The sequence below is a fragment of the Anaerohalosphaeraceae bacterium genome (assembly GCA_035378985.1).
Classification (GTDB): domain Bacteria; phylum Planctomycetota; class Phycisphaerae; order Sedimentisphaerales; family Anaerohalosphaeraceae; genus JAHDQI01.
Window position 1 is genome coordinate 56,183 of record DAOSUR010000007.1, and the last position, 95,746, is coordinate 151,928.

73 protein-coding genes, 3 tRNA genes and 1 rRNA gene (1 of these 77 only partly in view) are annotated in these 95,746 nt (G+C 54.0%); 31 read left to right on the forward strand and 46 right to left on the reverse strand.

Features of this window, described 5'->3' with window-relative positions:
* Positions 1 to 731: the 3' portion of an alpha-L-fucosidase gene (locus PKY88_06750; protein HOQ04895.1), read on the forward strand. Its footprint begins 1,099 nt before the window's first position; 731 of the gene's 1,830 nt are visible here — the last part of the coding sequence; its start codon lies beyond the left edge, outside the window; the stop codon is at positions 729 to 731.
* A 9-nt stretch (positions 732 to 740) separates the two neighbouring features.
* Positions 741 to 1,664 carry an aldo/keto reductase gene (locus PKY88_06755; GenBank protein HOQ04896.1) on the forward strand — a complete coding sequence of 308 codons (924 nt, stop codon included), beginning with the start codon at positions 741 to 743 and terminating at the stop codon, positions 1,662 to 1,664.
* A gap of 69 nt (positions 1,665 to 1,733) precedes the next feature.
* Here the strand turns inward: PKY88_06755 and PKY88_06760 are convergent, their stop codons facing one another.
* From PKY88_06760 to PKY88_06775, 4 genes are all read right to left on the reverse strand, one after another.
* Positions 1,734 to 3,959 carry a LamG domain-containing protein gene (locus tag PKY88_06760; GenBank protein HOQ04897.1) on the reverse strand — a complete coding sequence of 742 codons (2,226 nt, stop codon included), beginning with the start codon at positions 3,957 to 3,959 and terminating at the stop codon, positions 1,734 to 1,736.
* 283 nt (positions 3,960 to 4,242) lie between these two features.
* On the reverse strand, positions 4,243 to 5,073 hold the full coding sequence (locus PKY88_06765) for a PEP-CTERM sorting domain-containing protein (protein ID HOQ04898.1): 831 nt from the start codon (positions 5,071 to 5,073) through the stop codon (positions 4,243 to 4,245).
* Positions 5,074 to 5,164: 91 nt separating this feature from the next.
* Positions 5,165 to 6,859 (reverse strand): FecR domain-containing protein, encoded by a 1,695-nt coding sequence (locus tag PKY88_06770; protein HOQ04899.1) that lies wholly within the window; start codon positions 6,857 to 6,859, stop codon positions 5,165 to 5,167.
* A complete protein-coding gene (locus PKY88_06775; protein HOQ04900.1) occupies positions 6,856 to 7,419 on the reverse strand; it encodes a sigma-70 family RNA polymerase sigma factor in 564 nt (187 codons plus the stop codon). The genes PKY88_06770 and PKY88_06775 overlap by 4 nt, the downstream gene beginning before the upstream one ends.
* Positions 7,420 to 7,746: 327 nt before the next feature.
* Between PKY88_06775 and PKY88_06780 the strand changes: the two genes are divergently transcribed.
* Complete coding sequence (locus PKY88_06780) at positions 7,747 to 10,692, forward strand: carbohydrate binding domain-containing protein (GenBank protein HOQ04901.1); 2,946 nt, start codon at positions 7,747 to 7,749, stop codon at positions 10,690 to 10,692.
* 164 nt (positions 10,693 to 10,856) lie between these two features.
* Here PKY88_06780 and PKY88_06785 read toward each other — a convergent pair whose 3' ends face one another.
* From PKY88_06785 to PKY88_06840, 12 genes are all read right to left on the reverse strand, one after another.
* A complete protein-coding gene (locus PKY88_06785; protein ID HOQ04902.1) occupies positions 10,857 to 12,473 on the reverse strand; it encodes a DUF5597 domain-containing protein in 1,617 nt (538 codons plus the stop codon).
* Between the two features lie 42 nt (positions 12,474 to 12,515).
* Complete coding sequence (locus PKY88_06790; GenBank protein HOQ04903.1) at positions 12,516 to 14,816, reverse strand: glycoside hydrolase family 3 N-terminal domain-containing protein; 2,301 nt, start codon at positions 14,814 to 14,816, stop codon at positions 12,516 to 12,518.
* Positions 14,817 to 15,049: 233 nt separating this feature from the next.
* Complete coding sequence (locus PKY88_06795; GenBank protein ID HOQ04904.1) at positions 15,050 to 16,180, reverse strand: endo-1,4-beta-xylanase; 1,131 nt, start codon at positions 16,178 to 16,180, stop codon at positions 15,050 to 15,052.
* A gap of 27 nt (positions 16,181 to 16,207) precedes the next feature.
* Entirely contained in the window at positions 16,208 to 17,620 is a 1,413-nt protein-coding gene (locus PKY88_06800; protein ID HOQ04905.1) for an MFS transporter, read from the reverse strand.
* 34 nt (positions 17,621 to 17,654) lie between these two features.
* Entirely contained in the window at positions 17,655 to 19,742 is a 2,088-nt protein-coding gene (locus tag PKY88_06805; protein ID HOQ04906.1) for an alpha-glucuronidase family glycosyl hydrolase, read from the reverse strand.
* A 147-nt stretch (positions 19,743 to 19,889) separates the two neighbouring features.
* The gene (locus PKY88_06810; GenBank protein ID HOQ04907.1) at positions 19,890 to 20,696 is read right to left on the reverse strand and encodes a prepilin-type N-terminal cleavage/methylation domain-containing protein; all 807 of its coding nucleotides are present in this window, start codon (positions 20,694 to 20,696) and stop codon (positions 19,890 to 19,892) included.
* A gap of 151 nt (positions 20,697 to 20,847) precedes the next feature.
* Positions 20,848 to 21,504 carry a PEP-CTERM sorting domain-containing protein gene (locus tag PKY88_06815; protein HOQ04908.1) on the reverse strand — a complete coding sequence of 219 codons (657 nt, stop codon included), beginning with the start codon at positions 21,502 to 21,504 and terminating at the stop codon, positions 20,848 to 20,850.
* 140 nt (positions 21,505 to 21,644) lie between these two features.
* The gene (locus PKY88_06820; protein HOQ04909.1) at positions 21,645 to 23,174 is read right to left on the reverse strand and encodes a LamG domain-containing protein; all 1,530 of its coding nucleotides are present in this window, start codon (positions 23,172 to 23,174) and stop codon (positions 21,645 to 21,647) included.
* A gap of 48 nt (positions 23,175 to 23,222) precedes the next feature.
* On the reverse strand, positions 23,223 to 24,422 hold the full coding sequence (locus PKY88_06825) for a hypothetical protein (GenBank protein HOQ04910.1): 1,200 nt from the start codon (positions 24,420 to 24,422) through the stop codon (positions 23,223 to 23,225).
* A 123-nt stretch (positions 24,423 to 24,545) separates the two neighbouring features.
* Positions 24,546 to 25,652 carry a LacI family DNA-binding transcriptional regulator gene (locus PKY88_06830; protein HOQ04911.1) on the reverse strand — a complete coding sequence of 369 codons (1,107 nt, stop codon included), beginning with the start codon at positions 25,650 to 25,652 and terminating at the stop codon, positions 24,546 to 24,548.
* A gap of 262 nt (positions 25,653 to 25,914) precedes the next feature.
* On the reverse strand, positions 25,915 to 26,625 hold the full coding sequence (locus tag PKY88_06835; protein ID HOQ04912.1) for a type 1 glutamine amidotransferase: 711 nt from the start codon (positions 26,623 to 26,625) through the stop codon (positions 25,915 to 25,917).
* A 142-nt stretch (positions 26,626 to 26,767) separates the two neighbouring features.
* Positions 26,768 to 26,842 (reverse strand) — tRNA-Pro (locus tag PKY88_06840).
* A 123-nt stretch (positions 26,843 to 26,965) separates the two neighbouring features.
* Between PKY88_06840 and PKY88_06845 the strand changes: the two genes are divergently transcribed.
* Both PKY88_06845 and PKY88_06850 read left to right on the forward strand, forming a co-directional pair.
* Complete coding sequence (locus PKY88_06845) at positions 26,966 to 27,517, forward strand: macro domain-containing protein (protein HOQ04913.1); 552 nt, start codon at positions 26,966 to 26,968, stop codon at positions 27,515 to 27,517.
* On the forward strand, positions 27,495 to 28,508 hold the full coding sequence (locus tag PKY88_06850) for a zinc-dependent alcohol dehydrogenase family protein (protein ID HOQ04914.1): 1,014 nt from the start codon (positions 27,495 to 27,497) through the stop codon (positions 28,506 to 28,508). Before PKY88_06845 ends, PKY88_06850 begins: the two co-directional genes overlap by 23 nt.
* A 123-nt stretch (positions 28,509 to 28,631) precedes the next feature.
* On the opposite strand, the gene PKY88_06855 is transcribed toward PKY88_06850, so the two are convergent.
* The 6 genes from PKY88_06855 to PKY88_06880 all read right to left on the reverse strand — a co-directional run bounded on the left by PKY88_06855 (position 28,632) and on the right by PKY88_06880 (position 36,728).
* A complete protein-coding gene (locus tag PKY88_06855) occupies positions 28,632 to 29,837 on the reverse strand; it encodes an aminotransferase class I/II-fold pyridoxal phosphate-dependent enzyme (GenBank protein ID HOQ04915.1) in 1,206 nt (401 codons plus the stop codon).
* Between the two features lie 126 nt (positions 29,838 to 29,963).
* Positions 29,964 to 33,068 carry a type I restriction endonuclease subunit R gene (locus PKY88_06860; GenBank protein ID HOQ04916.1) on the reverse strand — a complete coding sequence of 1,035 codons (3,105 nt, stop codon included), beginning with the start codon at positions 33,066 to 33,068 and terminating at the stop codon, positions 29,964 to 29,966.
* 68 nt (positions 33,069 to 33,136) lie between these two features.
* Entirely contained in the window at positions 33,137 to 33,499 is a 363-nt protein-coding gene (locus tag PKY88_06865) for a four helix bundle protein (GenBank protein ID HOQ04917.1), read from the reverse strand.
* Positions 33,500 to 33,589: 90 nt separating this feature from the next.
* On the reverse strand, positions 33,590 to 34,765 hold the full coding sequence (locus PKY88_06870) for a restriction endonuclease subunit S (GenBank protein HOQ04918.1): 1,176 nt from the start codon (positions 34,763 to 34,765) through the stop codon (positions 33,590 to 33,592).
* A gap of 6 nt (positions 34,766 to 34,771) precedes the next feature.
* Entirely contained in the window at positions 34,772 to 35,224 is a 453-nt protein-coding gene (locus PKY88_06875) for a hypothetical protein (GenBank protein HOQ04919.1), read from the reverse strand.
* Complete coding sequence (locus PKY88_06880; GenBank protein ID HOQ04920.1) at positions 35,163 to 36,728, reverse strand: class I SAM-dependent DNA methyltransferase; 1,566 nt, start codon at positions 36,726 to 36,728, stop codon at positions 35,163 to 35,165. The genes PKY88_06875 and PKY88_06880 overlap by 62 nt, the downstream gene beginning before the upstream one ends.
* Positions 36,729 to 37,413: 685 nt before the next feature.
* On the opposite strand from PKY88_06880, the gene PKY88_06885 reads away from it, so the two are divergent.
* Positions 37,414 to 40,437, forward strand: a complete 3,024-nt coding sequence (locus tag PKY88_06885; GenBank protein HOQ04921.1) for a vitamin B12-dependent ribonucleotide reductase — start codon at positions 37,414 to 37,416, stop codon at positions 40,435 to 40,437.
* 70 nt (positions 40,438 to 40,507) lie between these two features.
* Here PKY88_06885 and PKY88_06890 read toward each other — a convergent pair whose 3' ends face one another.
* Positions 40,508 to 41,596: a DUF3616 domain-containing protein gene (locus PKY88_06890; protein HOQ04922.1), complete on the reverse strand. Its 1,089-nt coding sequence runs from the start codon at positions 41,594 to 41,596 to the stop codon at positions 40,508 to 40,510.
* A 163-nt stretch (positions 41,597 to 41,759) separates the two neighbouring features.
* Between PKY88_06890 and araA the strand changes: the two genes are divergently transcribed.
* Together araA and PKY88_06900 are read left to right on the forward strand one after the other, a co-directional pair.
* A complete protein-coding gene (araA, locus tag PKY88_06895; protein ID HOQ04923.1) occupies positions 41,760 to 43,253 on the forward strand; it encodes an L-arabinose isomerase in 1,494 nt (497 codons plus the stop codon).
* 45 nt (positions 43,254 to 43,298) lie between these two features.
* Positions 43,299 to 45,644 carry a glycoside hydrolase family 127 protein gene (locus tag PKY88_06900; GenBank protein ID HOQ04924.1) on the forward strand — a complete coding sequence of 782 codons (2,346 nt, stop codon included), beginning with the start codon at positions 43,299 to 43,301 and terminating at the stop codon, positions 45,642 to 45,644.
* Here PKY88_06900 and PKY88_06905 read toward each other — a convergent pair.
* The 4 genes from PKY88_06905 to PKY88_06920 are packed head-to-tail and all read right to left on the reverse strand — an operon-like array spanning position 45,631 to position 49,020.
* On the reverse strand, positions 45,631 to 46,140 hold the full coding sequence (locus PKY88_06905) for a universal stress protein (protein ID HOQ04925.1): 510 nt from the start codon (positions 46,138 to 46,140) through the stop codon (positions 45,631 to 45,633). The two genes, PKY88_06900 and PKY88_06905, sit on opposite strands and share 14 nt — an antisense overlap.
* Before the next feature lie 13 nt (positions 46,141 to 46,153).
* Positions 46,154 to 47,455: a TRAP transporter large permease gene (locus tag PKY88_06910; GenBank protein HOQ04926.1), complete on the reverse strand. Its 1,302-nt coding sequence runs from the start codon at positions 47,453 to 47,455 to the stop codon at positions 46,154 to 46,156.
* Positions 47,452 to 47,949, reverse strand: coding sequence for a TRAP transporter small permease (locus PKY88_06915; GenBank protein HOQ04927.1), 498 nt, complete (start codon positions 47,947 to 47,949; stop codon positions 47,452 to 47,454). The genes PKY88_06910 and PKY88_06915 overlap by 4 nt, the downstream gene beginning before the upstream one ends.
* Before the next feature lie 24 nt (positions 47,950 to 47,973).
* A complete protein-coding gene (locus tag PKY88_06920; GenBank protein HOQ04928.1) occupies positions 47,974 to 49,020 on the reverse strand; it encodes a TRAP transporter substrate-binding protein in 1,047 nt (348 codons plus the stop codon).
* A 365-nt stretch (positions 49,021 to 49,385) separates the two neighbouring features.
* Between PKY88_06920 and PKY88_06925 the strand changes: the two genes are divergently transcribed.
* Positions 49,386 to 51,050, forward strand: coding sequence for a C39 family peptidase (locus PKY88_06925; protein HOQ04929.1), 1,665 nt, complete (start codon positions 49,386 to 49,388; stop codon positions 51,048 to 51,050).
* A gap of 227 nt (positions 51,051 to 51,277) precedes the next feature.
* Positions 51,278 to 52,708, forward strand: coding sequence for a pyruvate kinase (gene pyk / locus PKY88_06930; GenBank protein ID HOQ04930.1), 1,431 nt, complete (start codon positions 51,278 to 51,280; stop codon positions 52,706 to 52,708).
* A 16-nt stretch (positions 52,709 to 52,724) separates the two neighbouring features.
* On the opposite strand, the gene PKY88_06935 is transcribed toward pyk, so the two are convergent.
* Both PKY88_06935 and PKY88_06940 read right to left on the reverse strand, forming a co-directional pair.
* Positions 52,725 to 54,278 carry an aspartyl protease family protein gene (locus PKY88_06935; protein HOQ04931.1) on the reverse strand — a complete coding sequence of 518 codons (1,554 nt, stop codon included), beginning with the start codon at positions 54,276 to 54,278 and terminating at the stop codon, positions 52,725 to 52,727.
* Positions 54,279 to 54,473: 195 nt separating this feature from the next.
* Complete coding sequence (locus PKY88_06940; protein HOQ04932.1) at positions 54,474 to 54,863, reverse strand: pyridoxamine 5'-phosphate oxidase family protein; 390 nt, start codon at positions 54,861 to 54,863, stop codon at positions 54,474 to 54,476.
* Between the two features lie 113 nt (positions 54,864 to 54,976).
* Between PKY88_06940 and PKY88_06945 the strand changes: the two genes are divergently transcribed.
* Positions 54,977 to 55,558 carry a thioredoxin family protein gene (locus PKY88_06945; GenBank protein ID HOQ04933.1) on the forward strand — a complete coding sequence of 194 codons (582 nt, stop codon included), beginning with the start codon at positions 54,977 to 54,979 and terminating at the stop codon, positions 55,556 to 55,558.
* 6 nt (positions 55,559 to 55,564) lie between these two features.
* Here the strand turns inward: PKY88_06945 and PKY88_06950 are convergent, their stop codons facing one another.
* Genes PKY88_06950 through PKY88_06970 form a run of 5 tightly spaced genes read right to left on the reverse strand, consistent with a single transcriptional unit; the run spans position 55,565 to position 60,104 of the window.
* Positions 55,565 to 56,053, reverse strand: coding sequence for an N-acetyltransferase (locus tag PKY88_06950; GenBank protein HOQ04934.1), 489 nt, complete (start codon positions 56,051 to 56,053; stop codon positions 55,565 to 55,567).
* Positions 56,050 to 57,087 (reverse strand): ATP-grasp domain-containing protein, encoded by a 1,038-nt coding sequence (locus PKY88_06955; protein HOQ04935.1) that lies wholly within the window; start codon positions 57,085 to 57,087, stop codon positions 56,050 to 56,052. The genes PKY88_06950 and PKY88_06955 overlap by 4 nt, the downstream gene beginning before the upstream one ends.
* Positions 57,062 to 58,084: a hypothetical protein gene (locus PKY88_06960; GenBank protein HOQ04936.1), complete on the reverse strand. Its 1,023-nt coding sequence runs from the start codon at positions 58,082 to 58,084 to the stop codon at positions 57,062 to 57,064. The genes PKY88_06955 and PKY88_06960 overlap by 26 nt, the downstream gene beginning before the upstream one ends.
* A gap of 52 nt (positions 58,085 to 58,136) precedes the next feature.
* Positions 58,137 to 59,501 (reverse strand): KamA family radical SAM protein, encoded by a 1,365-nt coding sequence (locus tag PKY88_06965; protein HOQ04937.1) that lies wholly within the window; start codon positions 59,499 to 59,501, stop codon positions 58,137 to 58,139.
* A 12-nt stretch (positions 59,502 to 59,513) separates the two neighbouring features.
* Entirely contained in the window at positions 59,514 to 60,104 is a 591-nt protein-coding gene (locus tag PKY88_06970) for a TetR/AcrR family transcriptional regulator (GenBank protein HOQ04938.1), read from the reverse strand.
* A gap of 241 nt (positions 60,105 to 60,345) precedes the next feature.
* Between PKY88_06970 and PKY88_06975 the strand changes: the two genes are divergently transcribed.
* From PKY88_06975 to PKY88_06995, 5 genes are all read left to right on the forward strand, one after another.
* Positions 60,346 to 61,545: a U32 family peptidase C-terminal domain-containing protein gene (locus PKY88_06975; protein HOQ04939.1), complete on the forward strand. Its 1,200-nt coding sequence runs from the start codon at positions 60,346 to 60,348 to the stop codon at positions 61,543 to 61,545.
* A gap of 40 nt (positions 61,546 to 61,585) precedes the next feature.
* Positions 61,586 to 62,980, forward strand: a complete 1,395-nt coding sequence (murC, locus tag PKY88_06980; GenBank protein HOQ04940.1) for a UDP-N-acetylmuramate--L-alanine ligase — start codon at positions 61,586 to 61,588, stop codon at positions 62,978 to 62,980.
* The gene (gene murB / locus PKY88_06985) at positions 62,946 to 63,824 is read left to right on the forward strand and encodes a UDP-N-acetylmuramate dehydrogenase (protein ID HOQ04941.1); all 879 of its coding nucleotides are present in this window, start codon (positions 62,946 to 62,948) and stop codon (positions 63,822 to 63,824) included. The genes murC and murB overlap by 35 nt, the downstream gene beginning before the upstream one ends.
* A 61-nt stretch (positions 63,825 to 63,885) precedes the next feature.
* Complete coding sequence (locus tag PKY88_06990; GenBank protein HOQ04942.1) at positions 63,886 to 64,836, forward strand: D-alanine--D-alanine ligase; 951 nt, start codon at positions 63,886 to 63,888, stop codon at positions 64,834 to 64,836.
* A 12-nt stretch (positions 64,837 to 64,848) separates the two neighbouring features.
* Positions 64,849 to 65,793, forward strand: coding sequence for a hypothetical protein (locus PKY88_06995; GenBank protein ID HOQ04943.1), 945 nt, complete (start codon positions 64,849 to 64,851; stop codon positions 65,791 to 65,793).
* A 28-nt stretch (positions 65,794 to 65,821) separates the two neighbouring features.
* On the opposite strand, the gene PKY88_07000 is transcribed toward PKY88_06995, so the two are convergent.
* Genes PKY88_07000 through PKY88_07025 form a run of 6 tightly spaced genes read right to left on the reverse strand, consistent with a single transcriptional unit; the run spans position 65,822 to position 70,329 of the window.
* Positions 65,822 to 67,549 carry a penicillin-binding protein 2 gene (locus PKY88_07000; protein HOQ04944.1) on the reverse strand — a complete coding sequence of 576 codons (1,728 nt, stop codon included), beginning with the start codon at positions 67,547 to 67,549 and terminating at the stop codon, positions 65,822 to 65,824.
* Complete coding sequence (locus PKY88_07005; protein ID HOQ04945.1) at positions 67,546 to 67,773, reverse strand: hypothetical protein; 228 nt, start codon at positions 67,771 to 67,773, stop codon at positions 67,546 to 67,548. Before PKY88_07005 ends, PKY88_07000 begins: the two co-directional genes overlap by 4 nt.
* Positions 67,774 to 67,781: 8 nt before the next feature.
* Positions 67,782 to 68,612, reverse strand: a complete 831-nt coding sequence (locus tag PKY88_07010) for a LysM peptidoglycan-binding domain-containing protein (GenBank protein HOQ04946.1) — start codon at positions 68,610 to 68,612, stop codon at positions 67,782 to 67,784.
* Positions 68,613 to 68,648: 36 nt separating this feature from the next.
* A complete protein-coding gene (gene rsmH / locus PKY88_07015; protein HOQ04947.1) occupies positions 68,649 to 69,581 on the reverse strand; it encodes a 16S rRNA (cytosine(1402)-N(4))-methyltransferase RsmH in 933 nt (310 codons plus the stop codon).
* 24 nt (positions 69,582 to 69,605) lie between these two features.
* Positions 69,606 to 69,809, reverse strand: coding sequence for a hypothetical protein (locus PKY88_07020; GenBank protein ID HOQ04948.1), 204 nt, complete (start codon positions 69,807 to 69,809; stop codon positions 69,606 to 69,608).
* 4 nt (positions 69,810 to 69,813) lie between these two features.
* The gene (locus PKY88_07025; GenBank protein HOQ04949.1) at positions 69,814 to 70,329 is read right to left on the reverse strand and encodes a hypothetical protein; all 516 of its coding nucleotides are present in this window, start codon (positions 70,327 to 70,329) and stop codon (positions 69,814 to 69,816) included.
* Between the two features lie 584 nt (positions 70,330 to 70,913).
* Here PKY88_07025 and PKY88_07030 point away from each other — a divergent pair.
* The 5 genes from PKY88_07030 to PKY88_07050 are packed head-to-tail and all read left to right on the forward strand — an operon-like array spanning position 70,914 to position 77,105.
* Positions 70,914 to 72,620 (forward strand): TolC family protein, encoded by a 1,707-nt coding sequence (locus PKY88_07030; protein HOQ04950.1) that lies wholly within the window; start codon positions 70,914 to 70,916, stop codon positions 72,618 to 72,620.
* Complete coding sequence (locus tag PKY88_07035; protein HOQ04951.1) at positions 72,589 to 74,460, forward strand: efflux RND transporter periplasmic adaptor subunit; 1,872 nt, start codon at positions 72,589 to 72,591, stop codon at positions 74,458 to 74,460. The genes PKY88_07030 and PKY88_07035 overlap by 32 nt, the downstream gene beginning before the upstream one ends.
* Positions 74,457 to 75,176, forward strand: a complete 720-nt coding sequence (locus PKY88_07040; protein HOQ04952.1) for an ABC transporter ATP-binding protein — start codon at positions 74,457 to 74,459, stop codon at positions 75,174 to 75,176. The genes PKY88_07035 and PKY88_07040 overlap by 4 nt, the downstream gene beginning before the upstream one ends.
* The gene (locus tag PKY88_07045; protein ID HOQ04953.1) at positions 75,173 to 76,441 is read left to right on the forward strand and encodes an ABC transporter permease; all 1,269 of its coding nucleotides are present in this window, start codon (positions 75,173 to 75,175) and stop codon (positions 76,439 to 76,441) included. The genes PKY88_07040 and PKY88_07045 overlap by 4 nt, the downstream gene beginning before the upstream one ends.
* Before the next feature lie 22 nt (positions 76,442 to 76,463).
* Positions 76,464 to 77,105 (forward strand): SGNH/GDSL hydrolase family protein, encoded by a 642-nt coding sequence (locus tag PKY88_07050; protein ID HOQ04954.1) that lies wholly within the window; start codon positions 76,464 to 76,466, stop codon positions 77,103 to 77,105.
* 4 nt (positions 77,106 to 77,109) lie between these two features.
* Here the strand turns inward: PKY88_07050 and pheT are convergent, their stop codons facing one another.
* Positions 77,110 to 79,131 (reverse strand): phenylalanine--tRNA ligase subunit beta, encoded by a 2,022-nt coding sequence (gene pheT / locus PKY88_07055; protein ID HOQ04955.1) that lies wholly within the window; start codon positions 79,129 to 79,131, stop codon positions 77,110 to 77,112.
* Positions 79,132 to 79,498: 367 nt separating this feature from the next.
* Between pheT and PKY88_07060 the strand changes: the two genes are divergently transcribed.
* The 5 genes from PKY88_07060 to ribD all read left to right on the forward strand — a co-directional run bounded on the left by PKY88_07060 (position 79,499) and on the right by ribD (position 83,893).
* A complete protein-coding gene (locus tag PKY88_07060) occupies positions 79,499 to 80,554 on the forward strand; it encodes a sigma-54 dependent transcriptional regulator (protein HOQ04956.1) in 1,056 nt (351 codons plus the stop codon).
* A 130-nt stretch (positions 80,555 to 80,684) separates the two neighbouring features.
* Entirely contained in the window at positions 80,685 to 81,113 is a 429-nt protein-coding gene (rplM, locus tag PKY88_07065; protein HOQ04957.1) for a 50S ribosomal protein L13, read from the forward strand.
* 130 nt (positions 81,114 to 81,243) lie between these two features.
* A complete protein-coding gene (gene rpsI / locus PKY88_07070; protein HOQ04958.1) occupies positions 81,244 to 81,621 on the forward strand; it encodes a 30S ribosomal protein S9 in 378 nt (125 codons plus the stop codon).
* A gap of 130 nt (positions 81,622 to 81,751) precedes the next feature.
* Positions 81,752 to 82,759 carry an N-acetyl-gamma-glutamyl-phosphate reductase gene (gene argC / locus PKY88_07075; protein HOQ04959.1) on the forward strand — a complete coding sequence of 336 codons (1,008 nt, stop codon included), beginning with the start codon at positions 81,752 to 81,754 and terminating at the stop codon, positions 82,757 to 82,759.
* 21 nt (positions 82,760 to 82,780) lie between these two features.
* A complete protein-coding gene (gene ribD, locus PKY88_07080; GenBank protein HOQ04960.1) occupies positions 82,781 to 83,893 on the forward strand; it encodes a bifunctional diaminohydroxyphosphoribosylaminopyrimidine deaminase/5-amino-6-(5-phosphoribosylamino)uracil reductase RibD in 1,113 nt (370 codons plus the stop codon).
* Here the strand turns inward: ribD and PKY88_07085 are convergent.
* The gene (locus PKY88_07085; protein ID HOQ04961.1) at positions 83,879 to 84,865 is read right to left on the reverse strand and encodes a bifunctional riboflavin kinase/FAD synthetase; all 987 of its coding nucleotides are present in this window, start codon (positions 84,863 to 84,865) and stop codon (positions 83,879 to 83,881) included. The two genes, ribD and PKY88_07085, sit on opposite strands and share 15 nt — an antisense overlap.
* 144 nt (positions 84,866 to 85,009) lie before the next feature.
* Here PKY88_07085 and PKY88_07090 point away from each other — a divergent pair, with 144 nt between their 5' ends.
* Entirely contained in the window at positions 85,010 to 85,465 is a 456-nt protein-coding gene (locus PKY88_07090; GenBank protein ID HOQ04962.1) for a RidA family protein, read from the forward strand.
* Here the strand turns inward: PKY88_07090 and PKY88_07095 are convergent, their stop codons facing one another.
* The 4 genes from PKY88_07095 to PKY88_07110 form a co-directional block, all read right to left on the reverse strand.
* Positions 85,466 to 87,457 carry a DUF4954 family protein gene (locus tag PKY88_07095; protein HOQ04963.1) on the reverse strand — a complete coding sequence of 664 codons (1,992 nt, stop codon included), beginning with the start codon at positions 87,455 to 87,457 and terminating at the stop codon, positions 85,466 to 85,468.
* A gap of 528 nt (positions 87,458 to 87,985) precedes the next feature.
* Positions 87,986 to 88,789: a PP2C family protein-serine/threonine phosphatase gene (locus PKY88_07100; GenBank protein ID HOQ04964.1), complete on the reverse strand. Its 804-nt coding sequence runs from the start codon at positions 88,787 to 88,789 to the stop codon at positions 87,986 to 87,988.
* Between the two features lie 135 nt (positions 88,790 to 88,924).
* Positions 88,925 to 89,644, reverse strand: a complete 720-nt coding sequence (locus PKY88_07105; protein ID HOQ04965.1) for a YggS family pyridoxal phosphate-dependent enzyme — start codon at positions 89,642 to 89,644, stop codon at positions 88,925 to 88,927.
* Between the two features lie 58 nt (positions 89,645 to 89,702).
* Positions 89,703 to 90,848 (reverse strand): DNA topoisomerase IV subunit A, encoded by a 1,146-nt coding sequence (locus PKY88_07110; protein ID HOQ04966.1) that lies wholly within the window; start codon positions 90,846 to 90,848, stop codon positions 89,703 to 89,705.
* A 507-nt stretch (positions 90,849 to 91,355) separates the two neighbouring features.
* Between PKY88_07110 and PKY88_07115 the strand changes: the two genes are divergently transcribed.
* From PKY88_07115 to PKY88_07130, 4 genes are all read left to right on the forward strand, one after another.
* Positions 91,356 to 92,351 carry a bifunctional oligoribonuclease/PAP phosphatase NrnA gene (locus tag PKY88_07115; protein ID HOQ04967.1) on the forward strand — a complete coding sequence of 332 codons (996 nt, stop codon included), beginning with the start codon at positions 91,356 to 91,358 and terminating at the stop codon, positions 92,349 to 92,351.
* A gap of 406 nt (positions 92,352 to 92,757) precedes the next feature.
* Positions 92,758 to 92,831: transfer RNA gene (locus tag PKY88_07120), tRNA-Ile, on the forward strand.
* A 78-nt stretch (positions 92,832 to 92,909) separates the two neighbouring features.
* A tRNA-Ala gene (locus tag PKY88_07125) sits at positions 92,910 to 92,982 on the forward strand.
* Positions 92,983 to 93,156: 174 nt separating this feature from the next.
* Positions 93,157 to 95,746 (forward strand): 23S ribosomal RNA (locus PKY88_07130); the annotation flags it as partial.

Sequence of the window (95,746 nt, forward strand, 5' to 3'; positions counted from 1 at the left end):
CTGTTTATTCGACCCGTCCCTGGGACTTGTACGGAGAGGGCGGCTTTTCATCCTCTTTGAATGAGATGCCGGTTCGTTTTACATCTCAGGCGGGGACCCTTTATGTCATCACATTCGGCTGGCCGAAAAGCCCTTTGCGGCCCCAATCCCTGCAGGTGCGTGCCTCCGATTTACGCTCCAAAGTTACTCTTTTGGGCTTGTCTGATGCCTTGCCGTTTCGAGTGGACCGCAACCATCGGCTGGCAATTGATGTGCCTGACCTTGCCCCCTCGCAGCGTCCCTGTTCCTATGCCTGTGTTTTCAAATTGGAGGGGTTCGACATTCAGGCCGACCCCTTTTACGGCCCCGATGCCCTGGTGCTCGAAGCGGCCGCCGCACTGCTCGAAGGAGAGCGTCTTCACCGCCGAGAACACGGCGGTTTGAACTGGATTATCTGGGAAGACCCGCAGGAGAAAATCCACTGGCTTGTTCACGTTCGAAAGCCCGGGCGCTATGCCGTCCGACTGGAGGGCTCGGCCGCTATCGGTCCGGTTTCCCTGATGGTCTCCTGCGGCTCGGAAAAACTCCGTTTCGGATTTCCCCGAACGGACGACTGGGAGGACCTGCGGTTTGTGGAAGCGGGGACAATCCGTTTTCAGAGGTCCGGCGTCTATCATCTGACGCTTCAGACGCAAGACCTGAAAAACTGGCGTCCGGTGAATCTGTGCCGGATTCGTTTGACACCTCAATAGGAGCAGTGTATGAGAATCGCAAGACGTACATTCCTGAAACAGACTTTATGGGGATTGGGCGCTATTCTGCTCGGCTGCCGCCGAGGCGAGAAACATTCCCCTGCGGCATTCTGGAATCCGTATGAAAAGGTGCGGCTGGGCCGCACGCCTATCCGGCTGTCCCGCGTCGGTCTGGGAACGGGAATGCGGGCTTCCGGCCGGATGTCCAACCAAACCCGGCTTGGACAGGAGAAATTTACCGAACTGGTCCGCACCTGTCTGGACCGGGGGATTTCGTGGTTCGATGCGGCAGACCTGTACGGCAGCCATTCCTATCTGGCCGAGGCCCTCCGGGGGGTTCCGCGGGACCGGTATGTTCTGGTTTCCAAGATCTGGCTTCGGCCCAGAGGACTTCCGGAAGGACGGCCGACGGATACGGAGCAGGTCGTGCATCGATTTTTGCAGGAGCTTCGAACGGATTATATTGATTTGCTTCTGCTTCATTGCCTGGTTGAGCCGGACTGGCTGTCGCGGTATGAAAAGCAAATGGAGGTGCTGGTGCGTCTGAAGGAGAAAGGTCTCCTGCGGGCGCACGGTGTTTCCTGTCATTCGCTGCCGGCTTTGTCCGCCGCCGCTTCGCATCCGTGGGTTGAATCGATTCACGCCCGCATCAATCCGTTTGGTGTCCAGATGGACGGCTCGCCGGATGCTGTGGTTCCGGTTCTTCGGCAGGCGCATGAAAACGGCAAAGGCGTCATCGGAATGAAACTTATCGGCGAAGGGGCCTTCCGGAACAGTCCCGAAAAACGCGCGGAAACCATTGACTTTGTGTTCAATCTGGACTGTGTGGATGCCGTCACCATCGGATTTGAATCCCTCGAAGAAGAGGCCGATTTTGCTCGGGCCGTCCGGCAGACGCCGGTTCGAACCCTGCCGGCGGTGGTTTCGGTATGAACAAAAAAACACACTCCGGCTGCGTGAAGCCGGAGTGTGTGGTTGGGGTTTACCGCCCTGCAATCCAAATCAATTGCAGGCGGATTGCGGATAACGCTGACATTCAAGCCATTGAGCAGCGAACAGGGCGAAATCGGCCAAATCCACCTGGCAGTCACCGTTCAAATCAAACGCCGTCAGCGGGTCTTCCTCGTCTTCCATGCACACGAACTTGCTCGGTTCAAAATCCACATATAACTGGGCGATTTGAACCGGTGTCAGAGGATAACTGTAAATCCGCACGTCGTCAATAGCCCCGTCAATCGATTGTTCTGTAGCCCGTCCGCCGATGGAAAGCGGAGCCGCCGCCGGCGGAGCCCCCGAAATGTCCAGGGCAATCGTCTCGTTGTTGTCGCCGTCGGTGTAAATGGTGTAGGACGTTGTCTGCGGATTATAAACAGCTGTAATCATATGCCACTGGCCGTCGTCCAAAGCAATGTTCGGATTGCCGTCCGCCCAGTAGGCCGGGTCGTTGTTCGAATCAAAGAAAAAGACCGCCTGATTCCGCCAGGCCTTGTCCACACCGAACAGCCAGCCCGCTGTACCTGCATCCAGTTTGGAAACCGGAAGCCGCCAGCCGACCGCGCTGTTTTCCTTATACCAGAAGCTGATGGTAAAGCCGAGCGGATAGAAGTTGAAGAATTCCGGATTCTCAATTTGCACATAATCCGCCGTGTTGGCAAATACGATGGCATTGCCGTTGATGCCCGCTCCGTAGGTGTCAAGGCCGGTTCCGCCGCCGGCCATCGTTCCGTGATGCGCCGGAGCGCCGGGCACACTGGCCGAAACAGAATCCAGCAGACTGCCGTCAAACTTCCAGTGTCCCATCAGCCGTTTTGTCCACACCCAGGCTGCTTTCGAAGGAGCCGACGGAGTCAGACCGTTGTAGGCAATGCAGTAATATTGTCCTTCGTGGGCGACGGTGGGGGCCGTAATCGTCAGCGTGGTGGTTGTTGTGCCTGAATAAACGCTGTTGTCTGTCAGCGGAATGTCCGGAGTGCTCACCTTAAACCACTGATACGTATTGGCGACGTCGTTGGCGACAATGGAAAGGACCGCATTCGGTGAAGCGACCGTATTCACAGGGTCAACCAGAATCAGAGGCGTTGTACCCTTGGCGGTAAACGACCAAATCGGCCCCAAAATATTATTGGGATCACCCGACGGATTGGCATTTCCTGTGCCGTTGTCCAGTCCTTCTTCGATGCTCCAGTAATACTTGCGTCCTTCCGCCAGCGTAATCGTGTAAGAAACATCCGGGTTGTTCCAATCGGTATGGGGCACTTGTCCCGCCAGACTGAGGGATGTTTCGCTTTCCCCCACCCAGATATAGTGCATCCGAATCTTCGGATTGACCGGATAAACGTCGTTGGGGTCAACGCCCGCCTTCCAGTTCAGCTGCACCTGTGTCTGGGTCGGATTAATCAGCGTTCCGACGGACCCGTCCACGTTCTGCGGCAGGGGATTGGGGTCCCGGGCACAAAGCGGCGGAATCGCCGTCAGGATCATTCCGCCCGGAATTGTTTGCGTATCAACGACAATCGTCCCGCCTCCGCGGCTGCCCGGTGTAGTTCCGTAGGCCTTCAGGTATCCGTTGGCAATCCACGTCGGGATATTCGCACTTTGGTTCTGTCCCCGAAGAATCAAAGTCCCGTCCCAGATATCCAGACAGGTCAGCCCTCGTCCGGCGGTGTTGGCCGCCATATTCATTCCGTTGGTAATATCGATTGTGCCGCTGTAGAGGTTCAGAAAGCCGCCCAGCCACAGATAATCGCTGACGGTGACGGTGCTGCTGTCGTACACGTTCATCGTCACATACGGTGCGACGAACCACCAGTTGTCGCCCAGGCAGAGGTTGACCACGCTGAGCCGTCCGCCGTTGCGGATGTTGATGACCGAACGGGTAGCTTCGCTGGTGGCAACCGGGGCCATCACAAACCCCAGATGGGTGAGCGACCCGCCGTTAATGTTCAGGGTGGCGCCCCAGTTCGGCCCATGCAGGTCGGTGGGACGCACGGTGGTGCTGCCGCAGACAATATTGTCCTGCGCCCGAATGGTAACCGAGGGAGAAGCGGCTATGTAGCCGATATTGATGTTTCCGGTTACCGTCGGGTTGGTCGGCGGTACGCCGTTGGACCAGTTGCCCGGCGTGACCCACAGCCCGTCGCCGGCCGCTCCCGTCCAGTTGGTGTCCGCTGCCAGCGCCGGCATCACCAGCACGGCCGACAGAAGGAAAAAGGAAATGAAGCTTTTCATAACTGCGTCCTCCAAAAATGGTTCTAATCTTTCCGATTTTCAGCAGCTTTTCAGTAATACCGTTCTCTTCAATTTTAGTCCTGTCATTCCCGTCAATGCGGGCTTGTGTCATTCCCGCGCAGGCGGGAATCCAGTTTTTCTGTTTTTGCCTTTATCTGTTCTTCTGGCTCTGCCGCCTGAAAAGCAGAAACTGCTTTACGTCCCTATTGGATATCCTCCTGAGTCCAGCAAAAAGGGGCCGATGCCGACTGAAGGCACCGGCACCCTTTGAGTTCAATTATCCTTATCCTCTTTTGCGGAGCATCGTCAGTCCGCCCAGCCCCAGCAGAAGCATTGTTGCCGGTTCGGGAATCATTGCCGTAATCTGAACGCCGTTGGGGGTTTGTGAGACAACAACCTGTCCGGCGCCGCCGAAGGCCACCAATTGACCGCTGGTAATCCAGCTGAGGGCTTCCTGGTAGGGGTCCCGTCCTGCGGCAGACCCCTGAATGAGCATCATAGCATTGTTCCAGATGTCAATGCGGGCATACGGGCTTCCGTGGGCCGCCATATTCACCAGCCCGCCGATAGTCAGAACAGCATTGTCATACAGGTTGACCCGGCCGCCCAGCCACATCCAGCCGCGGGCTCTGGCTGTGCTCGTATCATACACATTCAGATTCGCATACGGAGCAGTCCAGAACCACCAGTTGTCGCCCAGCGCCAGTTCTCCGACCTCGAAGTATCCGCCGTTGGAAACATTGATGTTGGACGGTGCATCCGCCGCACCGATTGGAGCCGCTACAAAACCGCGATGAATAAACGTTCCGCCGTTGATGTTCAGCGTTGCGCCCCACTCCGGGCCCCAGAAGTCCGACCAAAAAGCACTGTTGCCGAATTCCGCCAGCTCTCCCACGCCTACATTGGCCACGGATGTGCTGCCGGCAAATCCGACACACTTGCCGCCGCCGTCGCCGGCCGGAAGCGTATCCGGAACCACCCCTCTGGACCAGTTGGCCGGATTATTCCACGAGCCCTGATTGCCCTGAATCCAGAAGTTGTGCTCATCCGCCCAAACGACGGCCGTCAGGGCAAGGATGAGTGTGCAGAAAACCAGTTTCCATGTTGTTTTCATCTGTCCATTCCTCCAAAAAAATTCTTTGTTTTTCCTTAGCTCTATCACACACTCCACACTTCACACGCTTTTCGAGCATTGTATGTTGTTATTATTCCGCCCGCAGATGCAGCTGGGGCAGTGCAAACAGCCCCCAGTCTCCGTCCAGCACGTAGGGCTGACCGTCAATCCAGAGGCATTTTTCGCGGCCGCCGTCGGTAACCGCCAGTGTCAGGAACCGGTCGCTTTCTTTCAGGTCCACGTCAATCGAATAAATTTCTGTTCCGTCCGCTCCGCGCCGGCAGAATCGAACCTGTCCGTCCACCAGCACCCAGAAGTCGGCATAGGGACTTCGCCGCGGCCCGTTTTCGCTGATGCCCGCCAGGGCTGTAAAGCGGCTGATTTTCAGATTCGCAAGCGTTCGGCGGATGGCTTCCAGATCAAAGGTAATTCCCAGATTGGCGTGCATGAAAATAGCCGGTTTATCCGCCGTTCCGTACACCTGCCCGTCCAGCCGAAACTGCGGACTGGACAATTCTACCGGGTCGGACAATTGCCCGCCGTTGGTAATTTCCGTCCAGAACTCCCCATTGGTTGCCGGGCACTCCTCGAAAACATCGCCCCGGGAACTGACAACGACGGGTTTGGAGCTCGGGTCAGGCACAAAAACGCCGTCCACAAAGGGATTCCACGGAACGAGTTCATACCGTCCGCTGCCCTTGATGCTGTAGCGGGGAGTGATTTTTTCCACTTTCTGTCCGTTCAGCGGGTCAATCCCGGCTTCAATCCGTCCGGTTCCGAATCCGCTGCCGCCGCCGACGATATCCGCCAGATTGACGTTTTGTCCTCTCCAGACAAACTGCGTCTGCGGATTCACACGCCGCACAAAGGCCTCTTTTTTCAGGGCAATATCCAGCACGTCACCGGCGGCGTTTACGGCTTTGGCAAAGCCTTCCCTGATTTCATATTGATTCTTGGATTCTTTGGCCGGTCCTGAAATCATCATAGTTTTTCCGGCCATCACATGCACTTCCATTCCGTCCGGGTCGGCTTTGATGCCGAACTCCGTACCCAAATCAATAATTTTTGAAAAGGGCGTACTGACGGTAAACCCGACGGCTGTTTTGGGGACGGAGGCAAACAGCCGGCCGGTGCGAAGCTGAATCTGGTCGTCAGTCAGAAGGGTAAAGTCGGCGGGACCTTCCAGCACTGCTCGGCTTCCGTTGTCGAACTGAATTACGGCGATTCCTTCCGCCAGCCGCAGCGGTTTAGACTGCGTGCTCAGACGCATTCCCTCGCGAAGCCCCCGCTCCGGGGAAGCCCAGCGGACATTCAGGGTTTCTGTCAGTGTGGCCACTTCCACGCCGCGTCCGGCAGGCCCGAGCAGGGCGTAAGAAATCAGCAGAATCAGTGCGGCGGAGGAAACGAGCAGGGAATACAAGGAAAGCCGGCTGACCCTGTAAGGAGGACCTGCGGCTCGGCCGGCGGCAGGGGGAATATCCGCTGGTTTCTCCATTTTCTCAATCGGAACGGGGGCGGCGGTTTGTTCGTTCAGGGCCAGTTCTCTCCAGAAGGCCGCATCGAGCGAGCTGCCGGACGGGTCTGTCATCGTTTCGGTGTGCGCCGGCTGAATCCCGCCGGGCTCGTGAAAGATGGCAATAATGGAAATCGTGCGTCCGTAATACCGCCGCGCTTCCGGATAGCTTTTCAGGAGAAAGCAGAGCCGGTTGAACTGCTCGTCGGTCAGCGTTCCGTCCAGCTCCATTTGAATCAGTTCAGCCAGTTCTTTTCGAATGGATTGGTTCATTCGACTGCTCCTTCCCGCCGAAGCGTATTTTCAATGCAGACCTGAAGGGCATCCTGAAGGCGGGCAAAGGCCTTGTACATCCCGAAAACCGGTTTGCCCAGCATGCTGGCAATGGCCTTAATCGTCATTCCGTCCTGATAACGGAGTCGAAGCAGTTTTTGGTTTGTTTCGTTTAGTTTCTGAAAGCAGTCTCGCAGGGCCTCAGTCAGAGCATTTGCGTCTTTCATTTCATCCAGGGTGGTGTCGGCCAGGTCCTTGAGCAGGGCGTCATCAAACTGGATTCTGGACCGTTTATGTTCGTTGAAGAATTTTAAAACCAAATTTTGCGCGATTGTGATTCCCCAGGCTAAAAAACTGCTTCCCTGTTGAAATTCGTCAAATTTTCTCCACATTACGGCGGCGGTTTCCTGCAGTAAATCGTTTGCATCCGTGTAGTTATGGACAGAGGAAAGGATATAGGCGTAAAAATTCCTCTGATATGTCATAAACAGTTGAAAAAACAATTCTTCTTTGGGTTTTTGGGTGTTTGACATCGTTTGTTTTGACTCGTTTTCCTGCATTTTGACGTTTCCTCCTTCAGTAATACCGCCGAAAAGGGCAGTTGGACAAAAATGAATCGTTTTTTTCGGAAATTAAAGGATTTTATCGTTCTTTTCGGCTTTTGGACTTGACAGAACGTGCCGAAAAATAGATAATGATAAAGTAAACGTTTACTGAACAGAACCATGGGGAGGCCGTCGGGGGCAGCCGTTCGATTCAGTAAAAAGTTCCGGGAGAAGAGAGATGGGAAAAATTGCCTACCTGCGTTCCATATTTCTATTCCCGTTTTTTATTGTCGGGTATTCTGCTGTATCCCTGCTGCCATCTGAAAAGAGGAGATGAATATAATGCGCCCTAAACAAATTCTTTTTCTGACCGCCTTTTTCCTTAGTTTTTCATCGCTGCTTTGGGCCGATGCCAACGTGCTGACCAATCCCGGATTTGAAAGCGGTACCACCGGCTGGGCAGCCCGAAGCTGCACTATCAGTGCCGTCACATCCCCGGTCCGCACCGGCACCTACAGTGCCCGCGCAACGGGGCGGACAGCAACCTGGCAGGGCATCCAGCAAACCCTGATGGATAAAGTAGTTGTGGGGCAGACCTATCAGATTTCCGGCTACGTCCGCGTCAGTACCGCCGGTTCTACGGTCAAAGTTTCCGTCCAAAAAACAGACGGGAACGGGACAACCTATACCAATGTGGCAAGCGGTACGGCAAACGACACCGGCTGGGTCTATCTGTCCGGCAATTACACCGTTACCGTCACCGGCACGCTCACGGAATTGTGGGTCTATTTCGAAGGTCCCGCCTCTGGAGTGGATTTGTATGTGGATGATGCCTCCGTTTACGGTCCGACGGCCGGCGATGATGCCTCCCTCCAGATATCGCCGGCGGCCCGCTATCAAATGATTGAGGGATTTGGGGCTGCCGGCGCCTGGTATGAAGGGATGCTCACCGGACATACTCAAAAGACGACCCTGTATAACCTCCTGTTCCGCGACCTCGGGCTGGATATCTACCGGGTTCGCAATACCTATGATCAATCCGGCGGTGCGGACTATATGAGCCGTTCGGCCCAAATTATCGCCGCCGGTCAGGCCGCCCTCGGCCGTCCCCTGAAAGTCCTGCTTTCCTGCTGGTCGCCGCCGGCCTACCTCAAAAGCAATGGAGATACCGCCAACGGCGGCACCCTCATCGGCGGCCCCTCCAATTATGCCTATGACCAGCTGGCCGACTGGTTTGCCGACAGCATCACCGCCTGGAATAATCTGGGAGTGAATATTGATTATCTCAGCATCCAGAATGAACCGGACTGGACGGCCTCCTGGGATACCTGCCGGTATGAACCGAGCGAAACCTCAACCTATGCCGGCTACAACAAGGCCTTTCAGGCCGTTTACAATAAACTGTATGCCCGCTTCGGCACGGCCATGCCTAAGATGCTGGCTCCGGAGACCACCGGTTTGTACGGCGCCGCCGGCAGCAGCCCTTCGGCCTACATCTCGGCTTTGTTCAATCAGGACCAGGTGTACGGGTATGCACATCATCTTTACAACATCAATGCCGGCGATAATCCCGATGCCTATCTGACGGCGATGCAGAACTTCCGGACTCAATGGGGCACCAAGCCGCTTTTTCAGACGGAATACGAAAAGGCCACCGGCAGCTGGCCCGACGCTTACAATATTGCTTTGCTTATGCACAATGCTTTGACTGTTGAGCAGGTCAGCGCCTATCTGTATTGGGATTTATTCTGGGGCTCTGAAGGCGGGCTGATTACGCTCAACTCCACTTCCACCTATACCATCAACTCGGACTACTGGGGTTTTAAGCACTTTTCCGGCTTTATTCATTCCGGCTGGCAGCGGATTGGAGCATCTTCGAATTCGCCGCTGCTTCGTGTTTCCGCCTACATCAGCCCTGACGGCCAGAACCTGACCGCTGTTCTGATTAACACCAGCGACAGCATTACGGTAAATGCGTCTCTTGCATTTTCTGATTTTACCGTCAACGGCGGAACTATCTATCGGACTTCGCAGACGGAAAATTGTGTCAACCTCGGCGCTTATACCGGCGGGCCGCTCTCTGTCCCGCCCAAATCCGTCACGACACTGGCCCTGACCGGCTACACAGGCCCGCTGCGAACCTTGACGGTTTCCTCTTCCGACGGCGGGGCTGTATCCGCACCGGGAGAAGGAAACTTTACCTATTACAATGGAACGGTTCTTTCGATTGCCGCCTCCGCAGACGCCTCCTGGCGGTTTGTTCAGTGGACCGGCACAGCCGTCGATGCCGGCAAAGTTGCGAATCCTTTCGCCGCTTCCACCACAGTTACTGTAGATGGCGATTATACCCTTTATGCCTCCTTCGAATACGATCTGATGCCTCCGTCTCCGCAGCCGGCCTGGCAGCTTCCGCCGACGGCCGAAGGACCAACCCGCCTGGCGATGACCGCCGTTTCCTGTATGGATGACAATCCGCCGGTGGAGTACTATTTCGAATGCCTGACCGAGCCCTCTTTGTCCAGCGGCTGGCAGACCTCACCCGCTTACAGTATCAGGTGGCTCTCTCCGGCTTCGGAATATGTTTTCCGATTCAAAGCCCGCGACAGCGCCGCCGCACAGAATGAAACAGAGTGGTCTTCGCAGATCTCTGTGATAACCGAAAATCCCCGTCTTCCCGTTCAAATCCTCAGCAATTGGCAAAGCGGTCTGTCCCATACGGCGACGGCCGGCTCCAATCGCCTTCTGGTCTTTACCGCCCACGCCGAAGCAAGTGCATCCCTTTCGCTCTCTTCTGTGACGTACGGCGGTGTCCCGATGCTCAAAATTGCCGAACGGGAGCACGGAACAACCACACGAATTTATGCGGCCGCCTTTATTCTTAATGAAGCCGGCATTGCCGCGGCCTCCTCCAGTACGTTTGTTCCAACCTGGAATGTTACCCCAAGCAGTGTCGGATATGCCTCTGCCTTTTTATCCAATGTCCATCCGACCTCGCCCGTTTCCTTCAAAGCCGTCAACAGCGGCACAACCGCCACGGTCTCCACGGCCCCTCTCTATGCCGAAGCGGGGGATTTGGTTGTCGCCGTCGGGGCCTGCGGCAATACGGGCACTTACACCCCTGAAAACGGTTTTCTCAAGGCCGTTGAATTGACCATTTCTTCCGCTGATGGTGTGGTCGCCTATAAAACCGCCGGCCGGACCGCAGATGAAACCCCTGCCTTGACTCATTCGAGTGTCAACCGGCAAGCCGTCCTCGGCTTTATTGTGCAGGGTATTCCGAGGGACTGACTCTACGGTGATTTCAATTGGGACCTTACGGTCAATCTCGATGACCTGTCGGTTTTTCTCGAATCCTGGCTGGCGGAAGACTGCGGGCGTCTGGACCTCAACAGCGACTGCCGGATTGACATGACCGAACTGGCGGAGTTTTCCGCCGGATGGCTCCGGCTGTCTTATTGATAACAATACAGGCGGAACCGCTGCACGCCGTATTCGCCCATCGGCAGACGGACGTGACGGCCCTGATGGCTTTCATCGCCGCTGAGCCGGCGTGTCCGCACCCACTGTCCGCTGCGGAACTGTCCTTCTTCTATCCATAAAATCCCGACGTTTTCATTTGGATTGGCGGATTGAAAGGTGAGGATAATTCCCTGGCCGGCGGCCCAAAATATATCCGGACCTGCCTGGGCAATCAGACCGCCCGCCTGCGGCCATGAATAGGCCTTTGGGTCTCCGCCGGACCAGCCCCAGGTGTAATCATGGCGAATGTGAATGCGGTATTTGCCCAATTGGACATTGTCTGCGGGTTTTTCCTTATCCAAAAGCACCCCGTACATCGCCGGCGGTTCTTTGGAGGATGTAAGTTCCCCAAACAGTCCCCCCAGAATCGCATACGCCTGTCCGAGGGCCGCCGCCGTCTTCTCATCGGCCGTATCGATGGCAAAGGGGCTAAAGCCGATGGCCCGGTGTTTCCCGACGGCATAAAACACCTGCACACCGCAGTCCGGTCCTTTGCGAATTTCCGGAATAAAAAGCGGATTATCCGTTCGGGCGTACTGTTCGCACCAGAATGCGATATTGGGGAAATAAATATCCGGTGCCAGAAAATCAATGTCTTTGGCTGCTGCTTTCCAGATGTCCATCAGATGCGGCAGGGGGCCTCCGCTGGGGTATTCGCCCGGCTTTTTATCCGGACGATTCAGGGCCGCATTGACAAACATCGGCAGCGGATACTCTGCCTTGCCCGCCGCCGCAGCTGCCTGCACATAACGCCCGCAGTGCCAGGCCGTAAAAATCTCATCCGTTTGGAGCCCTTTGCCGAAAACCTGCTGCCAGGTGCCGCCGGTGCGAAAACCCTGTTTGGCCCAAAGGGCCCGCAGGAACGGATGCAGCGTCTCTTTTCGGCTGGTCAGATAGTCCATTAACTCCGTCGGCACAGGTCCGGCAAAGGCCTCATTGGCCGCCCGGCCCCATTCCCTCGCATCCTCCAGCATTCCGACTTCGTTTTCCACCTGTACCATCAGAACGGTCTGCTGTTTTTCATCAATCTGGCGAAGGTGCCGCATCAGGGCCCGGAACGCCGCCGTATCCGCCCGCAGATTCTCCGGGCAGAAGGCCGACAAGATTTCCAGGGTCCGCCCGTCTTTGAGCCGCACACGCTCGAACCGCCGCCAATCCTGCTTGACCCACGCCGGCGCATAGCAGGACATGCTGTTTTTCCAGGTCCCAAACCACAGCAGCACCAGCCGCATTTGGTGGGCCCGTGCCTGTTCAATCAGGCCGTCCACCTGCGAAAAATCGAAGCGCCCCTCCTCCGGTTCTATCAGGTCCCAGTACACCGGCACCAGCACGGTGTTCATCTGCATTTGTCTGAATCGCGGCCAGGCGGGTTCCAGATAGGACAGCTCTGTCGCCGCTGAATTGCCGACCTCTCCGGCCAGCATCAGAAACGGCTTGTTTTCAACGAACAGATGAAGATGCTCTCCGACTCGCCGCAGGTGCGGGATATCCGCCGCAAAAACTGTCCCCGTCCAGAGCAGCCAGCCCCACAAAACGCATCGTGCCCGCATAGAGTATCTCCCTTCCCTTCTGTTTGGCGCGCTGTTTTTCGATTATTTCTGAACCGTCAGAATTACCTTCTGCAGGTCTTCATCTCGGGAGGAGCTGCCCACCATGATTTCAAACTCGCCCGGTTCAACCGTGTAGTTCATCTGGATGTCGTAAAACGCCAGATGCTCCGGCTCAATCGGCAGGGCGACGGTTTGGGTCTGTCCAGGCTGCAGGGTAATGCGTTTGAATCCTTTCAGCTCCTTGACCGGCCGCGTGACGGAACTGACGCAGTCCCGGATGTACATCTGGACGACTTCGTCTCCGGCACGTTTGCCGGTGTTGGTCACATCAACCAGAACACGCGTGGACTGGTCGGGCCGAATGGTGCTTTTCTCCAGACGCAGATTCTCGAATCGGAATGTCGTATAGCTGAGCCCGTAGCCGAACGCAAACAGCGGGCTGATTTCATCGAACAGATACCCGCGGCGGGCGGACGGCTTGTAGTTGTAGTAGGCCGGAATATGTCCTACCGACCGCGGAAACGTAATCGGCAGTTTTCCGCTCGGATTGACCTGTCCGAACAGGACTTCGGCAGCGGCCCGGCCGGCCTCCTGCCCCAGATACCAGCACTCAAAAATCACCGGCACCTTGGCGGCCAGATTGCGGACGGACAACGGCCGGCCGTTGAACAGCAGGGCGATGATGGGCTTGCCGGTTTCCGCCAGTGCGTTAACCAGCTCATCCTGCAGACCGACCATCTCCAGACTGGCCCGGTCGCCCAGATGGTTCTTTTCATAGGCCTCGCGGGAGGTCTGCTCATTGCCGCCGACGGCCAAAATGACGACATCGGCACGCCGGGCGACCTGGACCGCCTCGGCAATTGACTTGCGGTCTTCGGCCGGGTCGCTGAGCACCACTTCGTCCTGCGCCCAGGACCCGCCGACTGTAATCTTGCATCCTTCGTGATAGAGCACATCGGCCTGTCGGCCGACATAGTCCCGGATGCCCTGCAGAACCGTAACAAAATGTTTGGGTGTGCTGCTGTATCCGCCCAACAGAACGCGGTCCGCATTCGGCCCGATGACGGCAATCGTCCGGATTTTCTTTAAATCCAGCGGAGCAAGGCCGCCTTCGTTTTTCAGGAGTGTAATCGTCTTGCGGGCCGCCTCCAGGGCCAGCTGCGCATGGGCCTGGCACCCCACGACTTTTTCGGCTTCGTCCGGGTCCACGTACGGGTCTTCAAAAAGTCCCATCCGAAACTTCCATTCGAGCATCGGGGCAATCAGCTCATCCAGCACCGATTCCTCAATCAGCCCTTCGCGGACCGCTGCAACCAGATGCGGATAGCAGTCCGGCTCCGGCAGTTCGATATTGACGCCCGCTTTGGCCGCCAGCACCGCGGCATCTTTTTGACTGGCTGCTACATGATGACCGAAGAGTCCGGGGCGGTCATACAGTTCCCGAACGGCGTAATAGTCGGAAACCACATATCCTTTAAATCCCCATTCTTTCCGCAGCACCTCCCGCAGCAGCCATCGGTTGGCGTGAGAGGGCACGCCGTCGATTTCGTTGTAGGAGGCCATCACGCTCACAACCCCCGCCTCTACGCATTTTTTGAACGGGTACAAAAACACCTCCCGCAGGATGCGCATTGAGACATTGACCGGTGCGCAGTTGGTGCCCGACTCCGGCTGGCCGTGGGCGGCGAAGTGCTTGAGTGTGGCAATCAGATGTTTTTTGTCCTTGAAGTTTCGGTCGCCCTGAAATCCCCGCACCGCCGCCGCCCCCATACACGCCGCCAGATAAGGGTCTTCCCCGAAGGTTTCCTCCACGCGTCCCCAGCGCGGGTCTCGTGCCACATCCACCACCGGAGTGAGGGCCTGATGCGTTCCCCGCACCCGGGCTTCATACGCCGTCATTGCATACAGCCGCTCGGCCAGTTCCGGGTCAAACGTGGACGCCAGCCCGATCGGCTGCGGAAAACTGGTGGCTTCCGGTGCCGCATGCCCGTGCAGACATTCTTCATGGAAAAACACCGGAATCCCCAACCGGCTGTTCTCGATGAAAAATTTCTGGATGGCGTTGGTCAGCTCCGCGGTCTGCCGCGGGGTTGTTCCGCCTCCGGCATCGCTCGGACGTCCGACCTGGCCCAGACCAAAACCTTCTCGATAACCGGCTTTGGCCTTCTCCGGGTCAAATTCCCCTTTTTCGTTCAGCAGAGTAGTTTTTTTCTCATTCCAGACGCAAAGCATCTGGGCCACTTTTTCTTCGAGGGTCATTCGCGAGAGAAGGTCTTGAACCCGTTTTTCCACAGGAAGAGAGGGATTTAGATAAGAGGGTTTGCTCTTGGATGCGGTTTTCATTTTATCTGTTCTTTCTCCAGTTTAACCATTGTTAAAGTCAAAAAAAATCTCCCTTGTGAAAATCCCTTTTGAAGGGTTTTTCACGTTCCAAATTCCCTTCTCTCTGAAATCAATTATCCGTCAGAGGATGGCTTTTTGTCAAATGTTTCCCCTGTTCGGACGAAGTTTTTCGCTGCTTACTACCCCCCTATAAATGAGGCGTTTTCGGGTTTAATGCCGGGCGTTTCGTCCGGTTATTTGCGCTCCTCGGCCGCCTTTACGACAGCGTAAAAGGCCGGCTTGGGTTTTCCCTGCCGGTCAAACAGAAGCGGATAATCGGACCGTCCGCGCACCGGCCAGTTGTTTCTCCAGGAGTTGCCGTCATGGACGTTCCAGAAGGTCACCCGGTCGATTTTGTCCGCGTGTTTGCAGAACAGGGCGAAAATATCTGCATACCGTTTGGCCAGTTTTTCCTGCATTTCATCGGGCAGACCGTCCGGCCACGGGTTCAGTTCTTTGCGGAGTTCGTAATTCTGGGAAATATCCGCTCCGGTTTGTCGGCTGGCGTGCGGGAGTACCGTCACATCCAATTCCGTAATCATCACCTTCAGTCCGAGGGCGGCAAAGGTTTCGATGCTTTTCTCGGCTTCTTCCAGCTCCGGATAATCCAGCCCCCAATGCCCCTGCATCCCGATCCCGTCGATCCGAATTCCTTTCTCCCGCAGTTCATTGACCAGACTGACGATGGCTTGCCGCTTGCCGGGCTTCCACTCGTCATAATCATTGTAATACAGTTCCGCCTCCGGGTCGGCGGCATGGGCAAACTCGAAGGCCCTGGCGATATAATCCGGGCCGATGATTTGCAGCCACGGGCTCTTGCGCAGACTGCCGTCCGCCTCGATGGCCTCATTGACCACATCCCAGGCGTGGACACGGCCTTTGTAGCGGCCGACTACGGTTTCGATATGCTCCTTCATCCGCTGCAGGAGCATCTGTCTGCCCGCCGGACCGCCTTCGGCGTTTTGAAAGACCCATCGCGGGGTCTGGCTGTGCCAGACGAGGGTATGGCCCACAATAAACATCTTGCTTTTCTGCCCAAACTCCACAAACGCATCCGCCGTCTCGAATGTGTATTCCTCCGGTTTCGGATGAATGCTTTCCCATTTCATCGCGTTTTCTGCCGTAATCGTATTGAAGTGTTTGACCACCAGCGCTGTTTCCGATGGGATCTTCCCGTGTATCTGGTCCGCATTCAGAGACGCACCCACCCGGAATCGGCCTTCAAAAACATCTTTGAGGGCCGGCTCTTCCTTTTCCGCAGAACGGCCGGTTTGAACAAACAGAATCGCTGCCGCAAAAAGAATACCCCATTTCACCTGCTTCATTGGCTGATTCCTTTCCATTGCACAATGTTACTGAATCGATCGGCTTTCATATTGTTTTCGACGTGCGATCAGGTCGCTTTCAATCTGCTTCATCCGCTGGTTGCTCAGCGGGTAAAAGAGCATCAGGGCTGCCCCAAGAAAGGCGAAAACCGACGGATAAAGACTCATGCTCATCCGAATGCCTGTCAGGGCTGTCGGGGTTTGTTCCGCATTTTCTGCGTTGTACCCGTAGGCCGCCAGAATCCAGGCCAGCAGGGCTCCGCCGATAGCTACTCCCATCTTCAAGGCAAAAAGCGAGGCGGCCATAATCAAAGCCGTCGCACGCCGGCCGTTCTTCCACTCCGAATAATCGGCGGTATCCGTATAAATCGCCCATTGCAGAACGGAGACCGGTCCGACGGAAAAGGAGGCAATCAGCTGCAGGACCAGCAGCAGACCGAGGTTATCCCGATCCAGAAAATAAACGGCGGCTGTGGACAGACCGCAGAGGGTTAAAAAGAATAAATAGGCCTGCGGTTTGCCCAGCCGCAGGCTGAACCATTTGGACAGGACCGCCCCCGCCAGCGTGAATACCGTGCCGGCCATCAGGTAGTAAGAAGACAGGTCGTCATGGGGAATGATTTTGGTCATTCCGAACAGACTGATTTCTCTGTCCTGAATATAGTATTTAAAGAAGTAGGGTATGCAGCTGCCGCGCATGACGATAAAGGCCAGCTGAAAGACGGTTGCTCCGCCGATCAGGAGCCAGGGGAGATTGGTCAGCAAATCTTTTAAATCACGAAGAATCGGATTTTTCCCTTTGGGCGGCTGCACTCGTTCCCGCGTTGTGGTGAAGGTGACCAGGAATAAAAGGACGGCTGCGCAGGAGAAAACGACCGCCGCCCATTGCCATCCGACGGTTTCATTGCCTTGGCCGAAGAACCGCACCATCCTTGTCAGAAGCAGCTGAACGCTGAAGGTGCCCACAAAGGCCAGGGCAAACCGGAAGGAGGACACCACCGTGCGGTCCATTGAGTCCGGCGTGATGACCCCCATCAGAGCGGAGTACGGCACATTGATGGCTGTATAAATCATCGTCATTGCCGTATAGGTTACATATGCCCAAATCAGTTTGCCCGTCGGTCCCAGATTCGGCGTGGTAAACATCAATACCCCCAGCACCCCGAACGGCACCGCACACCAGAGCAGCCACGGGCGGAATTTTCCCCATCGCGAATTCGTCCGGTCGGCAATCATCCCCATAATCGGGTCATTCACGGCGTCCCAGATTCGAGTCACCAGCATCATTGTTCCCAGCGCCGCCGCGGGAATCCCGAAGACGTCTGTATAAAAATAGGATAGATAAATGATGAAAATCTGGAAAAAAAGGTTGGAAGCCGCATCGCCCAGACCGTAGCCGATTTTCTCACCGATTGAAAGTTTTTTCACTCCATTTTCCATAAAAGTCTCCTGTGTTGTTCTCGGCTCTATGAATTTACTGTTGTGCGTTCTTTTTTTCAATGGATGCGTCTGGAAATTGTCCGAAATAGTTTAAGCAGACATCCCGCCACTGCCGGGCGTTGTCTGCCTGCAGGGCCAGCCGGCGGTTCACTTCATCGAAAATCGTCCGGTCGATTTTGCCTTCCAGCGTTTTCCAGGTCCGCTGCATCCGTTCCACGTATTCCACACCGCGCTGATAGCGGGCCTGCATCTCCTCCCAGAGCGTCCGTCCGGAACTCATCCGCCGGTCCCAGGGCAGATGATGAAACCACAGCAGATATTTTTCCGGACAGGTTTTCGGGTCATCGAGGAGTTCCCGCAGCGGCGGATGATATTGGCTGACGGCATTGCTTCCTTTGGAGCTTCGGTCAAAACCGATTCCGGTTTTGGAGGCCCGGTGATAATAGGTGGAGCTCCAGTCATGCCGCACGGGATGCACGTAATCGGGGGCCGGTCCGTAGTGGTGGCCTTCCGCCATCAGGTGTGCCAGTCCCAGCGGCGTCATATAATCCACACAGGCCTCCCACGAGCCCGCCATCATTTCAGCAATGACGTTGACCGCCTTTGGGCCGCGCGTCAGGGTCATCTGGATCCACTCCCGGGCGATTGTCTCCGCCGAGAGCGTATAATCCCAGGCCAGCCGGCCGAACGCATACCAGTTGGCCTGCGAGAAGGGATGTCCCGTCCAGTTGGCATCCGTCCCGATGCCCGACACGCCGGCGATTCCGCTGAGCGTATGTCCCTCCGCCGAGCCGTCCACAATCCTGCCGACTGTGGTTCCCGGACCGTAGGCATAGGTGTCGGCCTCCAGAACCTCTTTCCACTGCGGCCCCAGATAGACCAGATGCTTGGCCTGGCCTGTGTATTCCTGCGTAATCTGAAGTTCAAGCATCAGCGGCGTTTTCGGCATCGCTCCAAAAAGCGGGTTAAATGGCTCGCGCGGCTGGAAATCCACGGGACCGTTCTTGGTCTGGACCAGCACATTCGGAGCAAATTGTCCGTCCAGCGGCACAAACTCCAGATACGCGCATTTGGCCCGGTCTTCATCAATCGTCAGGTCGTACACAAACGAGCGCCACATCACAATCCCATGGAACGGTGCCAGCGCCTCCGCAAGCAGATTGGCACCGTCCGCATGGGTTCGCCCGTACATCTGCGGTCCGGGCTGTCCTTCTGAATACGCCTTGACCAGGAATCCTCCAAAGTCCGGAATCAGGGCATAGATTTCTTTGGCTTTTTCCTTCCACCAGTCCCGTACAGCCGGCTCCAGCGGGTCGCACGTTCCAAGCCCTCCCAGTTCCATCGGAGAGGTAAACTTGACGCTCAAATAGACTCGGATGCCGTACGGACGGAGCACCTGGGCAATCGCCGCCGTTTTTTTCAGATATGCTTCAGACAAAATTTGCGGCTGAGCGTTCACGTTGTTCAGTACGGCCCCGTTAATCCCGATAGAGGCGTTGGCTCTGGCATACACCTTGTACCGCGGGTCTATCCGTTCCGGAAGGTCCTGCCATTTCCAGATAGAGCGTCCGGCGTAGCCGCGCTCGACGCTGCCGTCCAGATTGTCCCAGTGATTCAGAAGGCGGCGGGCTATCCGCGGTTTTTCCCGGATAGACAGATTGTCAATCGGCCGGCCGGTCTGCAGAAGCCGCAGAAAACAAAACCCCCCGTATAAAGCGCCTCGTTCCGTATTGCCCGCAATCACAATCACATCCTTGGAGTCTATTTTGACGGAACGGATAAGGAACCCTTCCTCCCCCAGTTCCTGCAATTCGGACAAATCGACAGGGCAGGAATCCGTCCGGAGCGTTTGAGCCGTCCCTATCCATACAGCCCCGTTTTGCGAAACAGATTCACGAACAGACGGTTTTTCTCCCAGCAGCCCTCCCAACCCCTCCAGCAGTTCCTCCCGAACGGCACCGAACACATCGGTCGAAGGAATCACCAGTTCCCGAACCCGCTGCTGATATTGAGTGCGCAGCGGCTCCTCGAGCGGGTCATACCGCAGCCACAATCGGCTGCCGTCGTCCGCCCGGCTGCAGGAGGCTGTCAGCATCCATCCGATGACTGCAAGCCAAAACACTGTTTTTTCCCTTCTTTGCATTCTTTCGGGCTCCTGATGTCAAAAAAAGGGGCCTGTTTTTCACAGGCCCTCAGCATTTCACCATACGATACCGTCAAAGAGACTCGGCCGCCCGAACAGGCCTCCCGGCGGGTTAGGGGTGCCGGCTCACTTTGACCCGGGATTGCGTTCATAAAACAACGGCAGGTTCATCACCCACATTCCCGGCCGCTGGGGCTTTTTCTCATAATCTTCCCGGACAAACAAATCTTCTTTGCGGAAGGACTCTACATGGCCGTCATAAAAAGCGACATTGGCCCCTTCGCTGTGACGGTAAATCACCGGACCATGCAGATTGTACTGGCTCTTGTATTCATCAATGGACAATTGACCGGCCAGGTTCCACCCTCTGGCAGGATCTGCGGAATACCAGTGGGTCCACCAGTCAATCCCGTCAATGAATGCCAGCCGTTCCGCCGGCAGGGTCATCGTCCGGATGGTGTGGCCTATATACAAGTTGTACGACGGATTGTTGATGTAGTCAAAGCCGCCCCATTCGGTCGAATTCATCGCATAACTGGTTAAAACTCCCTGACTGCTCACATTGGCCAGATTCTTGCTGATTTTGTCCGCCGGGCACATCAGTTTCCTCGGAATCCCGTAATACCGGGGCTCCTCACTGCTCCGCAGACTCTCCACATCCAGAATCGCCCGAAACCCGTCATTGCGAATCCAGTCTACGCGCCAGGCGCTGGTCGGGGAGGTCTTGTAGCACAGCGGCACATATGCCCCTTTGTACTCGTTCGCGTACACTTGGTTGGCCGTCCCGATGGATTTCAGGTTGTTGCTGCACAGAACACGCATCCCGTACTCTTTCGCTCGCCGGAGGGCAGGCACTATGATGGCCAGCAGCAGTCCGATGATGGCAATGACCACCAGCAGCTCAATTAATGTAAAGGCCTTTTTGGTTTTCATAATCGTTCTCTTCTCTCTCTGTCTCTTCGTTTGGTACCGTATAGATTTTTTCATCGGCCCGCTTGCAGGGCCTTTTGTTCAAAGGCGGCGGCCCGGAATTCGGCCCTCCCGCTTTGTCCGGGCCGCCGTTCTGTTCGAAATCTCGAACTGCTTATTTCTGCTTCCGAATGCTCAGCAGGGCACCCGTTGCCAGCAGGGCCAGCGTAGCCGGTTCCGGAACGCCGGTCAGCTGAGCGTTGTCAAAATACATATCCGTCGGAGCGCCGCCGCCGGTATTCAGGGCCAGAATGATTTCAACCCATCCGGGATTCGGCGTAACCTGAGCCCGATACGCACTGTAGTCCACGCTGAGCGTCTGGGTCCGCTGCGGGGAGCCGGGCCACCAGTAGAAATTCAGCGGTGTGGTCCCGGTTACCGACTGCCACCCGGCACCCTGGGCATTCATATACACCATATAAATCTGGGTGTATCCGCCCGAGATGGTTCCGTCATTGGCCCGCACCGTCATATCAATTGAGAATGTCGAGCTGCTCATAAACGCCGCACGCTGGGCCGCGTTCAGTTTGATCGAAAGGGCCTGCGCCCAGCCCGACTGGTCCACGCGGAGACTCTGGCTGCCCAGCGTTGCACCGATGGTGCTGGCGCTGTATTTGGCCGGCAGCGTTTCAATCGGAACCTGTCCCTGTCCCCAGTCAATCCAGCCGTCCCCGCTGTTGGGCATCGATTCCCAGTTGCCGATGACCAGGGCCGGGGCCTGTATACTCACCAGCAAAAGGCCTGCCAGCGCCAATCCAATCCACTTGTTCATTTTTCCTTCCTCCAAAAGTTTCTTGTTCTCGTTCTCTTTTGCCCTGCGCCTCAGGGCTCGGTTCTACTGCATCTCACACACTTCGACACGCTCGGAAAAGGAGCCGGCCCGTTAAGACCGGCTCCCGTTTTTCTTTCGGTTTACCACGTCGGCTCACAGAGCGGGTCCGACCCGAACAGCTGCGGGTCATTGCACACCAGCCACGACTGAGCAATATACACAAAGTCATTCAGGTCAATCATACAGTCGCGGTTGAAGTCGCCCGCCAATCCCTGACCCCGCTGGAAGACCTGCTCGCAGTTCTGCGGCTCGATTTCCAGCCGACCCTGGGCATAGTGAGCCGCTACGCGCTCTGAACTGAGCACACCGGCATAGATGGCAAACTCATCCATCCACCCCTTGAAAACGTTGTAGATGTATCCCCGGTTGTTTTCTCCGCCGATGACCAAATGGTCCTGTTCCGGTCCCAGCCGGGCCGGCAGACCCGTCCGTCCAACCACCGTGGAGCCGACCAATTGCCCGTCCAGGAACAGCTGAATCTGCATCTGGTCCGGATTGCCGCCGTACCCTTCGTCGTAAGTCACCACATAATGGTGCCATCCGCCGTCAGAGGGGGTCGCCGTCCCCGGATACCAGAAATCCAGATCGTTGGCATCCGTTGTACCATTCAGAATTCGAAGATTGCCCAGCGTATTTGCGGCCGGTCCCGCCTGTCCAAAGCCCGGAGCAAAATCTTCTCGGGTGTAAGGGCCGATCTGCTGGAAGAACATCCCGTACTGTTCCATCATTTCAATCTTGGCCCAGAACTCAAATGTAATGTCATCCGGGGCAAAAGAGTACTGGTCCCCGTAGGTTCCGCCCCAGCTCGGATTATTGATTTTGGAGGCGGCCACACAGCCGCTGGAGGTGCCGTTCAGATAAATGGCATTCCCCATGCCGATGTTGGCAGCCAGACTTGCCCCGGGACGCTGCTGCACCCAGTAGTTGTTCGGCGACGAATCCGCCAGCGGGATTTTATCAAACTTCAGATACAGCACCGGATTGTCCTGCCGAACCAGTTCTTCATATGTCTGCGGAAGAATAATCTGGGCATTGTCAAAATACATCTCCGGCGGGGCGCCGCCGCCCGTATTCAGGGCCAAAACAATCTCAATATAGTCCGGGCTGGTAATCTGGTCTCGAAACGCCTTATAATCCACCACAAGCGTCTGGGTCCGCTGCGGCGAGCCAGACCACCAGTAAAAGTTCAGCGGGGCGTCCGTCACCACGGCTGTAAAGCCGGGTCCCGGTGCATTCATATAAACGGTGTGAATCTGCGTATAACCGCCCGTGATGCTTCCGTCATTGGCCGCCACCGTCATATCAATCGAAAATTTCTCACCCGCCATAAACGCAGCACGCTGCTCGGCGTTCAGCTGAATCGACAGACTCTGCCCCCACCCCGACTGTATCACTTTCAAGCTTTGACTGCCGCGGGTGGCTCCAATCGTTGCATACTGATATTTCGACGGCATATTGTTGGCCGAATCGACCGATTCCTTATTTCCCCAGTCAATCCATCCGTCCGGTGTTCCTTCCCAGTCTCCGATTACCACCGCATAAGTCGGTGCGGCCGCCAGCATCAGCCAGACCGCACAAAAAGCCGTAACTGTCTTCATTCGATTGCTCATCGGTTATCTCCTCTTCTTCGAATAAGGTTCCCGTCACACTCCGCCGTTTTACTGCGCCTCAGGGTCATAATTGACCAGCCAGTTGTTGACCAAAACCGACAAATCCTCCAAATCCACTCGGCAGTCCTGGTTCAGGTCGCCCGCCGGTTCCAGTTCATACAGATAGACATCGCTGCAGTTATCCAGAGAAATCGGCCCCTCATACGTCAGACGCAGCCGAACCACATCAAAGTACAGCTGCGTATTGGCCCATTTCAGTTCGTGAGTGCCTGCAAACAGATTCACCGGCAGCTCTTCCAGAGACCGGTATATGGTCGAGTCCTCCTGATGCTGAGTTTGTGTCAGAGAGCCCAGAGGTTTGTTGTCCAGATACAGATTCAGGCCCGCCGCTCCCCAGTACGTCACAAAATCCGCCGACAGCAGATATTTGCCCTGTGATCCCTGCGGAACATACAGGTCATAAATCATATATTCGCCCGTGTCCAGATAATGGACATAGTTGCCCAAATCCGGCCCATAAATCGTGATTTCGCCGCCCCGGGCATTCGTATCAAACGCCACATCATAATTGCGGGCGTCTATCAGATTGTCATTTGGGTCGGAAGAGGGCTCAATCGTCACGGGTGTCTTTCGGCTGACAAGCTGAAGGCCGTTGATGACGTTCGTATAGTACAGCCGAATCATATTCGGTTGGCCCAGCGTCACATTCTGAAACACTACATAGTTGCCGCCTTCGACAAAGCCCGACGGCACCCCGCCCGTAACGGACTTGCTGGCCAGAATGTCATTGCCGTCCGCCAGCGTAAAGGTCCCTGCCTGGCTTCCGTACACAATCAGGTCAAACGTTCCGCCGTAGGCTCCTTCGCCCATAAAGGCGATATTCGGGTCGTTCAGTCCGCCGGCTCCGCCTGTGTTGACAAACCCGTCGTCCATCAGACCGCTGCCGGCACCGGTGATATAGCCGTGTCCGCGGCCGTCATCGCCGATCCAAATCTGCTCGGCATACGTGCTGGCGGCGGCACCGGCTCCCTGATTGACCAGATTCGCCGAACGCTGAGAGCCCACGGCAATCCCCCAGCCGCCGTAGAAGGGAATCCAGTCCGTACGGCCTGTCGCGGCCCCGGGACCCGAATAGGCACTGTCATTGCCGTAATTATTGATGTCAATATTAATGATTTCGACCGCACGGGCCGCCCCCGACATCGCCAGACACAAGAATAGAATTGCAACTCCTCTTCTCTTCTTCATAATGCCTCCGCTTTCAGTCTCTTGTCTTCCTTTCTTCTTCCCTGACACCCGTCTTCCGCCTTTGCCTCCATGCAAAGGTCTCAAAGATTCCGCAGACCCTAAGAATATTTCAGCGGCACAGAGTTACTGACGCTGTGCCGGCAGCACTTCCTCATCGTAGCCGCTCAGCCGTCTGTCCGAGCGGCCGATTTCTTCAATCTTAATGCCGAAAGGACGGCTGGTCGAAGAACGGATAATCAGATGCTGTTGGAGTTTGACGGTCTGTCCGCTGCGCTCTTCCGGAGGCAGTTCAATCTGACGCAGCAGCAGCTGAGCCGCCAATTTGCCCATTTCCCGCGACGGGGCGCCGATGGTCGTCAGGGCCGGCTTGACAATATCGCACAGGTACTCATCATTGAAGCACATCAGACTGACATGTTCCGGAATGGCGATATTCAGCGTCGGGGCATCGTGGAGAATCTTCAGAGCCACCACGTGGTCATAGGCCAGAATCGCCGTTGCTTTTTCCTCCAGCACGGCCCGCTTAAGAAACGAAATCCCGTCCTCAAAGACTTTATCATGGCCGCTGATGCAGACCAGTTTGCGCTGCTGGAGCTCCTCCAGATAGGTCCGATGACGCTCTTCGATACTGAAATGTCTGCGGTGCTGCGGGGTCGGACCGGCATAGGCGATTCGGCGATGGCCCAGGTCGTACAGGTATCGAATCGCTTCCCGAGTGGCCTCGGGGTCATCCGGAATCACGGACGAACCCAGCGAGCCGCGCGGGCCATTGATGACCACATACGGCAGACGGATTTTTTCCATCTCCTCAATGGTTCGGGGGGAGCATTCCTGAATCACGATAATCCCGTCCACACGCCAGGGCGGCAGTTCCGTATCATCCCGCAGCAGATTCGGGGCCGTCGAGCACACATCGTACTGATGGTCCTGGAGCATCCGGACGGCTTCTTCTGTTGTCAACTGGTAAATATTGCTCGGCCAGCCGAATACCGTATTGTAGCCGATGATGCTGATGATTTTGGTTTGACGCTTGACCAGATTCTTGGCCGCCAGATTGGGCCGATACCCCAGTTCCTCCGCCATCTGGGTAATCAGCTGACGCACTTCCTCACGGACGGAAAAGCCGTTGGAATAATTGCCGTTCAAAACACGGCTGACAGTGGCGTTGCTGACTCCGCAGTGGCTGGCTATCTCGCGGACCGTCGGGATAGAGGTGCGTTTCTTGGCCATGGTTCGGTTTTCCCTCGCCTTCCCTCTCTTTTTTCAGTAAACGTTTACTGGCGGCTGTTCAAAAAAATGCCTGCTTGGGTTTCTTCAGGCACATCCTTGGCTTTGTATTGTTATGACAAACTTCCAGTAAACGTTTACTTTATATTATCTTTGTCGGAAAACCTTGTCAAGTCAAATTAAAAAACAGGAAATATTTTGTCTTCAAGTGCTTGATAGAAAAGGAGATAAAAAATCTGGTGCGGAATCTTGCTTTTTGAGAAGCTTAGGAAGGCACAGGGGGCTGTGCGAGCCATTCGTCCAGAAACCGAAACAGCAGGGCGTTCATTTGAGGAAGATAGTCATATCCTTTTCGAATAATTGAGGGTTTTTGGATAAAGGGGGAGTCGATAATTTCATCGGAGCAGTAATATAACATATTCTCGATATTCTTTCTCGTGTACTCAAGGTGAAATTGGAGACCGATAATGTTCTGTCCATATTGAAAAGCTTGGTTTTGGCAGGCGCTGCTTTCCGCCCAGCGCAGTCCGCCCGGCGGGATATGAAACGTATCCCCGTGCCACTGAAACGCTGTAAAGCGTTTTGGAAAAATCCGCAGCAAAACAGGGGATTGTTCGGCCGTGCGGGAAAGATGAACGGGATGCCAGCCGATTTCTTTGAAGGGGTTTCCAGAGACTTTTCCTCCCAAAACATCGGCCAGCAGTTGTGCCCCCAGGCAGATGCCCAGTATCTTTTTTCGGGCCCGTACACATTCTTTCAAAAACTGTTTTTCCTCCGCAAGCCAAGGGTATTGCTCTTCCTCATAAATATTCATCGGCCCGCCCAGAACAACCAGAAAGTCAAAACTTTCCGTTCTGGGCAGCCCTTCATTCTCATCCAGACAGGTATAACAAAGCGGAAATCCCCGATGAACCGCCCAATCCTCAATGGCTCCGGCGTCTTCAAACGGAACATGGCGAAGACAGCGAATCTTCATCAAAACACTTCCTTATGACACTTTTGTAGTTTTATTTTCGCTTTTCTACAGAATTGTCGAAAAAAGTTCCGACATTCGCACTTTCTTGCGTTCACAGAGAAAGGAATATGCAAAAGGAATGCCCGTCCCCAAATTTTCCAAATCGGGGTGACAGGATTCGAACCTGCGACTTCCTGGTCCCAAACCAGGCGCTCTGGCCAAACTGAGCTACACCCCGAGCCCTTCTTTTTCGGATAAAAACAGGATTGTACTCAATCCCTTTGCCAAAAAGCAAGAAAAACGTTATGCTGAAAAAACAAGGAAAGCCAAAGCAGCCGGCTGCAAACAGGAGAATACGGATATGAAATGGATGCTCGCTGACAAAACCATTGAACTGGTGCAGGGCGACATCACCGAACAGGATACCGATGCCATCGTCAATGCCGCCAACTCTCAGCTGATTATGGGCGGCGGTGTAGCCGGGGCCATCCGCCGAAAGGGCGGCCCATCCATTCAGGAGGAATGCGATCAGAAGGCCCCCGTACCTGTCGGCGGGGCGGTTCTGACCGGGGCCGGCAATCTCAAAGCCCGCTATGTCATTCACGCTGTCGGCCCCCGAATGGGCGAAGGCAATGAAGACCGCAAACTCAAGCAGGCCGCCCTGAACTCCCTCAAGGTAGCCGACACGCACTATCTCCAAAGCATTGCTTTCTGTGCCATCAGCACCGGCATCTTCGGTTATCCCATCGACCGCTGTGCCCGCATTCTGCTTCGAACCGCCCGTGATTTCCTCCAAAACAATCCCCAAACCTCTCTTCAGCGGGTCGTCTTTTGCCTGTTTGACCGGCCCGCCTATGAGACCTTCGCCGCCGCCCTAAAGGAGCTGCAGGATGAAAGCCGCCGCTCTGACTGAAATCGCCCCCGTCGAGCAAAAGCCCGTCCGTCTGCTCGAAATGCCCGACCCGCAGCCCGCCGAGGATGAACTGCTCCTGGAAGTGAGCGTCTGCGGGGTCTGCCATACCGAACTGGATGAAATCGAAGGCCGTCTGCCCGTGTCCCGGCTTCCCCGCATTCTCGGTCATCAGGTTGTCGGCCGGGTCATCGCCAAAGGTCCCCGCGTCGGCAGCTTCCAAATCGGCGACCGCGTCGGCATCACCTGGCTGTGGAAATCCTGCCGCACCTGCTCCTTCTGCACCCGCGGACTGGAAAATCTCTGCGAAAAAGCCCTCTGGACCGGCTTGGATGCCGACGGCGGATACGCCGAACGGATGACCGTCCCCGCTGCCTTCGCCCATCTGCTTCCGCCCTTGCTGGATGACCTGCACACAGCCCCGCTTTTGTGTGCAGGCGTCATCGGCTATCGCGCTCTGCGGCTCTGCCAAATCGAAGACGGCCAAATCGTCGGGCTCTTCGGCTTTGGCGCCTCCGCCCACCTGACCATCCAGGTCCTGCGGGTCCTGTATCCCCGCTGCCGGGTCTTTGCCTTCAGCCGCGACCGGGAGCATCAGCAGCAGGCCCTCCGGCTGGGGGCCGACTGGGCGGGCCATACCGAAGACAATCCCCCGCAGAAGATGGACAAAGTCATCGATTTTACGCCGGTCGGCCGGGCCCTGCCGCTGATTTTGCGAAACCTCCAGAAAGGCGGCAAGCTCGTCATCAACGCCATCCGCAAAATCGACCCCATTCCCCCGATGGACTATGCCGAGCTGCTCTGGTCCGAACGCACCATCCAAAGCACCGCCAACGTCACCTATGCCGACGGCAGCGAATTCCTCCGCATTGCCGCCCAGATCGGCCTCAAGGCCGAAGTCACCGCCTTCCCCCTCGAGCAGGCCAATGAAGCCCTCCTGGCCGTCAAACACAGCCGCATCACCGGCGCCGCCGCCCTCGTCCTCAACCGCTGACCCTTCCCGCTTTCTTCCCTTTTAGCCGCGGGCGCAAGCCCATGGAAAGATAGTCCCTCGAACGAGACAAAAGGGGGGGGTAAATCTGTTAACCGGTTGCTGGTTTCTGGCCGCCGGCCGCTCTTACAGCTTCCGCAGCCCCCGCTCCAGGTCCGCGATAATATCCTCGGCCTCCTCAATCCCCACCGCCAGCCGAAACAGCGTATCCGTAATCCCCAGCTCGTACCGCTCCTTCCGCGAATAGTCGTAATAGCTGACCAGCGCCGGATGCGTAATCAGCGTCTCCACGCCCCCCAGACTCGGCCCGATATAGCACAGCCGCAGCGCATCCAGAAACCGCTTGGCCGCCCGCAGCGTCCCCTTCGTCTCAAACGTCACCACGCCGCCGCCCCCGCTCATCTGGCTCTTGGCCACCTCATAATGCGGATGGCTCTCCAGAAACGGATAATACACCCGCTTAATCTTCGGATGCCCCTCCAGGTACCGCGCCACCGTCAGCGCCGTCTCGTTCTGCCGCGCCACCCGCAGCGGAAACGTCTTCAGCCCCCGCAGCAGCAAATAGCAGCAGTGCGGGTCAATCGTGCCGCCCATCGACTTGTGCAGGTTGCGAATCTTGTCCACCAGCTCCGTCCGCCCCAGCACCGCCCCCGCCAGAATATCATTATGCCCCGCCAGATACTTCGTGCAGCTGTGCAGCACCAAATCAATCCCGAACTCCAGCGGCCGCTGGTTCAGCGGCGTCGCAAACGTGCTGTCAATCAGCGTCAGCACCCGGTGCCGCCGCGCAATCGCCTTCAGTTTCACCAAATCGAAAATATTCAGATACGGATTCGTCGGCGATTCCGAAAAGATAAACCGCGTATTTTTTCGAATCGCCTTCTCCAGCCCCGCATAATCCCCGAACGGCACAATCGTGCACCCGATGCCGAACTGCTTCAGGTACGACCGGCAGAACTCCAGCGTCTTCTTGTAGCTGTCGTCGGTAATCACGATATGGTCGCCCGACTGCACCAGCGACAGAATCGTCGTCGTAATCGCGCTCATCCCCGACGAAAACACCACGCAGTCCTCCGCCCCCTCCAAATCCGCCAGCCGCCGTTCCGCAATCGTCGCCGTCGGGTTCCCGTACCGCCCGTATTCGTACCGCTTTTTGCCCCCGTGCGTGTACCGTTCAATCTCCCGGCTGTCGGCAAACACAAACGTCGACGTCTGCACAATCGGCGTCGTAATCGAGTCCGCATACCGCTTCCGCGGCTCCCCCGCATGCACCGCCCGTGCGGCCATCGAAAGCCCGCGCTTGCCCGCGCTGTCCGTTCGCTTCGCTGCCATCGCTTCAGGTCCTTTTAGAAAAAATCAGCCAAGGTTTCTTTGCAATATCCAATTCAGTATCGTGAATTTGCCGAACTTTGCAAGAAATTCTTTTCCCACCCCAACTCGCCGGTTCAATTGCGATACTTACATCTGCCGCGACCAGTCGTCCGCAAGAAGTTCCGCTTGCTTGAGTACGTTATCGGTTGCCATCTGCTGCAAATCCGGCGGGTACCCGTATTGGCGAAGGAGTCTTTTGATGGTCACCCGCAGTTTGGCGCGTACATTGTCTCGAATCGTCCAGTCAATCGTCGTATTTTCCTTGACCCGCTGGACCAGCACGCGGGCCAAATCCCTCAATGTTTCGTCGCCCAGAACATCAACAGCGCTCTGATTGTCGGCCAGCGCATCATAAAAGGCCAGTTCTTCCTCCGAAAGATGCAGTTTTTCGCCTCGCTTGTCTAATTCCCGTATCTCCCTCGCCATCCGGATCAGCTCATCAATAATCTGAGCCGTTGTCAGCAAATGATTCTGATACCGCCGGATTGCCTCCTGAAGCATCTCAGACAGTTTCTTACTTTGTGTTCGATTCTTCTTATTTCGCACCCGAATTTCATCACTCAGCAGTTTCCGCAGCACTTCAATCGCGATATTCTTCCGCTCCATTCCCTGAATTTCTTTCAGAAACTCATCGGAAAGAATCGAAATGTCCGGTTTTTTAATCCCGGCCGCATCGAAAATATCGACAACCCCTTCCGAAACCAAAGCCCGGTCTACAATCTGTCGAATCGCCGTTTCGATCTCGGCATCCGATTTTCCCGAACCGGCCGGCTCATACTTGACCAGACGTGCCTTGACGGCCTGGAAAAACCCGACCTCATCCCGTACCGCCAGCGCCTCCGGATGAGGAATCGAAAGGGCAAAGGCCCTCGACAAAGCGGTCACTTCCCGAATAAAGCGTTCTCTGCCGTTTTCAAGTCCCAAAATATATTCCTGTGCTTCGAGAATCACAGTAAGCTTCTGATTTGTATCAGCCGCAAAAAACTGCCGATAGTCAAAATGAGAAAACATCTGTCGCACAACCTCGAGTTTTTCGAGCATCACCCGCACAGCTTCCGACTGATCCAGCGTCGGAGTTCCCCGGCCGCCGCTTTGTGTATAGACCGCAATGGCTTCCTTCAGCTCTGATGCAAACCCGATATAGTCCACAATGAGGCCGCCTTCTTTATCCCGGAAAATCCGATTGACCCGGGCAATCGCCTGCATCAGCGTATGACCGCGCATCAGCTTATCAATGTACATCGTATGCAGACACGGCACATCAAAACCCGTCAGCCACATATCACAGACGATAACCATCTTTAGCGGGTCGTTCGGATTCTTAAAGCGTGCTGCAATCTCCCGCCGCTGTTCTTTAGTGGTGCTGTGCGGCTGCCATTCCGGCGGATCGGAGGAGGCGGAGGTCATCACCACTTTTAACTGCTCCGCCCAGTTCGGCCGAAGTCTCAGAATGGCCTCGTACATCGCAACCGCTGTCCGCCGGCTTATACAGACGATCATGGCCTTGCCGTCAAAAACCTCCTGCCGCTGTTCAAAATGCTGAACAATATCTGCGGCGACATCCTTTACTCTGTCCGGATGCCCTACAATGGCCTCCAGCTGGGTCCATTTGGCCTTGGCTCTTTCGGCGGCGGTGCTTTCGGCCCCTTCGGTGATGGCCGCGACTTCCTCATCGAGCAGCTCCTTTTCTTCGGGCTTTAATTGAATCCTGGCCAGCCGCGATTCATAATAGATGGGAACCGTCGCGCCGTCCCGGATGGACTGCTCAATGTCGTAAATATCAATCTCATTCCCGAAAACCGAACGCGTGGAGATGTCCTCTTTCTCGATCGGTGTGGCTGTAAAACCGATAAACGACGCATTCGGCAGGGCGTCCCGCAGATACTTGGCCATTCCGTAGACTGTTCTTACCGTGCCGTCTTGCTGTGTAATATGTCTTGCCTGAAAGCCGTAATGGCTCCGGTGTGCCTCGTCGGCAATCACAACAATATTCCGGCGCTCCGACAGCCGTTCAAAATGCGATTGGCCCTCCTCCGGGGAAAACTTCTGCAGAGTCGTAAAAATAATGCCGCCGCCGGCCGTTCTCAGAAGCGTTTTCAGATGGGCAATGCTCTGGGCCTGCACCGGCTCCTGCCGAAGCAGCTGCCGGCACCCCGCAAACGTCTCAAACAGCTGGTCATCCAGATCGTTGCGGTCGGTCACAACGACCACCGTCGGGTTGTCCAGGTTCAGAACGATTTTGCCGGTATAAAAGACCATCGACAAACTCTTTCCGGAGCCCTGCGTATGCCAGACCACGCCGATTTTTCGGTTTCCGTCGGGGCGGCTTGCCTGCAGAGTCATCTCAACCGCTTTGTTCACGGCAAAATACTGATGATAGGCCGCCGTTTTCTTCACGGATACAGTGCTCGACAGACCGGTTTGGGGGTCGGTCCTCATCGTTTTCTCAAAGACAGTAAAATGCCGTATCAGGTCCAGAAAAACCGTTTTGTTCAGCATCCCCCGAACCAGCATTTCCAGCTGCGGGACTGTGGGGCTCTCTTCCCGTCGGCCGTCAATGGATTTCCAGGCGGCAAACCGGCCGTAATCCGAAGAAATCGTCCCGGCCCTCGCATCGAAGCCGTCGGAAACAGCCAGAACGGCGTTATAATGGAAAAGGGACGGAATGGCGCTTTTGTAATTCTGCAGCTGGGTAAAGGCCTTGGCAATTGTGGCGTTTTCATCGGCCGGGTTCTTCAGTTCCATCACCGCCAGAGGCAGACCGTTGACAAACAGGACTACATCCGGGCGTTTGGTGATGTTGTTTTCGGTGACGGTAAACTGGTTGCAGACCAGAAACTCGTTGTTGCGGACCTCCTCAAAATCAATCAGCCGGACCTTGTCGCCCCGAACGGTGCCGTCAACGAGGTATTCTACCTCGACTCCCTCCGTCAGCATCCGGTGAAACGCCTCGTTGTTATCGATAAGGTTCTGGCTGGGCAGGTGGAGAACCTGCCGGAGGGCCTGAACTCGGGTCTCCTCCGGAATGCCCGGGTTGAGCATATCGACGGCGTTTCGGAGGCGGTTGACCAGAACAACCTCGCCGGGGCTCTGCCGTTCGGCGGCCTGCTCTTCAGGAGACAGATACTCAAACCCCTGCGATTGCAGCAGTTCAATCACATACTGTTCAATATCGGATTCGAAGAGGCTCATGGTTTAACTCGGCGTAGTAAAAATCGTTTCGAAATCTTTTCCCCTCTTCCCTCTTCACTTTTCCCTTTTCACTCTTCACTTTTCACTCTTTTACTCGTTTTTACGGTTGATATCAGCATAGCTGTCAGTTCCTGACAATCTGTCTGCATACTCTCGTGCATCTTTTTATCTATATAGTCTGCATCCTTCATCAAACAGAGCCAGTAATCGGTTTCATTGGCTTCCTTCAATGCAATACTCATTTTGTGTGCAAAATCCGCCCTGCTTTGCCCGAATTCTGCTTCTCGAATCAATGCCCCGATGGCTGTTCCGCTTTCCAAAATCTGTTTGCTTAGGACATATTCTTTTTTCTCTCGCTGCAGATATTGTGAGAGCTTGACAATCCGAACGGCAAATTTATAGCTTTTTTCTTTTAAAATTGAATTTCTCACTCCTTTTCCCTTTTCCCTTTTCACTCTTCACTTATCACTCTTCACTTTTCACTCTTCCCTTTTCACTGTTCACTTTTCACTTTTCACTCTTCACTGTTCACTCTTCACTCTTATCTCCCCCTTCATCAGTTTGGGCAACAGCGTATCCCGCAGCTTCGAGAGAGTTTGGATTTGTTTGCAGTTTTTGAATATTTTTTCGAAAACAGGTTTTATTGTTTGATTGAAAACTACCATTTTTAATCTGTCTGGCAGCAAGATATCTAAAGTCTTAACTTGCTCTCGATTTATCCCGGGTTGCGCTGAGTTGGAATTAAGATTCCGAATAGCGCCTGTTATTTCCGGTAAATCCAGCCATAAAAAAAGATATTCTTGGCTTACCGTTTCTTCTTTAGCTCTTAAAATAAAGACGTGCTCATTTATAGCGCATTTTTCATGAGGGAATCCATAAGCAAAGAAACTCTTTCTTCCTAATTCTGCACCATCCTTATATAATAATACATCTCTGCTTTGAAGTTTTCCTTGTTCCATAGATTCATAAAAGTCTTCAGAGATATATTTCTCTTTTGAAAAGTCGTAAATGCCTAACCCTAAAATATTTTCTGCTCCTATACTTGGGATGCCTGACTTTAGGAAACCAACGCCGCCTTTAGGTCTTTTGCCTGTTTGAATTTCTAATAAAACCTCCCCCAGTTTTCCCCATCTCCACCCCTCGGGCAGGCCGGTTTGGGGATTCACTTTTAACTGTTCACCGTTCACTCTAAACTTAACAAACCATTCCCGAAATATCGCCTGAGCAATAGATTCGAGGGTCTTATTCTGCCGACGCAGCAGCTCTATCTTGTCATCAAAACTCGATAAAACCGCCGCTATCGCCTTCTGCTCTGAAAGTGGAGGAAGGATTACTTTTAAATTATAAAATTCTTCTCGACTTGTTGAAGGAATAGCCGACCCGCTATCCATTCCGTTTATGTCTTGGGTCAATAGTTGGTAATAAGCCCATTTAATATCAAATTCTGTTTTGGGTTTGAGATAAAACGCCGTATCTATAACAAAAAATGGTTCTGGTGAGAAATGGACCCCTCGATAAGCACCTTTACGTCCAATTATTATGCTTGGAAAAGTACATAATGGTTCGTTATGCCATCCAATAGGTCCGTTCGTACCATATACTCTGTACATACCTTTTGCATTTTCATAGTTACGCAAAGACTTGCCATACTCTAACGTTGCAAGTGTTCCCCAAGTTGTTTCTTTCCAGTCAGTCATTGTATGCTACTTTGAGCAAATCTTAGACATTTCGAGTACGTGCCAAACAATAAAAACAATCGCACCGATAAAAAGAGTATACAATTGAATTGTTGCCCAAAATGACGCGCGCTTTGAATTATATGCAGCCGCTCTTAAAATTCCTTCAGATGCCGCTTGAATTTTTTGTGGGTGCATACCAATTTCTGGGTTTTCGCCCTTTTGAACTCGTAATAATTCAAAATTTGCAAACATGGTAGATCCGACATATTGACGCCTTCTGCAACCTGCAAAAAAACTGATTGCCCAAAGAGTAACGGCAACCCCTAATAGGAGCATTAACCTCTCCATAGCCATTCCGGTTGTTCGATGAATCGCAAATCCTATGGCCGCTGCCGCCACAGACATTAAGAAATAATCAAATTTTTCCTGATGGCTGGTGAATTGCCGGAAAACTTCGAGTTCTGTTTCGTCCGCCATACCCCAATCCTTCCAGATTCTTTTTAATTGCTCTATTCAGTCTTTTCTCTTCCTCCATCTGCGCTGCCAGTTCGGCAGTCAACTGCTTCATTTTTTCTTCAAACGGGATGCCGTCGTCTTCTTCGTCTTTGATGCCGACGTACCGGCCGGGGGTCAGGACGTAATTGTGCTTTCGAATCTCCTCCAGCGTCGCCGATTTGCAGAAGCCCTTAACGTCCTTGTACTGTCCTCCTTTGGTCCGCCAGCTGTGATAGGTGTCGGCAATTTTTCTTATATCCTCATCCGAAAACTCCCGGTGCGTGCGGTCCCGCATATAGCCGATTTCGCCGGCATCGATAAAGAGGATTTCCCCGCTGCGCTTGCGGTCGCCGTTGCCCAGACGCTTGCGGGAGATAAACCAGATGCACGCCGGAATGCCGGTATTGTAGAACAGCTGCTTGGGCAGGCCGACGATGCAGTCCACCAGGTCCGCCTCGACAAGGTTCTTGCGGATTTCCCCTTCATTGTTGGTTTGACTGGACAGGGAGCCGTTGGCCAGTACACACGCCATAATGCCCCGCGGCGAAAGGTGATAAATCATATGCTGCAGCCAGGCATAGTTGGCATTGGAAGCCGGCGGCACTCCATACTGCCAGCGGGGGTCATTCCGCAGCAGCTCCCCCGACCAGTCGCTGTCGTTAAACGGAGGATTGGCCAGGATAAAATCGGCTTTCAGGTCCTTGTGGGCGTCATTGAGAAACGACCCTTCGCTGTTCCATTTGACCTGCGAACTGTCAATCCGGCGGATGGCCAGATTCATCTTGCACAGCTGCCAGGTCGTCCGGTTGGATTCCTGACCGTATATCGAGATGTCCTCGCGTCGGCCCTGATGGGCCTCAATGAACTTTTCACTGGCGACAAACATCCCGCCCGAGCCGCAGCAGGGGTCATAGACCCGCCCGCGGTACGGCTCAATCATCTCTACCATCAGCCGCACAATGGACGGGGGCGTGTAGAACTGTCCGCCCTTTTTGCCTTCCGCACTGGCAAACTCGCCCAGAAAGTATTCATAGACTCGGCCTAAGAGGTCTTTGCTTTCGGCGGCTTCTTTTCCCAGTGCAATATTGCCGATTAAATCAATCAGTTTTCCCAGCGAGGTTTTATCGAGATTCGGCCGGGCGTAAACCTTCGGCAGGATGCCTTTTAAGGTGGGATTGGCCTTTTCGATTTCGCTCATCGCATCGTCGAGGTCTTTTCCGATGCTCGGCAGTTTGGACCGGCCGTGCAGATATGACCAGCGGGCATTGGCGGGCACAAAAAAGATATTTTCGGCTTTGTATTCGTCCGGGTCTTCAGGATTTGCTCCTTTGTAATCCCCTTGTCCGGCGGTCAGTTTTTGATGAAGTTCTTCAAATGTATCGGAGATATACTTGAGAAAAATCAGACCGAGGACAACGTGCTTGTATTCGGCCGCATCAATGTTTTTACGGAGTTTGTCGGCCGCCTTCCAGAGGGCAGCTTCCATATTTTCTTTTTGTGTCTCAGCGGGTTTAGTCTCTTGCGGCATGTCTGCTCCATTTGCAGTTTTCTTCCGTGTCCGTTTGCTTCGGCTCTTCTTGGATGTTTTAGCCACAAATTCCTCCTGTCTGGTTTCAAAACGTTTCAGACAATATTACCTATCCCCTCTCTTATTTCAACCCCCATTCTGCCCGACCCAATTCCAACTCTCCTTTCTCCAGAAAAAATCCATTGCTTCAAAGTCCAAAATATCTTTTTCATTTGTCCATCGCCGATTCCGGCTCTTTCTTGGTATTCTTCCTCCTCATTATTGAATACTCGGCCGCAATAAACCTATTTCCAGGTCTTCTTTTATCGATTCTTGCACGAGCATTTTTTGCACTCCATGTATACATTTCTTGCCAAAGCCAAAACACAAAAAATTTCGGCCGCTGCCTTTTCCCTAACACCCAAAAAAAGATGGACTATCCGCCCCGCAAAAAAATTTTTTCCCGTAGCTTCAATCCCGGCAAGGACTAACGTTTCGCTAACATTTTTTTGCCATTTTTCCTCTTGTCCCCAGCCCGCCCCAAAGTATCATAAGAGAAGGTGAACAACAACATCTTGTACGTTCTTTATTATCATTGCAATATCTTGTATTATAACCAGTTATGACAGGGATGTCCCCGTGTCGGACGGAAAGGAACAGCACAATGAACCCAACACCCGAAAAAAAAGGCCTTCAGCCGTGGGAAAATCATTCTAACCACTCTGCCCGCAAGGGTTTAAAGATAGACCCGTTTTTCGCAACCCCCGGCCGTCACCCCTTCGAGGAGCTCGTCTGGGAGACCCGCCAGGCCAAAATTACCGACGATTCCGGCAAGCCCATTTTCGAGCAAAACGATGTCGAAGTGCCGGCTTCCTGGAGCCAGCTGGCGACGAAAGTAGTTGTAAGCAAATATTTTTACGGCGATATCCAGTCCGGCCAGCGCGAAAACTCCGTCAAGCAGCTGGTCCATCGTGTCTGCCGCGCCATTGCCGATCGCGGCCTTCGCGACGGCTATTTTTTGACCGAGCAGGACGCCGAAAACTTCTATCACGAGCTCACCTGGCTGTGCGTAAATCAATACGGCGCCTTCAATTCCCCCGTTTGGTTCAACGTCGGCCTCTATGACGTGTACCATATCGAAGGAAGCCCGCACAACTACCACTGGGACGACCGCCAGAAAAAGGCCGTCCCGTGCCCCAACAGCTATGAATATCCGCAGGCGTCGGCCTGTTTCATCCAGTCCGTTCAGGACACGATGGAGGACATTATGCGGCTGGCCCGCAGCGAGGCGATGCTCTTTAAGCACGGCTCGGGCACCGGCACGGACCTGTCCACGCTCCGCAGCAGCCGCGAAAAACTGTCCGGCGGCGGCAAACCCTCGGGCCCGCTGAGCTTTATGCGCGTCTATGACCAGATTGCGGCCGTCATCAAATCCGGCGGAAAAACCCGCCGCGCCGCCAAGATGCAGTCGCTCAAAATCGACCATCCGGACATCAAGGAATTTATCACCTGCAAGACGCTGGAGGAAAAGAAGGCCTGGGCGCTGATTGAGCAGGGCTACGACCCCAACGAGGCCTACGACAGCATTATGTTCCAGAACAGCAATCTGTCTGTGCGGCTGACGGATGAGTTTATGGAAGCCGTCGAAAAAGACGGCCTCTGGACGACCCGCTCGGTTACGACCGGCCAGCCCGTGGAGACCTATTCCGCCCGCGAACTGATGCGGCTGATTGCCGAAGGCACCCGCATCTGCGGCGACCCGGGTGTGCAGTACCACACAACCATCAACAAGTGGCACACCTGTCCCAACAGCGGGCCGATTAACGCCTCCAACCCCTGCAGCGAGTATATGTTTATTGATGATTCGGCCTGCAATCTGGCCTCGCTGAATCTGATGAAGTTCCGCCGTGATGACGGCACCTTTGACATTCAGCGGTTCAAACAGGCCGTCCGCATCTTCATCATCGCCCAGGACATCCTTGTGGATATGGGAAGCTATCCGGAGCCCAAAATCGCCGAAAACAGCCACCGATTCCGTCCACTCGGGCTGGGGTATGCCAACCTCGGCAGTCTGATTATGAGTCTGGCACTGCCGTATGATTCCGAAGGGGGCCGGGCGATTGCCGCAGCCATTACGGCCATTCTGACCGGTACGGCCTACATCGCCAGTGCGGAGCTGGCCTCGGTCAAGGGGCCGTTCAGCGAATTTGAGGAAAACCGCGAGCCGATGATGCGCGTGATTGCGATGCACCGCGAGCATGCTTATCATCTGCCCGAGATGCACTGCCCGCAGGACCTGCTCAGTGCGGCCAAGAACGTCTGGGACCAGGCTTTCGATGCCGGCTCGCAGTACGGCTACCGCAATGCGCAGACCACCGTGCTGGCCCCGACCGGCACCATCGGGTTTATGATGGACTGTGACACCACCGGTGTGGAGCCGGATATTGCACTGGTTAAATACAAACTGCTGGCCGGCGGCGGCATGCTCAAAATTGTCAACCGCACCGTTCCGATGGCCCTCGAACGGCTCGGATACAGCCCGGAGGAAATCAAGAGCATCTGTGATACAATCGACCGCGACGACACCATCGAAACGGCAAGTGCCTTGCGGCCTGAGCATCTGCCCATCTTCGACTGTGCCTTCAAGCCCAAGAACGGCAAGCGGCACATCCACTATATGGCTCATCTGAAGATGATGGCCGCCGTTCAGCCGTTCCTGTCCGGTGCGATCAGCAAGACCATCAATATGCCCCACGAGGCCACCACGGAAGAGATTATGTCCGCCTATATTGAGGGCTGGAAAATGGGTCTGAAGGCCGTGGCGATCTATCGCGACGGCTCCAAACGCCTTCAGCCGGTCAATGTGGAAAATAAAGAGCAAAAAAAAACCAAATCTTCGGAAAATCAGGCTGTTGCACGGCCTTTCCGCCGCCGTTTGCCTGATACCCGCAACAGCATTACCCACAAGTTTTCTGTGGCGGGTCACGAGGGCTATCTGACGGTCGGTCTTTACGAAGACGGCCAGCCCGGCGAGCTGTTTATCACGATGGCCAAAGAGGGCAGCACGGTCGGCGGTCTGATGGATGTCGTCGGCACCTGTGTCTCGATGGCCCTGCAGTATGGAGTGCCGCTGATTACGCTGGTGGACAAGTTCCGCCATGCCCGCTTTGAGCCGGCCGGGATGACATCCAACAAAAATATTCCCTTTGCCAAAAGTCTGATTGACTACATCTTCTGCTGGCTGGGCTGTCAGTTCATTCCGGGCTATGCCGAAAAGAATATGCCCAACCATGCCCCGGCTCCGGCGGAGAATCCTACAACCACCACCGCCAAGCAGCTGGTGGAAAAGACGCAGGATTTGGCCAAGAAAATCGGGCAGGCCCGAGCCCTCGAGAGAAAGGCGGCGGCCGCCAAATCGGAACCCCAGACCCCGGCGGTGATGAAAACGGAACGTCCGGTTTCTGCCCGGTTTGACCGCGCGGCCGACCGGGCGGTCGAACTGGTTGGTTCGGTCCTTCAGAATCCGGACGGCACTCAGGCCGAGGCTGTTCTCATCCAGCAGTACAACAGCCAGTTTGAGCATTTTCAGGATGATGCGCCGGCCTGCGATGTCTGCGGAAGCATCTGTGTGCGGAACGGCGCCTGCTATCGATGCTACAACTGCGGCAACTCGATGGGATGCAGTTAATCGAGCTGAAACCTGACAAAAGGCCGGTCTTCAATGGCCGGCCTTTTTTGTTTTGATTCATTCAAGAGGTTCAAAGCGGTTTGTAAATCCGCACGCGGAACGTCTTCCGCAGGTCATCGGTCAGAAACTTGTTCGGACATTTGCCGCTGGGCAGGATTTCTCCTTCCTGGCAGTCGGCAGGGGAGCTGACCTCGATTTCGAGTGTTCCGTCATCGCTGAATATCCACAGCTCGCCGCTGACGGGATGTACGGCAATTCCTTCCGGGGTAAAACGGTCTTTGCGGTCCCATTCCCATACCGGCCGGGGCGCATGTTCCATACCCCCATCCCAAACGTATAGGGCACAGGTGGTTTCTTCATCCACCGGTCCGGCCAGCACATAATGAACTTTTCTCGCTGGGTCATATTCCATCCCTCGCAATCCCCGGCCCTCCAAATCCCACAAAACGACCTGCCCGAATTGTGCGGGTTTTCCTTTTACAACCTCCTGCGGGTTGAGCAGCTCAAATGCAATTGCTTTGGGCGGGCTTTTTTTGTCAGGTTTGTAAAGCGGATTGCGCAGTCCAATCAGAAGCGAGCGGCGTGTCGGCAGGTACGTCATGGCTTCAATATTCAATCCCTCTTTTTTGGGGGCCAGTTTTTCTCGTTCTTTTTTGGACAAATCCTCCTGCAGCTGCACGGCTTTATCCAGTTTCAGAAAGGCCGCCTCCGGCCAAGCCAAAAACTGTTCCATCAGATTCAGGCACGGTTCACCAACCGGTTCCATCCTTGGCAGGGCGGGAGCGGTTCTCGACGGGGCGGCTGCAAAGAAACGATAGCGGCTTGTGCGCACCTTGCCGTCTTTATTGCGCCCGTGCGAGGTAATCCAGTAAATCACCCCATCCGCCTCGGCGGCCGCCTCAATATCCGCCTCCGGAAACCGGCTGTCCACCCTCAAAAAACTGCTTAACTCAAGACTCCAGACCGGCTTGTCTGTTTTTTCAATCGAGTAAATCCGGATTCTGTTTGATTCATCGTTGGCAACGGCGAAATAATTCGGGTCCAGAAAGACCGCCGCGGAAATGTCCGCCGCCCCATGAAATAGTCTCTCGCTGAATGGAATCTGCTCGGCAGGAAGCATAAAGCCCATCCCCAAAAGAAGAGCAATTGTTGTCGTCATAGTCGTTCCTTTTCATCCGGTTCCGCTGCTGGATTATAGTATAACTATTCCGTCTCCGAAACTCGAGGGGTTCTTTCTTGACAGATGCATTTTTCGGCGGTAGTGTACCGACATTGGTTAAAACCTTTCTAACAAAAAAGCGGCGCATTAGGGAGAAATTTTTATGGATACCCTCAAACAGTTTGAAGTCTGGTTTGTCACCGGCAGTCAGCATCTCTATGGTCCCAAGGCCCTCAAGCAGGTCGATAAAGATTCCGAGCAGATCGCCAAGTCTCTCAACGCAGATCCGGCTATCCCCTGCAAGGTGGTTTTCAAGCCGGTTTTGACCGGCCCGGATGAAATCGCCAAGCTCTGTCTGGAGGCCAACAGCACACCTGCCTGTGTCGGGCTGATTACCTGGATGCACACGTTCTCGCCGGCCAAGATGTGGATTAAGGGGCTTGACCTTCTCAAGAAGCCGATTGTCCACCTTCATACCCAGTTCAACCGCGACCTGCCGTGGGATACGATTGATATGGATTATATGAACCTTCATCAGTCCGCACACGGCTGCCGGGAATACGGCTTTATCCTGACCCGGATGCGCAAGAACCGCAAAGTCGTCGTCGGCCACTGGAAAGATCCGGAAGTCATCGAGCGTCTGGCCGTCTGGATGCGGGCTGCCTGCGGCTGGAATGAAATGCAGAACCTCAAGGTCTGCCGATGGGGCGACAATATGCGTCAGGTCGCTGTGACTGAAGGCGACAAGGTCGAGGCCCAGATTCGCCTAGGCGTTTCCGTCAACGGCTATGGTGTCGGCGACCTCGTGGCCAAAATCGAAGAGGTTTCTGATGCGCAGGTTGAAGCCCTTATCAAGGAATACAAGGACGCCTACAAGATGAAGGTCAAGCCCGAGCAGATGGAATCCGTCCGCATTGCCGCCCGAATCGAAGCCGGCATGCGGGCCTTCCTCGAAGAAGGGGGCTTTAAGGCCTTCACTACGACGTTTGAGGACCTGCACGGTCTGCTTCAGCTGCCCGGTCTGGCTGTTCAGCGTCTGATGGCCGACGGCTACGGATTCGGCGCCGAAGGCGACTGGAAAACCGCCGCTCTCGTACGAGCGATGAAGGTGATGGCGACCGGTCTGAAAGGCGGTACCTCTTTTATGGAAGACTACACCTATCATATGGACCCCAAGTGCAGCAAGGTTCTCGGGGCTCATATGCTCGAGGTCTGCTCATCCATCGCCGCGGGCAAACCCAGCCTGGAGGTGCATCCGCTGGGCATCGGCGGCAAGGCCGACCCGGTCCGCGTGGTCTTCAATACTCCGGCGGGAGACGGCATCAATGCCTCCCTGATTGATATGGGCAATCGGTTCCGGATGATTGTCAACGAAGTTAAGGTCGTCAAGCCCGATGCGGACCTGCCTAAGCTGCCGGTGGCCCGTGTGGTCTGGATTCCTCAGCCCAATCTCAAGACAGCAGCGGCGGCCTGGATTCTGGCCGGCGGAGCCCACCATACGGCGTTCAGTATGGCCGTCACCAGCGAGTTCATCGAAGATTTCTGTGAGATGGCGGGCATCGAATATGTCCTGATTGACAAGAACACCACGATTCCCGACATCAAAAAAGAACTTCGCTGGAACGAGGTTTATTACGCCCTGGCCAAGGGATTCTGATTGCTCCAAACAACGGACTGTTTTGAAGAGAAGAAAGGGTGCAGGATGTTGACCGAAACACTTGCAGGGGTGATGGTATCGGTTATGGTTTTGAATACGGCGGCAGCGCAATCAGCAGATTTGCCGTATCGGGTTCGTCCGATGGTTCCGATTCAGGCGGAGGATTTTCCGCTTTCGCAAGTCCGACTTTTGCCCGGGCCGTTTCGCAATGCGATGGAACTCGACAAGGCCTATCTGCTTTCCCTGGAACCCGACCGGCTGCTGGCCTGGTTCCGCAAAGAAGCCGGTTTAGAGCCCAAGGCCCCTGTGTACGGCGGCTGGGAATCCCAGACCATTGCCGGCCACTCGCTCGGACACTATTTGTCCGCCTGCGCCCTGCTGTATGCCAATGAGCAGGACCCGCAAATCCTCGAGCGGGTCGAATATATCGTTGATGAGCTGGCCCTTTGTCAGCGTAAACACGGCGACGGCTATGTAGCGGCGATTCCCAACGGCAAAAAGGTCTTTGAGGAAATCGCCCGGGGGCAAATCCGCTCTGCCGGCTTTGACTTGAACGGTCTTTGGGTTCCCTGGTACACCACCCACAAACTGATGGCCGGTCTGCGTGATGCCTGTCTGTACTGCGGCAACCGCAAGGCCCTTACCGTGTTAACCAAACTGGCTGACTGGGCGGACCAAATCACCTCCAACCTGACCGACGAAGACTGGCAGAAGATGCTTGCCTGTGAGCACGGCGGAATGAATGAGGTTCTGGCGGACCTCTATGCTCTCACCGGCGACAGCAAGTACCTCGAACTGTCCAAAAAGTTTTATCACCGATCCGTCCTCGAACCGCTGGCTGCGCAGGAAGACCGTCTGGCAGGACTCCACGCCAACACCCAGATCCCCAAGGTCATCGGGGCGGCTCGCATTTATGAACTGACCAAAGAGGATAAATTCAAAACGATCGCTTCGTTTTTCTGGGACCGTGTCGTCCATTATCACTCGTACGTCAACGGCGGCAACAGTTCCGGGGAGTATTTCGGACCGCCCGGCCGGCTCAATGACCGCCTGCACGACACGACGGAAACCTGCAACACGTATAACATGCTCAAACTCACCCGTCATTTGTTTGCCTGGGAGCCGAAAGCCGAGATGATGGATTATTATGAGCGGGCCCTCTATAACCACATTTTGGCTCATCAGCATCCGAAGACGGGGATGTTCAAGTACAAGGGTTTTCTGGATATGCCCGCCCGCAAGTCTTTCTCGCAGCCTTTTGATGATTTCTGGTGCTGCGTGGGCACCGGCATGGAAAACCATGTCAAATATCCGGAATCCATATACAGCCGCAGTGCAGACGGTAAAACCCTCTATGTCAATCTCTTCATTGCTTCCGAGCTGAACTGGCCTGAAAAAAAACTGTCGGTTCGTCAGGAAACAAATTTTCCCAATGAACCGCAAAGCCGTTTGGTTTTCACAGCGTCGGAGCCGGTTTCCATGACTGTTCGCATCCGCAAACCCTACTGGTGTAAGGATATACAGGTTTTTCTGAATGACAAAAGCCTGTCTGCGGCGGCTGATTCGGACGGGTATATCCCTGTTTCCGCCGAGTTTCGCAGCGGTGATACGATTCGGCTGGAGCTGCCGATGACGCTGCGGACTGAGTCGATGCCGGACAATCCCAATCGGATTGCTTTCTTTTCCGGTCCGATTCTGCTGGCGGCGGACCTCGATGGCAACCGGCCCGTCCCGGTTCTTATCGGCGAGAACAAGGCCGTTTTGGCCTCTCTGAAACCATTGGCCCGGGAGCCGCTGGTCTTTGAGGCAGGGCGTCTCGGATATGTTCTTGACAGTTCTGAGCCGCAGGATTTAACCTTCCGTCCTCTTTATCAGATTGTCGAACAGAAATACACCGTCTATTTGGACCTTTTTACACCGGAGCAGTGGAAGCAGCGCAAAGCGGAGTATGAGGCCGAACAGAAACGCCGTCAGGAAATGGAAGCCCGCACGGTGGATGTCCTTCGCATCGGCGAAATGCAGCCGGAGCGGGACCACAATCTGGAAGGGGAGAATACCTATACCGGCATCCACAATGACCGGCGGTGGCGTGATGCCCGCGACGGCGGCTGGTTTGCCTTTGATATGAAGGTCCTGCCGGATGTGCCGATGGATTTGGTGGTGACCTACTGGGGTTCTGAGAGCGGTCCCCGCCGCTTCGACATTTTGGTGGACGGGACGAAAATTGCCATCCAGGCCCTCGGAATGGACAAGCCTAACCAGTTTTACGATGTGGTTTATCCGATTCCGGAAGACCTGACAAAAGGAAAGGAAAAGGTGAAAATCCGCTTCCAGGGGCATCCGCAGCAGATTGCCGGCGGAGTGTTCGGCTGCCGGGTTATTCGCCGCTGAGAGGACCGGACGGCCTCTTTCGCAGCATCTCCTGATACGACAAAGGGACAATCAATACGGCACAGGGGGCCTGACGGGCGACTTTTTCTGTGATGTTTCCGAAAAATGCCTTTTGGAGCGACCCCTGACTGTGCCGACCCATTACAATCAGGTCCACTTGCTTTTCTCGGGCGACGGCCAGAATCTCATGGCTTTCCCGCCCGATTCGAAAAATCGGTTCAAACCGGACTTCTGCCGGTATTTTGGCTCGATACGTTTGGTCCAGACGCTCTTCAATGTCTTGCTTAGCCTTCTGGTCCACATTCTCAATTTCATAGATATAGTTTTTCCAGAACTGAGCGTCCGACTCCGGCACCACATGCAGCAGATAGAGCGTACTGTTTGGATTCAGTTTCGCCAGATTCAGGGCATAAGAAAAGGCAAAGTCGGCATTGGAGGAAAAATCCGTGCAGAACAGAATCTTCTCAAACAAACCATGAGGCTTTTCTGCTTCCATAAAACCGCCTCCCTTACCGGATTAAATTGGGCAAAAACAGAGCAATTTGCGGAAAAATAATCAGCAAAACCGCTGCGACAATCAAAGCCGCCAAAAACGGCATTGCTCCGCGAAAGATTGTCTGCAGAGGCACGTCCCGTTCGATTCCGCCGACGACATAAACATTGACACCGACAGGAGGGGAGATAACTCCCATTTGGGTGACCACAACAATAATGACTCCGAACCAGATTGGGTCAAAGCCCAGTTCAGTTACGACCGGATAAAAAATCGGAATCGTGAGCATAATCAGGCCCAGTGCATCGACAAAGCATCCTGCCAGCAGATAGAACAGAATAATCAGTGCCATAATGCCCCAGCCCGGCAGCGGCAGAGATGCCAGAAATGACGCCAGTTTATACGGAATCTGGGTGATTGCCAAAAAGCGTCCGAAGATTACGGCTCCGGTGACGATAAACATCACCATGCACGAAGTCCGGACTGTTTCTTTCAGGGAGCGGTTCAGCATTGAAAGCGTCAGCTTCTTCTGAAATGCTGCGATAAGAATGGCTCCGGCTGCTCCAACCGCCGCGGCCTCCGTTGGTGTAAAGAGACCCGTAAACATCCCTCCAATCACGGCCAAAAAAAGCACTAAAGTCTCAGAAACACCTGCCAGAGACCGAATTTTTTCGCCGAAAGGCACCTGGGGGCCTGCCGGTCCCAGCTGGGGCCGCCGCCTGCAAAGAATCCAAATCGTCAGACAGAACAGCACGGCAATCAGAATCCCCGGTCCAATCCCGGCGATGAAAAGTTTGCCGATAGACTGCTCCGTCAGGATGGCATACACAATAAAAACCACCGAAGGCGGAATCAGCATCCCCAGACTGCCGCCGGCGGCCACGGCCCCCGTTGCCAGCTCCATATCGTATCGATACCGCTTCATCTCCGGCAGAACTACCGAAGCCATCGTAGCGGCTGTTGCCGGCCCGGAGCCGCAAATCGCTCCGAAGGCCGTGCAGGCCCCAATGGTTGAAATGGCCATCCCGCCGGGCCAGTGTCCCATCCAGTGATACGCGGTTTGGAAGAGTCGTCGGCTGATGCCGGAATGAAAGGCCGCCTGGCCCATCAGTACAAACAGGGGAATGACCGTCAGCGAATAAGAGGTAAAGGTATCGTAGAGCTCTGCTGTGAGCATGCTCATTGCCGCCGACGGTGAGACCACGGCTGCAAAGCCCGCCGTTCCCACCAGCATCATGGCAATTGCCACCGGCATGCTGCTGGACAGCAGCACCAGAAGACAAACACAGCCCACAAGACCAATCTGAAAAGGACTCACGGTTTCAGCAGCACCTTTCCCGGATGGGTCATATGATACAATTTCACCAGAATCATCAGAATCAGACAGCCCGCAAAAAAGTAGGGCAGCCAGAAAATCGGCATCTGCAGCGTTTGAGAAACCTGTCCTGTCCGATGCAGCATCTGCCCGTATCGAACGCATTCCCGAACCGCCAGACACAAAAGCCCGATGGATAAGACACGCAGAAAAACATCCAAAATCAGCCGACCGGTTCGTCCGAGTTTGTGGTAGAAAAACTCAATGGCCACATGGCCTTTGACGGCTGTTGTATAGGGCAGAGCGGCGGAAATAGCAATCGCCCCCAGAATCTTTACAAGGTCATATGCTCCGGCAAATGCCCAGGGGGTTTTCCGCAGGAGCACATCCGCGACGGTAAGGGCCGTCATAGCCAAAACCGACAGCCCGGACACGCCCGCCAGTCCAAGCACGGCAGCCCGAAGAAACTGCTCATATTCTGCAATCAACCGCCGCATCGCCTCTTTCAGCCTGCCTCTTGTTTATTTGGACTGTGCCTGCTCAATCATCCGGCGGATGTCCTCAATCAGCTCTTTTCCCGGCAGCCCCTTTTCGCTTGCTGCCGCAATATACTCCTGAATAATGGGCTCGACCGCCTTTTTCCATGCCTCCTGCTGTTCGGGAGTCAATTCAATAATCTCCCGGTTCAGCTGGCGGATGAAGGCCCAGCCGTCCTCGTCGGCCTGGTCCCAGGCCTGCCCGTGCCGTTCGACCCACTGTTTGCTTACATCCGTGATAATTGCTTGTATATCCGCCGGCAGCGACTCCCACTTGTTCTTGTTCATCACGACAAACATTGCTGTCGTATAGCCGATTACACGGCTGTTGGTCACTGACGAAATCACTTCTCCCTGCTTCCATCCCTTCAGCGTCTCCACCGGACAAAGCGTCGCCTCCACGACGCCTTTCTGAAGGGCTTCGTACGTCTCTCCCTGACTCATGGCTACGGGGACTCCTCCCAGGCAAGCGGCAATTTTTGAAGATAACCTGGTTGCGCGAATCTTGAGCCCTTTGACATCCTCCAGCGTCTTGACCGGTTTTTTGGAGGCCAGAATCCCCGGTCCGTGTGCATGAACATACAGGAGTTTCACATCCGCCAGTTCCGCCGGCTGATATTTGGCCGCCAGTTCATTGGCAATTCTTGTTGCCGTCATCCCATCCGGATACCCCAGCGGCAAATCGAGCCCCTCCAGAAGCGGAAACCGCCCGCGCGTGTAGGCAAAACAGCTCATTCCGATATCCGATATCCCGCTGACAACCCCGGCATAACACTGGTCCGCCTTGCTGAGCGTCCCGGACGGATAGAGGGTAATTTTCACTCGGCCGCCGCTTTGCCTGGCAATTTCATCCGCCCATTCCTGTGCTCGAACACACTGAATATGAGTAGGGGGAAAGAAAATGCTGTAGCTCAGTTCGATGACCTTTTGTTCCGCTTGGGCAGCCGGTTTTCCTTCTTTTTTCCCGCAGCCCGTACATACCAGCACCCCCAGCACCGCTCCAAATACCGCAACCTGAACCATCCGTTTCATACCATTGCCTCCTGTGAAAATGTTTACTGCAAATTCATTCAAAAAGTCCTCTGCCGTCTCCGCCTTTATCTAATGTACTTCCGGCATTCCCGCCACAGTATATCGCCAACTTTCTCTTATTCAAAAAAAATCTCTATGACTTTTTCCAAATAGGCAGCTGTCTTTTCAAGGTTTTAACTGAAAACTGTCGAAAAAAAAGAGAAATATTTTCTAAAAGGCTCTGATTGATAGGAGGAAAAATAAAACCGGACAAGAAAGTGATAGTTCTTTTGTTTGGAATTTTTGGGGTTTGCTTTTCCCTTCGAGCTGAAATTCTGGACGTATCTGTTTTACAGGACAGGGCCTACCCGGGCGGGATCTGCTATATGGCCAGTGTCGGCCAGCTGATTCACTGCTCCGACGACAGTAGTTCCACTGTGCAAGAGTTGATGGCCATGAGCGGTTTCTGCTCGGAGTATGCCTGGATTCAGGGCCCGGGCGGGGTGTGGATGGTGGAGCCGCATGCCTATATTTACAATAGCCGCCTACGACTGTTTTCGGGTCATTCGCTTGACCTTTATCAGTTATCGGGCCTGGTTTATCACATCGGTTTTCTTCGCGGCGGCGGAGCTGGTGCTTCTATCCGGGCCCAAGCCAAATCCGTGACACTTTTTAAATCCGAAGCGGAAGCCGTTAACCGTCTTAAGCAGGTTCTTGACAACGGCCAGCCTGTCCAGGTTCATCTGGATTTTCAGTATGTTGCGGACGAAGCGGGGGTGTATTATCCATTTTGGCAGGATTGGAGCGGCGGTTCTACCAGCCATTATGTGATTGTCCACGGCTATGATGATGAGTATGTTTACTTTGCCGACAACGACCCGACGCGGGCGGATAATGTGGATGAGGATGGTCAAAAGGACGGCCTGCGTGTTCCCCTCCGCTGGAATACGTTCCTGGATGCCTGGTATAACGGTGGAATGATTAACCAGAAAGATAAAAACATACGATTCGGCCCCTATTACTTGTTCTATCTGGATAAAAACTGGGGACCAGCACGTGCGTCTTCTCTTCAGATACTTAAGCATCTTTCCTATCGCGGACAGAACGGGCCGGACGCTCTTTATAAAGCGGCAAATGCGATTGAGTCAGCTCCTCAGAACGGCCCATCCGTTTTGAGTCAGAATTTCCGCGACCGCAAGGCCGAAATGACCGCACTGATGGCTCAGTGGCTGGATTCAGCCGGTTATGAAGATTTGGCCGATTTGTATGAGCAGATTGCCGATTTGTGGAATTCTATCCGCGACAATCCGGATTGGAATGCCGTGCCCGATGTCCTCCGTTCCATCGCGGCTCTGACGGAGCAGTTTTGGCAGGATGCGGCGGAGTTGACCGACGGGATGCCCTGGATTGCTCTCTTGGAGGATGCCCCCGATGAGAAAAAGGATATCAGCGGCGGCACGGCGCTGTTTCGATGGGCCCAGCCGCTGGACTGGACGACGGGGTCGGTTCTTGAACTGGCGATGAAGGGAGATTTTTCCGACCGGAGGTCGATTGTGCGTTTCAGGGCAAGAGCACACCAGACCCAGATGTTTGTCGACAAAACAATGTGGCTACAAGCCCTGCCGAAAGATGACGGTGACCGCAAGCTGTCCTGGCGTGTGGTCAATGGTTCCACTGTGTCTGACACATCTGTTTTTGAATGGGAACCGCTGACTGTTGCTCTGACAGCCCCTGCCGACGGCTTTCAGAATCCTCCTGGATATAATCTTTTGTTCCAATGGTCTGCACCCGCACAGGCCGGACCTCTTCGTCTCGTGTTCTGCCGCGATGACCAGTTTATCGATCCCAAACTTCAAACAGCGATTGCGCTGCCGAGGAATGCTAATTATCTGGTTTTGGTACCACGGATTCTGTCGAAAATCAAACGGTTCGCCGATACGGAGGGCTGGATTTACTGCCGAATCATCGACACAAAAGCCGGGAAAACAACGGTAGGCCCTTCTGAAATAATCCGCATTCAGCTGGATGCACCCTCCGGTCCTGCGGACTGAGGCCGAAGTGAAAATGACAGTTCCCAAAAGTCTTGCTTTTTTAATCGGCAAGACTTTTGGGAAGGTCTGAACAGGCATAATTTTTTTTCTTCATTCCATTGTTTTTTTCGGTACTGCCGCCTGGCGTTTTTCAACAAATCGTTTCCTCTTGTGGTACTTTCCCTGTGGCTTTCTTAATTTGGGCGGATACAATATCAATACATTTTGGAAAGATGGAGAGGAATACCGTGATTACCAAAACATCCATTGTAGCTACCCTCGGCCCGGCTTCGTCAGACGTGCAAACTATCCGGCAGCTGATGGAAGCGGGGGTGCGAACCTTTCGACTCAATTTCTCCCACGGGGATCCGGATACGCACCAATCGATGCTGAATGCCGTTCGCACGGCATCCGCCGACGTCCCTTTTGCAGTCTCAGTCATGGGGGACCTGTGCGGTCCCAAAATCCGCCTGTGTCCCATCAGACCCGACGGCGGTCTTATTGAACCCGGGCAGACTGTCACCATCGCCCGGCATCTGGAGCTCGGAAGACCGGATTCTTTTTCTACAACTCTGCCGGAATTGATTGACCGCGTTCGGCTCGGCCAGCGAATTCTCCTCGATGACGGTGCGATTGTTCTGCAGGCGGAAGGCAAAAAAGACGATGCGCTCCAATGCCGTGTGCTGGTCGGCGGGCCCGTGCGAAGCCGCAAGGGCGTCAATCTGCCGGATACCGACCTGGGCATTCCCGCCATTACCCCGCGTGATTGGCAGTGGGTCGATTGGGCAGTCGAACATCAGCTGGATTATCTGGCCCTCAGCTTTGTCCAGCAGGCCGATGAAATTTGTGAACTTCAGCAGGCCCTTGTTCGAAAAGAGTCCCCGATCAAAGTCGTCGCCAAGATTGAAAAACCCCGCGCCGTCGAAAATCTGGAATCGATTGTTCAGACCTCGGATGCGGTTCTGGTTGCTCGCGGGGATTTGGGTGTGGAAATGCCGGCAGAACAGGTGCCTCTGATTCAGAAGCGGATAACCGCCTTATGCCGCCGATTCGGCAAGCCCGTCATTGTGGCCACCCAGGTTCTTCAGTCAATGATTGAAAATCCTTCCCCGACTCGTGCCGAAGTATCGGATATTGCCAACGCTGTGATGGATTATGCGGATGCGATTATGCTGTCCGGCGAAACTTCGGTGGGCAAATATCCGGTGCAGGCCGCCCGCGTGATTCACCAAGTCTGCGGCAGCACGGAAGCGTATCTGGACCGGCTTAATCTTCCTTGTCCGCCTATGGAAACCGACCCTGCCTTAAAAACTCTGTCTGTCATCGCCCGCTTTGCGGCGCAGATGCTCGATGAAATTCCGTGTGCACTCGTCGCGGTTGCCACCAAAACCGGCACCACCGCCCGTCTGCTCAGCAAAGCCCGAATGGATGTGCCGATTGTCTCTTTCTGTCCGGATGAGCGGACCAACCGGCAGATGGGCCTGCATTACGGTGTCATCGGTGTGTACAGCCCGTTTATGAGCACCCTGGCGGAGTTTACCGAGTATGCAGAAAAGACGGTACTCAAGCACGGATGGGCCAAAGCCGGTCAACAGATTCTTCTTCTGCCCGGACAAGACCTGCTTTCCGGACAGGACAGCCAGGCCGTAATTCTTCATACGCTTCGGGAGTCCGGTTGAGGATTCAGGCCGCTGTTTAGAGCGATGAAACGGCCAGCCACTGCTCGGCCAGCACGGCCAGGTCCGACAAATCAATCCGTCCGCTCTCGCTGAAGTCCGCTGCCGGATTCCAGCCGGTCTGCCCGCTCTCGCTCAGCCATGTCCGGCTGAACTCCGCCATGTCCAGCATATCCACCCGCCCGTCCCGCACGGCTGGGGCAATATCTCCCCGCAGCGGCGGGACAATCCGTTCAAACTCCAGCGACGGGTCCTCGCCCAAAAACAGCCCGCCCCCTCGCAGAATCAGATTGTATTCGGTGAACAGGTTCATCCCGATCACGCCGTCCAGTTTTCCGCCTTCCGGAGACGAAATCTCCAGCCAGACCACCGGCACATTCGTGAACTCCAGCCATTGTCCGATTGCCGGAATCTTCAGGGAATCAAGATAGTAGCCCGGCGCCTCGATGGTTTCCCCGGTTACGCCGATAATCGGCACCTGGAACTCCCAGCCGTCCGGGTCCAGCCCCAGCCGGGCGGCAATTCGGTCTCCGATGACGGTGATTTGCGCTCCGGTATCGAGCATAAACCGGCTTCGGTCGATGGCCGACCGCCCGCCTTCCGTCAGGTCCACACTATGGACAAAGAACAAAGACTGAGAACCCGTCCCAATGATGACCGACGGACTGGAAGGAGTGAAGTCCATATTCAGGATGTCATCGATGCTGTAGGGGATATACTGGACGGCCGTGGCCCCCAGCGGACGCAGCTCCAGCGGAACCCGATTTCGGTAGTGCGGTGCATTCTCATCTTCCGCAGGATAAAACGTCAGGGAAGGACCTGTATAAGCCTGCCCCTTATGCACGGATGTAACGGGCTGGTCATTTCGAATGACCGTGGTCCAGAAGACACTCATTGGTGTGCCGACGGCTGTAACCAAATCCGGATTGGAGCCGGGATATTGCCCGACCAGAACGGATACATTGTACTCTCCGACCATTCCGGCCGTAGAGGGCAGCTTGGTTTCCCGGTCGGGAGTCTGGTTCGGTTCCAGCAGATTCAGCCCTCCCATAAACACCCCCAAAGGATAACTTACGTAGGCATCTACCGAACCGGTGACTCCTGCAATTGTGATGGTGTTGTTGGTCAGATAAGCGCTGTTGTTCAGCCGCAGTTCGACCGAAGCCGCATAATTCAGGACGTGGGCACTGGCACCGGTGTCAAAGATGCCGATCGCAAAGTCTCTTTGCCAGTTGGCGGCGGTAAACTGTCCTACGACAGATGTGGACGGCACAGCATCCAGCTCGAGGTCAGCCAGCCGGCGATTCGTGGTGGTGATGACAATCCACGGGACAAAGCCGTCAATCGGAGGGGAGTCTATCACATTCGCGGCGGAGAGACTGAGGGCCTTGGGGAGTTGTTCTTCGACAGCCGACTCTGTCTTTGCCCGGAAACGGATTTCTCGGATTTTTCCACCGGCCGGTGCATACCAATCCACCTCACGGCGGATGAGCTGCTCGCCCTTCCCTTCAGGCGCAAACACACCAACCAGAAAAGAGACGGTCAGATAAAACGAGATGATTTTATTTTTCATAACCTCGCTCCGTATGGAAAAGGGTTATCAACAGCAGGTTCAAAAAAGGACATTTATATAATATAATTTTAAGCCCCCTCAGACACTATTTGCCTATTTTAACATTATAGGTCTTTCCATGCAATGAAAAAACACCCTCTCCGTCGGTTTATTTCGATAGAAAGGGTGGGAAAGCACCTTGGGGAGCTGGTTGAGTTACCACTTTTCGAGGGTATTGCCTGTCAAAGGCCGGATATGGTCGATGTGGAAAAAAACCAGTTTGGCTTTTTCTTTTGTTTTGTCTGTTTGTTTATGCCCCCTGCGCCGAACGGCCTGAATTTTTTCGGTGCTGCTTTCTTCGCGGTTTTTGAGCAGATAGAACCGATGACCCTTATAACCTTCCGTTTTTTCCAGGAAAAGATAGACGGCTTTGGGATTGATTTGGAGATTGGCATAACTGACCTGCGGCTGCATAATGAAGGCAATCGTTCCGTCTTCCTGAACATGAGGCCGTGCATAGACAGCGGCGTTGACATTCCCAGATTTATCGGCCGTAGCGAGAATGCCGACCCCTTCGGTGGTCTCAAAATAGGTTTTCCAGTCCATCGGGCTTTTCCTTTCCGCGAAATCTCTGTTTGCCGTGGTCTGTTTGTACAGAACCCAGCGGGCCATTCATTTGTAGTATAGAAGAGACTGATTTGTTCGGAAAGGAATGAAAAATGGCTTTTACATTAAAAATAGGCCAGTCCGCTCCGGATTTTTCACTGCCGGCGACGGACGGCAAAACATACACCCTGCATGATTTCGATTCGGCTGGGGTTTTGGTGATTTTCTTTACCTGCAACCACTGCCCCTATGTGCTCGGGTCCGAAGAGGTAACCCGCCGCACAGCGGAAAAGTTTTTGCCCAGAGGGGTCAAGTTTGTCGCTATCAATTCCAACAGTCCCAATACGTATCCGGAGGATTCTTTCGAACATATGGTTCGGCGGATGCAGGAAAAGAAATTCCCCTGGCCGTATCTGCATGACCGTTCTCAGGATGCGGCGAGGAAATACGGGGCCCTGCGAACCCCGCATTTTTATGTGTTTGACCGAAACCGCAGACTGGTTTATACGGGCCGCGAACTGGATAATCCCCGCGACCCGAGCAGGAGCACGGTCAACGATCTGGAGAATGCGCTGGAGGATGTGCTGGCAGGCCGGCCGGTCCGAAAGCCGCTGACCAATCCCATCGGCTGCAACGTCAAATGGGAGGGACGGGATGCGCACTGGATGCCGCCGGATGCCTGCGATTTGGTTTAGGCGGGCTCAAACAAGCGGTTTTAAATAAATGCATTTGGAATCGCCGGGGGCGTAAAAATCCGGGACTTCCGCCGCCAGCAGATAGCCGTTTTTTTCATAGAAAATGCGGGTGGATTCATATCGACTTGTGCCGGAGGTTTCTACCACCACCAAGCGGCCATTTTGTTTTTTGATTTCTTCTTCGGCGAAACGGCTGAGCAGTTTTCCGATTCCCTTTCGCTGGAAGACAGGGTCCACGACAATCCAGTACATATCAAAAGTCCCGACGGTGCACGGGGTTGAGACGAAACAAACCCAGCCGATCGCCTTATTTTGAAAGACGGCCACGTAGGATTGATAGGTGCATTCCGGTTTGCCCGAGACTGCTTCACAAAACACTTCCCGGGCCACAGCCAGTTCTCCAATCCTGAAAAAACCGGTTTTTTCGACAAAGTCCATCACGGCGGGTTCGTCGGAAGCTTGAGCCGGCCGAATGACAATCTCAGGTTGGTTCATAAAGACGCTCCATTCTGAGCACTCAGGGCGTTTCGATTTCGGGTCTGGATTGCATTTCGGAGCATCAGCCATACGAATCGTTCGTAGGGAATCTGAGCAGCCGCCAAAGCAGCCGCAAAACCTGCATCCGGGGATATATCAGGGTTTGGATTGATTTCGAGGATGTACGGCTGGTTCTTTTCGTCCAGCCGGAAATCCACCCTCGCGTATCCCCGGCAGTCCAATGCCTGCCAGGCCTGAATCGCCAGGGTGCGGATTTTTTCCGCCAGCGGTTCTTCCAGAGGTGCAGGAATAATCCTCGGGGTGTTCTGGTAGGCGAACGAGTCCTTAATCCATTTGGCCTGATAGTCCACAATTCGCGGCATTCCTTTGGGGAACGCGGAAAAATCGATTTCCGCCAGGGGCAAGACCCGAGTTTTACCTGCGGTTTCGATGATGGACACATTGAGTTCTCTTGCCGGAATAAACTGCTCCACGATGGCAGCCTGATGAAACTCCTGATGAATCTTCTCAACTTTTTCCGCGGCCTGTCGGGAAGGGATGGTTACGACGGAATCCTGTCCGATACCTTCACTGGCATCAGAACAGGCCGGTTTAATAATATAAATGCCTTTTTTGAGCCGTTCCATCGGGAAGGGGCGACCGGGTTCTACTGTCAAGCCCATCGGGCAGGGGAGTCCTGCTGCGGTCAGGATAGCTCGTGTTCGGGCCTTGTCCTGAGCGAGGAAAAGGGCTTCCGTTCCGCTGCCGGTACAGCCGGCCCCGAATGCTTCACACAACGCCGGAACGGCACAGGCGTCCCGACTGGAGCCGGGAAATTCTTCAATGAGATTGAAAATCAGTTTTTCTTTTCTCAGTTTCAGCAGGGAAACCAAATGCTGGAGATTCTCTACAGCCAGGGACTCGGACGGAATTCCGAGTTTGTCGAGTGCTTCCAGCACGGCGCGGACCTGATCCAGTACGCCGCCGCGACTTTCCTGAAAGGTTGAATCGGAGGTGTTGACCTGATTATATAAAACAAGCACGTCTTCCATGGACGCTTCGTTCCTCTTCGGCGCGTTCGAATGCACTTTGGAGAATGGCGCCGATCAATTCACCATAAGACATCCCTTCCTGTGTGGCAATCATGGGAAGGTCCGAATGGGTCGGATGCAGGCCGGCTAACGGATTGATTTCCAGAAAGTACGGCCGATTGCCCGCATCACAGCGGATGTCCACCCGTCCGGCATCGCGGCATTCGAGGACTTGATAACAGCGGAGAGCCAGCTGCTCCACGGACTGTTTGAGGGTCGCATCCCGCAGGGGGGAATACCGGATTCTGGTTTCACATTCTTCCTTGTTGAGGTAAGAATAAATGGGGGGCTGATTTTTGTCCGCCACTTCAATTTCCATTGTTCCGATAACGCGTGCCTTGGGGCCTGTGCCGATAATTCCGACGGTAAACTCCCGGCCTGGCAGATACTCTTCTACAAGAACCGGCTGTTTGTGCTGTTCCAGCAGGAAACGGCAGATTTGCTCCAATTGGGCGGCGTTTTCGACCTTCGAGTTTTGATCGATGCCTTTTCCGGTCCCTTCGGCCAGCGGTTTGGCAAAGAGGGGATACCGAAGTGCGACGGAGCCGATTTCCCCTGCAGAGCGGACAACGGCAAAAGGAGCCGTGGACAGCCCTTCAAACGCCACCAGTTTTTTGGCGACCGCCTTGTCGAGTGTGGCGGCACAAACCAGCGGGTCCGAAAAAGTATAGGGAATTTGGTACAGCTCGAGAAGGGCCGGAACCTGGGCCTCTCGGCTGCGTCCCTTCAGGCCCTCTGCGATTGTAAAAACCATATCCCAGCGTTTTCCTGCGGCCAGAGCCTTGCAGAGCGCCCAGCCGTTGCCCACCCGTTCAACCTCATAGCCGAGGGATTCGATGGTTTGATGCAGCCAGTCGATAGTGCTGTCGGTGTCAAATTCAGCAACATCAGACTCTGTAAAGCCGGCGGATAGATAGTCTCTCCGCAAGTCATAGACAAGACCGATTCGTTTTTTCATACGATTTCGTTTTCCTGATGCTCGGTGAGCCCTGCCGGGAATGTTTTTCTCCTTAATCGAAGAGAAAACCGGTTGACTCTAACCCGCTTCGATTGCGGATTTTTTCCCTCCGCTGGCCCCGCAGGGTTCGCGCCGGCTGGATAACCGAAGCTTTGCCTGCCGCCAGTTCCCAGACACCGGGCATTCCGTGGAGTTCTGTTTGCTCATCCGGCTTTGTTTCCACACCGGGTTCCGGGTAGTGAATCAGAAGCCCTTCATAGTTTCGCAATACGGTGTGGGTCGGACTCATGGAAACCACATAATTGGGCAGAACCGGGATTTTTCCGCCGCCGTGCGGAGCATCAACCACAAAGGTTGGAATGGCGATTCCGCTGATGCGGCCGCGCAGGTATTCCATGATTTCAATGCCTGCACGCACCGAGGTGCGGAAATGTTCAACCCCGCGCACAAGGTCACACTGGTACAGATAGTAAGGACGAACCCGGATACGCACCAGTCCGCGATACAGTTCTTCGAGGATTTGCGGCTGGTCGTTTACACCCCGCAGCAGAACAGATTGATTGCCCAGCGGGATGCCCGCGTCAGCCAGTTTGGTGCAGGCCGCTGCGGAATCAGGCGTCAGTTCATTCGGATGATTGAAGTGGGTATTGATCCAGAGCGGGTGATATTTCCGGAGCATCTGCACCAGCTCATCGGTAATCCGCATCGGCAGCACTACCGGAACGCGGGTTCCGATCCGAATTACCTGAACCGTTTTTACGGAACGGACGGCGGAAAGGACGGATTCGAGAGCGGAATCCGCCATGGTCAGCGGGTCGCCTCCGGAGATAATCACATCGGTGATTTCCGGATGGGCTTGCAGGTACTCAACCACCTGCCGGAGCCGGCGGGAGGAAATTGCAGTTTCCCGAGTGCCGGCGATTCGCTTGCGTGTACAGTGTCGGCAGTACATCGAGCAGGTGGTGGTGGCGATCAAAAGCGCCCGGTCTTTGTACCGGTGAATCAGCCCGGGGACCGGCATGTCGATATGTTCTTCCAGCGGGTCTTCGCTCAAACAGGGCGGGTCCGACAGCTCCTGAGGATTCGGGACACTCATTCGGAAAATCGGGTCCGATAAATCGGGCTTGCGGATGAGCGAAGCATAGTACGGCGTAATCGCCATCGGATACTTGGCAATCACCGCTTTCAAATCAGCCCGCTCGGACAAACCAGGCAGGTAGGCCGAAAGCTGTTCGAGCGTGCGGATTCGATTGCGGATTTGCCATCGCCAGTCGCTCCATTGGGAGCCCGCAGGGGATTTTAAGGAAGATTCTGGAACAGACAGGGAGGGCGGCTCATCCGCCCTCATTCTACTCGGAGGTTCAGAAGATTGCTCATCTTCTCGTTCTACAGCAGGTGCAATCAATTGAGGCTGCATACACTGGTTCCCTTAAAAGTTGTTTGATTTCTTTTCTTCTTTATTGTTTTCCGGCAGTTGTCCCAAAAAAGAAGACAAGCTCCGCACAAAATTCTGACGCAGCGGCTGGATACTGGATTCAACCTGTTCCATCTCCATCCCAATCATTGCGAACGAGAAAAAGCCGAAAACAAAACCGGCAACGGCACAGGCCAGCCGCCGAATTTTCATCGGGTCAATCTTTTCTCCGACAAACGGAGATAAAATCTTTTCCAGTTCACGAAGATATCGGTCATAAGGGCCTTCCATCTTTTCGGAAATCCTTCGCTCCAGTTTTACCAATAATCTTCCCTGGAATAAAAGGATAAACTTTTCATATTCTTCCAAAAAGAATTTGTAATGGGCGTCCAGCAGGTGTTCCAAGGCATCATGAAGAGTAGTAATGTGTTTATTGGTGCTGCGAAGACGTTCCAATAATTCATCGATGGACAAATCGACAAGAAAAGTCGCAATTTCCTCTTTGTCCTTAAAATGACGGTAAAATGTCCCCTTTCCAAGATCAGCTCTTTGTGTAATATCCTCTATTGTAGTCGCATCGAGTCCATATTCCGTGAAGACTTCCAATGCGGCTGCCTCAAGTTTCTTTCTTGTTCTGTCCGCTCTTTTGTCGGAACGGGTTAAACTCTTCTTTTCAGCGTTAAGAATCATATAAATGACCATATAGTCATATCTGACTGTTTGGTCAACCTCTTTTCGAAAAATTTTTTAATTTCTTAAGGTTTTTCCTAAAAAATGATTAAAAATATCGTTGTAGTGATTTCTGGTTGACAAATAATACTATATTTCGTTGTTGAGGTTCATTTATATGTCCGAATTGCTTGCTCCTGCAGGAACTCTCGAAAAATTGAAGTGGGCAGTGGCCTATGGGGCTGATTCTGTCTATTTTGGATTGGAATTTGGTTCTTTGCGGAGTTTTGCAGGCAATTTTTCGTTAGAAGACGCAGAAGAGGGTCTTCTATATCTTCATAAAAGAGGTAAAAAGGGATATGCAACACTCAATATTTTCCCATTTTCGGATGAATATACTCGTCTTTTGAATGATGCTTTTGCTCTTGAGGAAATGGGAGTGGATGGAGTTATCGTTTCTGATATAGGGGTGTTGACTGCTCTGAGAAAAAAAGGATTCAAAGTCCCGATTCATATCAGTACTCAGGCCAATACACTCAGCTGGCAGACCGCTCTGGCCTACAAAGAATTGGGCGCAGACCGGGTCATTCTGGCTCGGGAGTTATCTCTTGAGAAGCTGGCCGAGATTCAAAATCACGTGAACGGCCGGATGGAAACGGAGGTTTTCATTCATGGAGCTGTTTGTTTTTCCTACTCCGGCCGCTGTGCCGTCAGTGACTATATGACTGGTTTCCGGGCCAACAGGGGGGAATGCAAGCATCCATGCCGATATAAATATTTCCTGGTGGAAGAAAACAGGCCGGGAAAATATATGCCGGTTTTTGAAGACAATCGAGGCCTGTATTTGTTCAATTCGAGGGATTTGGCCTTGTTTGAATATGTGCCGCAGCTGACGGAGCTGGGGATTTCGTCTTTTAAGATAGAGGGGCGGATGAAATCCATTCATTACATTGCGACTGTGGTCTCTTTTTACCGGCAGCTGCTGGACGGAAAATCCTTCACAAAAGAACAGGCTCTCAACTGGCTCAATCGCGTCCCCAATCGGGGCTATACAGCCGGTTTTATCAAGGGCTCGTTTTTGCCGGAGAATTATTCCTGGGAAAAAAGTGTGTCGGAGGGAACCAGCCGGTTCGTCGCCAACGTTTTCCAGACGCGGCCGGACGGGTGCACCCTTCGTGTTCGAAATACAATTTGTTCCGGGGAAACGTTTGAGGTGCTCGCTCCCGGCGGACGGCTGTCCAGCGTCCGAATGCCCCAGCCGCTGAAACATACGGACGGGACGGTCTCAGAGACGGCCAAAAACGGGGACTGTTTGGAACTGCCGGATTCCCTGCCCGAATATGCCGTTTTACGCCGGATTGAAGTTGAATCAGCATAAAGGGAGGGGTATAAAGAATCGTTGTTTTTGCGGAGAAGATATGGAATCGTTCCATGGCAAAAAATTTCATTTTATCGGCATCGGCGGGATTGGGACCAGCGGGCTGGCCAAGATGCTGCTCAAGCACGGGGCCGTTGTTTCCGGGTCCGATATGGCCGACAGTGCGGTGCTGGAGGAGATGGCCTCGATGGGAATCCGGATTTGTCTGGGGCACAGTCTGGACAATATCCCGCCGGATGCGGATGCCGTGGTAATCAGTGCGGCCATTCCGGCCGGCAATCCGGAGCTGGCCCGAGCCGGGGAACTGGGAATCCGCATTTACAAGTATGCGGAGATGCTGGGTAAACTGTTCGGCGAGTATCAGGGGATTGCGGTGGCGGGCACCCACGGCAAGAGCACGACCAGCGCCTGGATTGCGTATCTGCTCGAAAAGGCCGGTCGGTCGCCGACCTTTCTGATTGGCGCCCATGTGCCGCAGATGGGGGGGTCCAGCGGGATTGGAAACGGGCCTTTTTTTGTGGCGGAGGCCTGTGAATATGACCGAAGTTTTCTGAATCTTCGGCCTTCTATCGGGGTGATTCTGAATATCGAGCAGGACCACCTGGATTACTACAGAGACGAAGAAGAAATCGTAGATGCCTTTACGGATTTTGCCGGAGGCATTCGGCCGGGAGGTGTGCTGATTGCCAACGGCCAGGACAAAAATACCCTTCGTCTGCTTCGCCGGCTGAATGGACAGGTTCAGGTTCGAACATTTGGACGCACTGACTCGTGTGATTTGTCAGCAGGGCGGCTTTATTTGCGGGAAGGTTTTTATGAATTCGAGCTGTGTGAACGGGGGACGGTTCTGGGGCTGGCTCGTCTGTCGATTCCCGGCATCCACAATGTCGACAATGCCTTGGCTGTTATCTCGGCATCTCTGGCGGCCGGCTTATCTGTGGAAACAGTCCTGGAACATTTAGGGGGCTTTACGGGAATTGACCGACGTCTGATGCTGAAAGGTCAGGTGGGCGGGGTTGTTGTGCTGGATGATTATGCGCATCATCCTACAGAGATTCGGGCTTCGCTTTTGGCCATTCGAGAGCGGTATCATCTGAAACACTTGTGGTGTGTTTTTCAGCCCCATCAGTACAGTCGGACGCGTTTTTTGCTTGATGATTTCGCAGAAAGTTTTAATCTGGCCGATACAACGATAGTCCCGGAAATCTATTTTGTTCGGGATACCGCCGAGAGCCGAAAAATGGTGAATGCAGAAGTTCTGGTTGAACGGATTCGCCAAAGCGGAAGTAAGGCGGTTTTTATTCGGGATTTTCCCGGCATTGTTTCCTATTTGAAAGAGTATGTACAGCCCGGCGATTTGGTGGTAACCATGGGTGCCGGAACAATCTGGAAGGTAGCCGATGAATATCTTCAGTGGCTTAGAACACATTGTTAAGGAAAAGTGCCCCTTAGCACCTTATACGTGGTATGGTCTGGGCGGGCCTGCGGATTATCTGGTTACTCCCCAAAACCGGGAGCAGATCGCCGAGGTTCTTCGCCGCTGCCGGGAGAACCAGCTGCCGGTTCGGGTGCTCGGATTCGGTTCGAATTTGCTTGTGGGAGATGACGGGGTTCGGGGGGCGGTGATTCGGCTGGAGAACCCGGTTTTCTGTGATTTTAAATTTGAAGGGACTACCCTGAGGGCCGGTGCGGGGGCCAACTTGAACAAACTTGTTCTCGAATCGGTCCGAAAAGGACTGGCAGGGTTGGAGGCATTGACAGGGATTCCGGGGTCTGTTGGAGGGGCGGTTCGAATGAACGCCGGGGGTCGTTTTGGGGATTTGGGGTCTGTGGTCCAAAGTGTTACCGTAATGAACATGGACGGCCAGATTTTTGAAAAGGCCAAACCGGAGCTTGTTTTTGATTATCGCAACACCAATATCACAGCCAAGCTGATTCTGGAAGCCGCGATTGAGCTGACGGAGTCGGATCCGGAATCGCTTCTGCAGGTTGTCAAAGAAGTATGGATATACAAGAAAAATACGCAGCCGCTGGATACGCACAACGCCGGCTGTATTTTCAAAAATCCGCGAGGTCTTTCAGCCGGTGCTTTAATCGACCGGGCCGGCTTGAAAGGGACTCAGATCGGCGGGGCGATAGTCAGTGAAAAGCATGCCAATTTCATCATCGCCGAAAAGGGGTGCCGCAGTTCCGATGTCAGACAATTGATTGATTTGGTCCGCACCCGGGTTCGGGAAAAATTTGACGTCCAGCTCGAACTGGAAATTGAAATCTGGTAGGGGGGGTAGTTTCTGCAGGGTTGGGGCCGGAATATCGCTTCGTGTTTTTCAGGAAATCAGAATGAGATATTGTAAAAAACCATTTAAGACGGTAGCCGTTTTGGCGGGGGGAATCGGCGAAGAACGTCCGGTTAGTCTTCAGAGCGGGCAGAATGTGTATCAGGCCCTCAAGAAAACAGACCTGGATGTGCGCTTTGCGGACATTCATCCGGATGATTTGTCCATTCTGGACGACCCCGATATAGACATTTTTTTCCTGATTCTGCACGGTCAATTCGGGGAAGACGGTCATCTTCAGAAGATTCTGGAAGAGAAAAACTTGGTTTATACGGGTTCTGATTCGGCTTCCAGCTGTCTGGCTTTTGACAAATGGGCTGCCAAGAAGCGATTTCGTGAATGGGGCATTCCAACGGCTCCGGCGGTTTATGTGGAGCCGGATACAGAGGAACACGCTCTTCTGGAGGCGATTGCCGGTCTGGGAGGGGAACAATTTGTTGTAAAACCTCTGCGGCAGGGCAGCAGTGTAGGGGTTCAAATTGCCCGAACCCCTCAGGAGGCCCTTCGGGCGGCTCGTGAATGCTCCGGACTTTTTGGAGATTGCATGGTGGAGCGGTTTATCCGGGGGCGAGAGATTACAGTCGGAATTGTGGACCGGATGGTTTTGCCTGTGATTGAAATTCGTCCGAAGCAGAGTTTTTATGATTATCAAGCTAAGTACATAGACGATCGGACGGAGTTTCTGTTTGATACTTTTTCCGATGTGCATCAGGTTGAGTTTTTTCAGAAAACAGCCATGGACAGTTTCCGGGCTCTCGGATGTCGGCATTTCGGACGGGTGGATATGATTATTGATTCGGAAGGGACTCCCTGGGTTTTGGAAATCAATACGCTGCCGGGTTTTACGAGCCATTCCCTGCTGCCGATGGCGGCGGCGCGGGCCGGGCTGGACCCGACTCAGTTGTGTTTGAAGATTCTGGAAACGGCTTGGCTGGATTTTCACAAGAAGGGTTGATGGAGGAAAACGGTGTTCAGGAAAAAAGAGCGTCAATCCGGCCGAACAGGGGGGATATTGGGCCGTTTCCGGGGCTCGGAAAACCGGACGGCAGGCAGAACGGCGGAGAAAGAATCCGGTTCCTGGTCCCTTCGGCTGCGGGTGGCTTTTTCGTTGTGTTTCTGGATTCTGGTAGGGACAGGGATTGTACTCAGCTTCGGATATCTAAACCGCTATATCCAATCAGAATATCCTCAGGCGGAAAAGTATGGACCGCTGGAATTAGTCAATGTGCCTGAATGGGTGGAATCCGGATGGATTGAGGCAATCAAGGCATCTGTTGGAAACGGTTTGTTTGCTCTCGATGAACGCTCCGCTCGACAAGTTTCTGAAAAACTTTCTGCATTTTCCTGGCTGGAGGATGTGCGTGTGCGGGTCACTCCCAGCCGTCTGAGGGTGGAGGCGGTTTACCGCAAACCTCTGCTGCGTGTGAAGGTCGGTACAGACCGCTGGCTTTATCTGGATTCTCAGGCAATGGTGATGGATGCCCCGGAGCTGCCCTCGCTTCAGGTGGTGGAATTAAAAGGGCTGCCGCAGGAACGAATCGGAAAACCCGGCCAACATTGCCCCGCAGAGGAAGTGTCCGCTGTGTTGGTTCTGCTGGAAATCCTGGAGCGAATGGACCAAAAATGCTGTTCAGATAAACCCTTGCGGAACGAGATTGCTTTTATCGATGTCAGCAATTGGGTCCGGGGGAAAAAGACTTCAGAGCCGCAGATTGTTCTTGGGGCCAAGGACGGGACGCCCATTTACTGGGGAGCCCCCTATGGAAAGGCGGCTTTGTATTTGGAGGCGGATGAGACAGAAAAACTTTCTGTTCTTTATACCTTTTATTCCCAGAATGGGTATACTCTCCAAGGCAAAGTCAAGTATCTTGAACTTCGCACCCCTGTGGGCCAGCGTCCTCGTCCTCGCTGAAAAGCGGAAGACTTTGCCCGTGCTTAACTTAAAGATCGCTGTCCAGATACGTCAGCGTTTTTTCGAGGATTTCCTTGAAGACCGGTGCTGCGACTCGTCCGCCGCTGTAGCCCTTGCCCAAAGAGCGGTTGGGTTTTCGGATAGAAACCAGAATAATCACTTTGGGATTGTCGGCGGGGGCCCCTCCGACAAAAGAAGCGACATAATTGCTTGTGTCATAACCGCCTGTAGGCAGGGCAATATTTGCGGTTCCTGTTTTGCCGAAGACTTCCAGTCCTTCGATGGCGGCCTGGTCGCCGGTCCCATGGGTAACTACGCTTCGCAGTGCTTCCCGGACTATCCATCGGGCGGTTTCCGGCCGTACAATATAACCGGAACCAACCAAAGAAGGGGTAACATCCGTTACTTGTCCTTCCGGGTTGATAGTCGCGCGGACCAGATGGGGCTGAATCAGGGTGCCGCCGTTTGCGAGAATACAATACGCGCGGGCTATTTGCAGGGCGGTAACGGAAATTTCGTGGCCGAAGGCGATTCGGGTTGGGCTGTAGCCGCTCCATTTTTGCGTCGGACGCAGCAGACCGGGTTCTTCGCCTGTCAGGTCTATTCCGGTCGGCTGTCCGAACCCGAAAAGCCGAAGACCTTCATACAGTTTTCTGGGTCCTGTTTTTAAGCCGATTTTCGCCATTCCGATATTGCTGGAGTTTTGAATGATTTCTCGGACGCTGAGAAGGCCGAACCGGTGGTTTCCGAATTCATGGATGCCGCCGTATTTGCTCCAGTAGCCGTCTTCGCAGTCAAACTTTTCTTCTTTGGAGACAGCGCCGCTGTCAATTGCAATGGCGGCAACGATGGGTTTGAAGATGCTGCCGGGTTCGTAAGGGTCTGACAAAATTCGGTTTTTCAGATGTTCAGGAGGGGTTTTAGAAAATTGCTGCGGGTCAAAATCAGGTAAAGAAACCCATGCGAGGATTGCACCCGTCCAGGGGTCCATGACTAAAGCAACGCCGGATTCGGCCTGATATTCCCGGATTTGTTTCTGAAGGGCCTCTCGCACAATTTCCTGAATCACGATATCAAGGGTTAAAACGAGATTGTCTCCGTTTCGAAGAGGAGTTCGCCCTTCGGGGTAAGCCGCAATAGGTCTTCGAAACACATCGACCACGTAAATGTCTTGTCCGCCCTTGCCGGCCAGAACGGAATCGTATTTCAGCTCCAGGCCCGCCAAACCGTGTCCTTCGCCGCCGACAAAGCCGACAACGTGGGAACAGAGGGCAGCGGCAGGGTAGGACCGAATCCATGCCTCTTCAATTCCAATACCGGACAGGCGGGCATGAAGAACGGCCTGCTGCTGTTCCGGGGTAATGTCTTTGGCAAGCCGCAGAAATCCCGGATTTTTTGCTTCCAGAATCTGTTCGGCGATTTCAGAGCCCGGGATATTCAGAATTGATTGAAGAGTCTCAGCGGCCAGTTTGTACTGTTCATTCTGCAGAAGACGGCGGGGCTCTCCGAATACGTTATAAATCATTGTGCTGGCGGCCACAATCCGTCCTTTTCTGTCAGCTATCAGGCCTCGCTGCGGCTGCTGGCGAACGACGGCATATCGCTGGGTGCGGCTGGCTTTCTCGTAAAGGTCTTTCCGCTGGAATTGGAGGTCCCACAGACGCCCCCCTAAACCGGTAAGTCCGGCCAGGAGGAAGACACAAACCAGGATGATGCCGGACCAAATTCGTGTCGGAGCATGGTCGGGAAAATTCATGGAGAGGTTTCCTCCGGAAGGTACGGAAGCACTTTCTGCGGCTGGAGGAGCCCTTCCAGCTCAAGCTGTTTTTTCCAAAGCTGCTGGCGGAGGTGTGTTTGGCGAATCTGGGCCTGCCGTGCCTGATGGAACATCCGCGAAACGCTGATGCGCAGATGCGTGGTTGCAATCAGCGCGGCTGTTATCACAAAGATTACATACCTCAGGCGTGCCCTTGAAATCATAAAAATCCTCATCGTGCAGGGATTTTCAGACGAATCCCTGCGGGCAGATTCTCCGGGTCGGAAATTTGGTCCCGGTTTAGCTGAACAATTTCCCGGTAACGGTTTCCGTCTCCAAGGTACTGCAGCGCAATCGTCCACAGACGGTCTCCCGGCTGAACGACATACTCAATGTAGCGCGTCGAGGTGCGTTCGGAGGAAGCCGGTTCCAAAACGTTTTTGAATTTTTCGAGGAGTACCTTTTCCGGTTTTGGAGACGAGGTCTGTCCGGTATTGGCAATTCCCTTGTCCAGCGGCGGGATGATCAGCTTGTCACCGATTCGGAGGGAATCCGGAGAAGTGAGAATATGCTGATTGGCCTGGTAAAGTTTTTGGATGACGGCTCGTGTGTTGCCGTTTTCTTTTCCGTAATAACGGGATGCAATAACAGCGAGGTTTTCGCCTTTTTGGACGATATGAAACTGCGTCGAAGGTGCAGGAGAAGCCGCAGCCGCAGGAGGAGTAGAAACAGCGGCGGTGGTTGCAGGCGATGCAGCGGGGGCTTCCGGGGCGGAAGGACTGCTCGGTACAGAAACGGGCTGGAGCTGGGCTGTCGGTGCAGGTGTTAAAACACGGCTCTCCGTGGGGGGCTCTGTTTGCCGAAGGGGCTCGGGTTCAAGTTCCCGAGCAACCTGTTCAACCGCCTGCTCAATCAGAATAGAGCGGCTTGGAGGGACCTGGACAGCTGTTTCGATAACCGGTTTGTCTGTTTTGAAAAAACCGACAGGTCCGTTGATCAGAAAAGCAATGGTGACAATAAACAGAAAACTGATCAGCAATCCGATTTTCCCGTCCGCAGTCATAGTCAGCGCCTTTCTGTTTTTATAAAAAACTTTTTTCTATATCCGTTGGGCGATTCTCAGTTTTGCACTTCGTGAGCGGGGATTGGCACGCCGCTCCTCCGCTCCGGCTGTAATCGGTTTTGGAGTCAGAATATGATAAATACCATTCATCTTATTTTTTCGAAAGTTGTTTTTTACAAGTCTGTCTTCTAAGCTGTGAAAACTGATGATTGCCAGAAAGCCGCCGATTTTCAAGAGATTCGGGGCGGCTTCCAGCAATGCCTCTAAACATTCCAGTTCGCGATTTACCGCAATTCGAAGGGCCTGGAACGTTCGCGTGGCCGGATGCAGCCGTCGCAGGCCCCTCCGTTCCGGTCTGGACACTGCTTTTTGGATAATCAAAGCCAGTTGGCCGGTTGTTGTGATTCTTTGCCGTTGTCTTGACTGAACAATACAATGAGCGATTTTCCGGGAAGCCCGTTCTTCCCCATAACGGTAAATCAAATCCGCCAGTGCCGTCTCATCCAATTGATTGACCAAATCAGCGGCCGTAATGGATAAGCGCTCATCCAGCCGCATATCCAGCGGCATATCGGCCTGAAAACTCAGTCCTCTTTCGGTGTCTTCAATCTGAGCCGAACAGATTCCCAGGTCGGCCATAATAAAATCCGCCTGTTGGATTCCGTGCTCTTTCATCACCTCGGGAAGTTTTGCAAAGTTTTCCCGAACCAGCACGACTTTGCAGGGCAGACCGTTTGTAAAAGATTGGGCCCTTTTGATGCATTTTGGATCCACATCCAGACCAAGAATCATCCCCTCAGGGCCCAATTGGGCGCCGAACAGCCGGCTGTGGCCTCCGTAGCCAATGGTTGCATCCACAACCCGCCCGTCCCTGGGCAGCCGGATTCGCTCGGCTAATTCTTTACAAAGAACCGGAATATGACCGGGCGAATGTTCCTCCGTGGCATTCGCCCAGTCGTTGTGCATCATCTCAATACCCATCCTTGGTATTGTTTAGTGGGCAGCGGCCATTACCACCTGTTCGGTAAGCCGCTCTATCTCTTCGGAAAAAGAAATCTTTTCAAACAGGGCACTTTTTCGTTTGAGGGTCTCGAGCTGCTTTTCCAGGCAGTTCAGACTGCAAAGGATTTGCTCATCCAGCGGCCGGCTCCCTTGCAGAACCTTTTGAAGCATCCGTATGGCTTCAGCGGTTTTCATTGATTTATTCCTCCGTTGTTTGCAGATTTTCCTCTTCGGGATAGACGGATTCCTGGGTCTGCTTTTGAAGAAGCGACTTTCGGGCCCGCATCAGGTGTTTTTCAAATCCGGCGGCTTTTTCCGCTACAAACCGTTCCCACTCTTCGGTGTTCCAGATTTCAATGTGGTCCCGGACACCAAGCAGGGTTAATTTATTGCCGAGATTCGCCCGTTTTTTCAGTTTCTCAGGAATCAAAAGCCGTCCCTGTTTGTCAAATTCGACGAAAGATGAGAATGCAAAATACAGTCTTTCGATAAGGACAAAATCGTCCTCCGGAATGCTGTTATCCGCAGCCAATTCGGCTAGCACCTCTTTGTAGCATTTTTCCGGATAAAGACAAAGAATCCCATCAATACTCAGGGCGAGAATCCAGTCGCTGCCGTATTTTTCAGCGTCCACCTTGCTTCGGAGTTTGGTGGGGATGAAAAGTCGGTTTTTTTCATCAATGATATGCTCGGACTCGCCTGTTAGCATAACCATGGGATTTTTTGCTATTTCTTCCTACTTTTCTTAACTTTTATGGGGGACAATACCACATTATTATTTTCGTGTCAAAACCAAAATTTTTAAAAAAGTTTCGTGCTTTTTTGGGCAGATTAAATGACAAGAAAATAAAAAACTATATATTGTGGCTCAAGGGCAAGGTTTATCCCATTATATGGGGGGTGTTGCGATTCGGCTATCAAATGATATTTGCTGAAAAAAAAGTTATGAATCCCATTTTATCCCACAGCCAAATAGTGGATGTTATGGCTCTTGATATGAATCCGTCGGTTTTCCGGAAAATAAATATTGCGGTTTTCCTGCAATAAAAATAAGGTTTGTTTTCGTATATGAAGGGGATTTGAAGATAGAAAACAACGATGATGAATTGGTTTGGCCAGTACAAAACTTGGTATGTGTGGGGTGTGCTTTTTGTCCCCGTGGCAGGTTTCATTGGGGGGTGTAAAACCCCGTCCGATTATCGAAAGAAAGCGGACGAAATTTCTTATAGGATTATTCAAGAAAAGCAGTTAGAGTCGCTCGGGAGAACAGAACCTTTTGCAATAGAACGGCCGAGTGATTTGTTTCGAAGACGTTTGATTGAGATTCAGGCCCTGCCGGTTTCTGCTCCAGCAGCCCTCGGCACGGATCGTTTAGAGCCGATTGCCCACTGGCCTGAAAAAGATTACCCCTTTGCCAAATCGGACTCAGAGCCGAATGCGGCCGACCCTAATCAGGTGATTACCCTTTCCTTAATGGATGCGTTGCAAATCGGGGCGGCGAATAATTTCGAGTATCAGTCCAGAAAAGAAGCCATTTTTTCGGCGGCCCTGGATTTAGACCTGGCCCGCAACGAATTTCGCACGCTTTTTGCCGGAGCGGCCAAGAGTTATTATGAAGAAAATCGAACTGGTCTGTCTCCGCAAAGGGGATTTGTTCACAGCGGGGAACTCAGTGCCTCCCGAAAACTGACCAGCGGTGCGGAAGTCAGTGCGGGAATTGCAGCCGATTTGGTGAATCTTCTGACCCTCGGGGGGGCTTCTTCCCTGGGGCTTACGGCGGATGCGAGCATTTCCGTTCCTCTTCTCCGGGGGTCGGGACCGCATATTGTGGCCGAACCTCTTCTTCAAGCCGAACGGCAGGTGATGTATGCCATTTGGCAGTTTGAACGGTACAAGAGCGAATTTGCCGTTTCGATTGCCAGCGATTATCTTGCCGTGCTTCGCCAATTTGACCAGGTGCGAAACAGCCGCGAGAACTATATCAGCGCTGTGGCATCTGCACGGCAGTCGCGCCGCCTTGCGGATGCCGGCCGCCTGCCGGAAATTCAGGTGGACCAGGCGGTTCAGCGGGAACTCAGTGCCCGTGCGCAATGGATTGGGGCCGTGGAGTCTTACAAGCAGCGTCTGGATTCCTTCAAAATTCGGTTAGGGCTGCCGCCGGATGCGAAGATTGAATTGGACCGGAAGGATTTGGATCAGCTGCAGGTTTATAAGAATTATTTTGTTTATTCGGATTTGTCCGGGAGAGGAGTTGGAAAAGAGGGGGCTTTCCCGGCTGCCGATGCGCCTATTGAACCGCAGCCGCCTTCCAATGAAGATGCAGGTCCCTTTGAACTGCCGGAGGAGATTGCCGTCAAAACCGCTTTTGAGAAACGTCCGGATTTGTGGGTGATTCAGGGACGCGTGTATGATGCTCAAAGGGATGTGATTGTCAAGGCGGACCGGTTAGGAGCGGAGCTGACGTTTTTAGGGTCCGCCGGCTGGGGCAGCGGACGTTCGCTGGGCTCGGCCGGCTCAGAAGATGCTCGGCTGGACTTCGACCGGGGGCGTTATACCGCATTGCTGAATCTGAATCTTCCGTTAGAACGGACGGCGGAGCGTAATGCTTATCGAAAAAGTTTTTTAGCTTTGGAGGAGGCGGTTCGGAATCTCCAGCAAACGGAGGATTCAATCAAGTTATCTATTCGGAATCAGCTTCGCACACTCCTAGAATCCCGGGAGCAGGTCAAAATCCAGGCCAAGGCGGTGACCGTCGCGGAAAAACGCCAGAAAAGCACCAAGATGTTTCTGGATGCAGGCCGTGCTCAAATCCGGGATTTGCTGGATGCTCAGGATGCCCTGCTCAGCGCCCAGAATCAGCTGACGGCGGCTATTATTAATTATCGATTGGCCGAGCTGAATCTGCAGCGGGACATGGGGGTTTTGCAGGTCGATGAAAAAGGTTTATGGAAGGAGTTTGCTCCGGAGGTTCTTTATGAAACTCAATCTGGCTCAGAAACCCGCTAAAAAATACCAGGGCATTCTTATTGCGGCGCTGGTTTTCTTGTTTTTGCTCGCAGGAGGCGTTTATTTATTTGCTTCCCGTAAGGAATCAACCCAGACCATGGCTGTTTTCCCTGTTCAGAGGGGTCCCCTGACCATCAGCGTGCTTCAGTCCGGCACCATTAAAGCCAAGGATCAAATCATCATCAAAAACGAGGTGGAAGGACGCACGTCCATAATTTATCTGATTGAGGAGGGGACCCGCGTCAAAGCCGGCGACTTGCTGGTGGAATTGGATGCCAGTTCTTTGGTTGATGCGAAAATCGGGCAGGAAATACAGGTTCAGAATGCCGAGGCCGCTTTTGTAAATGCCAGAGAGAATTTGGAGGTTGTACGCAACCAGGCCGAGAGCGATAAAGACGCGGCCCTGCTGACTCTTGAGTTTGCCCGGGAGGATTTGAAGCAATACAAAGAAGGTGAATATCCGAATCTCCTTCGAGATGCCGAGGCCAAAATCAAGTTGGCGGAGGAAGAGCTGGAAAGAGCTCAAGATACCCTTGCCTGGTCTCAGAAGCTTTGGGAGGAAAAATATATTTCTGAGAATGAACTGAAAGCAGACCAGCTGGCCGTAACACGGCGGAAGTTGGACTTGGAGTTGGCTATCAGCAGCCGAGATTTGCTCCAGAACTTTACGTATCTTCGAAGGGTCAAGCAGCTGGAGAGCGATATTCGGCAGGCCGAAATGGCTTATGAACGAACGGTTCGGAAGGCCAACGCATCGGTGGTGCAGGCGGAGGCCGAACTGAAAGCCCGGCAGGCCGAATATAATCAGCAAAAGGACCGTTTGGCCAAGCTGGAGGACCAGCTGAGGAAAACCAAGCTTTATGCTCCGGCGGATGGTTTGGTGATTTATGCGACCAGTGCCCAGCGCGGCGGTTTCCGAGGAGGACAGGAACCGCTGATGGAAGGGCAGGAAGTCCACGAACGGCAGGAATTGATTTATCTGCCGTTGGGGTATTCAGCGATTGCAGAAGTCAATGTCCATGAGGCGAGCTTAAAGAAAGTGCATCCGGGCCTGCCGGTTGTGATTACCGTTGATGCACTGCCGGGACGGAGATTTATGGGCAAAGTAGATTCCATTGCACCGCTGCCGGATGCTCAAAGTATGTGGATGAACCCGGATTTAAAAGTCTACAACACGCAGATATCCATTGAGGGAGAAGAGCCCGCCTTGAGGACTGGAATGAGCTGCAAGGCCGAAATTATCGTGGCCCATTATGAAGATGCTTTGTATATTCCGATCCAATCTGTGATTCAGGTGGGCGGTCAGCCCACTGTGTATGTGCTTACGGGTTCTGCAATCGAAGCACGTCCGGTGAAGGTGGGACTGGATAATAACCGGATGATTCATATCCTCGAAGGGCTTAAGGAAGGGGAAAAAGTGCTGCTGAATCCGCCGCTCAAAGAGGCGGAGGCCCCGGCGGCAGGTTTTTCTTCCGTTCAGACGGATGGTCAGGTGTCTCAGGAAATTCGTCAGCGGCTGGAAGACGCCGGCAGAGTTCAGCCGTCGGCGGCGGACCCTCAGCAGGGAGGGACGGAAAACCAGGGCTCGCGTCGTCGAACCAGGCCCGAGACACAGGATGCTTCCTCCCCGACGAGAGATTCGATGCGTCGTCGGTTTGAAAATATGACGCCGGAGCAGCGGGAGGAAATGCGCCGCCGCTTTGAAAGTATGACCCCGGAACAGCGGGAGGAGATGCGGAGACGCTTTGAGCAGGCCAGGCCGCAGGAACAGCCGTCTGACGAACAGAACCGCTCTTCTCAGGAGCCGCAGGCGGGTTCATCTGGAGAAGGTCGGCCATGAGCTCCGGGGTCTCCAATCCAAAAGGCAATTCAGAGATAATCCGCCTGACGGATGCATGGAAGATTTACAAAATGGGCCGCCAGGAAGTCAGGGCGCTTGCGGGTGTGAATGCATCGTTTGCCCCAGGCAGTTTTTGGGCGATTATGGGGCCCAGCGGTTCCGGCAAAAGCACGATGATGAATATTCTGGGGTGTCTGGATCGACTGACAAAGGGGCATTATTTTTTCGATGGACAGGATATCAGTACGTTCAGTGATGATGAACTCAGCGACCTGCGGCTGCGAAGAATCGGCTTTATTTTTCAAAGTTTCAATCTGATTCCGCAGCTGACGGTGCAGAAGAATATTGAATTGCCTCTTTATTATCTCGGGTGGGATGCCCGCCGGAGCAGTGAGCGGGCTCAGTACCTGGCGGAACAGGTAGGACTGGCGGAGCGTCTGAATCACCGTCCTACGGAATTATCAGGCGGCCAGATGCAGCGGGTTGCCATTGCGCGGGCACTGGCCAATGACCCTCAGATTATTTTTGCCGATGAACCTACGGGCAACCTGGATACGAAAACCGGACTTCAGATTCTGGATTTGCTGCAGAAGCTCAATGAAAACGGGAAAACGATTATCATGGTCACCCATGAGCCCGATATTGCGGCCTTTGCCCAGTATCAAATGCATATGAGGGACGGCCAAATTGAACGAATCGACGGAGGGATCGGATGAGACAAACCCGGTTGATTCGCAATATTGCTCTCGGCATTGAAAATCTTCTCCTGCACAAACTTCGCTCTTTTTTGACGATGCTGGGGATTGTTTTCGGTGTCGGCAGTGTTGTGGCGATGCTCTCCGTCGGCGAGGGGGCCAGCAAAGAAGCCCTCGAGCAGATTCGAAAGCTCGGCAGCAACAATATCATTATTTCTTCCGTCAAAGCCGTGGAAGATGAGTCTATGACCAATACCCGCATTTTTATGAGTGTGTATGGGTTGACCTATGAGGATTATCGCCGGATTTCAGAAAGCTTTAAAAACGTTCAGAAAACAGCTCCGGCCAAAATCATTCGCAAGGAGTCTCGATTGGGAGAGCGTTCGCTTGAGCTGCGGGTTGTAGGAACTACGCCGTCCTGGTTTGAACTGGTTCCGCGGGATATTATTGCCGGGCGGGTTTTGACGAGTGCCGATGTGGAAAAACAGGCACCGGTGGCTGTACTGACGGAGTATGGGGCTCGGCGGCTTTTGGCGGCGGAGCATACAATCGGTCAAACCTTGCGCATCGGCGGCGATTCCTTTCTGATTGTCGGAATTGTCCGGAGCGAGAGCGGACAGGCGGGAAATATTCAGATTCCGGACCAGGAAGTGGATGCCTATATTCCAATCGAGGTTGCCCGACGCTATTTCGGCGATATTCAGACGCGCGTGGCGGCCGGAACGCGGGAACGGGAAAAGGTGGAACTCCATCAGGTGATTCTCCAAATTGACACCTCTGAGCACGTGGAACCTACAGCAGCGGCGATTGAGCAGATGCTCAAACGCTTTCATAAAAAGAAAGATTACACTATCAGTGTGCCTCTGGCCCTGCTCAAACAGGCGGAGGCCACCAAACGCCGGTTTAATATTGTGCTGGGGTCGATTGCGGGCATCAGTCTGCTGGTCGGCGGCATCGGAATTATGAATATTATGCTGGCTTCGGTCACGGAACGCACCCGCGAAATCGGCATTCGGCGGGCTATCGGGGCCAAGCGCAGGCAGATTATTTTCCAATTTCTCATTGAGACGGTCGTGCTGTCCACGACCGGCGGGATAATTGGTCTGGGGGTGGGAATTTTTATCCCCTTTGTGATTACGATGGTCAGCGGAATGGCCACAGTTTTGACTTTGTGGGGGATTCTGCTGCCGCTGCTGATTAGTATGCTGATCGGGATTTTGTTCGGCCTGTATCCGGCTATTCACGCCGCCCAGGTGGATCCAATCATAGCCCTTCGACACGAATAAATAGTTTTCAGGAGTTTTTCGAATGAAATGGCATTACCAGGAGAAAATTTTGTTCATCAGAGACAGCATCACAGATGCCCTGCGGCGGGAGAAGGCGTATGCGCCGCTGGGCTGCGGGTATGTTCATTTCGCCGGCTGTTTCTTGCAGGCCAAATTTCCTGAGCTGGATTTGCAGGTTGAAAACCGCGGCATCAGCGGGGATACGACCCGGGAACTTCTGGCCCGGTGGAAAGAAGACTGTCTGGACCTTCGGCCCGATGTGGTGAGCATTCTGGTCGGCATCAATGATTTGTGGCGTGGATACAAACCGGTGCTTGAGCCGCACAAAACCCCTGTTCCGCCGGCGGAGTATGAAGACAATCTCCGGCAGATGCTTTCCGGTGTTCAGCGGCTCGGCAGCCGTCTGATTCTGATGGAGCCGTTCTATTTCTGCCGGGATTTGAAGGAGCCGATGCGGCGGGGCCTGGATGCCTATTTGGACGTCGTGCACCGGTTGGCTCGGGACTATCGGGCCCTTCTGGTGCCTCTGCAGAAGGCCTATGAGCAGCTCAGCAGTCAGGTGCCGGACGAACGCTGGTCAGAGGACAGAGTCCACCCCTCGATGTGGGCCCATGCCTGGATTGCCCGCCAGTGGCTGGCCGCCGTTCTGGACGGGCAGATTTAGCCGCTCAAACCGTTCGGAGTTCGGCGCGGAATTTTTCTTTCAGGACGTTCAAAATGGCGGCTTCGAATTGGTCCACCTGCTCGTGACGCAGCGTGCCGTCGTCGTCCCGGAATCGAAGAGAAACCGTCAGACTCTTTTTGCCGGCGGGAATCGGTTTGCCCCGATACAGGCCGCCGAAACGGATTTCCTCCAATTCCGACGGAGCCGCCGAACGAACGGCCTGTTCAATCTCTGCCCAGCGGACAGGTTCGTCGAGAATCAGGGACAGGTCTCGTCGGATGGCAGGGAATCGCGGCAACGGTTTCGCGGACGGTTTGGCGTTTGCGGCCAGGTCTATCAGGGCTTCGAGGTCCAGTTCCGCCGCACAGACCATTCCCTTGTCTAAATCCAGACGCCGGGCAATTGCGTCCTCCACGGCGCCGACAAAGCCCACGGGTTTGTCGCCGACAAAAATCTCCGTGCCGCCCTGGGCCCACTTGGCACCGGCGGGTTCGAACCGCCCCTCTCGGCAGGTCAGCCGTTCCAGAAGGCCTTCCAGAACTCCCCGCATCTCCTGGAACTCCATATCGGCGGCCAGGGCGACCTTCGCCTTTTCCAGAGGAAGAACCTGATTTTTATCGGAAGGCAGGAACGTATCTGCGATTTCATACAGCCGGCAGGGGATATTGCCGGCGTGGTAGTTGGTCTGCATCGTATTCAGGAGCGAGCCGATGAGATTTTGGCGAAGCAGATTGGTGTTCTTGCGGGACACATCGCTGACCGCCAGATGCTCCGCGGCGGGTGCGGGGGAGAAGCACTCGGCAGTCTGTTTGTCAATAAAGGTAATATTGATGGTTTCAAAGAAACCGCAGCCGTTCAGGTACGTCCGGATTTTCTGACAGACCTTTTCGCGTGCATCCATCGGCACGGCGGTGATTCGAATCTTGTTTTCGACCGGCACCTTCTCATAGCCCCAGCATCGGGCGGCTTCCTCGATGAGGTCGGCTTCGCGGCTCAAGTCGTGCCGCCAGCTGGGCGGGGTGCAGACAATCACATCGCCGGTTTCCCGCTGCGGATTCAGCCCCAGGCCGGAGAAAATCGCAAGCACCTTTTCGACGGGAATCTCGATTCCCAACAGGTGTTTGAGCCGCGACAGACGCATCCGCACCGGCGCTGCGGCCGTTTTTCCCGGATAGCAGTCCACAACCCCCCGGGCGATTTGACCGCCGGCAACCTGCACAATCAGCCGGGCGCATCGCCGGGAGGCCCAGTCGATGTTTTCCGTGTCCACCTGCCGCTCAAATCGGAAGGAGGCCTCCGACGGCAGTCCGAGCCGGCGGGAGGTCCGGCGGATGCTTACCGGTGCAAACGAGGCCTCTTCCAGCAGAATGGTTGCGGTCTTGTCCGTCACCTCGGTTTCCAGCCCGCCCATTACGCCGCCGACAGCCACCGGTCGTTCTGCATCGGCAATCACGAGCATCCAGTCCTGCAGCTGACAATCCGTGCCGTCAATGCTGACAAGCCGCTCTCCGGGGAGGGCTTTTCGCACGATGATTTTTCTGCCGCGGATTTTGTCATAATCAAAGGCGTGCGGCGGCTGGCCGTGTTCGAGCATTGCGTAGTTGGTGGCGTCCACGACATTATTGACGCTTCGCATCCCCGCGGCCTGAAGGCGGCGAACCATCCAGTCCGGAGAAGGTCCCACCTTCACGCCGGTGATAATTCGGGCGGTATAGCGGGGGCATAGTTCCGGTTCTTCGATTTGCACGCTCACCCACGTTTGAACGGGACTATCGGACTCCTGAATCGATGCATCCGGCAGCCGCAGGGGTTTGCCATACGCGGCGGCCAGTTCTCTGGCAATTCCAATGTGGCTCAGACAGTCCCCGCGATTGCTTGTGATTTCTATGTCGATAACCGTATCGCCGTCAATCTTTTCGATGCTTTCGGTCGGAAACCCCAAATTACTCAGCTGTTTGGCGATTTCTTCCGGGCAGACACCTTTGAGGTCAACGTACTCCTGCAGCCATTCCAATGAGATTTTCATTCTGCTCTCTCGTTTCCGGGGCGTTTTGTTCTTTTCCTGTTCCGGTCTTCAAAACACGTACAATAGCGATCTTGGCTTGCGGTGTCAATAAAAGCAAGGGGATTCCGGAAAGAACTCCTCTTCGTTTGGATGTGTAAGTCTCTTTTATGAAAAGAGATAGGTATATTTGGATCGGCGGCTGCTGAAAATGTCCTATAAAACACCTTGATTTTGCCAAGAGGCCTCATTAGAATATTATTTTGGAGGTGTGAGGAAAACTGTTGCGGGGAAAAGGCCTATCAGTTTTCTCACCCCATGTTTTTTATAGAACGCTCATCTGGAAAGTAAGGGTTTGGAACGTGTGTGTTCGGATGGGCGGGGTAATTTCATGACCAGTGCCAACGAAACCAATCGCGCACAGGGACGTGCCGCAAAGATGAGAGTCTGTGCTGAAAATGCGCCGCAGCTTCGAAAAGCCGGCCGTCTGTTGAGTGAGGAAAAGACGGCTCTAATCGGGCAATCGCAGGCCTTTCAGACGATTTTAGAGACCATCCGTTCCGTAGCAGCCCGGCGGTGCTGTATCACCATCACGGGGGAAACGGGGACCGGCAAAGAGATGGTTGCCCGCAAGATTCACGAATTTTCGGACCGCTCCGATAAGGTCTTTATTCCGGTGGACTGCACCACCCTGACCGGCCAGCTTTTCGAAAGCCAGTTGTTTGGTCATGTACGCGGCAGTTTTACCGGTGCGGTTGAAAACACGCTCGGATTTTTCCGCGCCGCCGACGGCGGAACCATTTTTCTGGATGAAATCAGCGAAATTCCCCTCGAGCTTCAGGCCAAACTGCTGCGGGTTCTTCAGGAAGGCACCGTCACGCCGCTGGGGTCCACGCAGTCCTACAAGATTGATGTACGGGTGATTTGTGCAACCAACCGCGATTTGCGGCAGATGGTCGAGAAAAACCAGTTCCGGGCGGACCTGTTTTATCGGCTGAATGTGATTAACCTGCAGATTCCGCCCCTGCGTCAGCGGCCGGAAGATATTCTGCCGTTGGCCAATTATTTTCTGGAGAATCTGAGCCGTTTTTATGGAGAGCCGCTCAAAAAGCTCTCTTCGGAGGCGGAGCATCTGCTGCTTCGCTATCGCTGGCCGGGCAATGTCCGGGAATTGTCCAACGCGATGGAACGGGCCTACGTGCTCAGCCGCGGGATGGTTATTGAGCCCTCGGTCCTGCCGCCGGAGATTTTCATGAGCGGTTCCTCCCGTACCGATTCGCCGCTGCCGACGCTGGATGAGGCCAATCAGCGGCTGGTTCAGGAAGCGCTTCGCATCACCAAAGGACGCAAGATGGAAGCCGCCAAAATACTCGGTATCGAACGCCGGCGTCTTAATCGGCTGCTCGAAAAGCTGAATATTGAGCCTGCCAAGTTCAAAGACCACTGACGGATGGCGTCATTGTAGAGCATATTTGTCTTCTTATTGTTTTTGCTTTTTTAAGGAAATTGGCATTGACAGGGGGGTGATTGCCTTTATAATATCTCACTTTCTGAGAAATGACGGGAGTAGAATTGATATGAAAAGTTTTTTGGCAAAAAAAGGCCAAGTCGAGCGGAAATGGTGGCTTGTGGATGCGGAAAACAAGGTGCTCGGACGCTTGGCCTCCAAAGTGGCGATGATTCTGATGGGCAAAACCAAGCCCATTTATACCCCGCATGTGGATACAGGGGATTATGTAATCGTCGTGAATGCGGAAAAGATTCGGCTGACCGGACGGAAGCCCCAAACCAAGACCTACACAACGTTTAGTCTCTATCCGGGCGGCCAAAAGATTATTCCGTTTTCGAGGATGATTCAGCGGCATCCGGAGCGGGTGATTCAGAAAGCCGTCCAGCGGATGCTGCCGAAAAATCCGCTCAGCGAACATATGTTGAAGAAGTTGAAGATTTACAAAGGGCCTCATCACGAGCATGCGGCTCAAAAACCGGTGAAATTAGAATTGTAACAGCGATTCAGGCAGACCTATGGCTGAAAACGAAACGTACCTGATTGATCCGAAGATTCTGGAGAAAAGTGCCTCGGTGCTGACCTCGACGGCTCCGGCGGCTCCCGCCAAGCGCGACGCCGCAGGGTTTGTGTGGGGAACAGGACGCCGAAAAACCTCCGTTGCACGGGTTCGCCTCAAACCCGGCACCGGAAAAATTGAGATTAACGGCCGTCCGCTCGAAGAGTATTTTCTGCTCGAGAAGGACCGCGAAGCGGTTCGCGCCCCGCTGGCGGCGGTCAACGGTCTCCAGTCGTTTGATGTGATTGTCAACGTCAAAGGCGGCGGGACAACCGGTCAGGCCGACGCCGTCAAGCTTGGAATTGCCCGGGCATTGAAAGATTATGACCCGTCTTTGCTGAAAGTCCTCCGCGACGGCGATTTCCTGACACGGGACAGCCGAATGGTGGAAAGAAAGAAGGCCGGAAAGCCCGGCGCCAGAAGGAGTTTCCAGTTCTCCAAGCGTTAATTGTTTTGTTGGTTCGACTTTTCAAAACCGCCGGAGCAGGAATACGGCGGTTTTTTTATGTGGGTTTCTCTGACGGAACGGATGGACGACACAATTCAGATTTTGAGTGGGAAAGGGAAACGGGGTTTATATGGTTCGTGTTGCGATTATCGGGGCCAGCGGCTACACAGGTCTGGAAGCCATTGAGATTCTGCTGCGTCATCCTCAGACTGAATTGACCTATCTGACGGCGCTGCCGGAGGAGTGCGGGCCGGCGGCGGAGGTTTTCGGACAGCTCCGAGGGCGGCTGGATATGCCCATCGAGCCGCTGGATATGAACAAACTGGCGGAAAAAGCCGAGGCGGTGTTGTGCTGCCTGCCGCATAAGGTCTCGATGGGATTTGTCCCCAAACTGCTGGCGGCGGGGCTGAAGGTTGTGGATTTCAGCGCCGACTACCGCCTCCGCGATGCGGCCGTGTATGAAAAATATTATGTACCGCATACGGATAAGGAAAACCTGGCTCATGCAGTGTACGGTCTTCCGGAGATGAATCGAAAGCAGATTTCCTCCGCCCGGCTGATTGCCAACCCCGGCTGTTTTCCGACCGGCGCCCTGCTGGCTTTGCTGCCGGTGCTCCGCGAAGGCCTGATCCAACCCAAGGGAATTATTGTGAATGCCGTCACGGGGGTTTCCGGCGGCGGGAAAAATCCGAGCCCTGTATTTCATTTTCCGGCAATGAACGAAAACCTGCTGCCGTACGGCGTCGGGACCCATCGCCATATGCCGGAGATGGAGCAGGTCGCCTCCGATGCGGCCGGCAAGCCCGTGGAAATCCTCTTTCAGCCCCATGTCGGACCGTTTGACCGCGGCATCCTTTCTTCGGTTTACGGAGAACCCACAAAGGCCGTCACCTCCGCTCAGCTGCTCGAACTCTATCGGTCTTTTTATCAGAACGAGCCGTTTGTCCAGGTTCTCTCCAAACCGCCGGCGCTCAAACACGTGGCCAAGAGCAACTACTGCCATCTTTTCCCCACGGTTGTGAAGGGCCGTCTTGTGATTTTCTCGGCCATTGACAACCTGATTAAGGGGGCCTCCGGTCAGGCGATTCAAAATCTCAATCTTTTGTACGGGTTTGAAGAGACCCTCGGACTGAAATAATCTCTCTTCCGGGAGGCCCGGATGGATGCAGAACAGGCCATGCGGCGGGCGCTGGAGCTGGCGCGGCAGGGACTGGGGCGAGTCGAGCCGAATCCGGCGGTCGGGTGTGTGATTGTCAAAGACGGCCGGCTGATTGGCGAAGGCTGGCATCGGGAATTTGGGGGGCCGCACGCCGAAATCGAGGCCCTTTGCGACTGCCGCCGGCGGGGAAATGACCCGCGGGGGGCCGTAGTCTATGTGACCCTTGAGCCCTGCTGCTTTACCGGAAAAACCGGCCCCTGCACGAAAGCCCTTATAGGAGCCGGTGTTGCCAAAGTAATTGCCGCGATGGAAGACCCGTTCCCAAAGGTCAGCGGCAGGGGATTCCAAGAACTTCGGCAGGCAGGGATTTTTACAGAGGCGGGGCTGTGCCGAAAAGAGGCCGAATCGCTCAACGCTCCCTATCTGAAGCATATCCGAACCGGCCGGCCCTGGGTGATCCTCAAATGGGCCCAGAGTCTCGATGGGAAACTGGCCCGCCGAAATCCCTCCGAAACGGGACGATGGATTTCCAATGAAGCGTGCCGACGGCATGTGCATCAGCTCCGCCGAAAAGTGCAGGGGATTTTGACGGGAATTCACACCATTCTGGAGGATAATCCCCAACTGACCGTCCGGTTGGATGAGCCGGTTCGAAGGCCTCCTGTTCGAATTGTTCTGGACAGTCAATTACGGATTCCCTGGGATTGTCGAGTTTTAAGTGTTCAGGAAGCCCCGACATGGGTGTTTACAACCCATGCTTCCTTTCAGATAGAGCCGGAAAAGGTTTTTCGACTCCGGCAGGCAGGGGTGGAGATCTTGGAGGCCGGTCAGAAGGAACAGCGGTGTGATCTGGAAGATGTGCTGGACCAGGCAGGCAAACGGGGGCTTCAGCAGATTCTGGTCGAAGCCGGTCCGACTCTGCTGAGGGCGTTTCTCAAACAGAATCTGGCGGATGAAGTCTTCATCTATATAGCTCCGGTCTTGCTTGGGCAGGCCGGGGTTGCGGATTTGTCGGCGGCGATATCCTCGTTGGGGCCGCTGGAGCTTCGGCAGCCGACCGTTCAGATTTTTGAGGATAATGTTCTGATTTCCGCCCGTCTATCGTCCGGCTGAATCGGACAAAATCTGCCGGGCTTTCTGGCAGTCGAGGGCGATTTGACGGATGAGGTCCTCCCGCGATTCAAAACGCTGCTGATTGCGCAGCCATTCGACAAAGTCCATCGCTAAATATTTTCGGCTTAGGTCCTCAACATTCGACTCGAGCAGATGGGCTTCCAGCAGAAGAGGGTGGTCGGTCACAAATGTCTTGGCCCGTCCGATGCTGAAGGCCGCTGGTCTTCGAGCCGGCTGACGGCAGACCTCTTCCAGAGAATCTCCCACAGCGACAAAGCCGGCATAGACCCCTTCCGAAGGGATAATCTGTTCTGCGGGCTTGAGATTAGCGGTTGGGAAACCAAGGGTTCTGCCGATGCCTCGTCCTGGGATGGTTGTCCCGACAAGACGATACGGGCGTGAGAGAATTTGGGCAGCGTGGGCCGCCTTGCCGTCTTCGAGAAGCCGGCGGACGGTGGAGCTGGAGCAAGTAACGCTGCGCTGGTCCTGGTTCAGGTGAACGGTGGTGTAGGGAACCTCAAGCACATCAAAGCCGGATTCCAGCCCAAACTCCCGGAGAGTTTGCAGGGTTCCGCTTCGCCCGTAGCCGAATGTGAAATTGGGCCCCTCGACAATGGCCCGGGGTGCAAAAGATGGCACAAGAAATCGGCTCACAAACTCCTTCGGCGACTGATTCAGAAGGGAAAGGGTATCTCGAATCACAATCAGCACATCCGCCCCGCACTGCTCCAGCAGAAAGGCCTTCAGCGGCAGGGGAGTCAGGACACCGGGGCTTTTTTCCGGATGAAGGACCGCCGCCGGATGCGGGTCAAAGGTCATAACAGCCAGCGGAACACCGAGCCGGTCGGCGGCTTGCCGAGCCGTTCGAAGAATCGCCTGATGGCCCCGATGAACCCCATCGAAGTTGCCGATTGTTAAAACGGCCCCTTTCGGCGCCAGCTCTTTTATATCTGCGTCGGACAAAATTCGCATTCGGTTGACTCGACTTTCTTTCAAAGGGTTTGTAAAGAAGCATTGTATCGGCCCGAAGGAAGGATGACAAGGTGCTGAAATCGCTTGACCCAAAGGGGCTTGTTTGTCATTATGAGAAAGGTTTGAAACGGAAAGGTTGACTCCATGCGGAAAGCGATTCAGACGGAACGGGCCCCGAAGGCAATCGGACCGTATTCGCAGGCGGTTCAGGTCGGACAGACCCTGTACATATCGGGACAGCTGGGTATTGACCCGGCCGCCGGACGGCTTGTGGACGGCGGGACTGCCGAGCAGGCCCGTCAGGCCCTTCTTAATATTCAGGCGATTGCTGCGGCGGCCGGTTTTTCCATGCAGGATGTCGTGCAGGTCCAGATTTTTCTGGCGGATATGACCGATTTTGCCGCCGTCAATGAGGTGTACAAGACCTTTTTCCAGGAACCGTATCCGGCCCGGGCCGCCGTCCAGGCGGCTGGGCTGCCCGCAGGTGCACGCATTGAAATTTTGGCCGTAGCCCAGAAGGCTGCCGGTCTTTCCATCCGGCGTCCGGGCCCGTCCGCCGCGCGGGCCGCCGAGCACCCGTATGCGGATGAATACCTTTGATTACTGCAGGGCTTTGAGTTTTTCCGTCAGCTGCTCGATGGTCTTGTTTTCCTGATCCAGCTGCGACTGGAATGTCTGGATAATGGGGTCCTGCTCCAGCGTTCCGCACACGGCGGCAAAATCCTCCGACGCAAACTGTTCCGGATCGTCAATCCCGTAGCCGATCTGCATGACGGGTTCGAATTCTTTTTTGGCGTCTTCGGTCTGGGCCAGCACAATCTGCCGTGATGCATTTCGCGTATCGTCCAGAATCCTCAGCAAATCCCCAATCGTCCATTGACGGACGGTCTTGCCCAGTTCGGCCTCCAGATTTTCCTTCACCCACGCCCATTCATATTCGGCATAATTCTTAAACAGAGACTGAAGCCGCATTTCCACCGCTGCAATCGTGTCAATGCGTTCTTCTTCGATATCGAACAGCAGCGTTTCGAGAAAGGCGGCCGGCGCAATCAGCCCTCCGCAGTCAATCCAGTCTCCCTCGCCGAGATTGACGGTTCCGGTGAGTTTTTCCCGCAGGTCTATCAGGGAAATAAACTTCTGCGAAGACAGACGGCGAATCAGCACGCGTCCCAGATACTGCTGAAGTGCCCAGCGGTACAATTCCAGACCCCGCTGGGGCATACAGATTTTCAGTCCCTGATGCCGAACAGACTCGGCCTCGGAAGGATTCCGGCTGAGCAGATCGGCAAGGAGCTGAATCCCCCGTTTGAGCTTGCGGGCAATGTACGGAGTCATCACGTCGCTGATTACTGCATCGAGTTTGGTCGGGGCCTTGCGTACATCGCGCTGACGCCATTTTATCTGGTCACGGATGAGCCCGATGTTCGCCAGGTTCTGTCCCGGATACAGCACGCTTTCGCCTGGACGTTCAATGATGTAGGAGAAGGGCAGGTCGGAGGTGTCGAGGTGTTCGTTGTGTCGTCCGAGCACGACGGAAAAAGCGCCGATTCGGGCCGGCCAGGCAAGGAAAGCCCCGGAACCGGTTTTTACGCCGCGTTCAAAGATGCCCTGCTGATTCGGGCCGAGCCGATACATGTGGTTGGCCTGATTGGTGCCGCTGCCGGCGTTGAAGAAACTGCACAGACCTGCGATGAGCAGGGTGGATTTGTGCTGGCTGACCGTGAACGGCCCGGCGAACATTGAATAGGCCTGGCCCTGTCCCATCGAACAGTTGGCGAAAAATACCGAGTCCTGGGCGGTAAACGAACGGGACAGCTCTGTACCCTGGCCGACAAAGCACCGCCGAAGAATCACAAAATTCCGCACGCGGCTGCCTTCACAGAGGATAAAGTCGTTGGCAATCACACCCGGACCCACATAGGTCGGGTCGGACAGGTCGCTGCGGATGGTTCCGTTTTCCAGCAGAACCGCCCCCTCAATCCGGGCCGACGGTCCTATGCAGACATCATGAATGACGCCGCAATGAAGAATTTTTGCATTTTTGCGTATCCATCCCCTTGGAGTTTTCGTTTCCTCAATAGCATCGTTGATTAAATGGCGGAGGCGTTCAAGGAGCTGGGGACGGTGCCGATACATAGCCAGCAGGTAGGCCAATTGAGAACTAAGCCGTTCGAAGAGGGGGATTGCCCGTTTGCCGTTTTCATTGACCACGGCGGCAAGGGTTCCATTGCCGAAGGCGCTTTGGCTGTCACATTGAAGAGATGCAACGTCTTCAATCCACACGCCTTCCTCGATGGTATAGTTGGCAATGACATCCCGGACGCCGCTGATCCGAACATTATCGCCGATGGAGACATCCTGTAAGGTCAGATGATAAAGGCCGACGGGCCGGGGAATGCCGGCTTCCTCGACGGAAACCGGCTCAAAAGCCCCGAGGTGAACAGCCCCCGAAAAATGAACATGATGGACAAAGGCGGGGTTGAAACCGTCGGTTACTTTGATTTGGTTCCAGTTCAAGGCGGTGCATCCCTGGGCGGTGAGGACCTCAATTTCCTTTTCCTGAAGGGGTCTATATTGGTTCGGCTGATTCATAAGGTTCTATCCTGTTTGGAAAACACTTTTTATTTGTTCTGTCTGGGGCAGGATTGTAGCGGCAGATTTGCCGGCTGGCAATGGAAAAAGAGATAAACGATGCTGTGGTCAGGAATTCGATAATCGCCGAGAATCTTCGGTTCCGGTCTTGGAATGCGGTTTTTGTGGGTTTGTATCGGGAAAAGTATGGATAAGAAATACGCCCAAACGTATCTGAAACAGCCCAAGCGTGCTGTGCAAAAGCCAACAGGAGCCGGTAATCAGGGGATAGACGCTGGACAGCAGGAAGAAGGGAAAATTCGACATACGAAACTCGAAATCCGAAGACCGCCCAGCGAAGGGGGGAACAGAAGAAGTCGACCGTTATCAGGCAACAGTTATCAGTGAGCAGTTGTCAGCGGACAGCGGAAAGAGGCGGGACGAGCATTTCTCTTTCCCGGGGCTTCTGTCGCGTGCTATAGGGATTGAGAGAGAAAAGAAATCTCTTCGATGCGTTGTGTTCCTTCCTTGCTTTTAAGAGAAATCGGATTAGATGACTTGGAGGGCGAGAGCCGTGATGTCATCTTTTTGTCCGGGAGCGGATTTGAAGGTGTCGGCCAGATGGTCGAGGGCGGCAATTAATTCGTCCACGGGCAGCGTGCAGAGGTCTAAAAAGGAGAAATGGAAACAGAATTCGGTATCTTTGCCGGTACCGATGAGCGGTTCGGCACCATCGGAATAGAGCAGCAGTTTATCGCCCGGGCACAGCTGGATGCACTTTTCCTCAAACTGGGTTTGTTCAAAGACGCCGAGCAGGCCGCCGCGGGATTCGAGAAGTTTGGGTTTTCCATCGCGGATAAGAATCAGATAAGGATGTCCGGCGCGGGCCCATCGGGCCTCGAGGGTTTTACAGTTCAGCAGGAAATAACAGGCGGTTGAAAACAGACACCCCTGGAGTTCCTGTTCTATCATTTTCAGGTTCAGGTTGCTGATGACTTGTTTGGGCGGAAAAATCTGCCAGCTGTGCTCATAGGTCTGCCGCATGACCATCGCTTGTTTAATGAAAATGGTCAGCAGGGCGGCGGGTATGGAGTGGCCGACCGCATCGGCAATGTAGAAGCCGATATGCTTTTCATCCAGCCGGCGGGCGTCGTAAATATCACCGGAGACCCATTCAGCAGGGCGAAAGAGGGCGGCAAAGTGAAAATGTTCTGTATTCGGAAGCCGGGACGGCAGAAAGTTGCGCTGGACACGGCCGGCCATCTCGAGCTGTTCAGCGATGTCCGGCGACAGCGTGTTCTGGATGTTTTGTGGGATTTCCGTTTCCGAAATCCGGCCAATTTTTTGGGTCATAATACCCCTGTTTCTGAGGTTTGTCTTTTGGCTTTGCCTATTTTATCGTCCTATCTGTGAGGGTGCTTGAGGAGGACGATTTAAAATAGGAAAAATACAGCATAAGAGAGTATTATCGGACGTTTTCGAGTTTCATTACGCGAAGACGGCCGAGCCGATTCGGAGGATGGTGGCGCCTTCCTCGACCGCGATTTCATAATCCTGGCTCATCCCCATGCTCAGGTGCTTGAATTTGGCGCCGGCGATATTTTCTGCGCGGATTTCTTCGAAGATTTCGCGGCAGCGGGCAAAGCAGGCCCGGACAACCTCCTTATTCATTGTCAGAGGGGCCATGGTCATTAGTCCGATAAGACGCAGATTAGGCATGGAGGCAATCTGTTCGGCCAGATGAACGGCCGCTCCGACAGGGGCGCCGTATTTCTGGGGTTCTTCCGAGCAGTTGACCTGAAGGAGGACGTTGGGATGGTGGTCGAGTTTGGCGGCGACAGTGTTGATTTCTTCGGCCAGGCGAAGAGTATCAACCGAATGGATGTAATTGCAGATTTGCAGAGTCTGCTTGACTTTGTTGCGCTGGAGATGGCCGATCATATGCCAGCGGACCTGTTTGGGGAAGGAAGGATTTTCTGCCTGCTGCTTAAGAAAGGCGTCCACTTCATCCGCGATTTGCTTTAGGTGCTGGACGCGGTTTTCGCCCAGGTCGGTAAACCCGAGCCGGATAACCTCCTGAATGGCGGCCATAGAGGCGGTTTTGGTGACGAGGATAAGCTGGACTTGTTCGGGCTCGCGTCCGCTTCGGCGGCAGGCGGCCTCGATATTTTTCTGAATGGTCTGAATGCGTTCTGCAATGGTACTCATAACGATCATTGACCAGACGAATTCGACGCAGTTATTTTTTCTGATTTTTCCGGCAATTTCAAGGCAGAAACCGAGAGGGGTCTTTAAGCTTTGCCGGCAGATATTCATTGACCACAAAATCCAGGCCGTGTTTGGCAAAGGCCTGCTGCTCGACACGCACACCCATGCTGAGCATCTGATTGATGGCGATTTGCCAGGGTTTATGGTGCTTGACGAAGGGGTCGTTTTTCAGGGCGTCCTTGGCTCGTTTGATATCCACGTCTTTGAGCGGATGGGTCGGCAGCTGATAGTCTTTGATGTCCTGCGGCGTAACGCCCAAAAAGGTGGCCTGCGGGACGCAGAAAAATTCATTCAGATGGGCGGCGTTTCCGGACCCGACCTTGAGGGTTCGGTAGATGTTGAAGTAGCCGTACGGGTCGCCGTCTACAAAGGCATACACGGGGATTTTCAGCTCGTCGCTGAGCCGGCGGATAAAGCGGCGTGCCGCCCGCGTGGGAACTCCGCCCATGCTGACGAGGATGCAGTCGGCTTTGTCCCAGTAGTCGTATTTGACCAGACGCTGGAACATACCGGCGGTTTCGATGGCCAGGATAAACTTGGCCTTGCTCTCGAATTGCAGATCTTCAACGGCGACGGGGATGGAATAGGCCCCGGAGCCGAACTTGGTGCAGTCGATGCGGAGTTTGCGGCCCTGCGCATCTTTGTCGATGACGAACAGGCGTCCGGCGACATCGCCGCCTTTTTCTTCAGGAACAAACTTAAGCTGTTCGCGATTGACGCCGAACATGGCTTCGATGTCATCCATGATGGTGTCGGACTCGGGCTGTTCATCGAAGCCGGCTTTGCCCCAGTTTTTGGAAATGTAGTAGGCCTCTCGTTTGGTAGCCATATCATCGGTTTCAATGAGCTCTTTGGAGAGGGCCATCATCTTGAGGGTCTGGGCGAAGGTTTTGACGGTGCTGACGGTCAGGGTGCGGCGTTTGGTCTTGCCGACCATTTCAAAATGGCCTTTCTGCGGGATGTATTTGACGTTGGCCAGGGAGCGGATGGGCGTGCTCATCGTCGGCTTTTGGTTTTTTTCGATTTTTTCATAGACGTCACGCGCATTGGCGATGATTCGCCGCAGGACCGGCGAATTGGCGGCGGTTTTTTGTTTTTTTTCTGACGGCTGGGGGGCCGATTTTTTCGACGAACTATGAGCCATTTTGTTTTTCTCCTGATGATGCTCTGTCTGATGGGGGATACTTTATGCGAAAAGGGAACGGCTTGCAAGAATGAAAGGGCTCTATGAGAAAGACTGATAAGGAGAAAGGAAAATAAAAATTTTAAAATTGGTTCTTGACAGGGCGGAAAAGTTCCGATATAAGGAGTGATGGAAGTTAAGTTGCGAAAAGCAACTTGACCATAGTCCTCGGCGAGGCTAAGTGGTCATCCGTTTTCCCCCCCAGACGGACCCACATCCTCGCCAATTTTTTGCGCAAAGACTTGATTTTGGGGAAAGCAATTCATCTAACTTCTTTTTTTATAAGGATTTATCTTTTGTTTTGCCCGGCTTTTTTAGAGAAAAGGTTGTTGTTGTACAGGATATAAGGAGTCCATATTTCGTTTTCTTTTTTCTGTTTCGGTTTTTTGTTGGATTTTCTGAACTCTATCGGGCAATTTTTAGGGGAAAAACCGCTGGAGAAAAATTCAGACAAAAGGAATAGAAGATATGGATTTTCAAAAGGCCCTTCAGCTGATTGACAGCTCCCGCCGAATCGTCGTTACCAGTCATGTCCGTCCGGATGGAGATGCCTGCGGGTGCATGCGTGCGCTGATGGAGGCGCTGCGCCGTTTGGGCAAAGAGGTGTCTGCGTTTCTTTTGTCGCCGCCGGCTTCGTGGTATGCGGAACTGTTTGGAGAAAAGGTGCCGGTATTGGGAAATGATTTGAAGCCGGAGGATTTGGCGGCAAAGCCGTGGTCCGAGACGAATTTGGTAATTCTGGTGGATACGAACAGCATCATCCAGCTGCCGGGGCTCGAAGGATGGCTTGCGGAGCGTTCCAAAAAGAAGGTGCTGGTGATTGACCATCATATTACAGGGGATGGTTTGGGGGATGTGCAGCTGCTGGATGCAGAAGCGGCAGCGGCCGGCGAGATTGTGTTTGATTTGTTTAAGGCCGCCGGCTGGCCGATTACGCCTTCTGCAGCGGAGGCGATTTTTGCGGCGATTTCCTCGGATACGGGCTGGTTTCGCTTCGGAAATGCCGACAGCCGAATCTTCCGCACGGCGGCGGAACTGATCGAGGCGGGGGCTCGGCCGGATGTGCTGTACCGGCTGATGTATCAGAGTTTTACACCGGCTCGTCTGCGGCTGATGGTTCGGATGCTCGAGCATCTGGAATTGCATGAACAGGAGCGGATTGCTTCGCAGTATATTCTGCGCAGCGATTTTGAGCAGACGGGGGCGAAAGGTCCGGATACGGAAAATCTGATTGATGAATGCCAGCGGCTCCGGACGGTGGAGGCGGCGTTTCTGCTGGTGGAGCTTTCCGACGGGCGGTTTCGCTGTTCGCTTCGCAGCAAGGGAACGGTGGATGTGCGGGTGATTGCTCAAAAATACGGGGGCGGCGGGCATACTCTGGCGGCGGGCGTAACGCTGGAAGGACCCCTGGAAGCGGCCAAGGAGCGGATGGTTCAGGAAATTGCCGCTCAGTTGAGGAGATAAAGTGTCTGGTTTTGTAAAGAGGCCTTATTTCGGCACTTGGATAAAACCCCGGGGCCTTTTCGCCGATATTTTCTGATGAGCCGAAAGAAAATGAAAAAAATTTTTAAAAAATCCTGTTGACGTTTTCTTCTCTGCCGGTAAACTTATTTTTCTGGAGTGAGGAACGGGCAACGTGATGAAAACAGTGAGCGGCATAGCAGTTTTGAAAAAAAATCGAAAAAAAAGATTTTGTACTTGACTGCTCATCGGAAGTCGTTAGACTTCTGGATCTCAGCAAATGTCGCTGATAAAGATGGGCAGCGGCATTTTTTATTGCTCTTTAAGAAGCGAATAGACGATGGTTGAGTGTTGAGAGCCGACTGGTTCTTCAGGACAAACGTCTTGCTGTCCGGTGCGGCTACCTGTCGGGCTCGTAGCTCAGCTGGTTAGAGCGCACGCCTGATAAGCGTGAGGTCGGAAGTTCAAGTCTTCCCGGGCCCATTCCTTGGCCTTCGGTCAGGGAAGCACACAAGGCCGAAATCCTGAAAAGAGAAACAAGGGATTTGAGGCGAAGGGTCCGGGGACGTAGCTCAGCTGGGAGAGCGCCGGCTTTGCAAGCCGGAAGTCGTGGGTTCGAGTCCCATCGTCTCCAATGGTTCAGAATCGGCCCCAAGGGCCGAGCTGATAAAAGCTCTTTGACAAGTGCAGATTGGTTCAATCGTGGGAAATGAAACATTCGTTTCATTCACCACTCAAGCGTCAAGACCAACCTGTACGGCACAGCGATGTGCCGTCGGCGAAAGGCCATGCAATCGCGGATTGATATGGTCAAGTTACTAAGAGTGTATGGGGGATGTCTTGGTGTCGAGAGGCGATGAAGGACGTGGCAGGCTGCGATAAGCCCGGGGCAGGAGCCGAGCATCCGTTAATCCCGGGATGTCCGAATGGGGAAACCCGACGGAAACGGGCAACCGTCATCCGTCATCCATGGCTGAATGCATAGGCCATGTGAAGCGAACGCAGGGAACTGAAACATCTTAGTACCTGCAGGAAAGGAAATCAACCGAGACTCCGTTAGTAGCGGCGAGCGAAAGCGGACGAGCCCAAACCCCGCACCTATTTTTGCTCAGGAGAGATGCGATGAGCTGTGTGTATGTGCTTGTGGAAGAACTGAGTCGAAACGTTTATATTGGATATGGTTCCGACTTAAAAAAAAGAATCCGTCAGCCTAGGGACGGATGGGGAGCTAAAACCACAAGGCATAGAACATGGCATCTGGTATATTACGAGGCATACGCGGATGAAAGCGATGCCTGCAGACGAGAACAACGGCTCAAGCAGGATGGACGAGCCAGACGACAGTTGTATACCGGAATTCAGAGCTCTCTTGCTGGTCAAAAATAGGTGCGGGGGGTTGCGGGCGCCGATCAGGAGTTACAAAGACACGGCCAGCAAAACGGTCTGGAAAGTCCGACCACAGAAGGTGATAGTCCTGTATGCGAAAGCCGGTGTCCTCCGTTACGTTCGGCGTACCAGAGTAGCACGGAGCTCGTGGAACTCCGTGTGAAGCCGGGGGGCCCACCCTCCAAGGCTAAGTACTCCTCGACAACCGATAGTGGAAAAGTAGCGCGAGCGAAAGATGAAAAGGACCCCTACGAGGGGTGTGAAAAGGACCTGAAACCATACACTTACAAGCAGTAGGAGCCCTATGTCCCGCACCTATTTTTGGCCAGAAGATGATTCGGAATAGAATTATTTTTGTGGTCAAAAATAGGTGCGGGAAACGGGTGACTGCGTGCCTTTCGCATAATGAGCCGGCGAGTTACTGTTTGCGGCCAGGTTAAGCACTTCAGGTGCGTAGCCGCAGCGAAAGCGAGTCTGAATAGGGCGTTCAGTCGCAGGCAGTAGACGCGAAACCACGTGATCAATCCATGGCCAGGTGGAAGGGGATGTAAAAATCCCTGGACGACCGAACCCGTTAACGTTGAAAAGTTATGGGATGAGCTGTGGAGAGGAGTAAAAGTCTAATCAAACGTGGAGATAGCTCGTTCTCTCCGAAATAGCTTTAGGGCTAGCCTCGAGTGGTCCCTGCTGGGGGTAGAGCTACTGATTGAGGATAAGGGGCTACCCGCCTACTTACCTCTACCAAACTCCGAATACCAGCAGGTACAGCCCGGGAGTCAGTCTGTGGGGGATAACCTTCATGGTCGAGAGGGCAAGAACCCAGACCGCCAGCTAAGGTCCCGAATTTCGTGCTCAGTTACTAAGGAAGTCCGATTGCTGTGACAATCAGGATGTTGGCTTAGAAGCAGCCACCATTTAAAAAGTGCGTAATAGCTTACTGATCGAGCAGTTGGGTGCCGATAATAAACGGGAATAAGCCGAAAACCGAAGCTGCGGATCCGCGCAAGCGGGTGGTAGGAGAGCGTAGCAGTCAGCGTCGAAGCGGTACGGAAACGAGCCGTGGAGCGGCTGCTAGTGATTATGCCGGCATGAGTAACGATAAAGCAGGTGAGAATCCTGCTCGCCGAAAACCTAAGGTTTCCTGGGGAAGGTAAATCCGCCCAGGGTTAGTCGGCCCCTTAGTCCAGGCCGAAAGGCGTAGACGATGGGCAGCAGGTTAATATTCCTGCACCATGTTGTCGGACGACGGAAGTGACGCATCTTTCTCCGGTCATCCCGCGACTAGTCGTGCGGGTTCCGCAAGGACGAGGCCGTTTTACGATGCCGAAGTGACCCGAAAAGGTGCCGAGAAACAGCTTCCTAAGGATGATGGCAGCATGACCGTACTAAAACTGACACAGGTAGGTGAGGAGAGTATCCTCAGGCGCTCGAGAAAACTGTCCTTAAGGAACTAGGCAATTTGACCCCGTAAGTTCGCGAAAAGGGGTCCCTCCGGGTGCTGTTATTTCGATAGCAGCATGCCGAGGGCGCAGTGAATCGGCTCTGGCGACTGTTTACCAAAAACACAGTTCTCTGCGAACACGTTAAAGTGGATGTATAGAGAATGACGCCTGCTCGGTGCCGGAAGGTTAAGGGGATGGGTTATCCCGCACCTTTTTGCCCAGGAGAAAGAAGATGTTTTATGTGTATGTACTGCTGAATCCGCAAAAAGGCCGGACGTATATTGGATATACAAAAGACCTGAGACGGCGGGTCAAAGAGCACCAGCAAGAAAAAGGTGCTCGATATACCCGACGCGGTGTTTGGAATCTGGTGTACTATGAGGCCTATGCGGATCAAAGGGACGCCGCTCTTCGAGAACGGCGTCTTAAACAGGATGGGCGAAGCAAGACACAATTGCTTCACCGGATTCAAAATTCTTTAACTGGTCAAAAAGGTGCGGGAGAAGCTCCTAACTGAAGCCCCGGTAAACGGCGGCCGTAACTATGACGGTCCTAAGGTAGCGAAGTTCC

What these genes read in the sequence shown, in the direction of transcription:
- PKY88_06820 (HOQ04909.1), bottom strand. Translation starts at nt 23,174, where the DNA reads ATGAGCAATCGAATGAAGACAGTTACGGCTTTTTGTGCGGTCTGGCTG.
- ribD (HOQ04960.1), top strand. Translation starts at nt 82,781, where the DNA reads ATGGATGCAGAACAGGCCATGCGGCGGGCGCTGGAGCTGGCGCGGCAG.
- PKY88_06765 (HOQ04898.1), bottom strand. Translation starts at nt 5,073, where the DNA reads ATGAAAACAACATGGAAACTGGTTTTCTGCACACTCATCCTTGCCCTG.
- PKY88_06815 (HOQ04908.1), bottom strand. Translation starts at nt 21,504, where the DNA reads ATGAACAAGTGGATTGGATTGGCGCTGGCAGGCCTTTTGCTGGTGAGT.
- PKY88_06890 (HOQ04922.1), bottom strand. Translation starts at nt 41,596, where the DNA reads ATGACGACAACAATTGCTCTTCTTTTGGGGATGGGCTTTATGCTTCCT.
- rplM (HOQ04957.1), top strand. Translation starts at nt 80,685, where the DNA reads ATGAAAAGTTTTTTGGCAAAAAAAGGCCAAGTCGAGCGGAAATGGTGG.
- rsmH (HOQ04947.1), bottom strand. Translation starts at nt 69,581, where the DNA reads ATGATGCACAACGACTGGGCGAATGCCACGGAGGAACATTCGCCCGGT.
- PKY88_06855 (HOQ04915.1), bottom strand. Translation starts at nt 29,837, where the DNA reads ATGGCAGCGAAGCGAACGGACAGCGCGGGCAAGCGCGGGCTTTCGATG.
- PKY88_06955 (HOQ04935.1), bottom strand. Translation starts at nt 57,087, where the DNA reads ATGGAAGACGTGCTTGTTTTATATAATCAGGTCAACACCTCCGATTCA.
- PKY88_06905 (HOQ04925.1), bottom strand. Translation starts at nt 46,140, where the DNA reads ATGGAAGCAGAAAAGCCTCATGGTTTGTTTGAGAAGATTCTGTTCTGC.
- PKY88_07050 (HOQ04954.1), top strand. Translation starts at nt 76,464, where the DNA reads ATGAAATGGCATTACCAGGAGAAAATTTTGTTCATCAGAGACAGCATC.
- argC (HOQ04959.1), top strand. Translation starts at nt 81,752, where the DNA reads ATGGTTCGTGTTGCGATTATCGGGGCCAGCGGCTACACAGGTCTGGAA.
- PKY88_07085 (HOQ04961.1), bottom strand. Translation starts at nt 84,865, where the DNA reads ATGCGAATTTTGTCCGACGCAGATATAAAAGAGCTGGCGCCGAAAGGG.
- PKY88_07110 (HOQ04966.1), bottom strand. Translation starts at nt 90,848, where the DNA reads ATGGCTCATAGTTCGTCGAAAAAATCGGCCCCCCAGCCGTCAGAAAAA.
- PKY88_07035 (HOQ04951.1), top strand. Translation starts at nt 72,589, where the DNA reads ATGAAACTCAATCTGGCTCAGAAACCCGCTAAAAAATACCAGGGCATT.
- PKY88_06900 (HOQ04924.1), top strand. Translation starts at nt 43,299, where the DNA reads ATGTTGACCGAAACACTTGCAGGGGTGATGGTATCGGTTATGGTTTTG.
- PKY88_06950 (HOQ04934.1), bottom strand. Translation starts at nt 56,053, where the DNA reads ATGAACCAACCTGAGATTGTCATTCGGCCGGCTCAAGCTTCCGACGAA.
- PKY88_06935 (HOQ04931.1), bottom strand. Translation starts at nt 54,278, where the DNA reads ATGAAAAATAAAATCATCTCGTTTTATCTGACCGTCTCTTTTCTGGTT.
- PKY88_06835 (HOQ04912.1), bottom strand. Translation starts at nt 26,625, where the DNA reads ATGAAGATTCGCTGTCTTCGCCATGTTCCGTTTGAAGACGCCGGAGCC.
- PKY88_07090 (HOQ04962.1), top strand. Translation starts at nt 85,010, where the DNA reads ATGCGGAAAGCGATTCAGACGGAACGGGCCCCGAAGGCAATCGGACCG.
- PKY88_06920 (HOQ04928.1), bottom strand. Translation starts at nt 49,020, where the DNA reads ATGAAACGGATGGTTCAGGTTGCGGTATTTGGAGCGGTGCTGGGGGTG.
- PKY88_07115 (HOQ04967.1), top strand. Translation starts at nt 91,356, where the DNA reads ATGGATTTTCAAAAGGCCCTTCAGCTGATTGACAGCTCCCGCCGAATC.
- PKY88_06965 (HOQ04937.1), bottom strand. Translation starts at nt 59,501, where the DNA reads ATGCAGCCTCAATTGATTGCACCTGCTGTAGAACGAGAAGATGAGCAA.
- PKY88_06870 (HOQ04918.1), bottom strand. Translation starts at nt 34,765, where the DNA reads ATGACTGACTGGAAAGAAACAACTTGGGGAACACTTGCAACGTTAGAG.
- PKY88_06845 (HOQ04913.1), top strand. Translation starts at nt 26,966, where the DNA reads ATGAAATGGATGCTCGCTGACAAAACCATTGAACTGGTGCAGGGCGAC.
- PKY88_06990 (HOQ04942.1), top strand. Translation starts at nt 63,886, where the DNA reads ATGAGATATTGTAAAAAACCATTTAAGACGGTAGCCGTTTTGGCGGGG.
- PKY88_07010 (HOQ04946.1), bottom strand. Translation starts at nt 68,612, where the DNA reads ATGACTGCGGACGGGAAAATCGGATTGCTGATCAGTTTTCTGTTTATT.
- PKY88_06940 (HOQ04932.1), bottom strand. Translation starts at nt 54,863, where the DNA reads ATGGACTGGAAAACCTATTTTGAGACCACCGAAGGGGTCGGCATTCTC.
- PKY88_07000 (HOQ04944.1), bottom strand. Translation starts at nt 67,549, where the DNA reads ATGAATTTTCCCGACCATGCTCCGACACGAATTTGGTCCGGCATCATC.
- PKY88_06860 (HOQ04916.1), bottom strand. Translation starts at nt 33,068, where the DNA reads ATGAGCCTCTTCGAATCCGATATTGAACAGTATGTGATTGAACTGCTG.
- PKY88_06800 (HOQ04905.1), bottom strand. Translation starts at nt 17,620, where the DNA reads ATGGAAAATGGAGTGAAAAAACTTTCAATCGGTGAGAAAATCGGCTAC.
- PKY88_06760 (HOQ04897.1), bottom strand. Translation starts at nt 3,959, where the DNA reads ATGAAAAGCTTCATTTCCTTTTTCCTTCTGTCGGCCGTGCTGGTGATG.
- PKY88_06795 (HOQ04904.1), bottom strand. Translation starts at nt 16,180, where the DNA reads ATGAAGCAGGTGAAATGGGGTATTCTTTTTGCGGCAGCGATTCTGTTT.
- PKY88_07020 (HOQ04948.1), bottom strand. Translation starts at nt 69,809, where the DNA reads ATGAAAACCGCTGAAGCCATACGGATGCTTCAAAAGGTTCTGCAAGGG.
- murB (HOQ04941.1), top strand. Translation starts at nt 62,946, where the DNA reads ATGAATATCTTCAGTGGCTTAGAACACATTGTTAAGGAAAAGTGCCCC.
- PKY88_06830 (HOQ04911.1), bottom strand. Translation starts at nt 25,652, where the DNA reads ATGGCCAAGAAACGCACCTCTATCCCGACGGTCCGCGAGATAGCCAGC.
- PKY88_07040 (HOQ04952.1), top strand. Translation starts at nt 74,457, where the DNA reads ATGAGCTCCGGGGTCTCCAATCCAAAAGGCAATTCAGAGATAATCCGC.
- PKY88_06915 (HOQ04927.1), bottom strand. Translation starts at nt 47,949, where the DNA reads ATGCGGCGGTTGATTGCAGAATATGAGCAGTTTCTTCGGGCTGCCGTG.
- PKY88_06875 (HOQ04919.1), bottom strand. Translation starts at nt 35,224, where the DNA reads ATGGCGGACGAAACAGAACTCGAAGTTTTCCGGCAATTCACCAGCCAT.
- PKY88_06785 (HOQ04902.1), bottom strand. Translation starts at nt 12,473, where the DNA reads ATGCGGGCACGATGCGTTTTGTGGGGCTGGCTGCTCTGGACGGGGACA.
- PKY88_06925 (HOQ04929.1), top strand. Translation starts at nt 49,386, where the DNA reads ATGGCCAGTGTCGGCCAGCTGATTCACTGCTCCGACGACAGTAGTTCC.
- PKY88_07025 (HOQ04949.1), bottom strand. Translation starts at nt 70,329, where the DNA reads ATGGTTATGCTAACAGGCGAGTCCGAGCATATCATTGATGAAAAAAAC.
- PKY88_06790 (HOQ04903.1), bottom strand. Translation starts at nt 14,816, where the DNA reads ATGAAAACCGCATCCAAGAGCAAACCCTCTTATCTAAATCCCTCTCTT.
- PKY88_07100 (HOQ04964.1), bottom strand. Translation starts at nt 88,789, where the DNA reads ATGACCCAAAAAATTGGCCGGATTTCGGAAACGGAAATCCCACAAAAC.
- PKY88_07105 (HOQ04965.1), bottom strand. Translation starts at nt 89,644, where the DNA reads ATGAGTACCATTGCAGAACGCATTCAGACCATTCAGAAAAATATCGAG.
- PKY88_06775 (HOQ04900.1), bottom strand. Translation starts at nt 7,419, where the DNA reads ATGCAGGAAAACGAGTCAAAACAAACGATGTCAAACACCCAAAAACCC.
- PKY88_06850 (HOQ04914.1), top strand. Translation starts at nt 27,495, where the DNA reads ATGAAAGCCGCCGCTCTGACTGAAATCGCCCCCGTCGAGCAAAAGCCC.
- araA (HOQ04923.1), top strand. Translation starts at nt 41,760, where the DNA reads ATGGATACCCTCAAACAGTTTGAAGTCTGGTTTGTCACCGGCAGTCAG.
- PKY88_06755 (HOQ04896.1), top strand. Translation starts at nt 741, where the DNA reads ATGAGAATCGCAAGACGTACATTCCTGAAACAGACTTTATGGGGATTG.
- PKY88_06825 (HOQ04910.1), bottom strand. Translation starts at nt 24,422, where the DNA reads ATGAAGAAGAGAAGAGGAGTTGCAATTCTATTCTTGTGTCTGGCGATG.
- PKY88_06780 (HOQ04901.1), top strand. Translation starts at nt 7,747, where the DNA reads ATGCGCCCTAAACAAATTCTTTTTCTGACCGCCTTTTTCCTTAGTTTT.
- pheT (HOQ04955.1), bottom strand. Translation starts at nt 79,131, where the DNA reads ATGAAAATCTCATTGGAATGGCTGCAGGAGTACGTTGACCTCAAAGGT.
- PKY88_06960 (HOQ04936.1), bottom strand. Translation starts at nt 58,084, where the DNA reads ATGAAAAAACGAATCGGTCTTGTCTATGACTTGCGGAGAGACTATCTA.
- PKY88_06885 (HOQ04921.1), top strand. Translation starts at nt 37,414, where the DNA reads ATGAACCCAACACCCGAAAAAAAAGGCCTTCAGCCGTGGGAAAATCAT.
- PKY88_06945 (HOQ04933.1), top strand. Translation starts at nt 54,977, where the DNA reads ATGGCTTTTACATTAAAAATAGGCCAGTCCGCTCCGGATTTTTCACTG.
- PKY88_07095 (HOQ04963.1), bottom strand. Translation starts at nt 87,457, where the DNA reads ATGAATCAGCCGAACCAATATAGACCCCTTCAGGAAAAGGAAATTGAG.
- PKY88_07060 (HOQ04956.1), top strand. Translation starts at nt 79,499, where the DNA reads ATGACCAGTGCCAACGAAACCAATCGCGCACAGGGACGTGCCGCAAAG.
- PKY88_07005 (HOQ04945.1), bottom strand. Translation starts at nt 67,773, where the DNA reads ATGATTTCAAGGGCACGCCTGAGGTATGTAATCTTTGTGATAACAGCC.
- PKY88_06880 (HOQ04920.1), bottom strand. Translation starts at nt 36,728, where the DNA reads ATGGAAGCTGCCCTCTGGAAGGCGGCCGACAAACTCCGTAAAAACATT.
- murC (HOQ04940.1), top strand. Translation starts at nt 61,586, where the DNA reads ATGGAATCGTTCCATGGCAAAAAATTTCATTTTATCGGCATCGGCGGG.
- PKY88_06975 (HOQ04939.1), top strand. Translation starts at nt 60,346, where the DNA reads ATGTCCGAATTGCTTGCTCCTGCAGGAACTCTCGAAAAATTGAAGTGG.
- PKY88_06810 (HOQ04907.1), bottom strand. Translation starts at nt 20,696, where the DNA reads ATGAAAACCAAAAAGGCCTTTACATTAATTGAGCTGCTGGTGGTCATT.
- PKY88_06770 (HOQ04899.1), bottom strand. Translation starts at nt 6,859, where the DNA reads ATGAACCAATCCATTCGAAAAGAACTGGCTGAACTGATTCAAATGGAG.
- PKY88_07045 (HOQ04953.1), top strand. Translation starts at nt 75,173, where the DNA reads ATGAGACAAACCCGGTTGATTCGCAATATTGCTCTCGGCATTGAAAAT.